Here is a 115,343-nt window from a genome sequence, read left to right as displayed (position 1 = left end):
TGATATAAGATATCGTTTCCGGCCAAGAGAAGTCTTTGTTTTTGAAAATTTAAGGAGTCACCGAGTTTAATTGCTTTTTGGAAGTAGGTAATTGCTTCATCCAAATGTCCGGTTTTCTTATAAATATCTGCTTTTGTCTTGTAATAAGTTACTTTGATTTCAGGATTAATATCCGAATTTAAAAATTGTTCTGCCAGATACATCTTCTTTTCAGCTTCGGAGTAATTCCCAATTTTAGTATAACAGTCGGCCAATAAAATAAGACTTCTAAAAGTACCATTTAAATCACCATTATTTTTTAATCCTATAGTAGCGTCTTCTTCTAATAAAGGAATAGCACTTTTATAGTCGTTTCGAATAATTTTTAAAACTGCCATATTGCCTTTAATAACACCATTTAAGCGCTGAAAAGTTTCAAAATCAGTTGTTTTAATTGATTTGTTGGCTTTTTCTAAAGAGAGCATATAGTAATGATACGCACTGTCTGGTTGGTGAATCATTGAGTAATAATAACCCAAGTCGTTATATGCAGAAGGGATAATTAAAGAATCTCTTTTTGGATTTATAAATAAATCTGTGATTTCCGATTTTAATTGCGGTATTGCTTTATCGTACAACTGCAAACGAGCATAAAGATTACTCTTGATGTTATAGCTCCACAAAGGGAAATCGGCACCTTTCTTTCTAAGAATGGCAATTTCGGAGTTTATTTTAAAAACATTGGAATATAGATTGAGATTGAGATACGATTTTTGTAATCCAACCAAAATATTCATTTGTTCTGCTTGCGTTAGCTGGTATTCTTTATTGTTTTGAATATCTTTTAAAACCTCAATCGATTTTAATTCTTCGTCTTTAATATTGTAGACTTCCGCTAAAGCAAATTGATATCGGATGTGAAGTTTTTTATCCGATAAGATACCTGCATCGGAAGAGAGCTTTGGAAAATTTTCAAAGAAAAAATCCCGATAAGCTCTTTTCTGATTCAGATTTAACGCTTCATAGTAAGCGATTTTGTCAATGTTTTTCTTCGAAAAATAAGCGGCTCTAATTTTGTCTGCACTTTGGGAATATCCGGTTGTTATCAGACATAGGAAAATGAGAACTAAATTATTTTTCAGGGAGAAACGCATTATTTTTTAAAATAAGAGAATGTTTCGTTGTTTTCAATCTTAAGCAAACTCTCGTATATTAGTTTGATTACGTTTTCTACATCTTCTTTATGTACCATTTCTACTGTAGTATGCATATAACGTAGCGGGAGAGAGATTAAAGCCGAAGCTACACCACCATTACTATAAGCAAAAGCATCCGTATCTGTACCGGTTACTCGTGAAGAAGCATGGCGCTGAAATGGAATTTTCTTTTCTTCAGCAGTACCAACTATTAACTCTCGTAATTTGTTTTGTACTGCTGGCGCATAGGCAATAACAGGACCTTTACCCATTTTTAAATCACCTTCAATTTTTTTGTCAATCATTGGAGTAGTGGTATCATGACAAACATCGGTAACAATGGCAACATTAGGTTTTATTGTTTGAGTAATCATTTCTGCACCACGAAGTCCAATTTCTTCCTGAACCGAATTCACAATATACAATCCAAACGGAAGTTTCTTTTTGTTTTCTTTTAATAAACGAGCTACTTCTGCAATCATGAATCCACCCATTCTATTATCGATGGCTCTACAAACAAATTTATCGTTGTTTAAAATCATAAATTCATCTGGGTAAGTGATAACACAACCAACATGAACGCCTAATTTTTCAACTTCTTCTTTGTTAGAGCATCCGCAATCAATAAAGATATTTTCAATTTTTGCAGGTTCTTCTTTTCCGCTTCTACCTCTAGTATGAATAGCTGGCCATCCAAAAACACCTTTAACAATACCTTTTTTGGTATGAATATGAACACGTTTAGATGGTGCAATCATATGATCGGAACCCCCATTTCTAATCACATATATTAATCCGTCATCAGTTATATAGTTTACATACCAAGAAATTTCATCGGCATGACCTTCAATAACTACTTTATATGGAGCATCCGGATTGATAACGCCAACAGCTGTACCATAGGTGTCTGTTATAAAAGTATCTACATAAGGTTTTAAATAGTCCATCCATATTTTTTGTCCACTTTCCTCATAACCTGTCGGTGAGGCGTTATTTAAATATGCTTCTAAGAAGGATAATGATGATTTTGAAAGTATCGATTTACTAGCCATAATTAATTTTTTTTGCTAAAATAATGATTTGGTATTATAGTTGCACCGCATTTTTTATATAAATTTGACCAAATGTTATTTCGGATGAAAGTCGTTCAAATTCTTTTTTTAGTAGTATTGTTTTCAGTTTCGGTTAGTGCTCAGGATATAGTTAAAGATTCTGTTAGAACCGATAACGACACTACAATTGTTTTTTCTACCGAAATGGACGAGCTTATTATATCGAAAGATAAAGCTTTTGAAGAAGAGCAAAAAAGATTACGCATTTTAGAACGACGTGTTCTTAAAGTTTACCCGTATGCAAAGTTGACGGCCGATAACTTGGTTATCTTGAATGCAAATATGGCTAAACTTAAAACCGACCGTGAAAAAAAGAAATACTTTAAAATAGTAGAAGATTATTTAGAAAACGAATTTGGCGAACGTTTGAAGAAGTTTTCTCGCAAAGACGGACAAATTCTTGTTAAGCTTATAAATCGACAAACGGGTAAAACAACTTTTAGTTTGGTGAAAGAATTAAAAAGTGGTTGGAAAGCCTTTTGGTCTAACAATACTGCTAGATTATTCGATATTAATTTGAAGGAGGAATACAAACCTTTTACGGTTGTTGAGGATTTTTACATAGAGAGTATTCTTATTAGAGCATTCAGAGACAATAAACTTCAAAAGCAAAATCCGGCTATTCCAATAGATTTGGCCGAACTTTCCGCTACTTGGAAAGAGCGAATCAATATTTCTCGTAAAGAAAGAGAAGAGCGTATCGCAAAGGAAAAAGCCGAAAAGAATAACAAGTAATAGTTTTAGTAGCTAGACTTCAATGCTTCTTTGCGGTCTGTATACCCGCTGTCCGCTCTACACGGTGCCGCTTCCATCGGGGCTAAGGGGTGAGGTTGTGGGTTTTTAGCAAACTTTTAATGTATATACTATATTATAGTAGTATGGGAATTCAAGCTGTGCTGTTATATAAATAGTAGTATGAAATCAACTTTGCCACTTTGTGACTTTGCGAGGCTGTAACTTTCTTTAAAAAACTTTATTGTGTTACGGAATGGTTACCAGAGAGTTATGAAAAATCGGCAAAAAACTTTTAAAAAAAGGTTGCAAAAAGTTTGGAAGTGGTAAAAAGAGTGCTACTTTTGCACCCGCAATAACGGCATAGTTCATACGACATATTGAGACAAACTGAATTGAAAAGATTTTTAAAAAAAGTTTAAAAAAGATTTGGATTGTAGAAAATAAAGATTGTATCTTTGCCACCCGCAAAACAAGGGAAGTTCATTGGAAATACTGGTTAAGACGAAAAGAAAATTTTTTCAAAAAAAAGTTTCAAAAAGTTTTGCAGATTAAAAAAGAGTTTCTACTTTTGCACCCGCTAATCGAGAGATTGGTGTTAGAATAAAAGAAGACAACGTTCATAGACATATTGAATTGACAGCAAATATAAGAGAGAGTAAGACTTTTTCGAGTAGAATTAGAAAAACCTAGCGACTGAATCGACAATATTAAAAATATACGATGAAGAGTTTGATCCTGGCTCAGGATGAACGCTAGCGGCAGGCCTAACACATGCAAGTCGAGGGGTAGAGTTAGCTTGCTAACTTGAGACCGGCGCACGGGTGCGTAACGCGTATGCAATCTACCTTGTACAGAGGGATAGCCCAGAGAAATTTGGATTAATACCTCATAGTATCTTTCGGTGGCATCACCGGATTATTAAAGTTCCAACGGTACAAGATGAGCATGCGTCCCATTAGCTAGTTGGTGTGGTAACGGCATACCAAGGCAATGATGGGTAGGGGTCCTGAGAGGGAGATCCCCCACACTGGTACTGAGACACGGACCAGACTCCTACGGGAGGCAGCAGTGAGGAATATTGGTCAATGGACGCAAGTCTGAACCAGCCATGCCGCGTGCAGGATGACGGTCCTATGGATTGTAAACTGCTTTTATACGGGAAGAAACCCTGCTACGTGTAGCAGCTTGACGGTACCGTAAGAATAAGGATCGGCTAACTCCGTGCCAGCAGCCGCGGTAATACGGAGGATCCAAGCGTTATCCGGAATCATTGGGTTTAAAGGGTCCGTAGGCGGTTTTATAAGTCAGTGGTGAAATCCGGCAGCTTAACTGTCGAACTGCCATTGATACTGTAGAACTTGAATTACTGTGAAGTAACTAGAATATGTAGTGTAGCGGTGAAATGCTTAGATATTACATGGAATACCAATTGCGAAGGCAGGTTACTAACAGTTTATTGACGCTGATGGACGAAAGCGTGGGGAGCGAACAGGATTAGATACCCTGGTAGTCCACGCCGTAAACGATGGATACTAGCTGTTTGGAGCAATCTGAGTGGCTAAGCGAAAGTGATAAGTATCCCACCTGGGGAGTACGCACGCAAGTGTGAAACTCAAAGGAATTGACGGGGGCCCGCACAAGCGGAGGAGCATGTGGTTTAATTCGATGATACGCGAGGAACCTTACCAGGGCTTAAATGGGAGACGACAGGACTGGAAACAGTTTTTTCTTCGGACGTCTTTCAAGGTGCTGCATGGTTGTCGTCAGCTCGTGCCGTGAGGTGTCAGGTTAAGTCCTATAACGAGCGCAACCCCTATTGTTAGTTGCCAGCGGGTCATGCCGGGAACTCTAACAAGACTGCCGGTGCAAACCGTGAGGAAGGTGGGGATGACGTCAAATCATCACGGCCCTTACGTCCTGGGCTACACACGTGCTACAATGGACGGTACAGAGAGCAGCCACTACGCAAGTAGGCGCGAATCTTCAAAGCCGTTCTCAGTTCGGATCGGAGTCTGCAACTCGACTCCGTGAAGCTGGATTCGCTAGTAATCGCATATCAGCCATGATGCGGTGAATACGTTCCCGGGCCTTGTACACACCGCCCGTCAAGCCATGGAAGCTGGGGGTACCTGAAGTCGGTGACCGCAAGGAGCTGCCTAGGGTAAAACTAGTAACTGGGGCTAAGTCGTAACAAGGTAGCCGTACCGGAAGGTGCGGCTGGAACACCTCCTTTCTAGAGAATGATGAAAGTCATGGGTTTTTACGAAAGATAGAGAATTACTCTCGCTGTTAGTTCAAAAAATAACTTAAATACAGAGTCTCGTAGCTCAGCTGGTTAGAGTACTACACTGATAATGTAGGGGTCGGCAGTTCGAGTCTGCCCGGGACTACTTTTTAAGCTTATAACTTGTAAGTTATGGATTTAAAAAGGTATAAAAGTTATAAAAAAAAAGGAAATTTTAGAAGTTGAGGATTCAAAATTCATAATTCTGAATTCATAATTCTGAATTACGATTGGGGGATTAGCTCAGCTGGCTAGAGCGCCTGCCTTGCACGCAGGAGGTCATCGGTTCGACTCCGATATTCTCCACTACGGCTATAAAGTCAAAGCTGATAATTTTTGTCAGTTGCGACTCGCCACAAGTTCATTGACATATTGAGATAAGAAAAATACAAATTAAAAAGTAGAAAGCATAGGATCTTGTAGTAATACAAGAACCACATACATAAGCAAAATAAGGGCGTATGGGGATGCCTAGGCTCTCAGAGGCGATGAAGGACGTGATAAGCTGCGAAAAGCTGCGGGGATTGGCACATACGATGTGATCCGCAGATATCCGAATGGGGCAACCCAATACATTGAAGATGTATTACCCGATAGGGGGCAAACCCGCTGAACTGAAACATCTAAGTAGGCGGAGGAGAAGAAAACAAAAGTGATTCCGTAAGTAGTGGCGAGCGAACGCGGATTAGCCCAAACCAGAGTTGTTACGGCAATTTTGGGGTTGTAGGACCACGACATTTGATGCGGATTGAATTAGAATAACCTGGAAAGGTTAACCACAGAGGGTGATAGTCCCGTATAAGTAAGAAAAGATATCAATAGTGGTATCCTGAGTAGGGCGGGGCACGTGAAACCCTGTCTGAATCTGGCGGGACCATCCGCTAAGGCTAAATACTCCTGAGAGACCGATAGTGAACCAGTACTGTGAAGGAAAGGTGAAAAGAACCGTGAATAACGGAGTGAAATAGATCCTGAAACCATACGCTTACAAGCGGTCGGAGCCCTTTCGTGGGGTGACGGCGTGCCTTTTGCATAATGAGCCTACGAGTTACCGTTGCTGGCAAGGATAAGCACTTCAGGTGTGGATCCGTAGCGAAAGCGAGTCTGAATAGGGCGCTTTAGTCAGTAGTGGTAGACGCGAAACCGTGTGATCTACCCATGGGCAGGATGAAGCTGTGGTAACACACAGTGGAGGTCCGAACCGGTTGACGTTGAAAAGTCTTCGGATGACCTGTGGGTAGGGGTGAAAGGCCAATCAAACTCGGAAATAGCTCGTACTCCCCGAAATGCATTTAGGTGCAGCGCTGAGCGTAAAGTTATATAGAGGTAGAGCTACTGATTGGATGCGGGGGCTTCACCGCCTACCAATTCCTGACAAACTCCGAATGCTATATAATGTTTCTCAGCAGTGAGGGCATGGGTGCTAAGGTCCATGTCCGAGAGGGAAAGAACCCAGACCATCAGCTAAGGTCCCCAAATGTATGCTAAGTTGAAAAAACGAGGTTTGTCTGCCCAGACAGCTAGGATGTTGGCTTGGAAGCAGCCATTCATTTAAAGAGTGCGTAACAGCTCACTAGTCGAGCGGACGAGCATGGATAATAATCGGGCATAAGTATACTACCGAAGCTATGGACAGGAAACTGTGGTAGGGGAGCATTCTAACAGGGTTGAAGGTGTGATGCGAGTCATGCTGGACCGGTTAGAAAAGAAAATGTAGGCATAAGTAACGATAATGCGGGCGAGAAACCCGCACACCGAAAGACTAAGGTTTCCTCAGCTATGCTAATCAGCTGAGGGTTAGTCGGGTCCTAAGGCGAACCCGAAAGGGACAGTCGATGGCCAACGGGTTAATATTCCCGTACTACTTATAATTGTGATGGGGTGACGGAGTGATGAAAGCACCGCGAACTGACGGAATAGTTCGTTAAAGTACCTAGCTATAGGTCCCGTAGTAAAATGCGCGGGAACTGGTGAAATACGATAGTACACGGAGTCTTCGGACAAAGTGATAGTGTGCCTAAGGGCTTCCAAGAAAAACCTCTAAACTTAGATTATAAGTACCCGTACCGTAAACCGACACAGGTAGTCGAGGAGAGAATCCTAAGGTGCTCGAGAGATTCATGGCTAAGGAATTAGGCAAAATAGACCTGTAACTTCGGGAGAAAGGTCGCCAGCAGCAATGCTGGCCGCAGTGAAAAGGTCCAGGCGACTGTTTATCAAAAACACAGGGCTCTGCAAAATCGTAAGATGAAGTATAGGGCCTGACACCTGCCCGGTGCTGGAAGGTTAAGAGGAGATGTTATCTTCGGAGAAGCATTGAATTGAAGCCCCAGTAAACGGCGGCCGTAACTATAACGGTCCTAAGGTAGCGAAATTCCTTGTCGGGTAAGTTCCGACCTGCACGAATGGTGTAACGATCTGGACACTGTCTCAGCCATGAGCTCGGTGAAATTGTAGTATCGGTGAAGATGCCGATTACCCGCAGTGGGACGAAAAGACCCTGTGCACCTTTACTATAGCTTAGTATTGACCTTGGATAAGTGATGTGTAGGATAGGTGGGAGACTGTGAAATGGCGTCGCCAGGCGTTGTGGAGTCATTGTTGAAATACCACCCTTTGCTTATCTGAGGCCTAACTCTTCGACGAAGAGGACATTGCTTGGTGGGTAGTTTGACTGGGGTGGTCGCCTCCAAAAGAGTAACGGAGGCTTCTAAAGGTTCCCTCAGCACGCTTGGTAACCGTGCGTAGAGTGCAATGGCATAAGGGAGCTTGACTGAGAGACATACAGGTCGATCAGGTACGAAAGTAGAGCATAGTGATCCGGTGGTTCCGCATGGAAGGGCCATCGCTCAAAGGATAAAAGGTACGCCGGGGATAACAGGCTGATCTCCCCCAAGAGCTCATATCGACGGGGGGGTTTGGCACCTCGATGTCGGCTCGTCACATCCTGGGGCTGGAGAAGGTCCCAAGGGTTGGGCTGTTCGCCCATTAAAGTGGCACGCGAGCTGGGTTCAGAACGTCGTGAGACAGTTCGGTCTCTATCTACTGTGGGCGTTAGAAATTTGAGTGGATCTGACTCTAGTACGAGAGGACCGAGTTGGACTGACCTCTAGTGTATCTGTTGTCTCGCCAGGGGCACCGCAGAGTAGCTACGTCGGGAAGGGATAAGCGCTGAAAGCATATAAGCGCGAAACCCACCACAAGATGAGATTTCTTTTAAGGGTCGTGGAAGATGACCACGTTGATAGGCTATAGATGTAAAGGCAGTAATGTCATAGTCGAGTAGTACTAATAACCCGTAAGCTTATGTATCGATTCCTCCCTCGCAAGAGGGAGGAGCTTAAACTTTTAAAACTTTACTTATCTCAGTATGTTAAGATATTTTGTAATGTTGATTAGCCAAGGCTAATTACCCTTACATAACGACTTAAGGTGGTTATTGCGGCGGGGCTCACCTCTTCCCATTCCGAACAGAGAAGTTAAGCCCGCCTGCGCAGATGGTACTGCAATCCTGTGGGAGAGTATGTCGCCGCCTTTCTTTTAGAAGCCCAGCTTGGAAAAGCTGGGCTTTCTTTTTTTATAGGTGTGGCGTGTCGGCCTTTGGCCTCGATCCGCCGCCTTTAGCTTCGCTCAATTCGCCCTTTGGGCTCGAGTCTTTTGAAAACCCTATCCAAATCGGATAGGGTTTTTTGTTTTATAATGTTTTGTGTTCGGAATTGCAACCAACTGCAATACAATTACTTGCTAGCCCCGGGTGTAGTGGCACGAAGTAGAACGAAAAACGGGAACTGCGCTTAGCAATCAAAACCAAACCAATCGCTCCAAATCATAAAAAAGCCAATCATTACGATTGGCTTGGAGGTCGTTAGGGTAATGATTGTTAATTTTTTAAATTTTGATAATAGTCACAACAAGTATTTATTGGGCATAAATCGCATTTTGGATTTGTAGGTCTGCAAATTTCTCGACCTAAAAACGAAATGGACATACCAATTTCTCCCCATATTTCTTTTGGTAAAACTTGCATAAGCTGTTTTTCGACTTTATTTCCATCCTTGGATTCGGTAATTAAACCAACTCGTGGTGCCACTCTAATTACATGAAGATCAGCTATAATGCCTTCTGCTGGCGCTTGCATTTCACGCATAATTACGTTTGCAGATTTTCGACCAATGCCTTTTAATGCTACAAGGCTTTCTAGGGTTAAAGGGATATTCTTATCATCTTTAAGTTGTTGCGCTATTTCTATAATCCAACTGGCTTTAGTTCCAAAATTTCGAACTTTTGAAATATGTGGTAGTAGGGCATCAATATTTGAAACGGCTAGACTTTTCAGATTTGGATAAGATTCAAATAAAGCTGGAGCTATTTTATTGATATTAGCATCTGAATCTTGAGCGGATAAAATGACCATTATCATTAATTGGTACAGATTATCATACTCCAATGGATGTTTTTTTCCTTTATATTTTTGTATTAGAGGCTCTAAATTTGCTGCCCAATCGGTTGTATTATCAAATAGACTCATCTTTTATTTTTTATGGAAATCTAAAGATAAAGAATTTACACAATATCTAACTCCTGTTTGTGTGGGTCCATCATTAAAAATATGACCTAAATGACCACCACATTTTGAGCAAAGAATTTCAACCCTTAGCATATCATGTGAAGTGTCTTTTACATATTCGATTTTTCCAGGTAGCGATTCGTCAAAGGAAGGCCATCCACAATGCGATTCAAATTTCGAATTGCTCTCAAATAGTGGTTCACCACATGCACCACAACAATACGTTCCATTTTCAAAATGGAGGTTGTATTTTCCGGAATGTGGGTATTCTGTCCCTTTTTGACGTAAAATATGGTACTTTTCTTCGCCGAGTTCAGATTTCCATTGTTCTTCTGATTTTTCTATTGAATGACTCATTTTTTTGCTGGAATAAATTTTATGGATACAGAATTAGTACAAAATCTTTTTCCGGTTGTTTTTGCGGGTCCGTCATCAAACACATGGCCGAGGTGACCACCACATTTTGCACAAGTTACCTCAGTTCTTTCCATACCAAAACTGGTGTCATTATGATAAACAACAGATCCTTTAATAGCTTGATCAAAAGAAGGCCAACCACATTCTGAATCAAATTTTGCATCGGAAGAAAACAGTGGATTGTTACATGCAGCACAAACATACGTGCCTTTTTCAAAATGTTTCCAATATTCACCAGTAAAGGCTCTTTCTGTCCCTTTTTGACGTAAAACTTCGTATTGTTCTGGTGTGAGTTTTGCTTTCCATTCTGCTTCCGTTTTAGGTAAAGCATTTGTCGAAGCGGTTTGTTTTTTCTTATTATCCTGACTTTGACAAGAAATAAAAAAACTTAACGTAATTAATAAAACAATGTTTTTCATAATCTTACTGAATAAATTTTGTAATTTTTTTTATGACTTTATTATCTCCTAAGATTTTTCGATGTCCTAATTCATGAGTTATCATTAATTCACCATTTGTAAGGTGTTGATGAATATGATGGGCCGCAGAAACTGGAACATCTTCATCGTTTAAATCATGAATAACTAAAACTGGAATTGAAATCTCTTTTGCAGCTATATACGCAGAATAATCGTTCATGGTTTCACCAAGTTTATTTTCAAAATCAGATTTCATCCGTTTAGCAATATTTGGTTTGAGATTTAATTTTTGAACAAAATCATTCATTATATCTTCGACCACATCTCCACTTCCAATAATTATTGCTTTTTTTACATTTAACCCTTTTTTTATAGCATTTAAAACCGTCATTCCTCCCAAAGAATGTCCAATAGCAAATTCAAAAGGGCCAAACTGTTTTTCCAATTGTAAAACTGCTGCAATAAATTCTTTCATATTACTGGTTTTACCAGGTGCTTTTCCATGTCCCGGAGCATCAAAGCTTATGGTTGAAAATCCCATATTTACCAGTTCATCGGCAATTTTGACTAACTGTGTACCTCTACCAGACCAACCATGTACTAATAATATTTTTTTTTCAGCAGTTCCATATTGATATACCATGATGTCTTTCTTGATGCTATCAATATGAACTAACTTTTGAGTACTGTTAACATCCATGCTAATTTCTCGCTTTGGTAACTTATGTCGCATAGGTGTTGTAAATAGCTTGATAGCAAATGCAGTAGCCAATTTCGGTGAGGCTAATTCAAACATTTTAGCAGTAAATAAAATGCTTTTTGGTATTTTAATTGTTTGTTGGTGTTTGACTTCTTTCATTGAATGTAAAAATATACTGCAAGTTACTCCATTCTTCAAAAACCAAATGATAAATAATTCTTAAATGTATTTTGGCATTTTATTTGTATCAAAAAAAAAAGAATATTTTGTACCTTTATTAACAATCATAATAGGACAATTCCTTAATTTTGTTTACTAAAAATCTTACGTTATGAATTTAAAATCAGGATTAATAATTGCCGGAACATTAGCACTAGTGGTTTCGTGTGCTAAAAATCCATTTACAGGAAAAACAACAATGGCTTTGGTGCCCAATAGTGAAATATTTCCATCGTCTTTTCAACAGTACAATCAGTTCTTAGGAGAAAATAAAGTTATTAAAGGAACTAAGGATGCTCAACGTGTTGAAAATGTTGGAATGAAAATCAAAGTTGCTGCAGAAAAATGGTTAAATGCCAATGGATATGAAGGTTACTTGAAAGATTATAAATGGGAATACAATTTGGTTGACAGTAAAGATGTTAATGCTTGGTGTATGCCAGGGGGGAAAATTGTTTTCTATACAGGTATTATGCCAATTTGTAAAGATGATGCTGGTATGGCAACTGTAATGGGGCATGAAGTTGCTCACGCATTGGCAAATCACGGTCAGCAACGTATGAGCGCCGGAATGTTACAACAATTAGGAGCTGTAGGAGTTGGTGTAGCAACTGGTGGTAAAAGTGAAGAAACACAACAAATTGCTATGACTGCTTATGGAGCAACTACACAAATAGGTGGTATGTTACCTTTTAGTCGTGCTCATGAAAGTGAAGCTGATATGATTGGTTTAACGTTAATGGCTATTGCAGGATATAACCCAGATACTGCAGTTGCATTTTGGGAAAGAATGTCGGCGAACGCAGGCGGTCAAAAACCACCAGAATTTATGAGTACGCACCCATCAGATGCAACTCGTATTGCAAAAATTAAGGAGTTAGTTCCTCAAGCTAAAGCTGAAGCTGCTAAATTTGGAGTTAAGTTTTAACTAGAAAAAAATATGTATATTCGAATCCCGATGTTTGTCGGGATTTTTTTATTTTATAAAAACTATGAAACAACTAGAAAAAGGAAGTGCTAAATTATTAAATGCTTGGGCTTCTTACGATTGGGCTAATTCAGTTTACAGCTTGGTAATTGCTTCGGCAATATTTCCAATTTATTATGGACAATTGTTTAAAGAAAAAGGTAGTTTAGAAATTGAAGTTTTTGGTACGACTCTTAAAAATACAGCATTAATAAGTTTTGTTACAGCCACTGCTTTTTTAGTGGTAGCATTTATGTCGCCACTATTGTCTGGGATTGCCGATTATGTTGGAAACAAGAAAATGTTTATGCGTTTTTTTTGTTATTTGGGGGCTATTTCATGTATAGGACTTTGTTGGTTTAGCTTAGATAATATTTATTTCAGCCTAGCTTGTTTTTTCTTTGGGTTGATTGGTTTTTGGGGAAGTTTGGTTTTTTACAATTCGTATTTGCCTGATGTAGCTTTTAAAGAACAACAAGACCGTGTTAGTGCCAGAGGGTATTCCATGGGATACATTGGTAGTGTTATTTTGTTGGTAATTAATCTATTAATGGTAATGAAGCCAGACTGGTTTTTAATTTCTGGAACTGAAGGAGAAAAAGCCATGAAAGCTATGCGATATTCTTTTATTTCCGTTGGAGTTTGGTGGATTGCCTTTAGTCAGTATGCATTTTATTATTTGCCTGTTGGAAATAAAAACCAAAAAATTCATTCAGCAGTAATTTTTAACGGATTTAAAGAATTAAAAAAAGTATGGCATCAATTAGAACATAATGTGGTTTTGAAGAGATATTTAACAGGCTTTTTTGTTTATAGTATGGCTGTTCAGACCGTTATGTTAGTCGCAACTTATTTTGGTGAGCAAGAAATTGCATGGTCTAGCGATTCGGAAAAAACTACAGGTTTAATTACCAGTATATTAGTCATTCAGTTGGTTGCAGTTGTAGGGGCTATTTTGACTTCAAGGGCTTCTGAAAAATTTGGGAACATCAAAACACTTATTTTTATCAATTGCATTTGGGTGGTAATTTGTTGTGTTGCTTTTTTTGTTGAAACACCATTACATTTTTATATAACAGCTGGTTTTGTTGGTTTGGTTATGGGTGGAATTCAATCGTTATCACGTTCTACCTATTCTAAATTTCTACCAGAAACAGAAGATACTGCTTCCTTTTTTAGTTTTTATGATGTAGCTGAAAAAATAGGTATAGTTATCGGTATGGCACTGTACGGTATTATTGATCAAATAACCGGAAGTATGCGTAATTCAATTGTTTTTTTAGCTTTATTTTTCATCACAGGTGTGATATTATTATTGCGTGTGCCAAAAAAATAATTTCAAATGAAAAATAATAGTATATTTGGGAAATTTTAATAAAAACCAAATCATAATAAAATGAAAAAAATAAGATTAGTTGCTCTTTTTGTTGCTGTTATATCAGCCTTTTCATTGATTTCATGTAATGATATTGAACCTCTTGATCCGGCACTTTCTGGAAGTACAGGAGGCGGTGGAGGCGGCTCTTCTGCATCTGGTGATTATTGGCCTGCAGCGGTGAACAACCAATGGACTATGGAAACAAATGGTAGTTTGCAAAATCCTTTGAAAATGATAGGAACAAGTACTTTTGGCGGAGCGACTTATTATAAATTTTCTCAACAGTCTAATGGCGCTGTTACTGGTGCTACAACATGGTTGAATAAATCTAACGGAGTTTATAAATTGAAGACTGGCGATATAAATCTTAATGTTGGGGGTATTACAGGTACTCAAACAGGATATGAGATGATTATATTGAAAGATAATATTGCTGTAGGACAGTCTTGGAGCGGTACTTATAATCAAACCACTACATATACAGGTATTCCTGAAATTGTTCAAACAACTGATTATACAGGTACTATTGAAGAAAAAGGAATAACAGTTACAGTTGATGGTGAAACCTATACTAATGTTATCAAGGTTCATATTTATCAAGAAACAACTTCTCCAGGTTCTTTATCGATAGTTAATACAGATTATTGGTATGCAAAAAATGTTGGACCTATTAAAAGTGTTACTTACAGTGGTAGCGGAACTTATACAAGTATTCTAGTGGATTATATATTACACTAAAATATTTTTCAAAGCTTTGAAAACCCGAAAGTAATTTCGGGTTTTTTTATGGCATAAAGATTGACTTATACTAAGAAAGAATTTCAATAAAACGTAAATTTGTATTGATATTCAGTTAAATAGCGAAAAATCATTTATAATCGCTATACCCAGTTTCTAATCATTAAATGACAAAAAGTCGTAAAAATACTATGTCAAATCAAAAAATACTTACTCTTGACAACTTGTCACTTCAGGAGATTGATACCGATGCCGAATTAATTCCGTTATTAACTCCGGAAGACGAAGAAGAGATGAATAATGAATCGCTACCCAGCGATATTGCTATATTGCCTTTGCGTAATACAGTTTTATTTCCCGGTGTTGTAATTCCAATTACTGCGGGTCGTGATAAATCTATTAAATTAATAAACGATGCCAATTCTCACGGTAAAGTGATTGGTGTGGTTTCTCAAAAAGACGAAGAAGTAGAAAATCCTACGGCTAACGATATCAATACAGTTGGAACTGTTGCCCGAATTTTACGCGTTCTAAAACTTCCTGATGGGAATACAACCGTAATTCTTCAAGGAAAAAAACGATTTGAAATTGATACTATTACTGCCGAAGAACCGTATCTAACCGCTACTATTAAAGAAGTTGAGGAGAAACGTCCAACGGCAAAAGATAAAGAATTTCAAGCTATTGTTGAGTCGATTAAAGAATTGGCTATACAAATCATTCGTGAAAGCCCAAACATTCCTACTGAGGCTACTTTCGCTATTAAAAACATTGAAAGCAATCCGTTTTTAATCAATTTTGTTTCTTCAAATATGAACTTAAGTGTTCATGAAAAGCAAAACTTATTATCCATTAATAATTTAAAAGAAAGAGCTCTGGAAACGCTTCGTTTTATGAATATAGAACAGCAAAAATTAGAGCTTAAAAACGATATTCAATCTAAAGTTCGTTTCGATTTAGATCAACAACAACGCGAATATTTTCTTCAACAGCAAATGAAAACCATTCAAGAAGAATTGGGTGGTGTTTCACACGATCAAGAAATTGAAGAAATGCGTATTAAGGCAAAGTCTAAAAAATGGAACGAAAAAACGGCAAAGCATTTTGATAAAGAAATTGCTAAGTTGCAACGAATGAATCCGCAATCACCAGATTTTTCAATTCATAGAAATTATTTGGAATTGTTTTTAGAATTGCCTTGGAATGAATATTCTAAAGATAAATTCGATCTTAAAAATGCCCAAAAAATATTAGATCGTGACCATTTTGGTTTAGAAGATGTCAAGAAACGCATTATTGAACATTTAGCTGTTTTAAAATTGCGAAACGACATGAAATCGCCTATCATTTGTTTGTATGGACCTCCGGGAGTTGGAAAAACATCCATCGGAAAATCCATTGCTGAAGCATTAGGCAGACAATACGTGCGTATGTCGTTGGGAGGTTTACGTGATGAAGCAGAAATTCGAGGACACCGTAAAACCTATATCGGAGCTTTACCAGGAAGAATATTGCAAAATATTAAGAAAGCAGGTACTTCGAATCCGGTTTTTGTTTTAGATGAAATCGATAAATTATCGTCAAGTTTTAACGGCGACCCTTCATCGGCATTACTGGAAGTTTTGGATCCGGAGCAAAATTCAGATTTCTATGATAATTTCTTAGAAATGGGTTACGACTTGTCGAAAGTAATGTTCATTGCTACGTCAAATAGTTTGTCTACTATTCAACCTGCGTTACGTGACCGTATGGAAGTAATCCATGTAAACGGTTATACTATTGAGGAGAAAATTGAAATTGCGAAACAACACTTATTACCAAAGCAATTAAAGGAGCATGGTTTAACGGCAAAAGATTTGCAAATTGGGAAAAAGCAATTGGAAAAAATTGCTGTAGGCTATACACGTGAATCGGGCGTTCGTAATTTAGAAAAGAAAATTGCTTCAATGGTTAGAGATGCTGCTAAATCGATTGCTCTTGAAGAAGAATATCATAAAAAAGTTACCGAAGAAGATATTATTAGAGTATTAGGAGCTCCTCGTTTGGAACGCGATAAGTATGAAAATAACGAAACAGCTGGAGTAGTAACTGGTTTAGCTTGGACAAGTGTTGGTGGCGATATTTTATTTATTGAATCGATTATTTCCAAAGGAAAAGGAAATATGACCATGACAGGTAATTTAGGAACAGTAATGAAGGAATCGGTTACGATTGCTTTAGAGTATATAAGAGCAAATGCAGAAGCATTAGGTATTAATCCGGATGTATTAGCCAATTATAATGTGCACATTCATGTGCCTGAAGGTGCTACACCAAAAGATGGTCCAAGTGCAGGTGTGGCAATGTTAACATCACTGGTTTCTAGTTTTACGCAAAGACGAGTAAAGAAAAGTATTGCAATGACGGGAGAAATTACGCTTCGAGGAAAAGTGCTTCCGGTTGGTGGTATTAAAGAAAAGATTCTTGCAGCAAAACGCGCCAACATCAAAGAAATAATTCTTTGCCATGAAAATAAGCGTGATATTGATGAAATTAAAGCAGAATATCTAGACGGATTAACGTTCCATTATGTGGATAAAATGAGTGAAGTGTTGGATATTGCAATCACAAATCAGAAAGTGAAAAACGCTAAAAAATTATAAAGGTTAAATAGTAATTGAACGATTCCAATTTATTTATAAGTTGGAATCGTTTTTTTGTATAAAACCATTTATAATTTTATCTTCGCAAATGCGTTATACACTCAGAAACGAAAACAATGTTTAAAAAACAGTTTTATTTTTTTCTTCTACTTATTTGTGTCAAAGGATTTGGACAGATAGGAGGGAAATATACCTACCAGTTTCTGAATTTAGTTACATCGCCAAGGCAAGCGGCATTAGGGGGGAAGATCCTTACTATTTATGACCAAGATGTAAATCAGGCGATATACAATCCTGCGACTATTAATCCGAAAATGGATAATCATTTATCGGTAAATTATGGAAGTTATTTTGGAGAAGTAACCTATGGAACGGCTGCTTATGCTTATACCTGGGATAGACATCTGCAAACCCTTCATGTGGGAGTAAACTACGTGAATTACGGAAATTTTGATGGTTATGACGAAAATGGTCAGCAAACCTCGAGTTTTACAGGTAGTGAAATGGCGCTTTCTTTTGGGTATGGATATAACATCCCGTGGACCAAAATATATTTGGGTGCAAATGCTAAAGTAATTTCTTCAACATTAGAAAGTTATAATTCCTTTGGAGCTGCTGTAGATGTTGGTGCGTTATACGTAGACGATAAAAACGATATCAATGTTGCAATTGCTGTTCGAAATGTTGGAATGCAAATTACTACGTATGCTGGCTTGCAAGAGAAATTGCCTTTGGAAGTTATTGCTGGTGTTTCTCAACAACTTGAAAATGTGCCTTTAAGATGGCATCTTACTCTAGAAAATTTGCAGCAATGGAAAATTGGGTTTAGCAATCCAAACCGCGCTGAACAGACTATAGACGGCCCCGCAAAAGAAGAAAAAGTTGGGTTTGTTAATAATGCGTTTCGTCATGTTATTGTTGGAGCCGAATTGTTTCCTGAGAAAAGTTTTAATGTTCGATTGAGTTATAACTTTCGAAGAGGACAGGAACTTAAGATAGTGGATCAAAGAAATTTTTCTGGAATTTCTGCTGGTTTCGGACTTCGTTTTAACAAAGTGAAATTCGATTATTCCTATTCAAGATATACTGTTGCAGCAAACATGAGTTTGTTCGGATTGACAATTAATTTGCAGTAAGATGAAAACTGTTTATTTGATTTTGATAGGCTTTATAATGCAAAGCACTATAGCGCAAACTAAATTAGGAAGTTGGGATTTCAAAAAAGAAACCTGGGTTCAATTGGAGCGCGATGAAAAAGGGTATTTAATTTATAAACCATGTCAGGGCGAAATAAATCAAATCGAAATCCAGAATGAGGAGATGGTTATTCATTGGACTAACGACGATCCTGAATATTTTGAAATTGATGAATTGATTGTTGATGCGTCACAATCTTTCGTCAGTATTGCTTTTAGCGGTTCTTTTGGACGAAAAGGTGTAGCAAATGTAAAAATTGCGGACAACGGAAAAGGAATCTTTTACTGGAGACTTTTGTTTGAAGGGAATTCCAATGATAGTAACGTATCAGAAATTAAATGGGTTATGACAACGAAAAATCGCAAGAGAACCTTTCGATTGATTAGCCAATCCTGTGTGGATAAAACACAAAAAGAAAAAACATTTTTACCTGTAGAATTTTAATTAAAAAACCATTGAAAAAAATTACTATTGCCATAGACGGATTTTCATCAACCGGAAAAAGTACTTTAGCTAAGCAGTTAGCCAAAGAACTTGGGTATGTATATGTAGATACTGGAGCCATGTATCGTGCAGTAACTTATTATGCAATGCAAAATGGTTTTGTTTCTGAATCGCATTTGGATAAAACTAATTTAGTGGCGAGTTTGCCTAAAGTACAATTGGAATTTCGTTTTAATGAAAACTTGGGTTTTGCTGAGATGTTTTTAAACGGAATTAATGTTGAAAACGAAATACGAACTTTAGACGTGTCTCGTTTGGTTAGTAAAGTTGCCGAAATTTCAGAAGTTCGTGCAAAACTAGTCGAGCAACAACAGCAAATGGGAAAAAATAAGGCTATAGTTATGGATGGTCGTGACATTGGTACAGTTGTTTTTCCAGATGCCGAATTGAAGGTGTTTATGACGGCCAGTGCTGAAACCCGAGCGCAACGTCGCTTTGATGAACTTGTGGATAAAGGACAATTGGTTACTTTTCAAGAAGTGCTTCAAAATGTAAAAGAACGTGATTACATTGACACCAACCGTGAAGATTCGCCACTTGTAAAAGCAGAGAATGCCATTGTGGTTGATAATTCATCTTTAAGTAAAGACGAGCAGTTTTACTTAATTCTTTCCCTAGCCAAAGAGAAATTAAACTAATATCATTTTTATCCAAAATAAATAACTGAAAAGCTTAATTTATTTTGGATATTTTGTTTTTAGTATTAGATTTACGGGCTATTTATTTACCAAAAATTACTATGAATATTAAATTTAGATTGACTCTGATGAGTTTTCTCCAGTTCTTTGTTTGGGGAGCTTGGTTGATTACGGTGGGGAATTATTGGTTTGCTACCAAGCAATGGAGTGGAGCAGAGTTTGGGGCGATTTTTTCTACCTTGGGACTTTCGTCTATTTTAATGCCGGCGTTAACAGGAATTATTGCAGATAGATGGATAAACGCCGAACGTTTATACGGTGTTTTGCATATTTTAGGCGGGTTAGCATTAGCGTATATTCCGCAAGTAGATAATCCAACTAGTTTTTTCTGGGTAATTTTCGCTGCAATGCTTTGCTATATGCCAACCATTTCGCTTTCAAATTCAATTGGGTATACCATTTTGAAGAACAATCAGTTTGATGTAGTAAAAGTTTTCCCGCCAATTCGAGTGTGGGGAACTGTAGGTTTTATTGTGGCCATGTGGATAACCAATTTAACGGGTAATAAAGCTTCGGCAAATATGTTCTATATTTCAGCAATTTCAGCTGTAATATTAGGAATCTACTCGTTTACATTGCCAGCATGCGAACCGCAAAATAAAACGTCTAAAGATGCTTCTTTGGTACAATCGTTAGGATTGAACGCGTTTAAATTATTTGCAGATTACAAAATGGCATTGTTTTTTATATTTTCCATGTTTTTAGGTGCGGCTTTGCAATTAACCAATATGTATGGTGATACGTTCCTTTCCGATTTTGAAAAAATGCCGGAATATGCCGATTCATTCGTGGTGAAATATTCGACAATCATTATGTCGATTTCTCAAATTTCTGAAACCTTATTCATTTTAGCAATTCCGTTTTTCTTGAAGCGTTTTGGTATTAAACAAGTTATGTTGATTTCGATGTTGGCTTGGGTATTGCGTTTTGGTTTATTTGGTTTTGGAAATCCCGCAGAAGGATTATGGATGATTATTTTGTCGTGCATAGTTTACGGAATGGCATTCGATTTCTTTAATATTTCAGGTTCGTTATTTGTTGAAACTACTACAGATTCAAAAATCCGTTCTTCGGCACAAGGATTGTTCATGATGATGACTAATGGATTTGGAGCAGTATTAGGAAGTTCGATTAGCGGATATTTAATTGATAAATATTTTACTCAAGACGGTGTTAAAGATTGGCACCATATCTGGATTACATTTGCAATTTATGCGCTGGTTATTGCTGTAGCCTTTGCAATTATGTTTAAACACAAGCACAATCCTAAGGATGTTGAAAATGTAGCTCATTAATATACAAACCCGATATTTTATCGGGTTTTTTGTTGGCTGAAAAACAATACAATTCCCAGTTAGCCCCGATGGAAGCAAGCTACCGTGTAGCGCGTACAGCGGGAACTACGTTTCCCAAAATACCAGAACCATTCGCTTAGTCTAGTCTTTTTAGATTATTAGATCTTTAGACTTCTTGGATTTTTAGACAGATACTTAGATTTATTTGCTATTTGCTATTTGTTTTTTTGGATGCTACTATTAAGATTTCTTAGACTTCTTAGATTCTTAGACTTTTTTAGATTTTTAGACAGATATTTAGAGTTATCTAACAATCTAACAATCTAACAATCTAACAATCTAACTTATCTAACTTGTCTAAACCATCTAACTTATCTAAACCATCTAACGAGTCTAAGGAGTCTAAGGAGTCTAACTTTTCTAAGAAGTCTAATAATTCTTTGGTAATTAAATAATTATTTGTACTTTTGCGCACCTTTTGGCGAGAAGTGTTTCCTTTAGGTATCAACAATTTATATGTAAAACGCTTCTGTTTTTTCTAACGCATTACGAAACACGAGGAAAGCAGAATACAAATTTTTAATCAGACATGTCTGAAATTAACAAAACACAAGAAGAGTTTTTAGCGAATTTTAACTGGCACAACTTCGAAGAAGGTATTGATGCTGTAGATGCTCAGAACTTAAAAGAATTCGAAGATTTAGTTGCTAAAACTTTCATTTCTACAGATGCTGAAGAGGTAGTAGAAGGAGTTGTAGTTAGAATCACTGAAAGAGACGCTATCGTTGACATCAACGCTAAATCTGAAGGTGTTATCTCTTTAAACGAGTTCCGTTACAATCCAAACTTAAAAGTTGGAGACAAAGTAGAAGTATTAATCGACGTTCGTGAGGACAAATCAGGTCAGTTAGTATTATCGCACAGAAAAGCACGTACAATCAAAGCTTGGGATAGAGTTATTTCTGCTAATGAAACTGGAGAAATCGTTAACGGTTTCGTAAAATGCAGAACTAAAGGTGGTATGATCGTTGACGTATTCGGAATCGAGGCTTTCTTGCCAGGTTCTCAAATCGACGTGAAACCTATCCGTGATTACGATCAATATGTAAACAAAACTATGGAGTTCAAAGTTGTGAAAATCAACCATGAGTTCAAAAACGTTGTTGTTTCTCACAAAGCGCTTATCGAAGCTGATATTGAAGTACAGAAAAAAGAAATCATCGGTCAATTAGAAAAAGGACAAGTATTAGAAGGTGTTGTTAAAAACATTACTTCTTACGGTGTGTTCATTGACTTAGGAGGTGTAGACGGATTAATCCACATCACTGACTTATCTTGGTCAAGAATCAACCACCCATCTGAAGTTCTTGAATTAGACCAAAAACTTAACGTGGTAATCCTTGATTTCGATGATGAGAAAACAAGAATTCAATTAGGTTTAAAACAATTAAACGCTCACCCTTGGGATGCTTTAGATGCTAACTTAGCTGTTGGTGATAAAGTGAAAGGTAAAGTAGTAGTTCTTGCTGACTACGGTGCTTTCATCGAAGTTGCTGAAGGTGTTGAAGGTTTAATCCACGTTTCTGAAATGTCTTGGTCTACGCACTTGCGTTCAGCTCAAGATTTTGTAAAAGTTGGAGATGTTGTTGAGGCAGTTATCTTAACTTTAGACAGAGACGAAAGAAAAATGTCTTTAGGTATCAAACAATTAACGCAAGATCCTTGGACTGATATTACTTCTAAATACCCAGTAGGTTCTAAACATACAGGTATCGTTAGAAACTTTACTAACTTCGGAATTTTCGTTGAGTTAGAAGAAGGAATCGACGGTTTAGTTTATATCTCTGACTTGTCTTGGACTAAGAAAATCAAACACCCATCTGAATTCGTTAACGTAGGTGACAAATTAGATGTTGTTGTATTAGAATTAGACGTAGAAGGACGTAAATTGTCTTTAGGTCACAAACAAACTACTGCTAACCCTTGGGATCAGTACGAAGATGCTTTCGCTGTTGGAACTATCCACAACGGAACTATCGCTGAAATCGTAGACAAAGGTGCTACTGTAGAATTTGGTGACGATATCGTTGCTTTCATTCCTACACGTCACTTGGAAAAAGAAGACGGTAAGAAATTGAAAAAAGGGGATACTGCAGACTTCAAAGTAATTGAGTTCAACAAAGAATTCAAAAGAGTAGTTGCTTCTCATACTGCTATCTTCCGTGAAGAAGAAGAGAAAAACGTGAAAGCTGCTGAGTCTAACAATGTAGCATCTTCTTCAAACAATGCTGAGAAATCAACTTTAGGTGATATCGATGCGTTAGCTGAATTAAAAGCTAGAATGGATAAAGGAGAGTAATCTTTAATATCTATAAATATTCAAAATCCCAACCGGAAACGGTTGGGATTTTTTATTTAATAATAAGAAAATATACTTGAAGTTTTATTTCGATATATTTGCATCTCGAATTATAGATTTTATGAAGAAAATTTACTTTTTATTAATTGTATTATTTGTTGCTTTTAAGGGTAAAGCACAAATTATTACTTTTCCGGATGCGAATTTTAAAGCAAAGTTGTTAGCAGCCACATCAACTAATTCAATTGCAAAAAATTTATCAGGGGCTTATTTTAAAATAGATGCGAATAATAACAATGAAATTGAAATTACAGAGGCACAGCAAGTTAAAGAACTTGATGTTTCTTATTCATCTATTTCTTCAATAGCTGGAATAGGTAATTTTACTAATTTGAGAGTGTTAAAAGTTGGTAACAATCAAATTGCCAACCTAGACCTTGAAGCCCTCCCTAATCTTTATAACCTTGAGTGTATTTCCAATAATATGACTGCCATAAACGTTAATGGGTTATCCAGTTTAGGAAAATTAAATTGTGGTAATAATCATTTATCATCAATTGACTTTACACAAACCCCTCAACTTGGCTATTTTTGGTGTGGAGGGAATGATTTTACTTCTTTTGATTTGAGCAGCACACCTTATCTTATTTATTTTGATTGTAGTGATAATCATGTTACTTCTATAACAAATATGGGTAACTGTTCAAGTATGACCTTATTATCGATTCCAAATAATCAGATTTCAAATATTGACTTGTCAGGTCTTACTAATCTTGATAATTTTAATGGATCGAATAATCTGTTTTCTTCGGTTGATTTTAGCAATAATCAAAGGTTGTTGTACTTTTATTTAGATAATAATCCGAACCTTACATCAATATTCTTAAAAAACGGAAAGAACGAGAGTGCATTGAATTTTTCGGGATGTCCAAATTTAAGATATATCTGTGCTGATGATTCACAAGTTACTGCAATACAAGCTAAAGTTGCACAATATGCCTATACTTGTGAGGTAAACACTTATTGTTCCTTTGTTCCCGGAGGTATTTATTACACAGTTAATGGAATGTCTAAATTTGATTCAAATGCAAATGGTTGTGATGGTAATGATATTGCATTTCCAGCACTTCGATTAAATCATACCATTTCTGGAAATTTAGTGGGTTCTTATTTGGCAAATTTATCAGGAGGAAATTATTCAGTTCCGGTTCAAGCTGGCTCTCATGTTTTAACACCGGTTTTAGAAAACCCTTTATATTTTTCAATTTCGCCTTTATCTTTAAATGTTGATTTTCCTGCAACGCCAAGTCCGTTAATTCAAAATTTCTGTATAACCACTAATGGTATTCATCCCGATTTAGAAATTATTTTACTTCCGTTGGAAGTTGCAAGACCAGGTTTTAATTCAAAATATAAGATTATTTTTAAAAATAACGGAAATCAAATCCAATCTGGAACAGTTAAATTATCATTTAATGATGCGGTTATGGATTTGGTATCTTCTGTTCCGGCTGTTACATCACAAACAACCAATTATTTAACATGGGATTTTGCTAATTTAATTCCGTTTGAATCAAGGGAGATTTCTTTTATAATGAACTTAAATTCGCCTACCGATACACCACCATTAAACGGTGGTAGTGGATTGAGTTATGTTGCAAGTTTAATTACACTTGAAACTGATGAAACACCTTATAATAACAATTCTGCTCTAGATCAATTGGTTGTTAATTCGTACGATCCCAACGACAAAACCTGTTTAGAAGGTGCAAGTATTACGCCAAGCGAAGTAGGCGAGTATGTACATTATATGATTCGTTTTGAAAACACGGGAACCTATCCTGCACAAAACATTGTGGTAAAAGATATGGTAGACACCGCTAAGTTTGATGTAAGTACTTTAGTGCCAATTAAAGGAAGTCATGATTTTTATACCAGAATTAACGGGAACAAAGTAGAATTCATTTTCGAAAACATCAACTTACCGTTTGATGATGCCAACAACGATGGGTATGTGGCTTTTAAAATTAAAACCTTGCCGTCGTTAGTTAATGGCGATACATTTAGTAATACAGCAAGTATTTATTTCGATTATAATTTTCCTATTGTAACCAATACGGCTACAACAACAATTCAGACGTTGAGCACGCAAGATTTCGAATTCGGACAGTATTTCAGTTTGTACCCGAATCCGGTAAGTAATACGCTGAATATTCAGACCAAACAAACGCTTGAAGTGAATTCTATTAGTATTTACAATCAGTTAGGACAATTGGTTATAGTAGTACCTAGCGTTCAAAATGTTAAGACAGTTGATGTTTCCAGTTTAGCATCAGGAAATTATTTTATCAAGATTACTTCAGATAAAGGAACGTCTAATACTAGGTTTATTAAAAAATAATTTATTACAACATATTCAAGAATCCCAACCGGAAATGGTTGGGATTTTTTTTACAAGTAACGCAACCAAATCCAACTTTTGCATCTTAATATTTGTAGTTATAAGTATACACCATGAAAAAAATCTATTCTTTATTATTTCTATTTTGCTTTATAGCAATTTCAAAAGCTCAAATTATAAATTTTCCTGATGCGAATTTTAAGGCAAAGTTGATTGCTTCAGGAGTTGATACAAATTTAGATGGAGAGATTGATCAAAATGAAGCGCAGGATTTTACAATGCCATTACATGTAGACAACTCTAATATTTTAAGTTTATCGGGTATTGAATATTTTTCTAATATTACTGGGCTGAATTTTTCTCATAATCAGGTTTCTAATGTCGATATTTCGAATTTAATAAATATTCAATATTTAGAATGTAGTTACAATCAATTGGTAGATCTTAATGTAACTAACTCTAATTTTTTATGGCAAATAACTTGTGATCATAATATCTTGAATAATCTTAATGTGTCAAATTGTCCACAATTGAGATCGTTAGATGCTAATTCAAATTTAATAAGCAGTTTGCAATTAATAAATGTGCAACAATTACAGCAATTAAACTTGTCAAGTAGTCATTTAACTACAATTGATTTAAGTGATATGATTAATTTACAAATATTTGATTGTGTAGCAAATGAGTTTTTAACTTCGTTATTTATTAAAAATGGAAAAAATCAAGTTGTAACACTTTATGGTTGTACTAACTTGGAATACATATGTGCGGATGAAACTGAAATCGCAAGTGGAAGTGATGGATATTTAAGTGGTTATCCAAGTACTTGTTCATTAAATTCTTATTGTTCATTTGTTCCTGGTGGAGTATTTTATACTATGGAAGGGAATACAAGATTCGATAGTGATAATAATGGTTGTGATTTAACCGATATCATTGTTCCGAATTTAAGATTTAATATTACCAATGGAACCATTACAGGTGGTTTAATTTCAAATACTTCTGGAAATTATTCAATTCCTGTTCAGGCCGGAACACATACTATAACACCTATTTTGGAGAATCCTTCCTATTTTAATGTTTCACCCGCATCAGTATCGGCAACATTTCCAACGCAAGCAAGTCCTTTTTCTCAAGATTTCTGTATTACAGCCAATGGAGTACGAAAGGATTTAGAGGTTGTTTTATTGCCAACAACTCCTGCAATGCCTGGCTTTGAAAGTAATTATGTTTTAACGTATAGAAATAAAGGAAATCAGACGCAATCAGGAACAATTTCTATGACCTTTGAAGATTCCAAAATGAACTTAGTTTCCGCTACTCCCGTATGTACTAGTCAAATGATAAATAATTTAAGTTGGGATTTTACTAATTTGCAACCTTTTGAAAGTCGTGTTGTTTCTTTTACAATGCTTTTAAATGCTTCTACTGATTCACCTTCAATTAATATTGGTGATCAATTGAATTTTTCAGCTATAATAAGTCCAACGGTAGGTGATGAATTACCATACGACAATACTTCTTCAATCAAACAAATTGTTGTAGGAGCGTACGATCCCAACGACAAAACCTGTTTAGAAGGTGCAACACTTTCTCCAAGCGAAGTAGGTGAGTATGTACATTATATGATTCGTTTTGAAAATACAGGAACCTATCCTGCACAAAACATTGTGGTGAAAGACATGATAGACACCGCTAAGTTTGATGTAAGTACTTTAGTGCCAATTAAAGGAAGTCATGATTTTTATACCAGAATTAATGACAATAAAGTGGAATTTATTTTCGAAAACATCAACTTACCGTTTGATGATGCCAACAACGATGGGTATGTGGCTTTTAAAATTAAAACCTTACCGTCGTTAGTTAATGGCGATACATTTAGTAATACAGCAAGTATTTATTTCGATTATAATTTTCCTATTGTAACCAATACGGCTACAACAACAATTCAGGCCTTGAGTACGCAAGATTTCGAATTCGGACAGTATTTCAGTTTGTACCCGAATCCGGTAAGTAATATGCTGAATATTCAAACCAAACAAACGCTTGAAGTGAATTCTATTAGTATTTACAATCAGTTAGGACAATTGGTTATAGTAGTACCTAGCGCTCAAAATGTTAAGACAGTTGATGTTTCCAGTTTAGCATCAGGAAATTATTTTATCAAGATTACTTCAGATAAAGGAACGTCTAATACTATGTTTATAAAGAAATAAAGTATTAACTAATTTTATATAAAATCCCGAAAGCAAATAGTTTTCGGGATTTTTTCATTTTTTAAAACCATGAATACAATTCTCTCGTAAATGACTGTATAAAACAATTAAAAAAAACATTTATGAAAACTTCAAAATTAGTATTACTTGCTTTAGTAACCTTTTTTGCATTTACAGCAACCTCAACATTTGCTCAAAAAACTGTTATGGTGGGTGGTGCGCCTATGTATCCTACTAAAAACATTGTTGAAAATGCAGTAAACTCAAAGGATCATACAACATTAGTAGCTGCTGTTAAAGCTGCTGGTTTAGTTGAAACTTTAAAATCTGCAGGTCCTTTTACCGTTTTTGCTCCAACCAATGCAGCTTTTGAAAAACTACCTGCCGGAACGGTAGAAACACTTTTAAAGCCTGAAAATTTAAAAATGCTACAAACCATATTAACATACCATGTGGTAGCTGGAAAAATGAATGCAAAAGATATTGCAAAAGCTATAAAAATGGGTAACGGAAAAGCTGTATTAAAAACCGTTAGTGGCGGAACATTAACAGCATGGATGAAAGGGAACGATTTATATATAACCGATGAAAACGGAAATAGCGCTAAAGTTACTATTGCCGATGTTAATCAATCTAATGGAGTAATTCACGTAGTTGACACTGTGGTTTTACCAAAATCGTAAGCAAATGTTCTATTAAAAAGGCCGACATTAATGTCGGCCTTTTTTTTATCTTAAAGTAGCTCCAATTTCTTTTTCAAAATTTTGTTGAAGTTTACTCATTATTTTGTCAATCTGAGTATCGGTTAGTGTTTTCGAATTGTCTTGAAGCGTAAAACTAACGGCATACGATTTTTTACCTTCCGGAAGGTTTTTACCTTCATACACATCAAACAAATTCACATCTTTTAGTAACGATTTTTCTGTTTGTTTGGCAATAGTGTACACTTGTTCAAATTGAATGCTAGAATCAAGTAATAAAGCTAAATCACGTCGTACTTCTGGATATTTAGGAATATCTGTGAATTTTATTTTAGTCGAAATTAATTTCAGGATAGCGCCCCAGTTAAAATCGGCATATAGAACCTCTTGTTTAATATCAAAATGTTTTAAAATGCTTTTCTTAACGGTACCAAATTCTACAATAGTTTCGGCACCGATATTTAATGAAGTTCCTTCAGCAAATACATCGTTCTCAATTGGTTTTGTTACCGATTTTGTAATTCCTAATCGAGACAAGATACCGTTGATGTACCCTTTAAATAAGAAGAAACCAGATGCTTTTTCAGGTGTTGTCCATGTTTCCATCAAACGGTTTCCAGTTACAAAAAGCGTTAAGTGTTTGTCTTCTTCATAGCCAGAAGGCATTTTGTGATATGTTTTTCCGAATTCAAATAATTTCAAATCCGAATTTTTACGATTGATGTTGTAAGATACCGCTTCTAATCCACTAAATAATAACGATTGACGCATAGCCGACAAATCATTACTCAATGGGTTTAGCATCATTACGTTGAATTCTTCTTTCAGTTTATCCGACAAAGAAACATATTCTGGTGTCGTTAATGAATTAGCCATCATTTCATTGAAACCGTTAGAAACTAACTGGTTTGCAATGATGTTTTGAACTTTATAATCTTCAGTACGTGACGAATTCGAAATAGAGGCATTAAGCTTTGTAGTAAACCCAATGTTATTGTAGCCATAAACACGTAAGATCTCTTCAATAACATCAATTTCACGCTGAACATCAACACGATACGCAGGAATAATTAATCCTAAACCGGCATCGGATACGCTATTAACTTTAATGTCTAATGAAACTAATATTTTTTTGATTGTTTCTTTCGGAATTTCCTGACCGATTATTTTGTTAACATTATCGAAGTTCAATACCACTGAAAAATCTTCAATTTTTTTAGGGTATAAATCGATAATATCGGAAGTGATTTCACCACCAGCAACCTCTTGAATTAATAGAGCAGCTCTTTTAAGTGCATATTCTGTAATTGTTGGGTCGATACCTCTTTCAAATCGGAATGATGCATCAGTACTCAAGGTGTGACGCTTCGCAGTTTTACGAACCGAAACAGGATTGAAGTATGCGCTTTCCAAGAAAATAGCAGTAGTGTTTTCGCTAACGCCAGAATTCTTTCCGCCAAATACACCAGCAATACACATTGGTCCGCTTTCATCACAAATCATTAAATCTTCTTCGTGTAGTGTGCGTTCAATATCATCTAAAGTTGTGAACTTTGTTCCAGCAGGAACTGTTTTTACAACAACTTTATTTCCTTTTATTTTAGCAGCATCAAAAGCATGTAAAGGCTGACCTAATTCGTGTAAAACATAATTGGTTACGTCTACAATATTGTTTTTAGGTGTTAAGCCAATTGCTTTTAAGCGGTTTTGAAGCCAATTTGGAGATGGTTTTACCGTGATCCCCGAAATGGTTACACCACAATATCTTGGTGCTAATTTAGCATCTTCAACTTTAATGTCAATTTTTAGTGTTCTTTTTTCCACTTTAAACTTACTTACCGAAGGTGTCATTAGCTCAGAGTGGTTAATTCCTTTTTGAGTTAATCCGGCACGTAAATCACGAGCAACGCCCCAATGACTCATAGCGTCTGCACGATTGGGTGTTAATCCAATTTCAAATACTTCATCATTTTCAATGTTAAAAACTTTAGAAGCTGGAGTACCCGGAACAAGTTTTTCATCTAAAATCATGATACCATCATGGCTTTCTCCTAATCTTAGTTCGTCTTCGGCACAAATCATTCCGTGACTTTCTTCACCGCGAATTTTACCTTTTTTAATTTCAAAAGCATTCCCGTCTTTATCATACAATTTGGTTCCAATAGTAGCAACAGGAACTTTTTGTCCGATAGCCACATTCGGTGCACCACATACAATCTGTACAGGGGCTTCTCCGCCAATATCTACAGTAGTAACTCGAAGTTTATCAGCATTGGAATGTTGCACGCAAGTAAGAACGTGTCCTACAACAACACCTTCCAATCCTCCTTTAAGACTTTGGTATTTTTCAACGCCTTCAACTTCTAAACCTAAATCGGTTAATAAAGATGCTGTTTCTTCTGAGTTCCAGTCGATTTTAATAAATTGTTTTAACCAGTTGTATGATATGCGCATTTTGGTATCGTTTTATAAGTGTGCAAAGATAATAATTGTACTGAATTTTAAGAAGGTTTTCTTGTAAATAAGCATAAAAAAACAGCTCGTTTTTGCGAACTGTTTTTGTTTGTTTAGGAGTTGATTTTTTACTTTTTTAGGAAAGCCAATAATCCATTAAAATAGGTGTTTTGATCATCGTAAAAAGCCATATGACTGCCTTTTGGACAATAAAGGTAAGAGCCGTTAGGTAGTTGTTTCGACATAGACTCCATATAGTTGGGATCCATAGTGTCGTATTTTGCGCCAACAACCAGAGTTGGAATGCTAATAGTTTTTAGTTTATCGAAACAGCTCCATTTTTCCAATTTGCCAGATATACCAAATTCGCTTGGCCCTTGCATGGTAACATAAAGTGACTGATTCATTTTACCAAAAGAACGGTTCATAGGTTCTGGCCAATCTTTTAATGGAATTCTGCAAATGTGTTTGTTGTAGAAATTGGGTAATAACAGCTCCATGTATTTAGGATTTGTAAAATCTTTATTGGCTTCAATATCACGAATTTGTTTTAAAACCTCAGGATTCATTTGTTTGGCTAATACGTCATCAGCATATTTGCCGTATGCCGGAGCATCAGCCATCATATTAGAGATAATTAGCCCTTTCATGTTATCCTGATATTTGAGTGCGTATTCCATTGCAAGAATTCCGCCCCATGAATGTCCTAGAAGGTAAAAGTTGTCTTTCGTTAAATTTAAAGCTTTTCTAACTTGCTCTAATTCTTCAACATAACGTGGTAAATCCCACATTGCTACATCGTTTGGATTGTCGGAATTTCCACAACCTAATTGATCGTAATAAATAAATTCGATGCCTTCGGCTGGAAGAAAGCTTTCAAAACACTCAAAATATTCGTGAGTTGCTCCCGGACCACCATTTAATAAAAGCACTTTAACTTTAGGATTATTGCCTATTCGTTTGGTCCAAACATTGAATGTTCCTTTAGGCGTTTCAATGGGAATCATTTTTATGCCTCCAGTTTGAATGGAATCGTTGCTATTTTCGAAATAATCACTTTTTTGAGTAATTTGCTTTTCACTGTTTCTGTTGCAATTACTAAATAAAATTGCAATTACTAGAATGATAACTGTTGTTGAAATTTTTCGTGTCATGTTGTTGTGATTTTGTTTAAAGTTACAAAATTTCCGAAACGTGTTTTTTGATGTTTTCGGCTATTTTTTTGGTTGGTAAATCGTTGTCATCATTTCCGAAAGGATCTTCAATTTCTTCGGCAATCAATTCTAAACTTGCGAGTACATAAAAAATAAAAACAACTACTGGTACTACATAATACCCTAAAGTGAATGCATATCCAAAAGGCAATGTCATGACATAGAAAAAGATAAATTTTTTCAAGAAAGCACTGTATGAATAGGGGATTGGCGTGTTTTTAATTCGTTCGCAAGCACCACAAATATCAGTAAATGATTGTACTTCGGCATTTAGAATAATCAGCTGGTCACCGGTTATTTTTCCAGAAACGTACAAATCATTCACTTTTTGAAACATTATTTTGGCAATTTGATTTGGACGATGTTTGTGATGATCAATTTCCAAATCTAATCCCTCGAAAAGCATAAGGCCTGTTTCTTCGTTTTTTAAATGTTTACTCAGCAATGAAGCATAACTAGGAATAACTCTTTTGAAAAAAAAGCGGTCTTGTTCTTCTTTTAAAATAGCAGCAAGTTTTAGAGCTAGATTTCTGCTGTTATTTACAAGTGCTCCCCACATTTTTCTTCCTTCCCACCAACGATCGTAAGCAGTATTAGTTCGGAAAACCAAAAGCAAAGAAATTACAAATCCAAGCATGCCGTGCATAGTGCCAAGATTTCGGATATAACTTTTCTCTGGAAGGTTTAAATACTCAACTTCTAAATATCCAACAACGCCAGAATATAATCCTATGAAAAACATGATAGGGATTAATTTTCGAAACGTATCGGCTTTGTGAAATCTAAATATAAAGGTTAACCAGTCTTTTGGGTTGTATTGTACCATATTTGAATTATAAATTATAAGTTATAAGTGAAAAGTCTAAAAAAACTCAACACCCTTTTTTAAAGAATTAACTAATGTAATTCCAAATATTTTTCTTTTTACTGAGTTCTATAAATACGTTGCGTAAAATTTGATGTTCAGGTTTTTCCATTGGCGCGTCATCTTTCAAGAGTTTAATAGCGTGATGTCTGGCTAATTGCAAAATGTCACGGTCTTTTACCAAATCGGCAATTTGTAAGTTTAGCACACCGCTTTGCTGAGTACCCATAATATCGCCAGGGCCACGTAATTTTAAATCCACTTCAGAAATTTCAAAACCATCATTAGTAGCACACATGGTTTCAATGCGAGTTTTAGTGTCATTGCTAAGTTTATGTCCTGTCATTAAAATGCAATAACTTTGATCGGCTCCACGGCCAACACGTCCGCGTAATTGATGCAATTGCGATAAACCAAAACGTTCGGCACTTTCGATAATCATTACACTGGCATTGGGTACATTAACACCAACCTCAATAACGGTGGTTGCTACCATGATGTTAGTTTTTCCTTCGGCGAAACGTTGCATTTCTGCATCTTTTTCTGCTGGTTTCATTTGTCCGTGTACGATGGAGACAGCATATTGAGGCAGCGGAAAATCTCTTGAAATGCCTTCATAACCATCCATCAAATCTTTGTAATCCATTTTTTCAGATTCCTGTATCAACGGATATACAATGTAAATTTGTCTTCCTTTAGCAATTTCATCCCGAATGAATTTCCAAACTTTTAATCGATTGTTGTCATAACGATGTACGGTTTGAATAGGTTTTCTACCCGGTGGTAATTCGTCGATTACAGAAATATCTAAATCACCATAAAGACTCATGGCTAACGTACGCGGAATAGGGGTAGCCGTCATCACTAAAACATGGGGAGGAATTGTATTTTTTTTCCAAAGTTTACTTCGTTGTTCTACACCAAACCTGTGTTGTTCATCTATTATAGCTAAACCTAAATTTTTAAATTGCACTTTGTCTTCCAATAAAGCATGTGTGCCAATTAGAATATGTAATGATCCATTTTCTAAATCTTCATGGATGATTTTTCTATCTGCAGTTTTAGTTGAACCGGTTAGTAGTTTTATGTTGAGATCTAATCCTTTAGCTAATTCTGAAATCCCATTATAATGTTGCGTTGCTAAAATTTCGGTAGGCGCCATTAAACAGGATTGAAAACCATTGTCTAGCGCTAGTAACATACTCATTAAAGCAACTATGGTTTTTCCTGAACCTACATCACCTTGTAATAAGCGGTTCATTTGCGCGCTACTTCCCAAATCATTACGAATTTCCTTTAATACTTTTTTTTGAGCATTAGTTAATTCGAAGGGTAAGTGGTTGTTGTAAAACGAGGTGAAATAATCTCCAACTTTATCAAACGGATGTCCTTTTATCTTATGCTTTCGAATAAGATTTTTAGTAATCAACTGCAATTGAATAAAGAACAATTCTTCAAATTTCAATCGGAATTGGGCTTTTGCCAATAGCTCTTGATTTTTAGGAAAATGAATATTGAGTAAAGCTTCTTTTTTAGAAATTAGGTTTAATTCGTTGGTTAAATATCCAGGCAAAGTTTCCGTAAAAAGCGCATGGGTTTCAATAAACAATTGTTGCATCATTTTATTGATGACTTTATTGGAAATCCCTTTGTTTGCTAGTTTTTCTGTGCTTGGGTAAACAGGTTGCATGGCACTTCGTATACTGGCTTTGTGTTCTTCCAGTAGTTCCATTTCTGGATGTGCCATATTGAAAACTCCGTTAAATGAAGTTGTCTTACCAAAAATAACATACTGAACATTAATCTTTAAGCTTTCGCGAATCCATTTGATGCCTTGAAACCAAACGAGCTCCATTTGTCCTGTATCATCAATAAATGTAGCAACAAGCCTTTTTCCTCGTTTTTGTTCTACAGTTTTTATGTTGATGATTTTACCAACAATCTGTACTTCAGAATTGCTGTTTTGCAGTTCGTTGATTTTATAATATCGAGTTCGGTCGATGTATCGATTGGGATACAAGTTGATTAAGTCGCCATAACGATGAATGTCGAGTTCCTTGCGCAACAATTCCCCACGTTGAGGTCCAACGCCTTTTAAGTATTCGATAGGAGTTTCAAGCAAGTTATTCATTGTGGCTTATATGTTAAGCGAATATATAACTTAATTTCAAAATAGTAAAACCGCTTATTTCGGAATCAAATCACAATACCAAAATCCGTAATCAAAAGCATCAGAATCATTCGTGTCGCAAGCTATGTTGGAAGAATTAGTTTTGGGTTTTTCATATTTGCGATATACAATTTCGCCAATTTCAAAATCAATAGGTTTGGTAAAAATTGGGCCATCGAAAGTAAACGTATGAAATTCGCCATTTTCACCACAAACATCTACATTGTCCGGTAAGTCGTTTATGAATTTTTCGTCTATAATTCGACCCACAAAACTTTTATCGAGATTGCGTTCGTTTACGGAAGTAACAATCGTTTTAAAACCCAAGTCCAAAAACTCTTTAATAAGTTCTTTAGTATCGATTTTCCATAGTGGAAAAATACCTTTCAATTGCATTTCTGCTAATTTATCTTCGCGGTACTTTCGTAAATCTTCAAGAAAAATATCACCAAAAATTGAATGGGTCACTCCGTTAGCAGTAAACTGTTTTAAGGTTTCTTGCATTACATTTTCATATACTTCCATGGATGGCATTTCCGGTATTTCCATAATATGAAGGGGTAAGCCTATACTTTCAGCTTGTTGTTTTAAAAGTGCTGTTCGAACACCATGCATGGAAATACGATCGTATTGCTTATTTACACTCGTTAATAACGAAACAATTTCAATTTCACGGTTTTGCAATGTTTTATATAAAGCCAGCGCCGAATCTTTACCGCTGCTCCAGTTGAAAAGTGCTTTCTTTTTCACGGAAGTTAATTTGACGGTAAACTTACTAAAAAGTCCGAAATTCCTTTGTATTTTTGAATTTCTTATAAATTAAAAATGAAATATTTAGTACTTCTTATATCTTCCATTGTTTTTGCTCAACAAACTAAAAAAGTCGATTTTATTTCGGTAAATGCTTATTTATCACCTAATGCCGTAGAGAAATCCATTAGCGGTAAAGTGGTATATAATTTTATTGTAAAATCTAAAATTGATACCATAAAAATTGATGCCATAAAAATGGAATTTTCTGAAGTAAAAATGAATGGAAAAAAAGTACCGTTTGTGAATACTGGTAAAACCCTTAATCTGTTTAAAAAAATTAAAAAGGGAAAAAATACTTTAGAGTTTGAATATGTTGCAAAGCCAAAGCAAACTCTTTATTTTGTTGGAGACCCTTCTAATGGTTCAAATCAGATTTGGACACAAGGACAGGGCAAAAACACTTCGCATTGGTTGCCAAGTTTTGATGACGTAAACGAGAAGCTAATATTCAAAATTGCTTTAAGTTCTAAATTTGGTTATTATGCAGTTTCTAACGGAAAACTAGTAAACATAGCTGATAAAAATCCGGATTCGATTTGGTGGTATTATGAAATGAACAAACCAATGAGTTCGTACTTGGCTATGATTGCAATTGGAAAATTTAAAAGTCATATTGATAGTTCTACCACCGGAACCGATTTAGAAATGTATGCAAAGAAAGATGATCAAGATAAGTTTGCTTACACTTATAAATATTCCAAAGAAATATTCGATTTCTTAGAAAAAGAGATAGGAGTGAAGTACCCTTGGGAAGTGTATCGCCAAGTACCGGTCATGGATTTTTTATATGCCGGAATGGAAAACACATCAGCAACTATTTTTGCTCAGGACTTTGTAGTGGATGAAACAGGTTATAACGATAGGACCTATATAAACGTTAATGCACACGAATTAGCGCATCAATGGTTTGGTGATATGATAACGGCTCAATCTGGAAAACATCATTGGTTACAGGAAGGTTTTGCAACCTATTATGCTTTACTTGCGGAAAAAGAGTTATTTGGCGACGATCATTTTAATTATGAGCTGTATCAAACAGCCGAAATGTTACAACGTGCTTCAAAAAATGATACTATTCCGTTACTAAATGAAAAAGCGAGTTCGCTAACATTTTATCAGAAAGGCGCTTGGGCATTACATTATCTAAGAGAAAATATTGGGGCAGAGAACTTTCAAAAGGCTGTTAAAAGTTATTTGAACAAGTATGCCTTTCAAAATGTTATTACCGATAACTTTTTGGATGAGGTTAAAAAGGTTACAAATTTCGATGTAGATACCTTTAAAAAAATATGGCTGGAAAAATCAGGTTTCGAAGTTCAGGACGCATTATCAATTCTGAGTAAAAATAAATTTATTTCGGATTATCTTGCTTTAACAGACCGTTATGATAAACCGTTTGCAGATAAAAAAAATGAATTTGAGGCTATTTTAAAATCAGATGCGTTTTACCCATTAAAAGAAGAAGTGATTTATCAGCTACAAGAAGTACCTTTTGAGGAAAAAAACAGTTTGCTTCTACTGGCTATGCATTCAAACGATTTAAAAGTTAGGCAAGCCATCGCTTCCACAATGAAGGAAATTCCATTGTCTTTTAAAAACGAATATGAAACGCTGTTAAATGATTCATCTTATATAACACGTGAAATAGCTTTAAAAGGACTATGGTCTAAGTTTCCAATGGAGCGTGCTGCATTTCTAAATAAAAGTAAGAATTGGATTGGATTTAATGATAGAAATTTAAGAATTACGTGGCTATCGTTAGCATTAGCTACCAAAGATTATGACAATGATGAAAAAGTAAAATACTACGACGAATTATTAGACTACTCTTCACCAAGATTTGAAGCCAATACAAGGCAGTATGCTATTGTGAATTTATTGTATTTAAATAAAATGGACCAAAATGTTTTGCCAAACCTTGTGAATGCTTTGGTGCACCATAAGTGGCAGTTTACCAAATTTGCCCGTGAAAAAATACGAGAATTGGTGAAACAAGAGGTATTTAAAAAGTATTTTCAAGAATTACTACCAAAATTACCCGAAAACGAAAAATCACAATTAGAGCGATTGTTGTAAGATTTTTTACTTTTCTACGCAACTAATTTCTTTTTTGGCCATCTTTGAAAATAGAAAGCTTAAATTATGAAAAAGAATCTTAGTCGAATTATTTTGTGTTTGTTTACAATTTTAGTTTTTAGTTGTGAACGAAGTGACGATGGCTCATCTGGAAATTCTTCCTCAAATTTTTCTCAAAACTTTGGTAATCAGGTTTCACGAGATTTTATTGGTCAGGTAGTAGATGAAAACGACTTACCACTTCAAGGTGTTGCGGTTAAAATAGGAACTACAACTGTTCAAACAGATATTAATGGAGTTTTCATAATTAACCATGCAAATGTTCATGAGAAGTTTGCTTACATCACAACAAAAAAATCCGGTTATATTGATGGTTCACGCGCTATGGTGCCCACAAACGGAAAGAATAATGTGAAAATCATGATGATTTCGAACGCACCTATTCAAACCATTCAGTCGGGTGTAGCAAGCGAAGTAACTTTACCAAATGGAACTAAAGTAAATTTCGATGGCGCTTTTCAGGATGAAAATGGTGTTGCTTATTCTGGTTCGGTTCAGGTTTTCATGTATCACTTAGAAACGTCAAATGAAAATTTAAGCAGCTTAATGCCTGGAATGCTTTTTGCGGAAGATGCTAATGGACAAGAAAAAGTATTGGAAACCTATGGTATGATTAACGTGGAGCTGAAAGGAACAAGCGGTCAGAAACTACAAATTGCCAACGGTCACACGGCAGAAATCACTATGGCTATAGACAATGCACAACTGGCTTCGGCACCTGCTTCTATACCGTTATGGCATTTTGATGAGGTAAACGGATACTGGAAAGAAGAAGGAAGTGCGCAGAAAGTAGGGAATAACTATGTGGGCAATGTTTCGCATTTTTCATGGTGGAATTGTGATGCACCTTTTCCTACAGTAATATTAACTGTTAATGTGGTTGATGTTAACGGTAATCCTGTTTCAAATAGTCGTGTAGGTATTAATGTTTTCGGATATACTTCATACAATTTTACAAACGACTTAGGGATTGCATCCGGAATGGTACCGGCAAATCAGAATATGCAATTACTTTATGGTAATTCAGGATGTAGTTCAAGTTTTCAAACTGAAGCAATCGGGCCTTTTTCTTCTAATTCAACCATTACTGTTGTGGTGAGTAATCCTGATTCTATAACTATTAAGGGGAAACTTTTAAAATGTAATAATGAAAATGTAACTAAAGGATATGTTAAATTGTATTATAATGGTACAGTTCATTATTTTTCGGTTGTAAATGGTGTTTTTAGTTTTAACGTTCTTCATTGCGGTTCATCTTTCGATTTATTAGGATATGATTTAGATGAAGGTATGCATACTCAAGCTATAAGTTATACTATAACACCTCCAATAACTAATATAGCTGATATACTAACCTGTCAAACAAATGATAACCTTTCAGTTGATCTTGGGGGTGAATATACTCTTGTAGTTACACGATTGGACACTGGTCAAATTTTTACTTTTCCAAATGAAATTATATATAATGTTGGACTTAATCAATATAAAACTTCAACAACAGGGTCTTATACCGCTGCTAATATTGATCCGAGTGGAGATCCAGGTTTTAATTTTAGCCTATTAGACGGTAAAATTTTGGTTCCGACTCAAATGTTAGGTGGGGTTTATACAAATCTCGTTGCCGGGTTTTTAGAAACCAATGGATTTAATGGTGAGATAACTGGAGCAAACAGTTTTAGAATACATTATACTATTGGTTTTACAAGTAACACAGTCTTAAGAGAATATGAAGCTGTTTATACTAGAAATTAACAAAAAAGCCCTGAACTTCAGGGCTTTTTATTTATCCAATTATTTCGATAATTTCATTTTTAATAAACGATAATGCTAAAACAGTTGGTGAACCTTTTTCGACAGTTTCGTTTAAAATTAGTTCGCGCAGCTTGTCTGCGTTTTCTGCTGTTAAAGCGTTTTTTCGTATGGTTTGAATGATAGTGTTTTTAGCCGTTAAAATAACACCCCAGCACTCATCCGAAATATAAACTTGCTGGGTAAGGTTGTGCTCAAATTCTTGTTCTATATGACGAATCAACAAAGCTTCATAATCGTTTTTGTCGGAAGAAATAGGAGCAATGCGCACCAATAATTTACCGGGGTTGATACGCTCCAAAAACAACGCCATGCGTTCATACGCTTGCAAACGAAGTGGTAAGGCTGTTTTTTGAGAATCTTTGTGTAAAAGAAAACGTCGTCTGCCTTGTTCGTTTTTTAAAAAGGAATCAAAAATAAAATAGGCTACACCACCCGTTATTAGGGAAGGCAATGTGTAAGCGGCAATATCAATTAGTTTAGAATAATCCATAGTGTAAATTCATATATTTTCACAAAAATAGAATAATATTGGTCCAAAAAGCAACTATTTGTAGTCTTTTTAGTTATATTTGTTAAGTAAGACAAACAACTTATGAATAAATTTTTATTTATTATATTGTTTTTACTGCCCCTTAATATTTTTTCTCAAAATATTGAAGTTGTAGTATTTCTTAAAGATTACGAAACTGGTCAGCCTGTAGAAGGTGCTTCAATTACCGTTTTAAGAACCAATCAGCGGTTGGTGAGTAACGAAGACGGGGTTTTTAAAGTACTCTTATATAAGCCTTCAAAAATTGAAATTACACACACATCGTATAAACCTATAACGGTTAATTCTACTTCCTTAAAGCTTAAAGAAAATATCATCTTTTTAGAAAGTGTAAGCAAAACTCTGGAGGAAATCATTATTACCAAAAATCACCCTCAGGAAATCCTTAAAAAATTAGTTCAAAATTCCAGAGATAAATTATCGGTTCCTATAAATTTAAAAATTTACGTTCGAGAATTTTTTAAAAATAACGAGAAGTACACATCATTTAATGACGGCTTACTTAATTTTTATGTACAAGGAACACCTAAAAATATTAAAACCGATATTCTTGTGGAGCAAAACCGATTTTATGGTTTAACCGAAGATGTTGTTTATGAGAATATTTTAGGATATAATCTTAATGATTTGATTAATAATTATTACGAATTCAAATATTTAGAGAAAGTTGTTGAGGCCTATTCTAAAAAAAAATATGAATATGAAATAAAAAGCTTTCCGGCTAACGAAGATTGTTATGTAATGAATATAAGACCGGTTCCAGGCATAGAAGAATACCTTCCGGACTATTATGTAGTTTACAATTACAAAAAAAACATCATCATGGAAATCAATTCATCTGTTCTAACAGAGCGCTACGATTTTAAGGGAGTGACTGATTTCTTAGTCATTAAAGGGAAAGTATTTACTTCTGTTTTTAATGCGACTTATAAAACAGATGGTAAAAATTATTACCTAGCAAGTTCTAAAGAAGAAATAGGTTTCATAGCTACCAGTAAAAAGAAAAAAGACGAACGCATTGAAGTTAAAAATGCTTTGGTGACGACAAATTTTAGTAATAAGCCTGTTCCTTATGATAAAGAAGATGTGTATAAGGATAAATCACTCTTTAATAAGCGCAATACTATTATAACGAATTATTGGGAGTTTGATTCCGGACTAACGCCAACCGACGAAGAAAAACAAATAATTGAAAGTTTAGCAACTAAATTCTAAACATAAAGACATTCGAAACCTGAATGTCTTTTTTTATATTTATTTTTGTGAATTAAAATAATAAACTCGACAGTTTAAGTACTTACTTGTCGAGTCATCATAAGTATATGCAGCAGATTATCAATCAACTTAACGAAGCACAACGCGCACCTGTTTTACAAAAAGACGGTCCGATGATAGTAATCGCCGGAGCCGGTTCGGGGAAAACACGTGTGTTAACCGTTCGTATTGCCAATTTAATACATCTTGGAGTAGATGCTTTCAATATTCTAGCATTAACGTTTACCAATAAAGCGGCTCGCGAAATGAAGAAGCGTATTACGGATATTGTAGGTGGAGAAGCTAAAAACCTTTGGATGGGAACCTTTCACTCGGTTTTTGCTAAGATATTACGTATTGAAGCTGATAAATTAGGTTATCCGAGTAATTTCACTATTTACGATTCTCAGGATTCCGTACGTTTAATTGGTCAGATTATTAAGGAAATGCAGTTGGATAAAGATATCTACAAACCAAAACAGGTTTTTGGACGCATTTCTTCCTATAAAAATAGTTTGATTACGGTAAAAGCCTATTTAAATAATCCCGAATTACAAGAAGCCGATGCAATGAGCAAAAAACCACGTATGGGGGAAATCTACCAGAATTATGTGGAACGTTGTTTCAAATCGGGAGCAATGGATTTCGATGACTTGTTATTAAAAACGAATGAATTGTTAAATCGTTTTCCAGATGTATTGGCTAAATACCAAGATCGTTTTCGTTATATTTTGGTGGATGAGTATCAGGATACGAACCATTCGCAATACTTAATTGTTCGTGCGTTATCCGATCGTTTTCAAAACATTTGTGTGGTTGGAGATGATGCGCAGAGTATTTATGCGTTCCGAGGCGCAAACATCAATAATATTCTAAATTTCCAGAAAGATTACGATAATGTTCAAACCTATCGTTTGGAGCAGAATTATCGTTCTACTAAAAATATTGTAGAAGCTGCAAATACTATTATCGATAAAAATAAAGTCAAACTGGATAAAGTAGTTTGGACAGCAAATGACTTCGGACCTAAAATTAAAATTCACCGTAGTTTAACCGATGGAGAAGAAGGTCGTTTTGTAGCTTCAACTATTTTTGAGGAGAAGATGCAACACCAAATGCACAATGGTCAGTTTGCGATTTTATACCGTACCAATGCGCAATCCCGAGCAATGGAAGATGCGTTACGCAAACGCGATATCCCGTATCGAATTTATGGTGGCTTATCGTTCTATCAGCGCAAAGAAATTAAAGACGTTTTATGTTACTTACGATTAGTAGTTAATCCCAAAGACGAAGAAGCTTTGGTTCGCGTAATCAATTATCCGGCTAGAGGAATTGGCGATACCACAGTAGAAAAGCTTACGGTAGCAGCCAATCATTACAAGCGTTCCATTTTTGAAGTGATGGAACATATTGATAAAATCGATTTAAAGCTGAATTCTGGTACCAAGAACAAATTGCAGGATTTCGTAACCATGATTAAGAGTTTTCAGATTATCAATGAAAATCAGGATGCTTTTTATCTCACCGATCATGTGACCAAGAAAACCGGTTTGATTCAGGAACTTAAAAAAGACGGAACACCAGAAGGAATTGCACGTCTTGAAAATATAGAAGAGCTACTAAACGGTATTAAAGATTTCACCGAAGGACAAAAAGAAGTAGATGGTGCACGAGGTTCTTTGGCTGAATTTTTAGAAGATGTTGCTTTGGCTACCGATTTAGACAACGATACTGGTGATGATGATAGAGTAGCGCTAATGACCATTCACTTAGCAAAAGGATTGGAATTCCCAACCGTGTTTATTGTGGGTATGGAAGAAGATTTATTTCCGAGTGCTATGAGTATGAATACCCGAAGTGAACTGGAAGAAGAGCGTCGCTTGTTTTATGTGGCTTTAACCCGTGCGGAACATCAGGCATATTTAACGTATGCACAATCACGTTACCGTTGGGGGAAATTGGTAGACAGTGAACCTTCGCGTTTCATTGAGGAAATTGACGATCAATACTTGGAATATTTAACTCCGGTTGAAACCAATTATCGTTACAAACCGATGATTAATACCGATATTTTCGGAGATATCGATAAGTCGAAATTGCGATTGGCAAAACCCGTTGCTGGAACACCACCTAAATACATTACAGATAACGAACCAAAACCTAATTTAAGCATACGAAAGTTAAAACCTGTTTCAGGTTCTGCTCCAAATGCCAAAACAAATCTGTTTGATTCTAATTTAGCCGTTGGAAATATTGTGATGCACGAACGTTTTGGAAAAGGTCAGATTCTAAACCTAGAAGGTGCTGGAGCCGATAAAAAAGCCGAAATTAAGTTTGATGTAGGCGGTATTAAGAAGTTGCTGTTACGCTTTGCAAAATTAGATGTAATTGGATAATCATGGCATACAATGAAAATTTAGCATTAAGGATAAACGCAATTCTTTTAAGTAAGAATGTTGAAGCTGTCGAAAAGAAAATGTTCGGCGGACTTGCTTTTATGATTAATGATAAAATGTGTGTAGGGATTACTAGAGAGAATATTATGCTTCGTGTCATGGATGAATTCTATGAGGAGCTATTAGAAGAAAATCATGTACTTCCAATGAATTTTACGGGAAAAACCATGAAAGGGATGTTGTTTATTGAGCCGGAAGGATTTATAAACGATGTGCAACTCACAAAATGGATTGACTACGGAATTGATTTCGGAAATCGCGGTGTTTTAAAAAGCAAGAAAAAGAAGTAACTTTACTAAAAATACTTTGAGAATGTTTCTTAAAGTATAAAATAAGACAAATGGCACAATTCATTAAAATATATCCGGATAATCCCAACGAGAAAGAAATCGCAAAAGTGATTAAAGTATTACGTGATGGTGGATTAATTATTTACCCAACGGATACGGTTTATGGTTTAGGTTGCGATATTACCAATACCAAAGCTTTGGAACGTATTGCTAAAATAAAGGGAGTGAAGTTGGAAAAAGCCAATTTATCTTTCGTTTGTCACGATTTAAGCAATCTTTCCGATTATGTCAAGCAAATAGACACCTCTACGTTTAAAATCCTTAAAAGAGCATTGCCTGGCCCTTATACGTTCATTCTTCCGGGAAACAACAATCTTCCTAAGGAATTTAAAAAGAAAACTACCGTAGGTATTCGTGTGCCTGATAATAATATTGCTTTGGAAATTGTTCGTCAATTAGGTAATCCGATTGTTTCCACGTCTATTCACGATGAAGATGAGGTAATTGAATACACTACCGATCCGGAATTAATCTTCGAAAAATGGCAAAATCTTGTCGATTTGGTTATTGATGGCGGTTATGGTGATAATTTTGCTTCAACGGTAATCGATTTGTCTGAAGGAGAACCAATAGTTGTTAGGGAAGGAAAAGGAAGTTTGGATATTTTATAGTTTTCAATACTCAATATTCTGTAATTAGAAATTAATAAAAAAGCGCCTTGATAATTCAAGGCGCTTTCTAATATCTAAGAAATCTAAAAGTCTAAAAAGTCTGAATTACTTACTCAAACTTTTCATTTCCTTCTCGATCATATCATAGAATTGATCAATTTTAGGCATAATGATAATACGTGTTCTTCTGTTTTTAGCACGGTTAGCTGGAGTATCGTTATCCACTAACGGAATATAAGAACTTCTACCAGCCGGAATTAATTGTTTTGGATTAACACCTAAGTCTTTATATAGAACACGAACAATTGAAGTTGCTCTTTTTACGGATAAATCCCAATTGTCTAATAAAACAGCATTTTTAATTGGCACATTATCTGTATGGCCTTCTACCATACACTCAAAATCAGGCTTGCTGTTAATTACTTTAGCTACTTTAGATAAAACTCCTTTGGCTTTGTCGCTCACATCGTAGCTTCCCGATTTAAATAAAAGGTTATCTGCAATAGAAATCATTACAACACCTTTTTCAACATTAATATTGATATCCGGATCATCAATACCAACTTCACGTTTTAAACTGGTAACTAATGCAAGCGTAACACTGTCTTTTTTAGTTAAAGCATCTTGTAAACGTGAAATTTTCATATCTTTTTCACGTAAGCTTTCTAACGATTTTTCAAGATTTTCAGCACCTTTAGTCGTTAACACAGTCATCTCTTTCGAACTGTTAATCAAATCGGTGTTGTTCTTTTTAAGATACTCATTTTGGCTGTTTAAAGCGTCTTTTTCAGTTAAACAAGTATTTAGTTTAACGGTACAGGTGTTTAATAAATCCTGAATTTCTTTGTTTTTAGCTTCTAATTCGGCAATTTTCTTTTTACTTCCGCATGAAGTTAATGTTATTGCCACTGCAGTAAGTACAAATAATAATCTTCTCATGATTAATGATTTTAATAATGCTACAAAGTTAGTAAGTTCACTAAGGGAAGGAAAGTTTAAAACGATAAACTAATGTTAAAAATTAACATCAAAAATCTTACTGTTTTTTACAAAATAACGATATAAAATAGATTTTAGTATGTAGTAGTTTTTATTCTGATTAACATCTCGCTTCTTTAAAAACTTGAAAATGAAGTAGTAAAAAGCAAAATGTGATTTCAAAACAGCCCATAAATGTTTTGGTTTTCCTTGAATAAGAAAGTGAATTCCAGCAATTCCATCAAAAACCAATCGAATAAATAATGTTGGGAATAATTCGTTTGCAGGAAGATTTTTAAGCATCATCCAAAGTGAATTTCTAAAATTCAAATATGTTTTCCTCGGATTCCCAACAGCCAATGTAGCACCTCCAACATGATATACCGTTGAGGTTCCACAATATTTAACCGTGTAATTTTTGTTGAAAGCACGCCAACACAAATCAATTTCTTCCTGATGGGCAAAAAAATCAGAATCAAAACCGTTTAATGTTCTGTAAACTTCTTTCCGTATAAAGAAACAAGCTCCGGAAGCCCAAAATATAGTTTTAATATCGTTGTATTGTCCGTTGTCTTTTTCAAGAGTATCGAAAATCCGCCCGCGACAGAATGGGAATGCATATTTATCTATAAAACCGCCACCAGCACCTGCGTATTCAAAATACTCTTTGTTTTTATAATCAAGAATTTTAGGTTGAATAATGGCAGTGTTGGGTTCTTTGGCAAATAAATCAAGTATTGGATTTAGCCAATTTTCAGTCACTTCAATATCCGAATTGACTAAAGCAAAATAGTCTTCTTCAACAAACTGAAGCGCTTCATTGTACCCTTCGGCATAGCCATAGTTACCTTGATTTTGAATAATTTTTACAATAGGGAAGTGTTCTTTTATATAGGCAACCGATTCATCTGTAGAAGCATTATCGGCCACATAAATTTCAGCTTCACGTGAATGTTGAATTACCGATGGTAAAAACTGTTCCAACAATTTTACGCCGTTCCAATTTAATATGACTACTGCTATTTTCTTCAATTGACTATTCTTATTCGGTTGCGAAATTAGGAAGTTCACGTAGAAACGAATACTGTTCATTTACGAAATCCATCATGCAAAAATAATGATTTAGTCCGTTGGTTACCATTAAATATTTGGCTTCCAAAATCATGTTATATCGTGCTATCTGATCAAAAGTGTTTTGTGAAATTGCAACTTCAGGAGCTTTGCATTCAACTAAAAGAAATATATTTCCATTAGGTTGAAAAACAACTATATCGTAGCGTTTAGTTAAACCATTTATTTTAATAGATTTTTCAACGTTTATATACGATTTTGGATACTTTTTCGCTATAAGAAGAAACTGAATGACATGTTGGCGTACCCATTCTTCGGGTGTAAGCACCACAAATTTTTTCCGGATTTCATCAAAAATAAAGACTTTATTTTCGCTATTTTTGAACCGAAAGGAATACGAAGGGAAATTCAGCTTTTGCATACGGCAAAACTATTATCAAATAAGCAAATAACCAAATTAACTCATTTTGGACGAAGTTTTAAAAATCATAAAAGATATACAAGCCGGAAATATTAAACCAATATATTTTTTAATGGGCGAAGAGCCGTATTACATTGATAAATTGGCGGAATATATCGAAGACAATATTTTGCAAGAGCATGAACGTGATTTTAATCAGACAGTTCTTTATGGACGTGATGTTTCTATTGAAGACGTAATTGGTAATGCAAAACGTTTCCCAATGATGGCCGATCGTCAGGTGGTTTTGGTTAAAGAAGCGCAGGAGTTATCCCGAACTATTGATAAGCTGGAATCGTATGCTGAAAACCCACAGCCAACAACAGTTTTGGTTTTTTGTTATAAATACAAAACATTAGACAAACGTAAAAAAGTTACCAAAGTATTAGAGAAAAACGGCTTGGTTTTCGAAAGTAAAAAGATGTATGAAAATCAAGTAGGGACATGGCTTACAAGAGTTTTACAAGGTAAAAAGCTGAATATTGAGCCTAAAGCTACTGCTATGTTTGTCGATTTTTTAGGAAACGATTTAAGTCGGATAGCTAATGAAATTGACAAATTAGCTATCATTTTAAAGCCAGGAGATACTATAACGCCTGCTGTTATTGAAGAAAATATTGGCTTCAGTAAAGATTTTAATCCGTTCGAGTTTCGTAAAGCAATTGGCGAGAAAAACCAGTTGAAAGCCTATCAAATAGCTGATTATTTTGCAAAAAACCCTAAAGACAATCCAATTGTATTGACTATTGGTCAGGTTTTTAGTTTCTTTTCACTTTTGTTACAATATCATGGATTGAAAGATAAATCGAAAGCCAATGTGGCTAAAGTATTGCGAGTGAATCCGTATTTCGTATCAGAATATGAAATTGCGGCTCGTAATTATCCCATGCGAAAAGTTAGTGCCATAGTTGGAACAATTCGTGATGTTGATACAAAAAGCAAAGGAGTAGGGGCAAACAACCTTCCAATGGAGGATTTGTTGAAAGAATTATTGGTTAAAATTTTCAACTAGTTTCGAAAAAAAAGTTCGCTTTTCATGTTGTTAAATTAAAATTCCGACATTTGCAGCCTCAAATCAAAAAATAAAATCAAATGATGAACAAAAATACAGTATTGGGTTGGGCAACATTAATTATGATATTAATGGGGATATTAATCATTGGTTTAGCGGTTTATAAATATGATGATGTTGCTGGTTGGGGATTTGGTGCAGTAGGAATTGGTTTTTTTGCTATTGCCTGGGTTTTTAACGCTTTAAAAGGAAGAGTTTAACAATGTGATAAACATTATTTATGTGTAAAATCCGATTCTTAGAATTGGATTTTTCTTTTTTACAACAGTATTAAATTTTCTTTAACAGTATTTAACATTAACATGTTGTCGGAATAAGCAACTTTGTTTAGCTTTGCACGGAAATGAAGAAGGTATTATCTAGATTTTTTCTAATTGTATTTGTAGTTCTGTTAAACGGAAGCAATTATTTATTTGCAGATGTTCAACAGGATGTTGTAGCACATACTTCATTCTTTACAAATCAAAAATCAGATTCTTCAAGAGTACATGTTTTACAATTAAAACACAATTCCAATCCTTCCTTTACCGCTTCAACAGACGATGATGAAGAAAGTAAAATTCGAACTACTGATAATGAAGGGGAAGAAGAAGAACTTAATTCTTTTCGAAAATATTTTGATGCCGGCAATTATTTCACTTCTGTTTTCTGTTCCGAAACATCAGAATATTTCTATTCTAACGTAAAAAACAACTTGCTTTCGTGTAAGCAGTTCCACAATCTTTTACCCTCAAAAAGATACATCGTATTCAGCGTATTTAGAATATGATTTTTAAAGGTTAGTGAAATTTTTCATTAACACTGCTCCATTTTGAATCTACTATGCTTAATTTTATATAGAGATTCATACTGTGTATTGTTTTAATACACATCCTAAAAAAGAATATCAAAATTTTTATCGTTAAAAACATTTTTTATGAAAAGAATTCTCATGCTAATGGGCTTATTTGGATTATTGTTCAATGTAAGCTGTAAAACAGAAACAGAAGAAAAGAAAGAGGAAACTAAATTTTCAGTTACTAATCCATTAAAGAAAGACACGCTAATCACTAAGGATTACGTATCACAAATTCAATCCATTCGTCATATCGAATTACGCGCTCAAGAAAGAGGTTATCTTGAAAAAATATATGTAGACGAAGGGCAATTCGTTAAAAAAGGACAATTGCTTTTCCAAATTATGCCTAAGCTTTATGAAGCAGAAATGCAACGTGCCAAAGCTGAAGCTAATTTTGCTCAAATTGAATATCAAAATACTAAACGTTTGGCAGATGGTAATGTTGTTGCGCCAAACGAATTAGCAATGGCTAAAGCTAAATTAGATAAAGCTAATGCCGAATTGATGTTAGCAAACACACACTTACAATTAACTCAAATTAGAGCACCATTTGATGGAATCATCGACCGTTTTCATGTGCGTTTAGGAAGTTTGGTTGAAGAAGGTGATTTACTTACAAATCTTGCAGATAACACAAAAATGTGGGTGTATTATAATGTGCCTGAAGCTGAATATTTAGATTTTAAAGCTAAATTAAAAGCTAACGAAAAAGAAAAAGTTAGACTTGTTATGGCTAACAGTAAATACTTTGAATTTCCGGGAGTGGTTGAAACAGTTGAGGCTGATTTTAACAACGAAACGGGTAACATTCCATTTAGAGCTACTTTCCCTAATCCTAAAGGATTATTACGACATGGTGAAACAGGAAATATTCAGATTACAATTCCTTTAAAAAATGCGCTTTTAATTCCTCAGAAAGCTACTTTCGAAGTATTGGACAAAAAATATGTTTATGTTATTGACAAAGAAAGTAAAGTTAGAACTAGAGAAATTACTCTTGCTGCCGAATTACCAAATATTTACGCAGTAAAATCAGGTTTGGCTGAAGGTGACAAAATACTTCTTGAAGGATTACGTCAGGTAAAAGAAAATGAAAAAATTAATTTTCAATTGCTAGATCCTAAAAATGTAATCTCTCACTTGCAGCTTTATGCTGAATAATTGGACACTATAAAAAGAAAAAAAAATGTTTAGTAAATTTATACACAGACCGGTTTTTGCGATTGTAATTTCGGTCATAATTCTTTTCGTAGGTTCATTGGCCATCAAACAATTGCCGATTTCTCAGTTTCCGCAAATTGCACCTACAACTGTTAATATTTTCATCGCTTATCCAGGATCTAGTTCGGATGTATTGGTGAAATCTACCTTGATTACCTTGGAAAATGCCTTAAATGGTGTTCAGGATATGCGTTATATTGCTACCGATGCTACCAGTGCCGGTGAAGCTACTGTAAGGATTATTTTCGAACCAGGAACAGATCCCAGTGAGGCCGTAGTACGGGTAAAAACCAGGGTCGACCAGGTTATGCCTTTATTACCCGAATTAGTTCAGCGTGAAGGGGTTATTATTACCCCAATTCAGCCGAGTATGTTAATGTACGTTAACTTGTATTCGAAAAACAAAAGCATGGATGAAAAATTCCTTTTCAACTATGCGAGTGTGAGCATGATTCCAGAAATCAACCGTATTAAAGGGGTAGCAAGAACACAAATTTTAGGAAGTAGAACGTATGCTATGCGTGTATGGCTGAAACCTGATCGTATGCGTGCGTATAATATTTCTGTTGAAGAAGTAATGGATGCTTTGAAAGGTCAAAGTTTCGTAGGACGTCCAGGGCGTATCGGACAAAGTTCGGGTATTGCCGCGCAATCTTTAGAATATGTACTTACTTATAAAGGTCGTTACAACAAGCCTGAAGAGTATGAAAAAGTAATTATCCGCGCAAATGCAAATGGTGAAAGTATTCATCTTAAAGACATTGCAAATGTTGAGCTTGGAAGTGAATTTTTTGACATCTATTCGAACTTAGACGGACACCCTTCTGCAGCTATCGTATTGAAACAAAACTATGGAAGTAACGCTAGTGATGTAATTGCCGAAGTGAAAGCCAAGCTGGAAGATATGAAGGCTACTTTCCCTCCGGGAATGGACTATAAAATCAGTTATGACGTTTCTAAATTCCTTGATGCTTCTATTGAACAGGTAATTGATACTTTACGCGATGCTTTTATATTGGTAGCATTAGTGGTATTTATTTTCTTAGGGGACTGGAGATCAACGTTAATTCCAATTTTAGCAGTACCTGTATCTTTAATTGGTGCCTTTTTTGTGATTCAGTTTTTCGGATTGTCAATTAACTTGGTAACCTTATTTGCATTGGTATTAGCTATTGGTATTGTGGTCGATGACGCCATCGTTGTTGTGGAAGCCGTTCATGCCAAGTTTGATGAAGAACCCAACATAACGCCTTATATGGCTGTTAAAAAGGTATTGGGTGAAATTACAGGAGCGGTTATTGCAATTACAGCGGTAATGGTATCGGTATTCTTACCAATTTCATTCTTATCAGGTCCGGTAGGAACATTCTACCGTCAGTTTTCAATTACCATGGCGAGTTCTATTGTGATTTCGGCTCTAATTGCACTTACATTGACTCCGGTTCTTTGTGCAATGTTGCTTAAAAATCACCATACACATCATAAGAGTGAGAATATTTTAACCAAAGCTTTAGACAAGTTTAATTTTGCTTTTGATAAGTTAACAGGAAGATATACAGCTTTATTAAAAGCAATTGTTAATAGAAGAGTATTAACCTTTGGAATTCTAGGGGCTTTCTGTGTGGGTATATACTTTGCTAATAAAGTTGTTCCTTCAGGATTCATTCCGAGTGAAGACCAAGGTACTATTTATGCGATTATTCAAACACCTCCAGGTTCTACCTTAGAGAAAACCAATGAGGTATCACAAAGACTTCAAAAAATTTGTGAAGAAGTAGACGGTGTAGAATCTGTTTCTTCATTGGCAGGATATGAAATCATGACTGAAGGTAGGGGATCAAATGCGGGTACGTGTTTGATTAACTTAAAAGAATGGTCTGAACGTGATCATACTGTTAAGGAAGTTATGGAAGAATTGGAAGAAAAAACTAGAGGTCTTGGAGCTACTATTGAGTTCTTCGAACCACCAGCCATTCCAGGATTTGGTTCTGCCGGTGGATTTACCATGCGTTTGTTAGATAAGAATACTGATACAGATTATCAGGAATTCGACAAAATAAACAAACAATTCATGGCTGATTTAGGCAAAAGAAAAGAGCTGACAGGTTTGTTTACGTTCTTTGCTGCAAATTACCCTCAGTATGAGTTAGAATTTGATTCTGATTTAGCCATGCAGAAAGGTGTTGATCCTGGTAAAGCCATGGACAACCTAAATATCTTAATCGGAAGTACATACGAACAAGGTTTTATTAAATTCAACCGATTCTTCAAAGTTTACGTTCAATCAGATCCTAAATACAGAAGATTGCCTTCGGATATCTTAAATCTGTTTGTTAAAAACGAACATGGCGAAATGGTTCCGTATTCGGCTTTCATGAAATTGATAAAAGGACAAGGACCCAACGAGCTTACACGTTATAATATGTATAATTCGGCGGCTATTCAAGGATTACCAGCTAAAGGGTTTACCAATGCTGAAGCTATCAAAGTGATTAAAGAAGTGGCCGAGAAAACCTTACCAAAAGGATACGATATTGCTTGGGAAGGTCTTTCGTACGACGAGGCTAAACGTGGAAACGAATCGATATACATTTTCGGAATCGTATTGTTTTTCGTGTATTTAGTATTAGCGGCACAGTATGAAAGTTTCATTATTCCTTTATCGGTAATTTTATCGTTGCCAGTTGGGGTATTTGGTTCATTCATTCTATTGAAAGTAATGGGAGTAGAAAACGATATTTATGCTCAAATCGGACTTATCATGCTGGTCGGACTACTCGGTAAAAATGCCGTATTGATTGTTGAGTTTGCCATCCAGAAGCATCACGAAGGTATGTCGGTACTCGATGCGGCTATTGAAGGAGCTAAAGTACGTTTCCGTCCTATCTTGATGACTTCATTTGCTTTTATTGCGGGATTAATTCCGTTGGTAAGTGCCCATGGTGCAGGAGCTATCGGTAACAGAACTATTGGTGCATCAGCGCTAGGAGGAATGCTTTTCGGAACCATCTTCGGGGTAATTATTGTACCTGGATTATATTATATTTTTGGTTCCTTAGCAGAAGGTAGAAAACTTATTAAAAACGAAGAAGATAGTTCGTTGTCGGATGTTTTTGTTCAACAAATTGATAATTTCGAATTAACTCATGAAAATGATGAAAATGAAGAAAACTAATAATTATAAATACAAGGTAGCCGCGTTCGTATTACTTGCTTTAGCGAGCTGTAAAACACCTGGATTGGTTCAAAAAGAGGCTAATACCTCGCTTCCGGAGAAATATACAACTTCTACCGATACCACTAATACGGCTAATGTTAAGTGGAAGGATTATTTCATGGATGCCGATTTAAAAACCTTAATTGATGAAGCTCTTAAAAACAATCAGGAGCTAAACATTACAATGCAGGAAATTGAAATTGCTAAAAATGAAATTAGAGCTCGTAAAGGAGAATATTTACCTTTTGTTGGTTTAAGAGGTGGAGCCGGTGTAGAAAAAGTAGGACGTTATACCAGCAAAGGTGCTAACGACGCAACTACAGAAATTAAACCGGGTAAAGAAATGCCGGAGCCATTGCAGGATTATATGATTGGAGCCTACGCTAACTGGGAAGTTGACGTATGGGGAAAATTACGTAATGCAAAAAAAGCGGCAGTTAGTAGATATCTATCAACTGTTGAAGGTAAAAACTTCATGATAACTAACCTTGTTGCAGAAATTGCAGATTCGTATTATGAATTATTAGCTTTAGACAATCAGTTGGATATTGTTAATAAAAACATCGAAATCCAAAGCAATGCATTTGAGATTGTAAAACTACAAAAGCAAGCTGCTAGAGTAACCGAATTGGCTGTCAAAAGGTTTCATGCGCAATTGTTGAATACACAGAGTATGCAAAATAGCATTATGCAGCAAATTACTGAAACCGAAAATAGAATTAACTTTTTGGTAGGACGTTTGCCTCAGCATATTCAAAGAAATTCAGAATCGTTTGCTACAATAGTTCCTAGTGAAGTTTATAGTGGTATTCCGTCTCAATTGTTAGCGAATAGACCTGATATTAAACAAGCTGAACTGGAATTGGCTGCTGCAAAATTAGATGTAAAATCTGCTAGAGCTCGTTTTTATCCTTCGTTAGGGATTTCTGCAGGAATTGGTTTTCAGGCTTTTAATCCATCATATTTGTTAACATCGCCTGAGTCTTTATTGTATTCAATTGCAGGGGACATTGCAGCACCGTTAATCAATAGAAATGCGATTAAAGCAACCTATTATAATGCTAATGCAAAGCAAATTCAAGCAGTTTATAATTATGAAAAAACAATCATAAACGCCTATATGGAAGTTGCTAATCAATTGGCTAAAATTGATAACACTAAGAAAACCTACGAGTTTAAAGCGCAACAGGTTGATGCTTTAAATCAGTCGGTTACTATTTCAAACGATTTGTTTAAATCGGCTAGAGCAGACTACATGGAAGTGTTAATGACACAACGTGATGCTTTAGAATCTAAATTCGATTTAATTGAAACTAAAATGCAACAAATTAATGCTATGGTAAATATTTACAGAGCATTAGGAGGTGGCTGGAAATAATTTGAGTTAATTATTCATTATGAAAAACCCATTTTGCAAGCTTGTAAAATGGGTTTTTCTTTTTCTTTTTTTCATATTATAAATAATGCCGAATACGTATATTTGTATCCTTTTAGAAAATAAACGAAAATTATAGCATATGTCTGATGATAAGAAAGTGATATTTTCCATGTCACGCGTGAGTAAAACCTACTCATCAACAAACAAACAGGTATTGAAAGATATTTACCTAAGTTTCTTCTACGGTGCCAAAATTGGTATCTTAGGTTTGAACGGATCGGGTAAGTCATCGTTATTAAAAATCATCGCTGGAGTTGATAAAAACTATCAAGGAGATGTTGTTTTTGCACCAGGCTATACCGTTGGTTATTTGGAGCAAGAGCCGCAATTAGATGAAAATAAAACGGTTATCGAAGTAGTTCGTGAAGGAGTAGCTGAAACTATGGCTATTTTAGATGAATTCAATAAGATAAATGATATGTTCGGCCTTCCGGAAGTATATGAAGATGCCGATAAAATGCAAAAGTTAATGGATCGTCAAGCCGATTTGCAAGATAAAATTGATGCTGCTGGGGCTTGGGAAATCGATACCAAATTAGAAATTGCAATGGATGCTTTACGTTGTCCTGATGCAGATACACCAATTAAAGTGTTGTCTGGAGGAGAGCGTCGTCGTGTAGCATTGTGTCGTTTATTATTACAACAACCAGATGTATTGTTATTAGATGAGCCTACCAACCACTTAGATGCAGAATCGGTTCATTGGTTAGAACAACATTTGCAACAATATCAAGGAACTATTATTGCAGTAACGCACGACCGTTATTTCTTGGATAATGTGGCGGGTTGGATTCTTGAATTAGACCGAGGAGAAGGTATTCCATGGAAAGGGAACTACTCATCTTGGCTTGATCAAAAATCTAAACGTATGGAGCAAGAAGAAAAAGTTGCTTCTAAACGTCGTAAAACATTAGAGCGTGAGTTGGATTGGGTTAGACAAGGCGCAAAAGGCCGTCAAACCAAACAAAAAGCACGTTTGCAAAACTACGATAGACTATTAAACGAAGATCAAAAAGAACTTGACGAAAAATTAGAGCTATATATTCCTAATGGCCCACGTTTAGGTACTAATGTAATTGATGCTAAAAGTGTTGCTAAGGCTTATGGCGATAAGGTTTTATACGACGATTTGAACTTTACATTACCACAAGCAGGAATTGTTGGAATTATCGGACCAAACGGTGCCGGTAAAACTACAATTTTCAAAATGATTATGGATGAGCTGAAACCGGATAGTGGAGAGTTTACAACCGGAGACACAGTTAAAATTGCTTATGTAGATCAAACGCATTCAAATATTGATCCGAATAAATCCATTTGGGAGAACTTTTGTGATGGTCAAGAATTAATTATGATGGGAGGCCGTCAGGTAAATTCAAGAGCTTACTTATCTCGTTTTAATTTTGGAGGAAGCGATCAGAATAAAAAAGTATCTACTTTATCGGGTGGTGAACGTAACCGTTTGCACTTGGCAATGACATTAAAAGAAGAAGGAAATGTATTGTTGTTAGATGAGCCAACCAACGATTTAGATATTAATACGCTTCGAGCTTTAGAAGAAGGTTTAGAAAATTTTGCAGGATGTGCAGTGGTTATTTCTCACGACCGTTGGTTCTTGGATAGAATCTGTACGCATATTTTGGCTTTTGAGGGAGACTCTCAAGTTTATTTCTTTGAAGGTGGATTTTCAGACTATGAAGAAAACAGAAAAAAACGTCTTGGTGACGTTGCTCCAACGCGATTGAAATACAAGAAGTTAATACGATAATTTTTAAAAAGTCCCAATCGGGACTTTTTTTTGTTAAATACTTGATAATAAAATAATTTGTCAAGATTTTTTGTACATTAGGATACTCAAAAATGAGATATTTTTTACTAAATGAAATTCAACTTTGTTACGTATATAATCATACTTTTAAGTTGCTCATTTAATTCGTTTTCACAGCCTAAAAACAACATATCTAAAGCCAAGATTGCCGAAGATATTACGAAAGCGAAAATAGAATTAGCGAACTTAGATTGTGAAAAATCATTGCGATTGGCCCAAAAGGCTTTATCCGATTCGTATGCGTTGAACGATGACGAACTCATTGCCAAATCCTATAATGTTATTGGTTCTAATTTTTTAGAATTTGCTGATACTCAAAAAGCCAAGCTGTATTATTTCAAAGCTTTAAAATTTGCAAATAATACGAATAATGATACGATTAAGGATTGGATTTACAATAATATTGGTGCTGTTTACGCGTATTATGAAAACGATGTAGACAAAGGTATTGAATACTACAAAAAAGGCTTGTATTATACCGAAAAAACTAAGAACCCCGTTCAAATCACCTATAATGCATTAAACATTTCGGGCGCTTATATAGATGCTGAAAACTATGAGCTAGCTATTCCGTTTCTTAAAAAAGCGGAAAAATACATGGAAATGCATGATGAAATTGAAGCACGAATTACCTACCATTCTCAGATGGGTACCTACTACGAACATCTTAAAAATGATGAGCAGGCTCAATGGCATTTTGAAAAAGCGATTTCCTTTGGTAAAAAAGCACAACTTAATTTAATCAGCTCGTATTTAGCTGAAGTATATTTGGATTATTCCGATTTTTTTCTGAATAAAAAAGATTATACTAACGCTTACAATTACTTAAAGTTGCATGACGACCTTCGTAAAAAGATTTATAACTCCGAACGTTCTGAAAAAGTTAGGACTTTTGAAAATAAATTTGAAATTGAAGAATACAAAAGGCAAATAGACAAAGTTGAGTCGGAAAACGATAAGTATATTAAATCGTTGCAAAAATCGAAAATGATTGCCATTTTGTTTCTTGCATTGCTCTTAGTGCTTTCACTTTTTGTGTACACACTTTACAAAAACTACAAACGCAGAATTAAAATTAACGAACAGCTAAAACTTGCTAACGAAGAGCTGTATGCCGCTAAAGTAAAAGCTGAAGAAGCATCAAGGCTTAAAGAACAGTTTATTTCAACAGTTAGTCATGAACTTCGTACACCCTTGTATGGAGTGGTTGGAATTACAGATTTAATTACTGACGAGCATAAAGAACTAAGAGATAGTAAGTATATCAAATCCTTACGTTTTTCTGCAAAGTATTTATTATCGTTAGTTAATGATATTCTGCAGGTTTATAAAATTGAAGAGAAGAAAATTATATTAGAAAACGCTGTTTTTAATTTACCAGACGAATTAAAATCTATTGTAGAAAGCGTTCAGTTTTTGGCAGTAAAAAATAATAATATTCTAAAACTCGAACTTGATCCAAATATCCCCGAATTTCTTATAGGCGATAAGGTTCGATTATCACAGATTTTTATGAACTTGATAACCAATTCATTGAAATTCACCGATAATGGAGTAGTTCGTGTTTTGGCAAATCAGGTTCGATTTGAATCGCATTATAGCTTTATCGAATTTAAAGTTATCGATAATGGTATCGGAATTAAAAAAGAAGATCAAGAAAAGATTTTTGAGAAATTTGTTCAGTTGGAGCGCCGTTCCGATGATTATCAAGGTACAGGTCTGGGACTACCAATTGTAAAGCAATTAATTGAAATTTTTGGCGGACATATTGAAATTGAGAGTGAAGAAAATGTAGGTACAACCATGAGTTTTACACTGGCTTTCGATACCAACGAAGAAAAAAGAAGGGAAATGTTGCTGAATATGGAAGTAGATTTTTCGGAAGAGAAAATCTATAAAATATTAATTGTTGAAGACAATAAAATCAATCAGATTGTTACTAAGAAAATCTTAGATGTTAAACATTTTGAGAGTAAAATTGCCGACGATGGTTACCAAGCCGTTGAATTGTTAGAAAAAGAAATATTCGACATTATTTTAATGGATATAAATATGCCTAAGATAGATGGTTTTGATACTTCCAGACTCATTAGAAGCAAAGGAATTGAAACACCAATTATTGCATTAACAGCTTTTGACCGTCATGAAATTCTTGAAAAAGCTACTGAAAGCGGTATGAGTGAAGTAATTGTTAAACCTTTTGATCCTGCACAGTTGTATAAAAAAATAATAGCTTTAAGTGCTCGAGATTCCGATGTAGAACCACAGGACTAATCGATTACCATTATAGCGCCTAAACCAAATTGTTTCCCGTTATAGTAAGGCACCATACCAACCGATTTGTTGCTTTTAGAAGCGCTTCCAAAGAATGTTTGTTCAATAATTGGAAAGAACCAATACGCAATTTTGGTACTTAAAATACCAATTCCTGCACCCGCAACCACATCAGTAAGCCAATGTCTGTTGTTTAACATACGATAAATACCAGTACCCGAAGCGACTAAATAACCTCCAATACCATAAAAAACAGATTGATCTTTGTATTCTTGCCATAAAAATTCTGCACCCATAAATGCTGTTGCAGTATGTCCTGATGGAAATGAATTCAATGAGCTTCCGTCTGGACGTTCTACTTTTGTAGAATATTTTAAAGCATTTACACTTGCTCCCATAACCAAATAGGAGGTTCCTAATAATATAGTTCTGTCTTTAAAATTGTGTTTCCCTTTTACACCAAATGCATTCAATGCATAAACCGAAACGGCTGGAGCATATTGCGAAAAGTCATCAATACTTACTTTCTCATCTATATGTTCAGAAACTTCAGTTCTAATTTGTGAATTTAATCCTAATAGTTCGTGATTGTCTAAAGCTATCAATCCATAGCCTATCATTACTGTTGGAATTATAAGTTGCTTGTACTTAAATTTTAAATTATTGTCTTTCGGCAAAGTAATATCCGCTTTAACCGTATCAGTTACTACTTCAACCTGACTAAAACAAGTCGAAATAGCTAGTATAATTAGAAAAAAAGCCGCTTTAAATTTCATATTTTAATACCAACGTTTTTTATTTTTTTTGGATGTATCCGATTTTCTTGAATTTTTAGAAGTGTTAGATTTACCCCCAGTATTTTTCTTTTTATTTCTTAAATCCGGTTTAGCATCTTTTTTTTCAGATTCACCTTCTTTCCAAGGAAATGGATGATCCGAAACGATTTTTATTTTTTGACGAATTAGCTTTTCAATATCCTGCCAATATTTTTTTTCGTCTTTTCCACAAAATGAAATAGCCAATCCCGAATTTCCTGCACGCCCAGTTCTTCCAATTCGGTGCACATAGGTTTCAGGAATATTTGGTAAATCGAAGTTAATCACATAGGGAAGAAGCTCAATGTCAATACCACGAGCAGCAATATCTGTAGCAACTAAAACAGAAGTTTCTTTATCTTTAAAGCTTTCTAACACCCGTTGTCTTGCCGATTGTGATTTATCTCCGTGAATGGCTTCAGCGTTGATATTTTGTTTTTTAAGGGCTTTAACTACATTGTCGGCACCATGTTTTGTTCGAACAAAAACCAGAATATTTTCTAATTTATCATTTTCGATAATATGATATAAAAGTTTTCGTTTGTCTTCTTTTTCAACAAAATAAACTTTCTGATTTACTTTTTCGGCAGTACTCGAAATAGGTGTTACCGAAATGTATTTTGGACGAATTAAAAAACTGTCGGCAAGTTCACGTATTTCCAATGGCATTGTAGCCGAAAATAAAAGGGTTTGTCTGTTTTCTGGAGTAAGCTTAATGATTTTCTTTACATCATTAATAAAACCCATATCCAGCATTAAATCGGCTTCGTCTAATACCAAGTGGTGTAGATGATTCAAATCGATAAAACCTTGTTTGTGTAAGTCCAGCAAACGTCCTGGCGTTGCAACCAATACATCAACACCTTGTTTTAATTCGTTTACTTGTGGAACCTGATTTACTCCTCCAAAAATCACTAAAGGCTTTACAGCGGTGTATTTACCATAGGTTTCAAAACTTTCACCTACTTGAATTGCTAATTCGCGTGTTGGAGTGATAACCAAAGTTCGAATGTGTTTTACTTTTTTGGGTGAACCTACAATTCTATGCAAGTAATTTAAAATAGGAATGGCAAATGCAGCTGTTTTACCAGTACCGGTTTGAGCACAGCCAACCAAGTCAAAGCCATCTAGAACGGCTGGTATAGCTTGTTCTTGAATAGGAGTAGGGTTAGTATAGCCTTCTTCTGTAATGGCTTCTTGTATATTTCGGTGTAAGTTTAAATCGCTAAAATTCATAAAAAAACGACAGTGTTTATATACTGTCGTTACAAAAGTAGTTTAAAAATATGGGATTACGAATTTACACCGATTTTGCCTTCATGAAATCGGTTATTAAATAGGCAATAAGTTTTCCAACCAAATGACTGTTTTTTTCGAATGCCAAATCTGGTGCTCCTTCACAAATATGCATATATGATGCATTCGGTTTTTTTCCGAAGAAATAGATAAACTGACGGAGTTGTTCGGTAGAAAATCCTGTCATAGTCATCGCACTACTAGGCATGTTTGGTATTGCGTCCAAATCAATTTCAATTCCAAATGGATCTTGGGTAATATGATTTTCGGCAACGATTAATTCATCAGAGAATTTTTTTTCGCCACGAACAGCTATTTGTTCATAAGTGTTATATTTTACTCGATCTTCCGTTTTTTTAATGCTTTCTAAAATGCCTTTAGTTGTATAGTTTTCATGCATTCCGAAAATAAAATATTTCTTAAGGAACCCTTCTTCATAGGCATACGAAAAACCATTTCCGCTGTGTCTTCCTTCAAGAGGTCTGAAATCGGTATGAGCATCAAAATTAATTGCGTTAACGGCTTTCCCTTTTGCTAGTGCTAAGCCTTTAATATTTCCGTACGCGTTATTATGTCCGCCACCAATGATAATTGGTGTTTTTTTAGCTTTAATTATTTGACAGACAATATGAGAAACTTCTTTATCAATTTTTTCCACCAGTTTAAAAAAGACTTTTTTATCTTCTTTGTTTGCCGGATTTAGATTTTGGATGGATGCCATTTCTTCGGAAAAATCAATTTCACCCAAAATGAGTAATTTGTTTCCTTTACAAAATCTGTTATGCTGTATGTTGACCATACTTTTTAAGGTGTTATTCCAAGCCGAAGCAGTACCAGGACGGCCCAAGTTGGCTCGAACACCAATATCTTCCGGAATACCCAGCAAAACAAATTCTGCATCGCTGCTTTCTAAAAATTCAAGGGTTTCCATTCCTTTTGGAACAGTTTGAATGCGCTCGCCAAATTTTACTTCTCCACTTCTATGACTGGTTATTTTAGCTAAATCATTTAAAGTAAACCGGATAAGTTTTTCCATATATGTTGTATAAAGTAGTAACCAAAAATACTATTTTCCGTAAAACTTTCGTTATTGTTTTTTGGGTTTGAGCTAAAAAAATTATATTTGAAAAAAATCTAAATATTATGGAAAACCAAAAAAGTAATTCAACCTTAAAAGCAATTGTTGTAGTTCTTTCTTTATTATTATTAGGAAGTTTGGGCTATATGTACAAAATGAGTACTGATAATCAGGCTTCTGAAACAAAATTAGTGTCAGAAAAAGAAAAATTAAGTGAAGAATTACAAGCATCAATTGCCAAATACGATGAAGCAATTGCTGAAAACACATCGCTTTCGGGTGAATTATCTGCAGAAAGAGAAAAGTTGGTTCAACTACAAGCAGAATTAGAAAAATCTAAAGGAGATGTAGCTGCAATGGCTAGATTTAAAAACGATTACCTTCGTTTAAAACGTGAAATGGACAATTTAATGAAGGAAAACGATGCTTTGAAAAAACAAAATGTAGTTTTAACAACGCAACGTGACAGTACACAAGTTGTTTTAGAAGATACTAGAAAAGTTAGAGATACTTTAATCGCTCAAAAAGAAGATTTAGTTAAAACCGTAGAAAAAGGATCTAAACTTTCAGTTTTAAACTTGCAAACTACTGCAGTAAAACAAAGAAGTTCTGGAAAACAAATTGATACTGACAAAGCGAGTAGAGCAGATGTGTTAAAAATTAGCTTTATGATTGCTGAAAATCAAATTGCTAAATCTGGAGATAAAACATATTATGTTCAGGTTATTGATGCAAAAAGCAATGTATTAGGTGATAAAAAGACTGAAATTTTTGGTGACAAAACGCTTACGTATAGTTTTACTAAAACAGTTAAGTACGAAAACAAAACTGTAAAAGTTGAGCAAGATTTACCAGTTAAAGATATTGAAGGAGGTTCGTACTTTGTAAATATTTTCGACAAAGGTGAATTAGTATCTAAAACTTCATTTACATTACGATAAGATATTATAATTGCATAAAAAAAGTCCCATAATTGGGACTTTTTTTATGCAATTAATTTACCGTTTATAATCACATGTTCAATTAAATTACTGCCAAAAGCATACGGCAGTTGATAATACGATGTAATTGGTTTTGTTATTATTATGTTGGCCGATTTTCCTTTGGTAATACTTCCATGCGTGTTTGAAATTCCCATAGCATAAGCACCGTTAATAGTTGCTGCATTAATAGCTTCTTCTGGTGTCATTTTCATTTTAATGCAAGCCGTTGCCACAACAAAATTCATATTTCCAGAAGGTGTAGTTCCAGGATTGAAATCGGTAGCTAACGCTAAAGGCAATCCGGCTTCCATCATTTTTCTGGCCGGTGTATACGGAATGCTTATAAAATAGGAACAGCTTGGTAAGGCAACTGGCATTGTTACACTTCCTTTTAAAACCTCAATATCTTCATCGGTAACAATTTCCAAATGATCTACAGAAAGTGCTCCGTGTTTTACACAGGCTTCAATTCCGTTAATTGCAGTAAACTGATTTACATGAATTTTTGGTATCAAACCATACTTTTTACCGGCTTCCATAATTTGTTCGGTTTCTTCCACAGAAAAATAACCAGTTTCTAAAAAAGCATCAATGTAATCGGCTAGATTTTCTGCTGCTATTTTCGGAAGCATTTCGTTTATAATTAAATCAATATATGCCGAATGGTTTTCTTTATATTCACTAGGAAATGCATGTGCTCCCAAAAAAGTAGCTTTAATTTTAATGGGATAATTTTCGGCTAATTTTTTTATAACTCGAAGCATTTTTAATTCACCGTCAACGGTTAAACCATAACCAGATTTTATTTCTACAGCGCCAGTTCCTTGGTGCATAACTTCTTCTAAACGAGCCTTAGATTGCTGGTATATTTCTTCTTCGGTTGCTTCGTTTAGTTTTTTAGCAGAATTTAGAATTCCACCGCCGCGATTTGCAATTTCTTCATAGCTTAAACCATTAATTCGATCTACAAATTCCTGAACTCGGTTACCGGCATATACAATATGAGTGTGACTATCAACCCAAGTTGGCAAAACAACACTTCCTGTAGCATCAATAATAGTATCGAAAGTGTCATTCGGACAATTATTCATTGATCCAAAATCGGTAATTATTTCATTTTCAATAACTAAAAATGCATCATCAATTTTTGGTAAAACAGCCATATCAGAACCACATACTTTTTCAATGTTCATTTCGCGAACTTGTAGTAGTTCTTTTATGTTTTTAATAAGGGTTTTCATTACTTGAAATTTTATGTAAAAGTAAAATGGAAATTCAAAAACTCCTATCTTTATGACAAATTATTGCGTTTTGAGAAAAATAAAATTTAAAAAAGGTCGTAAAGAACAATCGAACGTTCATGAATATACTGGAATATACAACACAGAGGCAGTTCAAATGCAGTTGTTTGTTTACGACGAGAACAAATACGAAGAATACAAAGATGTTTCTATAGAAAAGATTGAAGCCGAATTACACAATTCTAATAATAATAACAGAATTAAATGGCTTAACATTCATGGGTTGCATGATATTCAATTGGTTGAGAAAATTGGAGCTATTATTCAAGCCGAACCTTATATTATTGGTGATATTCTTAATACTTCCAGACGTTCTAAAATGGAAGAACTTCATGAAATGTTATTTTTCAGTATTAAATCTATATTGCCTGAAGAAGATTTAAACGCTATACGAATTGAACAAATCAGTTTTATTTTAAAAGATAATCTTATTGTTTCATTTCAGGAAAAACGCAGTGATTTTTTCACGCATATACGCGAAAGAATTCGTTCTAATACCGGTATTGTTTGCCGAAAGAAAAACGATTTTTTATTGTACTTGCTGTTGGATGCGGTAATGGAAAACTTTTACATTACCATTGAAGATTATGAAGACCGAATCGAATCATTATTAATCGAATCTAAAACAAACCACCACCAATCAGTTTTGGTAAAAATTGAAAACAATCGAGAAAATCTTAATTTCTTAAAAAGATCTATTATTCCACTTCGAGATGCTTTGTTTAGTTTGAAAAGTTTTCAGGACGACGACGATTTTAATGAAATTGAACCCGCAAATTATACTTTTTTTACTCGTCTTCATCAAAAATGTTTGGAGCTTTTGGAGCAAATTGATTACGATTTAAATTCACTTGAAAGTGCTTCTCATTTTCATTTTTCTGCACAAAGTCAGCGAATGAATGAGATTATGAAAACGCTTACTGTGGTTTCGGTCGTTTTTATTCCGTTAACATTCGTAGTAGGGGTTTATGGTATGAATTTCGATAATATGCCAGAACTGCATTGGAAATACGGATATTATGAAGTAATTGCCGGTATGGCTTTTCTGGTAATAGCCATGGTTATTTATTTTAAGAAGAAAAAATGGTTTTAATATGAAAACATTTGTAAGCTCAATTTCAGGGAAAGAATTTCCAATGTCGGATTGTATTTATGCCAAATCAATTCGTAAAAGTATTTTCGATAGTATTAAAAGCGAGCATCCCGAATTTGATGGAAATAGTTTACTATCGATTAGTGAGTTGAATTATTTTAGAGAAAAATATATTTCAAGTTTTTTGTTGAAAGATTCCTCTGAATTAAATGAGCTTGAAAAAACGGTAATCAATTCATTAAAGAACAAACAATCGCTTTTTTCTAAAATTGAAGACGATGCAACGCAATACACACTGGGTCAACGCATTGCTGATAAAGTAGCCGAATTTGGAGGAAGTTGGACATTTATACTTTCTTTTTTGTTGTTTCTTATTTTATGGATTGCTGCCAATACTTTTATATTACTGAATAAAGGTTTCGATCCTTATCCATTTATACTGTTAAATTTAATTTTATCTTGTATTGCTGCATTACAGGCTCCTGTCATTATGATGAGTCAGAATCGCCAAGAAGAAAAAGACCGTGAGCGTGCCAAAAACGACTATATGATTAATTTGAAATCGGAGTTAGAAATACGCATGCTTCATGAAAAAATTGATCATTTAATCATGCATCAGGAACAATCGCTTATTGAGTTACAAAAAGTTCAAATAGATATGATGAACGACATTATCAGTAGGATTGAAAGTAAATAATTGAATTCCAATTCCTTGATTTATGGAGCTCATCCTTACACACCTTTTACTTTTTTCAATTGCTTTTTTTGCAATTTATATCGGTTTTAAATCAATGGTAAAGCATTTGAAAAAAACGCAGAAGTACAGCTTTGATAAAAGGAAAGTAACCATTTGCATAGGAATGATTTTACTATCACTTTTTGTAATGTTATGCGGCTTATATTTAGTTTACACAGAAGTGGACAGTTTCATTCAGGTTAATAGTGTTTAATTAAGTCTGTCTGTAACAATAGCTAAGTTTAGTACCGGTGAGATGTTATACCATATCTTCCGGTTTTACCCACGCATCGAAATCTTCTGCTGAAACATAACCCAAACGAATGGCTTCTTCTTTTAATGAAGTTCCGTTTTTATGAGCAGCCTGTGCAATTTCCGCCGCTTTATAGTAACCAATTTTAGTATTCAGAGCCGTAACCAACATTAACGAATTGTTTACCAATTCGGTTATTCGTTTGTAATTTGGTTCAATACCTTGGGCACAATGTTCGTTAAAAGAAAAACAAGCATCACCTAATAATCTTGCCGATTGTAAAAAATTAGCTGCAATTAAGGGCTTGAAAACATTCAATTCGTAATGCCCTTGTGTTGCACCAATTGTTATGGCAACATCATTTCCCATAACTTGAGCACAAACCATAGTTAATGCTTCACATTGTGTTGGATTTACTTTTCCGGGCATGATAGAAGAACCCGGTTCGTTTTCGGGAATGAATATTTCACCAATACCGCTTCTAGGTCCGGAAGCCATCATTCGGATATCATTTGCAATTTTATTAAGAGAAACGGCTAGCTGTTTTAAAGCCCCGTGAGTTTCAACAAGTGCATCGTGGGCTGCCAATGCTTCAAACTTGTTTTCAGCGGTTTTAAACGGAAGATTGGTAAATTTCGCTATGTATCCTGCAACTTTTATATCATAACCTTTTGGGGCATTTAAACCTGTCCCGACGGCGGTTCCTCCCAATGCTAATTCAGACAAGTGTGGTAGAGTATTTTTTAAAGCAAGTAATCCGTGATTTAATTGCGAAACATAGCCTGAAATTTCCTGACCAAGTGTAATAGGGGTAGCGTCCATTAAATGTGTTCTCCCTATTTTCACGACATCTTTAAAAGCTTCAGATTTTTGTTGTAATGTGTCTCGAAGTTTTTCAATACCCGGAATAGTAACATCAACAATCATTTTATATGCCGCAATATGCATAGCAGTAGGGAAGGTGTCATTAGATGATTGTGATTTATTTACATCGTCATTGGCTTTAATAAACGATTCTTCACCAATTTTTCTTCCAGATAAAACCTGCGAGCGATTGGCTATTACTTCGTTAACATTCATATTGCTTTGAGTTCCGGAACCCGTTTGCCATATTACTAACGGAAATTGATCGTTTAATTGTCCGTTTATTATTTCATCGCACACTTCGCTGATGCTGTTTCTTTTTTCTTCAGACAAAACACCTAAATCAGTATTTGTAAAAGCCGCGGCTTTTTTTAGGTAGGCGAATGCTTCAATAATTTCAAACGGCATAGAAGCAGTTTCACCAATTTTAAAATTGTTTCTAGATCTTTCAGTTTGTGCACCCCAGTATTTATCTGCTGGCACTTTAACTTCTCCCAAAGTGTCTTTCTCGATACGAAAATCCATTACTCGCTTATTTTTCTTAAAGTTAGCGAATATGAGCGAATTGAATTGTATTGTTAAAATAAATTTAAGATAAGTATTGTCGAAGCAGAATTTTCCCCGTATATTTGGCCTGAATTCATAAAATTCCGGAAAACATGTTTGAATTTCAACAGTATTTAGGCTTTTTACTTTTCTTAGGAATCTTCTTAACCGGATTCTGGTTAATGATTTTCCTTATCAACTTCGTATTTTACTGGGTTGGTGGAGCTCTTTGGGAAAGATTCAAAGAGAGAAGAGCAGAAAAAGCTGCAAAACAAGCATAAGTATATGTTAGTTTTACAATAAAAAAGTCCCGATATCGGGACTTTTTTTTATGCTTATATTTTATTAACCACCCATGTACTCATCTTGGCCACCATCACCTTGCGATTTATTCATTCGTTCTTTTTCCGATTTTTTCATATTGAAACGGTAGGTAAATGATAAGTTGATTTGTCTTTGTCTCCATTGCATTTCACTATGACTAATAACTTGTGGAAGATTACTGTCTGTTATTCTTTTTCTAGAGTTGAACACATCGTTAACGTTTAAAGCTAATGTAGCTTTATCTTTTAATAAATCTTTACTGAAAGCTAAATTAGCCGAAAGTATACCTTCGCTTTTTCCTTGTGCATTTTTTTGAGGTGCATTGTAGGTTGCGTTGGTTTGCCAATCGATATTAAGCGGCAATGTTAGTTTAGAACTAACTCTTGCAAACCAAGAAACGGCAGTATTGTCAAAATTTTGTACAACAATATCGTTTTGATAATTCGTGTACGTATAATCACCTTGTGTTTGATTTCTAAAGAAGTTGAAATTACCATTTAGCTTCCATTTTTTAATAGGAGTATAGTTTAGTGTAAATTCAAATCCTGTACGGTATTCGGTAGCTAAGTTAATTGGGGTACTCTCAATAACCGGGATTCCATTAACAAACGTTCCAGATTCCCTTTGAACAAACTGAAAGGAATTGGTTGTTCTGTTGAAATAAGCCGATGTGTTAAACGTTAATTTACTCCATTGTTTCATGAAGCCTAAGTCGAATGCATCAGTATAAGCCGGATTTAAGTCTGGGTTTCCTCTAAAATAATTCAGATTACTTGAATAGTTTGTAAACGGATTTAAAAATCGTCCTCTAGGTCGGTTTAAACGTTTGCTATAATTAATACTAACACTGCTTTTATCGGTTATTTCGTAAGTTAAAAAAGCACTAGGGAAGAAATTATTATAATGTTTATGGTTGTAATCGCTAGTTTCTAATAGATTTACATCGATATTAGAATCTTCGAAACGCATACCAAGCATATAGCTAAACTTACCAACTTTGCTCCCGTATTGTGTGTAAAAAGCATTAATGTGTTCTTTATATTGTAAGCTGTTTGTAAAATCAGGATTGATTGTTCCTACATTGGTAACAGGATCTATGTTTTCTTCTACTTTATAATCGGTTAATGTTTCAGAAAAATCGCCTTTATAACCTGCTTCAAACTGACCTTTTCCTATTGGTAAAACGTAATCGGTTTTAAATAAACTTCGGGTTTGAGTTTGGTTGTTTAAGGTTCCTGTTGTTGCAGATGTTGTTCCTAACGAAGAAGATTCTGTAATAGTAGACAAGTCATCGTCATAACTTTTTGATAAACCAAAATCGGCAGTTAATTGATGTCCATCTTTCTTGAATTTTTTAGTTAGGTTAGAAGAATAATTGATATTCTTCATTTTGGTTGTTTGATTGTTGAAACGGTTTTTAATTTCCATTAAACTACGATTCGCATCATAATTGTAGAAATTTACATTTTCTGGATTTCCACCCGAATTGTCTGAAAAAGATAGACTGTTGGTCCAAGAAGTAGATTTGTCTAAAAATAATTCAATTCCAAAATTTCCATTTTTCCCTTCACGCTGTCTTTCATTTTTTCGAAACTCATCAATGAAAGTAGGGGAACCCGGTTGCGGATTAACATATTGTGAATATCTTTTTGTGTTTCCAGGGCTTTCGCTATTGTTGTATCCTATGCTACTGAAAAAATTGAAGTTCTCACCTCTAAAGTTAACATTACCGTTAAGATTATTGTTTTTGTAATATCCAGTTGTACCAGTTACGCTACCGTTTAAACCTTGAGCTTTACCTTTTTTAAGAACGATGTTCACAATACCGCCACCACCTTCAGCATCATAACGCGCTGATGGGTTTGTAATTACTTCAACTTTTTCTACCGAATCAGCTGGTAATTGTTTTAAGGCTTGAGCAATGTTAACACCAATCATTCCTGATGGTTTTCCGTTAATCAATATTCTTACATTGTCGTTTCCTCGCAAGCTAACATTTCCATCGGCATCTACAGAAACTGAAGGGACATTGTCTAAAACATCACTAGCTGTTCCACCTTTTACGGTCATGTCTTTGCTTACATTATATACTTTTTTATCAAGTTTAATTTCTACAGTTGGTTTTTCGACCGAAATAACAACTTCATCAAGTTGTTTGGTATCTGGTGTAACATTGATAGTTCCTAAATCGGTGTTTTGAGTTACGGCTTTGTCTTTAATTTCTACCGTTTTAAATCCTAAAAATTCCACTTTCATGTAGTAAGTACCTGCAGGAATATCAAAGGAGAATTCACCTTTTGCATTGGTCATTCCACCAGAAACAATACCTGGGTTTTTAGTGTTTTGTGCATATATACTTGCGTACTCTAAAGGTAAATTGTTGGCTTTTTCTACAACTTTACCAGTTACCGTTACTTTATTCGCTTGAGGTCTAGATTGGGCAAAAGAAATCAGTGAGCTGAAAAATAAAAGACCAAAGAAAATATTTTTTAAATTTTTCATGAGTGATAATTAATTTCACAATTGGACTGCAAAAGTAAGTAGGGGTTTAAGAGTGAAATCACAAATGTTTGTTAAATCAAAAGCATACTAATTCTAAATAATATCTAGTATTTTTTCTGTGGGTCTTCCAATAACTGCTTTTCTCCCGTTGATGATAATTGGACGTTCAATTAGAATAGGATTTTTTTGCATAATCATTATTAACTCATCATCGGTATACTCATTGCCTTGAAATTTTTCTTTCCAAAGAGGTTCTTTTGTTCGGATAAGCTCTATTGGTTTGATTTTTAATTTCTTAAGTATCGAAGTTAATTCTCGCTTGGTAATTTTTTCATCCAAATACTTAAACGTTTCAAAAGCAATTCCTTTTTCTTCTAAAAGACAAACACCTTCTCTGGATTTACTACATTTTGGATTATGATAGATTGTAATCATTTTAGTTTATTTTTTTGCAAAAATAAGTTTATAGTTTAAAAATGCAGTATTTTCGATGTATCAAATTAATCGATTATAAAGATGAAGTTTATAGAACAAATAAAAACCAAAAATTACAATTACACGCTCAACTTAGTTTTGTATCTTCTTGTGTTTGTTGGGTTTTCGGGGTTAATGCTTGTTAATTATATTATGACTTTAGGTGTTGATACCGAAGACATTATGCATCAAACCATTGCACAATGGGGAAGTAATCTAACTTTTGTAATTATGATTCTTCCGTTGGCTTTAATGTTATTGGGATTGCTTTTTTGGGTTAAAGTACCACACAATCAAAGTATTAGAAGTTTAACTACAGGTAGAAAAAAAGTAGATTGGAGTAGAATTTTATTTTCATTTGTATTGTGGGGTTCAATAACCGCTTTATTGACTGTTATTGCTTATTTTGCTGCTCCTGAAAATTTTGTGGTAACCTTCGAACCTAAATCTTTTTTTACATTTTTAATCCTGGCTCTACTATTGATTCCGATGCAGACTAGTTTTGAAGAATATTTGTTTCGAGGTTATTTAATGCAGGGTATCGGAATATTTTCAAACAACAAATTGCTACCGTTTGTTACTACGTCGGTTTTATTCGGATTAATGCATATTGCCAATCCAGAAGTAGGAAAAATGGGAATGATTATTATGATCTATTATATTGGGACAGGCTTTTTTTTAGGACTAATTACATTAATGGATGATGGATTAGAACTTGCTTTAGGGTTTCATGCTGCAAACAATTTAATTGGCGCGCTCTTAGTTACTGCAGATTGGACCGCTTTTCAAACCAATTCGGTATTAAAAGATATATCTGAACCAACTACCGGTTTCGATGTGCTCATACCAGTATTTGTTATGTTTCCAATACTTATTTTTATTTACGCTAAAAAATACAAATGGACCAATTGGAAAGAAAAGCTAACCGGTAAATTACATTTTGATTCAGATAACCAATTTGATATTGATGAAAGTGTTTGATTTTGAAATACATCCGTTGTTTGAATTAAATGGGATTCGGTATTCTAAAAAACAATTACTGGTTTTTGCATTACCGCTTCTTAATGATGAGGAAGAATATAAAGTTGATTTTGCAAAATTTATAATCGATTGGTTCAATACAAATGAAGTCGTTACATTATCCACTTCAGGAACCACAGGAAGTCCAAAAGAAATTTCCATTTCAAAAAGCGCTATGATTGCTTCTGCAAAGGCTACTATTCAGTATTTTAATATTTCAGAAGGCAGTCTAGCACTGCACTGTCTTCCTACTAAATTTATTGCAGGAAAAATGATGCTTGTTAGGGCATTATTAGGTGGTTGGAAACTTGATTGGGTTAAACCCGAAGGAAATCCGTTATTAGGAAATACAAAAAACTACAATTTTGCCGCGATGGTGCCTTTACAGGTTGAATACGCATTTGAATCGTTGCATCAAATCGATACGATTATTATTGGTGGTGCGAAATTAAATTCTGTTTTAGCTGAAAAACTTAAGGGAATAAAATCTCATGTTTATGAAACATACGGCATGACAGAAACCATTACACATATTGCAGCTAAACAAGTTGGAGAAACTGCTTTTACGGTCTTACCGGGTATAGAAATAACTTCAGATTCCAGAAATTGTTTGGTAATTAATGCTCCACGATTATCGGTTGAAAAAATTATAACAAACGATGTAGTTTCACTTCAAGGGAATAAACAATTTATTTGGTTAGGACGATTTGATAATGTGATAAATAGTGGTGGAATAAAACTATTTCCGGAACGAATAGAGGATAAGCTGTCATCAAAATTTAACCAACGTTTTTTTGTGTGTGGAATTCCAGACACAGTTTTAGGTGAAAAGTTGATATTGGTTATAGAAGGTGAACCCATCACTTTAAACGAATCGGTTTTTGATGGTTTGGATAAATTTGAAAAACCTAAAGAAGTTATTTTTGTTTCGAAGTTTATTGAAACGGAGACGGGTAAAATAAAACGACTTGAATCTTTTTCATAAAAAAACCACAAAGCGCCCTTGATGTTCACATCGCCCTAATGACGAAGGTTATAGCGTTCTTTGTGGTTATGATTAGAAAAAAGTTGTTTTCTACTGTTGCATTTTGAAATAATAATCAGCCGAGTGTTTTCCACTTCCGTAAAACAGGAAGAAGATACACGCAATTAATGTGATGGATGAAAGAACAAAATTTGTTCCAACAAAATTTCCAATAAAATTTACTGCTACCGCACCTATGAGTATGGGAAGTTGTGCCACAATAGACCATCTTGTTAGTAACCCAAAAGCAATCATTAGTCCGCCCATCATATGTGCAGCAGCAATGTAATGTATTAACAACATTTCACTTCCGAAACTTTGCATCTGACTCAAAATTTCATGTAGATAATGTCTGTTTGTTATAAACGATATTCCTTTTAAAATTAAAAAAATTCCAAGTGCAATCCGTAATATATCTAGCGGATAGCTGGTGTGAGCGTTAGCCCATTTGTTAAGGTTTTTTACAGTATCCATAGCGTTGTCGATTTGATTTGAATCTAAATTACTGATTATGAATTTACAAGCGTAATTTTTTCGTTGAAGAACAATCTTAAATCGACAAAGTGGATTTTTTTATAGTTTTACCACTTTAAAATACATTTTTCGGGTATTGAAATCCGCATTTTCAAGAGTTACTTTTTTAGGTAATTTAACCCAGTCATTTCCAACAGCTATTCTAGAAGAAGAATCTTTTATACTGTATTCTACTGGCATATTAAAATTTGGTTCTTCAGTATTCCAGCGTATTTCGATATGTTTTTTTCTTTTACGAACTTCTAGAGTCGGAATCGTTTTATAGCGCAAATACTGATTAAATACAGGTGTTAGGTTAAGACCAGACTCTTTGTTGAAAAAATCTACTACAGTTTGTGTATCGATTATTTTATGGCGGTACGTTTCAGAATATTTTAAAATCATTTCCCACCATTTTGTATCGTTGTTGATGATATGACGAATACTATTAAGTAGTAAAGCACCTTTAGGATACATATCACCACTACCTTCTTTATTAACGCCAAGGTGGCCAATAATAGGGCGATCGTTGCTTACAGCTCTTTTTAAACCATTCGCATAAATCATAGCTTTTTCATAGCCAAATTGACATTCTATATATACAATTTCCGAATACATTGTAAATCCTTCATGAATCCACATATCGGCAATATCACGAGAAGTAATGCTGTTCCCGAACCATTCGTGTCCGCTTTCGTGAATTGTGATATAATCAAAAAGTAATCCAACCCCAGTACCGGATAAATCGCTGCCTGAATATCCTTGTAAATAATGATTACCATACGCTACAGCACTTTGGTGTTCCATACCTAAATAAGGTGTTTCCACTAATTTATATCCGTCTTCTTTAAATGGATAAGTACCAAATTTCGATTGAAAACAATCCATCATAGGTTTCACTTCTTCAAAGTGTTTTTTTGCCTTTTCTTCGTTTGCTTTTAGTACATAGTAATCTAAGTCTAAGCCTTTATAATTGTCATGAATATGTGCATAATCAGCAATGTTAACCGTCATATCGTAAGTGTTAATCGGACTTTTAACTTCCCAATCCCAACGGGTGTAACCGTTTTTTAAGTCTTCACTACCTAAAAATCGGCCATTAGATACATTCATTAAACCATTCGGAACGGCAACTTTAATAGATGCGCCATAATCAGGTTCGTCACTTTGTGTATCTTTTACAGGAAACCAGCAACTTGCTCCAAATCCTTGACAAGCTACACCAATCCATGGTTTATTTTGAGAATCGGTTGTAAATACAAATCCCCCATCCCATGGAGCTCTTTTAGCTATAACTGGTTTACCTGAGTAATAAAATCGGATTTTAGTTTCATTTCCTTTTATTAAAGGTTGAGGAAATTCTATAAATGTGGCTAGAAGTTCTCTTTTGTAATTTAACTTTTTAGAATTGTAAACAATGCTATCAATATTCATGTTTTCGAATAAATCGATTTGAATTTTGTTGGTAGCCTCAACAACTTTAAAGGTGATATCATTATATCCTGAAATTGATTTTTCAACCGGATTTATAGTAATATTTAAATCGTAACGCAATACATCAAATGAAGTTCTTTCAGGTCTTAATCCGCCTTGTAAAGTATCTCTGCGCGTAAAGTTTTCTTTGGCAACGGTAAGTTGTGCCGAAGTTATTTGTAAACCAAAGAAAAGTAAGGATGCGGTAAGTATTTTTTTCATGATGTTTAAAATAAAAAAATCTGCTAGTAGATTAGTAGCAGATTTTGGGTATTGTTACACTTAGGGTTATTATCAGACTTGTATAACGCCTAAATTGAATGGTTTTTCAATAGGAGCATGGTTAGCAGCCTCAATACCCATTGAAATCCAAGTTCTGGTTTCTAACGGATCAATAATTGCGTCAGTCCATAGGCGAGAAGCCGCGTAATATGGCGAAACTTGTTCGTCGTAACGTGCTTTTATTTTATCGAATAATTCTTGTTCTTTTTGAGCATCTACCTCTTCACCTTTGGCTTTTAAAGATGCAGCTTCAATTTGCATTAATACTTTTGCGGCCTGAGCACCACCCATAACAGCTAATTCGGCACTTGGCCAAGCAAAAATTAATCGTGGGTCGTATGCTTTTCCACACATAGCGTAGTTTCCGGCACCGTATGAGTTTCCAACAATAAAAGTGAATTTAGGTACAACCGAATTGGCAACCGCATTTACCATTTTAGCGCCATCCTTAATAATTCCCCCATGTTCCGATTTCGAACCCACCATAAATCCGGTTACATCATGAACAAAGACTAACGGAATTTTCTTCTGATTACAATTCGCTATAAAACGAGTCGCTTTATCGGCAGAATCCGAATAAATAACACCACCAAATTGCATTTCACTTGGTTTGGTTTTTGCTCCAGTAGTTTTTACAATTTTACGCTGATTGGCAACAATTCCAACAGCCCATCCGTCTATACGCGCATAAGCAGTTATGATAGATTGACCGTATCCTGCTTTGTATTCATCCACTTCAGAATTGTCGACCAAACGTTTGATGATTTCCATCATGTCGTATTGCTCGGCTCTTGATTTTGGAAGAATTCCGAAGATTTCGTTTTCATCTAATGCTGGTTTTTCAGCTTTTATTCTATTAAAACCGGCTTTGTCGTAATCACCAATCTTTCCAACGATATTTCGGATAGTATCTAAAGCGTCTTTATCATCTTTAGCTTTATAATCGGTTACACCTGAAATTTCGCAATGTGTTGTAGCGCCACCAAGAGTTTCATTATCAATGGTTTCACCAATGGCTGCTTTTACAAGGTAACTTCCCGCAAGAAAAATACTTCCGGTTTTGTCTACAATTAAAGCTTCATCACTCATAATAGGTAAATAAGCGCCACCGGCAACACAACTTCCCATTACCGCAGCAATTTGAGTTATTCCCATGCTGCTCATAATTGCATTATTACGGAATATGCGACCAAAGTGTTCTTTATCAGGAAAAATTTCATCCTGCATTGGCAAGTAAACACCAGCAGAATCTACCAAATAGATAATTGGAAGTTTATTTTCCATGGCAATTTCCTGAGCTCTTAAGTTTTTCTTAGCTGTAATTGGAAACCAAGCACCTGCTTTAACGGTAGCATCATTAGCAACTACTACACATTGTTTTCCATTAATGTATCCAATTTTAATAACAACACCGCCAGAAGGGCAGCCACCGTGTTCTTTGTACATTCCTTCGCCAACAAAAGCGCCAATTTCAATACTGTTCGAATTGTTGTCTAACAAATAATCAATTCGTTCTCTTGCCGTCATTTTTCCCTCTCCATGAAGTTTAGCAATTCGTTTTTCGCCACCACCTAATTTGATTTTGGCAAAACGTTGTCTTAAATCGGAAAGTAGTAGTTTGTTGTGATCTTCGTTTTTGTTGAAGTTGATATCCATTGTAGAATGTGTTATTAGCTTTTAGTAATTTTTGGTGTGCTAAAATACAAAACCTTTTTTATCTTTGAAAATGTTGAACAGGCAAGTGTTTATTCGATTTGTTAAACATGAATTGTTGTTAAATTAACAATTACTTAACATTGCACGGGTACTTTTGCTGCGATAAATTAACGAAAAATGTCTATAAACAGTATTTTCCAGTTTCTGGTACCGAAAGACAAAAAGTTCTTTCCCTTATTTGAACAAGCTTCCAAAGATTTGATTTTAATGGCTGAAACGTTGCACGAAGCTGTAAATGCCTCTAAAGATAAGCGTGAAGACTACTATAGAAAAATTGAAGATTTAGAAGCAAATATTGAAGAGATTACACATAAAACGAACTTAGAATTAAGTAGAAATTTTATTACTCCATTTGATCGTGAGGACATTCATGCCTTAATTACTTCTATTGATGATGTAGCTGATTACATGCATGGTGCGGCTAGTAGAATGCGTTTGTATCAAGTTGAAAAAATCACGAAATCTATTCGTAAACTTACAGAGATTAATTTAGAAGCTTGTCAGTTAATTGGAGCTGCTATTTTGAATCTTAAGGATATGAAAAACCTGAAGCAAATTGCCGATGCTTGTAAACGTATTAATAAACTTGAAGCAAAAGCAGATAGTGTATTCGATAAAGCAGTAGCAGATATTTTCGAAAACGAAACTGATGCTAAAAACATTATTAAATACAAAGAAGTTTTATCGTCATTGGAAACAGCTTTAGATAAGTGTAAAGATGTATCGAATGTTTTAGAATCGGTTACTGTTAAACATTCTTAATCTGTTCGTCTCATTCGAAAATAATCTTTATGGATTTAACCTTATTAATTGCAATTATTGTTCTCGCATTAATTTTTGACTACATCAATGGTTTTCATGATGCAGCCAACTCAATTGCTACCATAGTTGCAACCAAAGTACTTACACCGTTTCAGGCTGTTGTTTGGGCTGCGGCTTTTAACTTTGCGGCTTATTTTATTTCTAAATTTTGGATTGGAGAATTTAAAATTGGTAATACAATAGCGAAATCGGTTGATGAAAATTTTATTACACTTGAAGTAATTCTTGCTGGTTTAATTGCTGCTATTGTTTGGAATTTACTAACCTGGAAATTAGGAATACCATCGTCATCATCTCATACTTTATTGGGAGGATTTATGGGTGCTGCAATAGCACATGCTGGTGGAATTTCTGAAGTAATTAACGGAGAAACAGTTGATGTAATTAATTACGCAAAAGTAGTTCCTACATTTTTATTCATATTCTGTGCGCCTTTAATAGGGATGACGGTCGCTTATTTTATTACTATTCTGATATTAAATATTTGTAGAAAAGCTAATCCGCATAGAGCAGATAAGTGGTTTAAAAAATTACAGTTGGTTTCTTCGGCATTATTTAGTTTAGGACATGGTGGAAATGATGCTCAAAAAGTTATGGGTATTATTGGTGCAGCCGTTATTTGCTATAAAATAAAATTGAATGATGCATTGTATGTAGCCGCCGAATCAAAAGAACGTTTCAATTTGTTTGTAAACGATGAATTTTGGTGGTGGGTACCGTTGGCTTCGTTCGTGGTTATTGGTTTAGGAACTATGAGTGGTGGATGGAAAATTGTAAAAACCATGGGTTCTAAAATTACGAAAGTAACGCCATTAGAAGGTGTGGCTGCTGAAACAGCTGGAGCAGTAACCTTGTACATTACAGAACATTTAGGAGTGCCAGTTTCAACCACACACACTATTACTGGATCTATCATTGGGGTTGGAATTACTAAAAGGATTTCAGCTGTACGTTGGGGAGTAACCATTAGCTTACTTTGGGCTTGGGTTTTAACCATTCCAGTTTCGGCAGTAATTGCGGCTATTATTTATTATCTTTTTAGAATATTTTAATACAATACAGTTATAAAACAAAAATCCCGATTTAAATAAATCGGGATTTTTTTATTCTTCTTTTTGTCCCATCATCATTAGATAGGCTTTCAAAAATTCATCTAGGTTTCCGTTCATAACACCATCCACATCACTGGTTTCGAAACTGGTACGAACATCTTTTATCAATTTATAAGGATGCATTACGTAATTTCTAATCTGTGATCCCCATTCAATTTTCATTTTACTGGCTTCAATGTCTGCGCGTTGTTCTAAACGTTTTTTTAGTTCTATTTCATACAATTGTGAACGTAGCATTTGCATTGCTCTTTCACGGTTGTCGTGTTGTGAACGCGTTTCGGAACACTGAATTTGAATTCCGGTAGGTTTGTGCAATAATTGAACTTTGGTTTCTACTTTATTTACATTCTGACCTCCGGCACCACTCGAGCGCGCTGTTGTAATTTCAATATCCGAAGGACTAATTTCAATTTCGATAGTATCGTCTACTAACGGATAGACATATACAGATGCGAACGAAGTATGACGCTTAGCATTACTGTCAAATGGAGAAATTCGTACCAAACGGTGTACACCATTTTCACCTTTTAAATATCCAAATGCATAATCGCCTTCAAATTCTAAAGTAACGGTTTTAATACCGGCAACATCACCTTCTTGAAAGTTAAGTTCTTTAATCTTGTACCCTTGTTTTTCACCCCACATCAAATACATACGCATTAACATCGATGCCCAGTCACAACTTTCAGTTCCACCAGCTCCGGCAGTAATTTGCAAAACGGCACTCATACTATCACCTTCGTCTGAAAGCATGTTTTTGAACTCTAAGTTCTCGATATGTAGTATGGTATTGTTGTATTGTTCGTCGAGTTCATCTTCAGAAACATCACCTTCTTTGAAGAATTCAAGCATGATTTGAAGTTCTTCAGTCATTGCATTACCTTTTTTGTAATCTTCAACCCATTTTTTCTTTGAGCGAAGGTTGCGAACTATGACTTCGGCTTCTTTTGCATTGTTCCAAAAATCGGGTGCAAAAGTCTTTTCTTCTTCGTTGCTTATTTCGATAAGTTTTTTATCGATGTCAAAGATACCTCCTTAACGCACCAAGGCGCTCAATAATATCCTTAATCTGTTCGGTATTTACCATAAATAGTATAATTTTATACCCGCAAAAATAGACATTCCTTTTTAGATTATGGAAATAAATTTAGTGAGTGATACGGTTACAAAACCAACACCGGAAATGTTACAATACATGTTTCGAGCTAAAGTAGGTGATGATGTATATCGCCAGGACCCAACTGCTGTAGAGCTTGAAGAAACTGTAGCTGATTTGTTTGGAAAAGAAGCGGCATTGTTTTTTCCTTCGGGAACAATGGCAAATCAAGCTGCTATTAAGTTGCATACACAACCGGGAGATCAGTTGATTTGTGATAAGTGGGCTCATGTTTATTTGTATGAAGCTGGTGGTGCTGCGTTTAATAGTGGTGTTTCGTGTTCCCTTGTAGACGGGAATAGAGGTATGATTACGTCGTTACAAGTTGAAGAACATTTAACCGATCCTGAATTTTATCATAATCCGAAAACTTCATTGGTTTGTATTGAAAACACAACAAACAAAGGAGGTGGAGCTTGTTATGATATTGAAGAATTAAAACGAATTAAACAGGTTTGTACAGATAATAATCTGAAGTACCATCTGGACGGTGCTCGTTTGTGGAATGCTTTGGTAGCGAAACGTCACCATCCGAAGCAATACGGTGAGTTGTTTGATACGATTTCGGTTTGTTTGTCGAAAGGTATGGGAACTCCAGTAGGCTCATTGCTTTTAGGTGATAAAGAAACTATACATCGTGCTTTGCGAATCCGAAAGGTATTAGGAGGAGGAATGCGTCAAATTGGGTATTTGGCAGCTGCAGGGTTATACGCATTACAACACAATGTGGGTCGTTTAGAAGAGGATCACAGAAGAGCTAAAGAAATTGGGAATCTACTGCAACAATTGTACTGGGTTAACAAAGTTGAACCTGTTGAGACAAATATTTTAATTTTTTCGATTAAACCTCAGTTTGATGAAAAAATACTAATGGAAAAACTAAAACAAAAAAGGATTTTTATTAGTTCAATGGGACAAGGTAAATTACGAATTGTAACTCATTTAGATTACAAGCAAGTAATGCACGATTATGTGATGGAGGTTTTACAGAAATTAGAAATGTAATTAAAAATCGGAGCTGGCTTCAAACGTCATTATTTCTCTAGTTTCTGGATGTTTGAATTCAATCCATTCGGCATGCAAATGAAGTCTGTTTGATTTTGTTCCGTATAAATCATCTCCAAGAATAGGGCAATTCAATCCTAATGAATGGGAAGCATGTACTCGTAATTGATGTGTGCGTCCAGTTATAGGCCAAAAATGAATTTTGGTTTTGTTTTCTTTTTGCTCAACAACTTTCCATTTTGTTTTGGCGGGTTTTCCATAATCATAACAAACCAATTGTCGAGGTCTGTCTTCTAAATCTACACGTAATGGCAAATCTATTTCGCCTTCAGTATCTTTAACTATTCCATTAAGTAAAGCCGTGTAACGTTTTTTTACTGTGCGTTTTATAAACTGACTTTGAAGTGCTTTATGAGTATCTTTGTCTTTAGCAATTAGCATCAGTCCTGATGTCGACATATCCAGACGATGTACAATAAGCGGACCTGTTGCATTTGGATATTTTAGCTTCATTCGTTCATAAACCGAATCCTGAATTGCAATACCTGGAACCGATAAAAATTCTGCGGGTTTATTAATTATAGCCAAAAAGTCATCTTCGTAAAGTGTTTCTATTTCAACACCTTCAGCTGGATTTTCAAGCATTGGATTTTCATCAACTTCCAAACCTTGAAGCATATGTCCGAGTATTGGTTCACATTTTCCTCGACAAGCAGGGTAGAAGTGACCGTGTTTTCTAATTTCAGATTTTGGCGCTTGACCCCACCAGAATTCGGCTATACAAATTGGTTGTAGGTTATGAAGAAAAGCATATTGCAATAATTTAGGAGCAGCACACTCACCAGCTGCTGCAGGAGGTTTTATTTGACTGGTTTTTTGAAAAATATCGAACAGACTTTTATTTTCACCAAGCGCATTTAAGAAACTATATTGTTCAAAAAGCTGCTGTTGTAGCGCATTTGATTTTTGTTTTCGTTCTTCTTTCAGATTTTCAATTTCATTTTCAAAATGATTTATTTTTTCTTGAAAATCATTGAGATGTTCTTCCCATTTACGAACAAAATCTTTTAAAAAATAGGCTTGTTTTAAGCTTTCTTTTTTAAGTTCTTCGAGTAAGTCTTCCAGTTTAACACAATCCATTCTATTAGCTACAGCCTTCTCACGCTTTTCTTTACGTTCTTTTTTAGAAGCTTTTATTTGCGATTTATAATCAGCAAGTTTTTTATCGAAAGATGTTTTTTCATTAACCAGAAAACGTTTTAAATATAAATACTCGGGGTTGTTTTCGAGTATTTCAATTTTATGATTGATTGCATTAAGAATTTCTTCTTCACGCTTGAAAAAACTATCTTCGGTAAGCATATCAAAAACCGGAGGAACAAAAAGAGTGTGCTTGTTTTGGCCGGCTAATTTCCCTGAAAAAGCAGCTAAATACCCAATTTCGTTTAGATTGTTTTTTACCACTAATACGCCAAACATCTTTCCAATTACGAGTCCGTTTTGATTTTCCTTTAATCCAAAATTATGCTCCCATTCCGATTGTTCCACTAAGTACTTTTGAAGTTCGTTAGCCGCTAGAACACTTAATGGGTGAGGTTCATAGTAAAAAGGAAAAGTAAATCGTTTCGGTAATTCGAACGACGAAACATCCTGTTTAAAAGGAATAAAATGAGCGGGTATTTGTGTAGTAGAATTCAATTATTTAAACATATCCATACCAGGAATACTTGGCATGCCTTCTTTAGCTACAGCTCCCAATTCAGCTTCGTTTACATTGGTAGCTTTTTCAATGGCTTTGTTTATAACTAGAATCAAATAATCTTCTAATTGTTCTTTGTCTTGTAATAAACTGTCGTCTATTACAATAGATTTTATCTTTCTGTTAGCAGTTAAAGTAACCTTTAATTGTCCGTCATTACTTTGTTCATCAATAAGAACGGTATCTAATCTTTTTTTAGTTTCTTCAATTTTTTGTTGGGTTTCTTTAAGCTTACCCATCATCCCCATAATATCTCCAAACATGTTAATAATTTTAAAATTAATGGAACTGCAAAATTACTAAATTGCAACCAATTTATGAGCTCTTAAAATGAAAAAACAAATTCTGATAAACTGTCTGTACTTTATTTTTTGCGGCTCATTAGCACAAAACAAACCTTTGAAAATGACAAACACTATAACAGCTCCAACAGCTGCAGTAAAACCTAAAACATTAGAAAAGCACGGTCATGTTCGTACCGATGATTATTATTGGTTAAATGAAAGAGAGAATCCCGAAGTAATCGATTATCTGAATAAAGAAAACGATTATTATAATGCAATGACGGCTCATACCAAGCAATTTCAAGCCGATTTGTTTGAAGAAATGAAATCGCGAATTAAAGAAGATGACAGTTCTGTGCCTTATTTGTATAACGGTTATTATTATATTACACGTTATGAAAAAGGGAAAGATTACCCTATTTATGCGCGTAAAAAAGGAAGTTTAGAAGCGGCTGAAGAAATCATGTTCGATTGTAATGAATTAGCAAAAGGACATGCGTATTTTCAGTTGGGCGGACTTAACATTAGCGAAGACAATAAATGGTGCGCTTTTGGTGTAGATACGGTTTCACGTCGCGAATATGTTATTCAGATAAAAAATTTAGAAACCGGCGATATACTTCCTGTTAAATTAGAAAAAACCACAGGAGGTTCTACTTGGGCTTCAGACAATAAAACGTTGTTTTATACTAGAAAAGACTTGGTTACACTGCGTTCTGAAAAAATTTACAAACATAAATTAGGTTCAAAAGCAGATGAAGATCAGTTGGTTTATCATGAAAAAGATGATACTTTTTCGGTTTATGTTTACAAGGAAAAATCTAAAAAATATTTAGTTATCGGTTCTAGTAGTACTTTGACATCGGAATATCAAATTTTAGAATCGATTAATCCTGATGGAAAATTTAGAGTTTTTCAGAAAAGAACACGCGGTTTAGAATATACGATTTCTCATTTTGGCGATAGTTTTTATGTGGTAACAAATAAGGATAAGGCAGTTAATTTTAAAGTAATGAAAACTGCTGAAACTAAAACAGCCAAAGAAAACTGGGTTGATTTAATTCCGCATCGCAAAGAAACTTTGGTTGAAGGTATCGAAATTTTCAAAGATTATTTAGTTGTTGAAGAACGTAATAATGGGTTGAATAAAATCCGCATTATACCTTGGGCAGGAAAAGGGGAGTACTATTTGCCTTTTGAAAGTGAAACTTATACCGCCTATACAACAACTAATGTTGATTTTGATACTGAAATTTTACGTTATAGTTATCAATCGATGGCGACACCTTCCTCGGTAATTGATTTTAATATGAAAACCAAAACCAAGACAATCTTGAAGGAACAAGAAGTGCTTGGCGGTAAATTCGATAAAAACAATTATACAGAAGAACGTATATGGGCAACCGCACAAGATGGAACTAAAGTACCAATTTCAATAGTTTACAGAAAAGGCATTAAAAAAGATGGCACTAATCCGTTTTTGTTATATGCATACGGATCGTATGGGTCATCTATGGATCCTTATTTTTCATCTATTCGTTTGAGTTTATTAGATCGCGGATTCATTTATGGTATTGCTCATATTAGAGGTGGAGAAGATTTGGGTCGCGAATGGTATGAAAACGGTAAATTATTAAAGAAAATAAACACGTTTACCGACTTTATCGATTGTTCTAAATATGTAATTGAACAAAAATATACTTCAGAAAAACACTTGTATGCCGAAGGAGGCTCTGCAGGTGGATTATTGATGGGAGCAATCATTAATATGGCGCCAGAATTATACAATGGTGTAATAGCTCAAGTTCCGTTTGTAGATGTTGTAACCACAATGTTGGACGATTCAATACCGTTAACTACCGGAGAATATGATGAATGGGGAAATCCTAACGAAAAAAAATATTATGACTATATGTTGTCGTATTCTCCTTATGACAATGTAAAAAGACAAAAATACCCTAACTTATTAGTTACTACCGGTTTGCACGATTCACAGGTTCAATATTGGGAACCGGCGAAGTGGGTGGCTAAATTAAGAACCATGAAAATTGGCGATAGTCAATTGTTTTTAGATACCAACATGGATACGGGTCATGGCGGGGCATCCGGCAGATTTGAAGCCATTAAAGAAGTAACAAAGGAATACACTTTTTTGTTAGATTTGGAACGAATAACGAAGTAGATAAAGTTTTTTTTATACATTTGCAAGGTTGTGAATGTCTCAAAAAATATTTATATTCACATCTTGAGTAATTTATTTTTTATGAAAGAAGAAATAAAAGCCTATAATAACGTATTGGAATTAATAGGAAATACGCCCCTAATAAAACTTAATACGATAACCGAAGGACTAAAAGGTAACTTTTATGCAAAAGTTGAAGCCTTTAATCCGGGACACTCTACTAAAGACAGAATTGCTCTTTATATTATAGAAGAAGCTGAAAAAAGAGGAATTTTAAAGCCTGGCGATACTATTATTGAAACTACATCGGGTAACACTGGTTTTAGCTTAGCAATGGTAAGCATTATTAAAGGATATGATTGTGTTTTGGCAGTAAGTTCAAAATCATCAAAAGATAAAATTGATATGTTGCGTGCAATGGGAGCTAAAGTTTATGTTTGCCCAGCACACGTTTCTGCAGATGATCCTCGCTCGTACTATAATGTTGCAAAGCGTTTACACGAAGAAACCAAAGGTTCGGTATATATTAATCAATATTTCAACGAATTGAATGTTGATGCACATTATAAAACTACTGGTCCAGAAATTTGGGAACAAACGAATGGTCAAATCACACATTTTATTGCATGTAGTGGAACAGGAGGAACTATTTCGGGTACTGCACGTTATTTAAAAGAGAAAAATCCAAATATTAAAATTTTTGGAGTTGATGCTTTTGGTTCAGTATTGAAGAAATATCATGAAACCAGAGAATTTGATAACGATGAGATTTATCCATATAGAATTGAAGGGCTAGGGAAGAATTTAATTCCAACAGCTACAGATTTCGATTCTATTGATAAATTCACTAAAGTTACAGACGAAGAGAGTGCACATACAGCGCGTGAAATTGCTAAAAAAGAAGGATTATTCGTTGGATATACTTCTGGTGCAGCAATGCAAGCCATTAAGCAATTTGCTGAAGATGGTGAATTTAACGAAAACAGTAATGTAGTTGTTATTTTCCCAGACCATGGATCACGTTACATGAGTAAGGTATTCAGTGATGAGTGGATGAATGAGCAAGGATTCTTTGATAGCATCAATGCTGAAGAAGCTCAAAAAATTGAATTTATAAAATAGACATCTTTGAAAGTTAGACTTCTTAGATTTTTTAGAAAAATACTTAGATAAAACTCCGAATTCTCGGAGTTTTTCTTTTTATATACTTTCCTGAATTCAAATATTGCAAAAAGGTATTTCAAAGACATAAAAAAACTCCATTGTTAAATGGAGTTTTTTTATCTATTTTTCTAAAAATCTAACTTTCTAAGAAGTCTAAGAAGTCTGAGATATCTAGAACTTATTCCTGCATCGTGTGGAAAACGTTCATTACATCATCATCTTCTTCAATTTTCTCTAATAATTTCTCAACATCAGCAACTTGCTCCGGAGTTAATTCTTTTGTGATTTGTGGAATTCTTTCAAATCCAGACGATAAAATTTCCAAGCCACGATTTTCCAGTTCTTTTTGAATAGATCCAAAACTTTCGAAAGGAGCGTACATAACGATACCATCCTCGTCAGCAAAAATTTCTTCAACGCCAAAATCAATCATTTCTAATTCTAACTCTTCAACATCTTGTCCTTCTGCCGGAATACGGAAATTACATGTGTGGTCGAACATAAATTCTACAGACCCCTGTGTTCCCATTGTTCCGTTACATTTATTAAAATAACTTCTAATGTTGGCAACAGTTCTGTTATTGTTGTCGGTAGCGGTTTCAATTAAAATTGCAATTCCGTGTGGTGCATAACCTTCAAATAAAACTTCTTTAAAGTTGGCTGTATCTTTATCAGTTGCTTTTTTAATAGCACGCTCTACGTTGTCTTTTGGCATATTAGCAGCTTTTGCATTTTGCATAACTGCACGTAAACGGGAGTTAGTTTCCGGATTTGGACCTCCTTCTTTAACCGCCATTACAATATCTTTACCAATTTTAGTGAACGTTTTAGCCATTGCTGACCAACGTTTCATTTTTCGTGCTTTTCTAAATTCAAACGCTCTTCCCATTTCTTAAAAAATTTATTGAGATTGCAAAAATAATAAATACAATAAACATTCTTTACATGGAATTTAATCTTTTTTTAATTGAGAAAAATAGTATACTTTCGCGCCAATTAAAAAAAACATCATGAAAAAAATTTTATGTTTAGGACTATTATTCTCTAGTCTTTTTGGTTTCTCTCAAGTTAGAGAAAAAGGCGCTATAGAATTAACTCCGATTATTGGTTATGCCACGTCTAACTACTATGCTGTTGAAAAGTTGTCAAATGATCCAGTTTCATCCATTAACTTTGGGGTAAATGGGGATTATTATTTTCATGATCGTTGGAGTTTACGTTCTGGATTGTTGTTTCAAAGAATGGGAAGTGAATATGGCGCTCCAGAAATTGGATTAGCCAAGACAAAAGATAAATTGAACTATTTAACAATCCCAGTTAATGCAAATTGGCATTTTGGAAGTACTAGAAAATGGAATTTGAATTTTGGACCAAGTCTTGGATTTTTAATGTCAGCTAAAGCTAATGATCAAGATGTTAAACAGTATATAAATTCTTTCCAACTGGGTTTAAATTACGGAATTGGATATAAGATTCAAGTTAATGAAAAAGTTGGAATTTTAATGGATTATCAAGGTATGTCGGGTTTGTCTGAAGTGCCTAAAAATGGAGATATAAAATTTAAAAATGTCTACAGTACTTTTAATTTGGGATGTGTTGTTAAACTTTAATCCGAGTGAGTAATGATAAATAAAAAAGCCGATTAGTACTAATCGGCTTTTTTATTTATAAGTTCGGGCTAAATTATTTTTTATAAAAAGGAAGTTTAACCACTTTTGCCTTTAAATCTTTGTTTCTGATTCTAATGTAAATTTCAGAATCTGGAGTAGACAGGGCTGTTGGAACATATCCTAGCCCAATTGCTTTTCCTAAAGATGGTGATTGTGTACCAGATGTTACAATTCCTATTACGTTTCCGTTAGCATCAACAATTTCATAATCATGACGTGGAATTCCTCTTTCCAACAATTCAAAACCAACTAATTTACGACTAACTCCTGCTTCTTTTTGATTTTTAAGATTTGCTGAATTGGTAAATTCTTTATCGAATTTTGTAATCCATCCTAAACCAGCTTCTAAAGGTGAAGTTGTATCGTTAATATCGTTTCCATATAAGCAGAAGCCCATTTCCAAACGCAAAGTATCGCGTGCAGCCAATCCGATTGGTTTAATTCCGAAAGCAGCTCCAGCTTCAAAAACTTTGCTCCAGATTAACTCTGCATCTTCATTTTTGAAATAAATCTCAAAACCACCAGAACCAGTATAACCCGTAGCAGAAACGATAACATCTTTTACACCTGCAAATTCTCCAATTTGGAAAGAATAATACGGCATGTTGATTAAATCGATTGATGTTAACGATTGCATTGCTTCAGCAGCTTTAGGGCCTTGTATTGCAAGCAATGAATAGTCGTCAGAATTGTTAATCATTTCTACACCCAAATCATTATGAGAAGCAATCCAATTCCAGTCTTTTTCAATGTTAGAAGCATTTACAACCAACATATAGTGATTATCTGCCACTTTGTAAACGATTAAGTCGTCTACAATTCCGCCGTCGTTGTTAGGTAAACACGAATATTGTGCCTTACCATCAACTAATTTAGAGGCATCGTTAGAAGTTACTTTTTGAATTAAAGCTAATGCATTTTCACCTTTTAAAAAGAATTCTCCCATGTGGGAAACATCAAAAACACCAACTCCGTTACGAACTGTTTCGTGCTCGATGTTAACTCCTTCATATTGAACAGGCATGTTGTATCCTGCAAACGGAACCATTTTAGCTCCTAAACTTTCGTGAACGTGCGTTAATGCTGTATTTTTCATTTGATGTTGTATGTTTGTTTTTCGGATGCTAATGTATTGAATTTTTACGGAGTGTCAAAGTAGATAACCATTCATATTTTGTAAATTTATGCTATGGAAAGACATGTTTTAGTAACACAATCTGAAGCAAAAAGTCGCTTTAAAATCATAGACCAGAAATCACACAAAGGAATTCAAGGTCATGCGCTTATTATTGGTGGATGTTATGGTAAAATGGGCTCGGTATGTTTGTCTGTAAAAGCGTGTTTAAAATCAGGTGTAGGTTTAGTTACGGCTTATATTCCAAGATGCGGTTATGAGATTCTTCAAAGTGTTGTACCTGAGGCAATGGTTTATACTGATGACTATGATAATCGTATAACGTCAATTAATTATTCACGCCCGTTACAAGCTGTTGGATTAGGAATAGGCTTAGGAAAACATACTGAAACGCAACAAGCTTTATTTCATTTTCTAAAATTGAATACGACTCCATTGGTTATTGATGCCGATGCTTTGAATATTATTTCTGATAATAAAGAATGGTTAGAGATTATCCCCAAAAAAACAATTATTACACCGCATTTAAAAGAATTACAAAGGTTGATTGGTAATTGGAATTCGGATGAAGAAATGATTGAAATAGTTAAAGTATTTTCGAAAGAATTTGATGTTATTGTTGTGATAAAAGGAGCACCAACACATATTGTTTATAAAGATTTGGTTTTCGAAAATGCTACTGGTAATCAAGCTTTGGCCACTGCAGGAAGCGGAGATGTTTTAACTGGCATTATTACAGGGTTATTAGCCCAAGATTACGAAGCTATTGATGCTGCTATTTTGGGAGTTTACCTTCATGGTTTAACAGCCGATATAGCTGTTCCCGAAACCGGATATCATTCGTTTATTGCTTCAGATATCATTCGTTATTTAGGAAAAGCATTTTTAACTTTAGCATAATAAAAAAGGCTACTCTTGCGAATAGCCTTTATGTAAGTGATTTGATAAAATTATTTAATGCCTAATTCTTCAAATTTAGCGACTAATTTAGGATCTGATGGGCGAGGAGCATCAGCAGATACAATTTTTCCGTTAGGATCTACTAAAATGAATCTTGGAATACCTTCAATAGCGTAATCAGTTACGAATTTAGAGCTCCAGTTTTTATCGGCAAACAATTGGATTCCTCCTAATTTTTTCTCTTCAACAAATTTTTTCCACTTTTCGTGGTCTTTTATATCATCAATAGAAAGGCTTACAAATTCAATGTTTTTTCCGTGAAAATCTTCTTCTATTTTTTGTAGACTCGGAATTTCACGACGACAAGGTCCGCACCAAGTAGCCCAAACATCAATATAAACATATTTACCTTTTAAACTTTCTAAAGAAGTTGTTCCACCTTTGAAATTCTCATAATCAAATGTAGGTGAAACATTTCCAGGAGTTAAGGTTTTAATTTTATTGAATTTTTTTGTCAACGCTTCTTTTGCATTCTCATCGGTAGATAATGACATGATTTCATTATAAAGCATTGTAGCTTCTGGGTTTCCAGCGCTTACTTCGTAGGCTACACTTTGTAAGTGCGCGTTTTTAATGGCAGGACTTTTAATTTTTTTAATTTCTGGTAACGCTAATTTATATGTGTATTCGTCATTTTCATTCATTTTGGAATACAATTCATTATTAAATTTTGTTGCTACCAGTTGTTTGTAAGAAGAAGAAAACAGAAAATCAGATTCGTTATCTAAATCCGTTTTATCGTTAAATTTTGGAAAGCTTTCAGAAGGTATAAAGCCTTCAATTTTAGCGTAATGCGTATGATAACTTGGATAGTTTAAGTATTGCAATTGCTCGAAAAAATCGATGCTTCTCAATTCGTTTTTCTTAAATGAAGCGTCGGTTATTTTCGATTTGTTCAATAAATCTACCATTGCTAATTTAACTTCTTTTACCTTATTTAAAAAAGCTGTTTCATCTAATGCATAAAACTCCTGAACACTTCCCATTAATTTATTAACAGTTGCCGATTTGTTTACGAAATACGTATTTTCCAATGCACCATTTCCTGAAAACTTTATTGAAGGAATGAAATTTTTCTCATCGGCATTTATAACCAGTTTGCTTCCTTTTCCTAAATATAAAGCCGAACGATTGCCTTTTGTTAGTAGGTTGTACGAACCAGAATAAGCAATATCAAACGTTTGGTTGAACGTTCCATCGGGTTTTACTTGGATTTCTTTTTCGAAAGATTCTCCTTTGATTGTGATGGTTGTTCCATCGTAATTACTGATTTTTCCAGAAACCGTTACCGTTTCTTTTGGAGTAGTAAAAGACATTAATATTAATGTTAGTACTACGTAAAATGTGTTTTTCATGTTTAATAGTTATTTAGCTTTTCAAAAGTAAAAAAAATACGATAGAAAACTTCATAATGAAATACTAATAAATTAGCTTGCTTTTTAGCGCCTTTTTACGGAATTTTGGGGCGCAAACTAACAACTACAATGGAAACAGTACATTACATAAGTTCTGATGTTTTTACCTTAGAACTTCTTCATGAAATTATTGCTCACAATTTCACACTTGAATTATCTGAAGAAGCCCGAATTAATATTGAAAAATGCCGTCTGTATCTCGATAAAAAAATGGAAACACATCATGAACCGATATACGGAATCAATACAGGTTTCGGTTCGCTTTGTAATGTGAAAATTTCCAATGAAAACCTTTCTCAACTTCAGGAGAACTTAATGAAATCGCATGCTTGTGGAACTGGTGATGAAGTACCTCATGAAATTGTGAAAATAATGCTTCTACTGAAAATTAAATCGTTGAGCTATGGGAATTCTGGGGTTCAATTGGCTACAGTAGAGCGTTTAATCGATTTTTATAACAACGATATTCTTCCAGTAGTTTATACTCAAGGTTCATTAGGCGCTTCGGGTGATTTAGCACCTTTGGCACATTTATGCTTACCGCTGATTGGAGAAGGTGAAGTTTATGCAGATGGGTTTCGTCAGCCGGCGATGAAAGTCTTAGAGAAAAACGGTTGGAAACCAATTACACTACAATCGAAAGAAGGATTAGCGCTTTTAAACGGAACGCAATTTATGAGTTCTTACGGTTGTTACATATTGTTGAAAGCATGCAAATATTCTTATTTAGCAGATGTAATTGGAGCTATTTCTCTAGAAGGTTTTGATGGAAGAATTGATCCTTTCAACGAATTAATCCATATTGTTCGTCCGCACAAAGGTCAGATTAATACAGCAAGACGTTTTAATGAATTGTTGGAAGACAGTGAGATTATTGCGCGTCCAAAAGCTCATGTTCAAGATCCGTATTCATTCCGTTGTATTCCGCAAGTACATGGTGCTTCGAAAGATGCGATTGATTATGTGAAGAAAGTGTTTAAGACGGAGATTAACTCGGTTACCGATAATCCGAATATTTTTATTAACGAAGATTTAATTGTATCTGGTGGTAATTTCCACGGACAACCTTTAGCCTTAGCGTTAGATTTCTTAGGAATTGCTTTAGCGGAATTAGGTAATATTTCAGAAAGAAGAACCTATCAGTTGATTTCTGGATTAAGAGAATTGCCTGCGTTTTTGGTTAGTAACCCAGGTTTGAATTCCGGATTTATGATTCCTCAATATACTGCAGCCAGTATTGTTAGTCAGAATAAACAATTAGCAACCCCTGCAAGTGTTGATAGTATTGTTTCTTCAAACGGACAAGAAGATCATGTGAGTATGGGGGCAAACGGAGCTACAAAGTGTTTGAAAATTATGGAAAACCTGGAGCGTATTTTAGCTATTGAGTTGATGAATGCTTCTCAGGCCATAGAGTTTAGAAGACCTTTGAAATCAAGTGATTTTATCGAGACGTTCTTAAAATCGTTTAGAGAAGAAGTTCCATTAGTTGAAGAAGATAGAATTTTGCATTACGATATTGAACGTTCAATAGCCTTTTTGAATAGTTTGCAACTGGACAGCGACGTATTAGAATAATAAAAAAAGCCTCAATTTTGAGGCTTTTTTTATTTCATAAAATGAATACTAATTATGCCTAATAGCGCAGGAACTGATTGTACATAGAATATACTTCTTTGTACAGTTATGGCTCCATAAATTCCTGCAATAAAAACACAAGAAAGAAAGAATAAGGCAATGTAAAAACTCCAATGTACATCGCAAATAAATAACGACCAAATTAAGCCGGCAGCTAAAAAGCCATTGTATAAACCTTGATTTCCTGCCATTTGTTTCGTTTTTTCAAACATATCTGAAGGAACCGATTTAAATACTTTCTTCGCATATGTTGTCCACGCAAACATTTCAAGCCAAACGATATACAAATGGATAAAAGCGACAAATCCGATTAGTATTTTAGATAATAGTGTCATAACCGTATGTTTATTTATTTAGAAAACTATTGTTATTGTTGTCGTTTATTATTTTTAAAATCAATAAAACACCAGCCATTGCTTCAGAAAGCATTCCAACAATTAACATTACAGAAGCACCAGGCCAATGCATTAGTTTGAATAGCGCTCCCACGATGCTAATAATGCAGCCTAGTAAGAAAATAATAAGTATAAGTTTGTATTTAATGTTCATAAAAAAAGTAATTAATTAGAGTTCTCATTTTCGAAAATTCTTTCAATGCGTTTATCTGGAATTAACCACATTAAAGCTACCAAAATATAAATGATTCCAGAAATCATTTCGTGATAATATGTTGAAAATATTGCAATTAGATATAAAATTGCAGAGGCTTTACCTTTAATATCGTTACCAATTGCTTTGGATAAAACAGAATCTTTTCCGTGCTTTTTTATGATTAAATTTTGCAAAATCACATAGGCAATTCCACACATAAATAGTACAAAACCGTAAATCAGCATGGGGAAGGCGGCAAAATGATGTTCGCCAATCCAAGCTGTAGCAAACGGAATTAGTGACAGCCAAAACAACAAATGTAAATTTGCCCATAAAATACCGCCTGTTACCTGTTTCACAGTATGCATCATATGATGATGATTGTTCCAATAAATGCCAACATAAATAAAACTCAACAGGTAACTCACAAAAGCGGGTAGTAATTTCAACAACGATTTAAAATCGGTTCCATCAGGCTTTTGCATTTCGAGTACCATAATGGTTATAATAATGGCTAAAACGCCGTCACTAAAAGCTTCTAGTCTGTTTTTATTCATCGTTTAGACCTAAGGTTTTATGAATTCTTTTTTTATGATGCGTTTGTTTTAATTCGTTAGTACCAGATAAAATGCTAATATTTCCATCTACTTCTAACATCGCTAATTTTACATCTTTATAATGTTCTACTCCGTGTTCTCGCATGGCTTCTTGTAACTCGTCGGAAGTGATGCTTAATTTGGCAAGTGTCTCAAATTCAATTTTCCCATTATGCACAAGAATTTGAGGTTTGTCTTGTAAAATAACACCAACCGATTTGTATTTGAACATTAGTTTCTTGAGTAAGAAATTAACCAAAAATAAAACAAAAGCAGCGGTTAAACCTCCAACTAAGCTGGTGTCACTTCCCACCATTGCATTTTGCACTGAGTTGCTAATCAATAAAATAAGAATAACATCTGAGGTGTTAAGTTGCGAAAGTTCTTTTTTCCCGAAAATCCGCAATGCTATTACCATAAAAAAATATACGGATACGCTTCGCAGGATTATATCGAGATAAGGATTCAATTATTTTGTAATTAAAAGATTCGAAAATTTGGTTATTTCCATTTGAAATTTTTCTCAATAGCCTTAATCATTTCCCCTGCAATATCCTTTTGTGTTGCACCTTCAATACCTTCTAATCCAGGCGAAGAGTTTACTTCAAGAAGTAATGGTCCTTTCGTTGAACGAATAATATCCACACCAGCAACTTTCAAATTCATGGCTTTTGCAGCTTTAATAGCTATTCTTTTTTCTTCGGAAGTTACTTTCACAACAGATGCTGTTCCTCCTAAATGAATATTTGCTCTAAATTCTCCAGGAAGTGCTTCACGTTGCATGGCAGCAACTACTTTTCCATCCACTACAAACAAACGTAAATCTTTACCGTTTGCTTCTTTAATGAATTCTTGTACTAAGATGTTGGCATTTAAACTTTTAAAAGCATTAATAACCGATTCGGCTGCTTTTTTGGTTTCGGCTAAAACCACACCTTTACCTTGCGTTCCTTCCAATAATTTTACAATTAGGGGAGAGCCACCTACCATCTTAATCAAGTCGTTTGTATCTAAAGGTGAATTGGCAAATCCTGTAGTTGGAATGTCAACACCATTATTTAAAAGCAATTGCAGCGAAAATAATTTGTCTCTCGACTGACTAATAGCTGCTGAATTATTTAAAGCAAAAACTTTTAATGCTTCAAACTGGCGTGTTAAAGCACAACCATAATAGGTCATACTTGGGCGTATTCTTGGAATTACTGCGTCGAAATCGTTTAAAACCCGACCACCACGATAATGAATTTCGGGAGTGTCGGCATCAAGTTTCATGTAGCAGTATTTTAAATTTAAGAAATGCATTTCATGACCACGCATTTCTCCAGCTTCCATAATACGTTTGTTGCTGTATAATTCTGGATTACTAGCTAATAAGCCAATACGAAGACCTTTTTTTCCGGTATCTTCGGCATAGTAATATTCTTTTATTTTTTCATTGGTAGGTTGTCCTAATAAGTATTTTTGTTCAGGATCTACCAAAATTCTACCTGACATTGCTTCGCGTCCCAATAACATTCGGAATCCCATGGAATCCCTATTGGTCAGAGTAAGTTCAACATCCCAAATACTTCCTCCAATTTCCAACGTTGTTTTAATAACATAACGTTGTTCTCGGTAACCACTAGAACTTTTAACAACGCGTTTATCTATAAGAACAGCTTCACAATGAATAACCGCCTTAAGGTTGTTTTGAATAGGGTTGATGTCGAATTTTATCCAGTTTTCTCCGTTTTTTTCGAAAGGAGTAATGTTGGTGGCATGTAGTGCCGAAGTTTTTGCTCCCGAATCGACACGGGCTTTGATAACAGGAATTCCTAAAGATGGGAAAGAACACCATTCTTCGCTTCCTACAATTACTTTGTCAAGCATTTTTTATTGATTTAGCAGTTCTAAAGTACTACTTTTTTTGTAATGCTTTGCAAAATCTGTATAAAAAAGAAAAAACCTACTAATTAGTAGGTTTTTCAGCTTTATTGATAGTGATATTCAATTCTTGTTTCTTTTCGTCGTAATCCATGAAAATCTCGTCTCCTTCATGAATTTTTGAAGTAATAATTTCTTCAGCTAACTCATCTTCAACGTATTTTTGAATGGCTCTTTTAAGCGGACGCGCACCAAATTGTTTGTCAAAACCTTTTTCAGCAATATAATCTTTTGCTTTTTCAGAAAGTTTTAATTTATATCCTAAGTCAGCAACACGTGCATATAACTTATCCATTTCGATGTCTATGATTTTATCAATATCTTCTTTTTCTAATGCATTAAATACGATAACATCATCAATACGATTCAAAAACTCTGGAGCAAAAGCTTTTTTAAGAGCATTTTCAATAACTCCTTTTGCCATGTCGTCTGCTTGTGCTGTTTTAGAGGCAGTTCCGAAACCAACTCCGGTACCGAAATCTTTCAATTGACGTGCACCAACATTCGAAGTCATGATGATAATAGTGTTTCTGAAATCGATTTTGCGACCTAAACTGTCAGTTAAATGCCCATCATCCAGAACTTGTAACATCATGTTGAATACATCTGGATGTGCTTTTTCAATCTCATCTAGAAGTACAACACAATATGGTTTTCTTCTAACTTTTTCTGTTAACTGACCGCCTTCTTCATAACCAACGTATCCCGGAGGCGCACCAACTAATCTTGAAATAGCAAATTTTTCCATGTATTCACTCATGTCAATACGAACTAACGCATCTTCAGAATCGAACAATTCTTTAGCAATAACCTTAGCCAATTGTGTTTTACCAACTCCAGTTTGTCCTAAGAAAATGAAGGAACCAATTGGTTTGTTTGGATCTTTTAAACCAGCACGGTTTCTTTGGATAGATTTGGCAATTTTCATTACTGCCTCATCTTGTCCAATTACCTTACCTTTAATAAGTTCCGGTAGGTGAGCTAATTTATTACTTTCAGTTTGAGCAATACGATTAACAGGAATACCAGTCATCATAGAAACCACATCGGCAACATTGTCATCAGTAACAGTGATTCGGTTACTTTTTGAATCCTCTTCCCATTGTTCTTGAGCAATTGCAAGGTCTTTTTCAATACGTTTTTCGTCGTCGCGTAATTTGGCAGCTTCTTCGTATTTCTGTTTTTTAACTACCGAATTTTTCAATTCACGTACTTCTTCCAATTGTTTTTCTAACTCTAAGATTTGTTTTGGAACATCAATATTGGTAATATGAACACGTGAACCTGCTTCGTCCAAAGCATCAATAGCTTTGTCTGGCAAGAAACGTTCGGTCATGTATCGGTTTGTTAATTTAACACAAGCTTCGATTGCTTCTGGAGTGTAAATAACATTATGATGGTCTTCATATTTTGCTTTGATGTTGTTCAGTATGGTTATTGTTTCTTCTACAGAAGTAGGTTCAACAATTACTTTTTGAAAACGACGTTCTAAAGCGCCATCTTTTTCAATATACTGACGGTATTCGTCTAGAGTTGTGGCACCAATACATTGAATTTCACCTCTAGCTAAAGCCGGTTTAAACATGTTTGATGCATCTAAAGAACCTGTAGCTCCACCAGCACCAACAATCGTGTGGATTTCATCAATGAATAGAATAATATCATCATTTTTTTCTAATTCATTCATCACGGCTTTCATACGCTCTTCAAATTGACCACGATACTTAGTTCCAGCTACTAAACTGGCTAAGTCTAAGGTTACAACGCGTTTGTTGAATAAAATACGTGAAACTTTTTTCTGAATGATACGAAGTGCTAAACCCTCTGCAATAGCGGATTTACCAACTCCAGGTTCACCAATTAAAAGCGGATTGTTTTTCTTTCTTCGGCTTAAAATTTGTGAAACACGTTCAATTTCTTTTTCACGACCTACAACAGGGTCTAATTTACCTTCTTCGGCAAGTTCTGTTAAATCACGACCAAAATTATCAAGAACAGGTGTTTTTGATTTTTTATTGGTTTTTCCTGCTCCGGCTGGATTGTTAAAACCACCGTCGCGAATACTGTCATCTTGTCCTGAATCGTCGTTAAAAGATTCGTTTTTTGGCAAGTTATCTAAATAATCTTCTTCGTTTGATGTCATAGCTATAAAGTGTTCTTTAACGAGTTCGTAATCAATTTTGAGTTTGTTTAGCAATTTTGTTGTGGGATCATTCTCGTTTCTAAGAATGCACAACAATAAGTGAGCAGTACTAATAGAAGTACTTTGAAAAACTTTAGCTTCTAAAAAAGTGGTACGTAAAGCGCGTTCTGCCTGACGAGTCAAATGCAGGTTTTTCTTTTCGTTACTTCTTTCAGCATTAGGGTTAGCGGGGCTTATGATTTCAATTTTTCGACGTAAATGTTCTAAATCAACCGAAAGATTGTTCAGTATATTTATAGCGGTTCCGTTCCCGTCTCTTAAAATTCCAAGCATTAAATGTTCCGTCCCAATAAAGTCGTGACCTAAACGTAAAGCTTCTTCTTTACTATAGGTAATCACATCTTTTACTCTAGGTGAAAAATTATCATCCATCACAAAAATCTTTAAGTATGTAAATTTACAAATTCTTACAACTAAGTACAAAAATCATACCCAGTAAGAATGGATTATGAATTATTGCTAATTGACAAAAAAAAATTGAATAAAAAAAGACAAAATAGCAGGTTTTTTCAACCGTTTCATAAATAAGTTATGTTAATAAAATCATGAAAATTGTGAATAAATAACATTTTCAATACTTCAAAAATGCGTATATTGGCACGTTTAGAAAATAATATAATTTTAATTGTAAATACCTATGTCTGAAGGAGAAAAGTTAATTCCTATTAACATTGAGGATGAAATGAAATCAGCTTACATCGATTATTCGATGTCGGTAATTGTATCCAGAGCACTTCCTGATGTTAGAGATGGCTTGAAACCAGTACACCGAAGAGTTTTATTCGGGATGTACGAATTAGGAGTATTATCAAACAGAGCACATAAAAAGTCAGCGAGAATTGTAGGGGAGGTTCTTGGTAAGTACCACCCGCACGGTGACAGTTCAGTATACGATGCCATGGTTCGTATGGCACAAGAGTGGAGTTTACGTTATTTAATGGTAGACGGTCAAGGTAACTTTGGTTCGGTAGATGGTGACAGTCCTGCAGCAATGCGTTATACCGAAGCTCGTATGAAAAAGTTTTCGGAAGAAATGTTGGCTGATATCGATAAAGAAACGGTAGACTTCCAGTTAAACTTCGACGACACTTTAGAGGAGCCAAAAGTAATGCCAACGAAAGTGCCAAACTTATTAGTGAATGGTGCATCTGGTATTGCCGTAGGTATGGCTACCAATATGGCACCTCACAACTTAACAGAAGTAATTGATGGTACTTTAGCGTATATTGATAATAATGAGATTGAGATTGACGAATTAATCACTCTAATTAAAGCACCGGATTTCCCAACAGGAGGAATTATTTACGGTATGGATGGTGTTCGTGAAGCATTTAAAACTGGTCGCGGACGTGTTGTTATGCGTGCTAAGGTTGCTTTTGAAGAAGTTGATGGTCGCGAATCTATTATTGTTACCGAAATTCCATATCAGGTTAATAAAGCTGCAATGATTAAACATACTGCAGATTTAGTTAACGAGAAGAAAATTGAAGGAATTTCAACCATCCGTGACGAATCAGACAGAAACGGCATGCGAATTGTTTATGTGTTAAAACGTGAAGCCGTTCCGAATGTTGTTTTAAATACCTTATATAAGTATACGCAATTGCAGTCGTCTTTCAGTGTGAATAATATCGCATTGGTTAACGGACGTCCGCAAATGTTGAATCTAAAAGATCTTATTCATTATTTCGTAGAACACCGTCATGATGTAGTTACGCGTCGTGCACAGTTTGATTTGCGTAAAGCTGAAGAAAGAGCACATATTTTAGAAGGTTTAATTATTGCTTCGGATAATATTGATGAAGTAATTCAATTGATTAGGGCTTCTAAAGATGGAGACGAGGCTAGAGGTAAATTAATCGAACGTTTTAACTTATCTGAAATTCAAGCTCGTGCCATTGTAGAGATGCGTTTACGTCAGTTAACAGGTCTTGAGCAAGATAAATTGCGCGCTGAGTATGATGAAATCATGAAATTGATTGCTTATTTGAAAGAATTATTAGCAAGCAAAGAAATGAGAATGCAGGTAATTAAAGATGAGTTAGCTGAAATCAGAGATAAATATGGCGATGCTCGTCGTTCACAAATTGAATATGCTGGTGGTGATGTAAGTATTGAAGATTTAATTGCTGATGAACAAGTAGTTATTACTATTTCTCACGCAGGTTATATCAAACGTACACCACTTTCTGAATACAAAACACAAAATAGAGGAGGGGTTGGTCAAAAATCGGCTGGTACTCGTGATGCAGATTTCTTGGAGCATATGTATGTGGCAACAAACCACCAATATATGTTGTTCTTTACGCAAAAAGGAAAATGTTTCTGGATGCGTGTATACGAAATTCCGGAAGGAAGTAAAACAAGTAAAGGTCGTGCAATTCAAAACCTTATCAACATCGAGAATGACGATAAAGTAAAAGCCTTCATTTGTACACAAGACTTAAAAGATCAAGAATACATCAATAACCATTATGTAATTATGGTTACTAAACAAGGTCAGGTTAAGAAAACCGCTTTAGAGTCGTATTCAAGACCACGTGTAAATGGAGTTGCTGCAATTACTATTAAAGAAGATGACGAATTACTAGAAGCAAAATTAACTACTGGAAACAGCCAAGTGTTAATTGCGGTGAGATCAGGTAAATTAGTTCGTTTCGAAGAAGAGAAAACGCGTCCGATGGGTAGAACAGCTTCTGGTGTTCGTGGAATTACCCTAGCTGATGATAAAGATGAAGTAATTGGAATGGTTTCTGTTGATAGAGATCATGTAGGTGATTCTCAGATTTTAGTAGTAACTGAAAATGGTTTTGGAAAACGTACACGATTAGTTGATGAAGATGGAGAAGATGTATACCGTATTACAAACCGTGGAGGTAAAGGTGTTAAAACATTAAACCTTACAGAAAAAACTGGCTCGCTTATTGCTATTAACAGCGTAACAGATGAAGACGATTTAATGATTATTAATAAATCTGGGTTAACCATCAGAATGCGTGTTTCCGATTTACGTGTAATGGGACGTGCTACACAAGGTGTTCGTTTAATTAATATTAAAGGAAGTGATGCCATTGCAGCCGTTGCTAAAGTAATGCGTGAAGAAGAAAGCGATGAGATGGAAGAAGGTTTTGAAAATGAAAATTTAGACGCTTCAACTGAAACAAACGATTCACAAGAATAAATAACAAACAGAAATAAAATGAAAGTAAAATATTTCTTATTAGCATCATCGTTGATGCTTTCGGCTGCTTCTTTCGCTCAGAAAGATGAGTTAAAAACCTTAAAAAAATTATATGCTAAAGACCAATTGTCTGCTGATGATATGTCAACATACAAAGGAACAGTATATAAGTTGAGTTCAATGACAGGTTTGTCAGAAACGGATATGGTTTATTCTAATTTTTACAAATCCATGTTGCCGATATTAGAGCTTAATGATGCAATGATGAAAAATCCAAATGATTTGCAATCATTCACAAAAAGCTTAACTCCAGCGAATATCAATATGTTAGCTAAAGGCTTAAACGATGTTTTGGATTTTGAGAAAAAATCTGGTAAGGAAATTTATTCAGATGATATTAAAGAAACTATAAAAAGTTTTAAACCCATGATGATGCAATATGCATTTGGTTTGAATCAAGCATCAAAATTTGGTGAGGCATCTAAATTGTTTGAAAGTATTTATTATTTAGATAAATCTGACGCTGACAATCTATACAATGCAGCACTTTTAGCTCTACAAGTTCAGGATTATGACAGTGCGCTTAGAGATTATGAAGAGTTAATTAAAATTGGTTATACTGGAGAGGGTACTAGTTACATCGCTTTAAACAAATTAAACGGTCAAGAAGATACGTTTGGTTCTGATGAAGAAAGAAAAAATGCTATCAGAGTTGGTACTCATGAAAAACCACGTGATGAAAAAATTCCATCTAAAAAAGGTGAAATTTATAAACACTATGCTTCAATTCTACTAGAAAAAGGCAAAGCTGAGGAAGCAAAAAAAGCTATTTCTGATGCAAGAAAATTAAATCCTCAAGATACTGACTTGATTTTGGCAGAAGCTAATTTATATTATGAAGCTAAAGATTTAGATACGTATAAAAAATTAATAAATGAAGCATTAGCACTGAAGCCAAACGATGCAGATTTATTATTTAATCTTGGAGTAGTTTCTACTTCTTCTGGAGATATTGAAGGGGCTAAAAAATACTACGAAAAAGTTATTGCTGTAGACCCTACGTATTTTAATGCATATAACAACCTTGGTGCTTTATGTGTTTATGGTGATGATAAAATTGTGAAAGAAATGAATTCATTAGGGATGTCAGCTAAAGAGGCAAAACGTTATGATGAATTAAAAGCAAAACGTCAAACTATGTTTAAAACGGCTATGCCATATTATGAGAAATATTTAGAATTAAAACCTAAAGATGAAAACGGAAAAGCAATGTTGCTTAATATTTATCAGTTTTTAGGTATGGATGCAAAATATAAAGCATTAAAAGCTGCTAAATAATTCTCTTTCCTTTCCCTATTGAGTATAAAAAAACCACGCCCAGCGTGGTTTTTTTATTTATATGATTTTCTTAATCACCCTTAATTTATGTGTGTGTCTTCCAGTATCCACATTGTATATTCCTAAGTGGTCTAACCTATCGATTCTTACTTTCCCATGGGCATGAATAATGTAGTTGTTTTCCATAATCATCCCTACATGGATAATACGACCTTCTTCGTTATCAAAAAATGCTAAATCTCCTGGCTCACTTTCTTCAATAAAACTTAAAGCATCACCCAACATTGCTTGTTGTGAAGCATCACGTAAAATGGAATGTCCGTTTAATTTATAGACCATTTGAGTGAAACCCGAACAATCAATTCCAAAAGGTGTTTTGCCTCCCCATAAATAGGGGGCGTTCAAATACATAAATGCGGTTTTGATAAGTTCGGATTTAGGTTTTACACCACAAACTTTTACACCTTCGAAAGTAAATTGACTCGTGTTTATTTCGGGATTGTCTAAAAAAGATAACGAACTACCAATAGGAATTGGCATTAAGTAGCTGTTTGGAGTAGTGATATATTCAATTAAATCACCATTTAAAACTTCAGTTGAAGCAGAAAGTAAATTGTAATTCTCTTCGCTGATTTTTTGAAATTGTTTGTTGTCAATCCATCCTTCATAATTGTCGTATGCCAATTGTATTTTGGACCATTTTTCGGTTTGTTCCAAAATTTTAAAATGTTCACCAAACAAAACTTGAGAAACTAATTCGCTTCTGTCGCTTGGTTCAAAACGTAGCGGTACAATTGCTAAATTACAAATTGCAAACATTTAAGGTAATTAGGAGTTGTAAATTAAGAGTTATAGAATTTAAACCATAACTCTTAATTTTGAAAATTTATTAACTGATTAAGCTCTTTCGATTACAATAGCAGAAGCACCACCACCACCATTACAAATAGCAGCTGCACCAACTTTTGCGTTATTTTGCTCTAAAACATTTAGTAAAGTAACAACAATTCTTGCTCCCGAACATCCAAGAGGATGGCCTAAAGAAACTGCGCCACCGTTTACGTTAATTTTATTATTGTCTAGTCCTAAGATTTTAGCATTTGCTAAACCTACAACTGAAAAAGCCTCGTTAAATTCGAAGAAATCAACATCTGATATTGAGATACCAGCTTTGTCTAAAGCCTTAGGTAATGCTTTTGCAGGAGCTGTAGTAAACCATTTTGGTTCTTGAGCAGCATCTGCGTAAGATTTTATATAAGCTAAAGGTTTTAATCCTAAAGCATTTGCTTTTTCTTCACTCATTAAAACTACTGCAGCAGCACCATCATTAATGGTTGATGCGTTTGCCGCTGTAACTGTACCGTCTTTAGTAAAAACAGCATTTAAGGTAGGGATTCTGTCTAATTTTACGTTGGTGTATTCTTCATCTTTAGCGAAAACTATTGGGTCACCTTTACGTTGCGGGATAGATACAGGAACAATTTCATTGTTAAATTTACCAGCTTCCCAAGCTTTTGCAGAACGCTCATACGATTGAATAGCAAAAGCATCTTGTTCTTCTCTCGAAATGTTATATTCAGTAGCACATAAATCGGCACAAACACCCATAGCATTGTTATCGTAAGCATCAGTCAAACCGTCTTTTTGCATACCATCCAATAAAGTTGCAGGACCAAATTTCGCACCATTTCTCATGTGTACATAATGTGGAATCAAACTCATATTTTCCATACCACCAGCAACTACAACTTCTGCATCACCAGCCATAATAGCTTGTGCACCTTGCATAATAGCTTTCATTCCAGAAGCACATACTTTATTAATAGTAGTACAAGCAACAGTATTAGGTAATCCTGCATAAATTGCTGCTTGACGAGCAGGTGCTTGACCTGTTCCAGCTTGAACAACATTCCCCATTAATACTTCATCAACAAGGTTTGGATCTAAATTAATTTTATTTAAAGCGCCTTTAATTGCAGTAGCGCCTAGTTGTGGAGCAGTAACAGTTGATAAACTTCCCATGAAACTACCAATTGGAGTTCTTACAGCTGATACAATAACTACTTTTTTACTCATGATATTATGTTGTTAGTTCGTTCAAGTTGCGAATTTAACCAAATTTGAGAAGATATTTTAATAATTAAACGGATTATTAACTTTTTAATTTTTAATGGATTTTTATGGCAATTGTTGTTTTAGCGTTTGATTCTATTGTGTTGACTATGAATGTGTTTTAAATTATCTTCAATTAAATTCAAAAAAAAGAGTAAAAATAGTTGCAGAAAACATATCGTTCAGTTACATTTGCAACCGCAAAAAAGGATAAGTTCTTTGCAACAGGAGAGGTGCCGGAGTGGTAACGGAGCAGATTGCTAATCTGTCGACGGGTAACCGTCGCCAGGGTTCGAGTCCCTGTCTCTCCGCTTTTTTTTGCTTTCGGGGTGTAGCGTAGCCCGGTCATCGCGCCTGGTTTGGGACCAGGAGGTCGCAGGTTCGAATCCTGCCACCCCGACAAGATAACTTCAGTATTCCCAATTTGACTGAGTTAAAGATTTAAGGTCCCGTAGCTCAGCTGGATAGAGCAACTGCCTTCTAAGCAGTAGGTCTCAGGTTCGAATCCTGACGGGATCACAAAAAAGCCTAGCATTTGCTAGGCTTTTTTGTTTTATATTATAAATGTTATTCATTATTGTTTCCAATTTTTTCAATCTCATTACTTTTTTTTAATCCTTTTTTGATAAATAAAAAAGGGATGCAAATTCCTAAGCCAATTAAAATTGCTGAATAATTTTCAAATGGTTCTATTCTTAAATATTGAGGTATTAAAGGGTTTTTGCTTGGACTCCCAATTTTAGTAATTAATAAAAGCAACCCAATTATGATTGTAACGATGCAACTTAATAAAATGGTAAAATAGTTTCTGACTGTTACAAATTGATTATTAAGTTGAAAAATATTTAAACGTAAAGCAAAAATTGGAATTAATGAAATAAGGATATAATCGATGGTGTTTATATTTAATCCAAAATAATATCCAATTTTATTTTGTAAAAAGTCATTTAAACCAAAAAGGGAAGTTGGTCCAATAATAAAATTTAGAAAACAGAATAGTAAACAAGAAACAAGTATTGATGTGTATAGGTAGCTTTTACTAATATTCTTTAGCATTTCTTATTCTAAACATTTTAAGAAATTAATAAAGTAATTTTCGGGATAAAAAGTTCTAGGAAAAGTTTTGGATAACAATTCTTTTTTCATGACATAATCTATACTTTCAGTTGCGTATGCAATACGGATAAATGTAATGGGCTGTGATTTTAAATCGTCAAAATTATCTTTTCCAAAAAGAAAATAACCATTTAAAACGCGTAGGTTGTTTTTGGTTTTTTCATCGAAAATTAACTGACTTTCACTGTTTTCTGAGGAAAGCAATGTAAGTATCTTGCCGTTTTTTAATTGTAAATATACTTTTGAAGTTAAATCAAAAGATTTAGCAGAAATGAAGTTTTTGCTTTTTTGTAAAAATTGAACTTGAAGATAAGGTACTCCATCAGAATTAATTAAGGAAAACGATAAAAAATCAGAAGTCTCAGTAAAATCTTTTTCGTAAACCAAATAATCAATAGTTTTCTTTAAATATGTGGAATCTGTTTTTTCTTCAATGTCATATTCACATTTAAATTGTTGTGCATTAATTTGTAATCCGAATAATAATATAAGTAAAAAGGCAATTTTTTTCATTCTCTAATTTTTTCGCAAATTAAAATTATTTTTTCATCATTTACATTCGTAGTAAAGAAACAATAGATATCTCCACCATCTTGAAGTTTCCATTTTTTTCTAATTTCTTCAACTTTCATTGGAAAATTTCGAGTAGAAACATTCATTTTAGCGCCTTCAAATTGCTTCATTTCTTTTTTATCGAATGGAATCACCTTTGTTATAGCAAATTTTCTGCCAGGAAATTCAATGTTATCGTTTGAAGTAAACAAATGCGTGTGTGGGTGTAATTTTTTAAGATGAAATTCAACGCCAATTGCTTCAAAAGCACCAGTTTTCATCATTGCTGCATTGGGTTCATACAAATAGTTTTGTGGAACACTTAATGTGCTTTTTTGTTCTGTTTTTGAAGAGTCGATTTTAAAAACATCAATATCATCTTTAGTTATTGAAACCGCATTTATTTCTAAAGAGCCGGTGTAATTGTTCTCAATTTCCCAAAGCAATTCCTTTACTTCATTATCTAGGGCAATAATATGAATTCTTTTTACAAATTTTAATTCATTCAAACCCGCTGTTATATCAAGTATTGGCGCTGTTTTAATTAGAATGTTATTTGAATAGTCAAAATAAACATCGAGTAAGTTCGGAACATTAGGAAGGCAGTCTTTAAGCATGAAAACTTTACCTTTTATATCGCTACGTCTGGAAGGATCAATGTAAATCCAATCCCATTTTTGATTTAATTTTTTTAAAATGTATAAACTATCTCCTTGGTAGCATTCAATATTTCGTTGATTTAAAATTTGAAAATTATGTTTGACTATTTCTGAAAGCGATTCGTTCATTTCGCAGTGAGCCACTTTATTGAACTCTTTGGCAAAATAGTAATCATCAATACCAAATCCTCCGGTTAAATCAATTAACGTAATTCCTTTGATTAAAGAAGCTTTGTATTGAGCTGTTCTTTCGGATGAAGTTTGTTCAATTGAAATTTTAGAAGGATAAATAATAAATCGGTGATTGTACCATGTTGGTAATTTTTCTTTGGCTTTAGCCTTCGAAGCAATCTGATTTAAGATGTCGTTCCATTTTATATCTGGAAACGGGTTTTTTGCGAGTGCCAGCTTTGGGAAGTTCACACTCATTGAGGCATTTATATAATCTTGAATTTCAGTACGTAAAAGGGGAGAGTCCAACTTAAATATCTTTGGTTAAAACTTTAACAATGTTATTGTTAGGGAAAAATTCTTTAGCAATTACTTTTAAAACAGTATATGCTGGAATTGCGACAATCATACCGGCTATGCCAAAAATAATTCCGCTAATTAATGTAATTAGAAAAATTTCTAATGGATGCGATTTAATGCTTTTTGAAAAAATGATTGGCTGACTAATATTGTTATCAATTAATTGAACAACCATAAAGCCAATAAAAACATACAAAGTTGTTGGTAAAATATCGGTTCTAAAATCCTGACCCAGCATACCTAACATAGTGAGTACAACCGCTAAAGACATTCCAATTAAAGGTCCGATATACGGAATAATGTTTAAGAAAGCACAAATAAGCGCAATTGTAAAGGCATTTTGTACACCAAAAATTAGCAGAACAATTAATTCTAAAATAAAAACGATTGTTAATTGTAAAACGATACCAGTGAAATATCGACCAAGTAGATAATTAATTTTAGTTACTGAAGTTATAATTTTTCCGGCATGTTGATCAGGAATGATTCGTCTGAAAACATATCTAAAGAGAACTTTATCTTTCATTAAGAAAAAAGAAATGAAGGTAACCGATGCTAAGCCAAGCCCAAGATTACTTATAATTCCAATAAACGTATTTAAAAAATCTGGTAAAAAATTAAAATTAAGTTTTGATGAAATATTTGAATCTTCAGCTAAAGAAAGCACATCGATATTATGTTCATTAAGATAGGTTATTGCTTGATTATATATGGTGGTTAAGTTATTTTGAATAGTATCCGTATCTAATAATGATAGGTTTTCACTTTGTGATATAATGAGTGGAACAAATAGCATTATGAAGCTCATTATCATACCCACAAAAAGTAATAGGGTAGTGAGGACAGCAATAGTAGTGTTGAACTTTAACCGATTCTTGAAAAATGATACTATTGGATTTCCAATTAAGGAAACTATAATAGCAATGATGAAAAATATAATGACAAGACTTATTTTGTATATGAAAAACAAAGCAAGTATTAGTAATGCGAGTGATAATGTCGCTTTGATAATTCCTTTTGAAATATCTTTATAAGTCATTTTGGCTTATTTCTAATGAAGAATAAAAGTATAAAAAAACTCGCTATTACTAGCGAGTTCTTCATATTTATTTGATTTTATTATGGTTGTGCAAATGAATTTCTAGCACCACCAGAAGCAAATACAGCAAGCATTCTTGATTTTTGTCCTAATGAGAACATATACATTCCGCGGTCATCAGTGTAATCCATGTAGTTCATGTACATTTCAAGTGGCGTACCTGAACATGTACTTCTGTGACCTACAGCAGGAACTCCGTAGTTAGCAGTATTGTGTAATGGAGTATCAGACACATAATCGTTACCACAAGTTGTATCACCCCAAATGTGACGTAAGTTCATCCAGTGACCGATTTCATGAGTAGCTGTTCTACCTAAGTTAAATGGATAAGTAGCAGTTCCTGTTGTTCCAAAATATTTAGAATCGATTACAACACCATCTGTAGAAGAAGAACCTCCAGGGAATTGTGCATACCCTAAAATTCCACCACCTATAGTACAAACCCAAAGGTTTAATTTAGTTGTTGGAGAAGTAGGATTCATACCACCTTGAGTCGATTTTTTCATGGCATCGTTGGTTCCCCATGATGTTTTAGTTGTTGATTTTCTGTATACAGCATCTAAAACAAATGAAATACCAATATTTGCTCTTACAGAAGAATAAGGATTGTTTGCAGTATTATAATCCGAGTTTAAAGCGTTGTAATCTTTATTTAATGCGTCAATTTGTGATTGAATTTGTGCTTGTGAAATGTTTTCAGAAGAAGTTCTGTAAAGTACATTTACGACTACCGGAATTTGGATTTTTCCGTTAACCAATTTTCCTTCAGCTATAGCTCTTTCAGTGAACGATTCAATTTCATTCATCTTAATAGCTAATTCAGGATTTTCTCTCATCTGACGTTCTAAAACTTCATTTGAAGCACAACCTCTATGTGAAGCATTAGGAGTGTTGTTTGTGTCATTAATTGTTTCTTCATTTTGACAGGAGATTAGTGACATCACTAATGCAGCCGACAACAAGATTTTTTTCATAATTTTTTTGGTTTTTTGTTAAATAGTTTACTTTTTAAATAAGTTGATGCAATTATATAACAAAAAAATAAATTACAAAATAGTTGTTGATAAAAAAATATTTAGTCAATTTTATTAAAAAATATTTATGTTTTTTCAACTATTATTGAATTATTCGTATAAATGTATTATTTTCTGTAGTCTTTTTACTGATAGTTTATTGTTAATTTGTAGGAATAATTTCTGTATGACATGCAAAAACAAAAAAAATCGCCTTTTGAGCTATTTTTCTTCAAAAAATGGATTTTTATTATGGTTGTGCAAATGAATTTCTAGGTCCACCAGAAGCAAAAACTGCAAGCATTCTAGATTTTTGTCCATCAGAGAACATATACATGGCTCTGTCATCTGTATAATCCATATAATTCATGGTCATTTCAACCGGTGTACCACTGCAAGTGCTGTAATGTGGGTAGGTTGGAGCTCCATAATTGGCTGTGTTATGCAATGGTGTATCAGCTACTAAATCGTTACCGCAAGTGGCATCACCCCAAATATGACGTAAGTTCATCCAATGTCCAATTTCATGTGTTGCTGTTCTGCCTAGATTAAAAGGATAAGTAGCCGTTCCGGTAGAACCAAAATATTTAGAATCGATCACAACGCCATCTGTAGCCGATGAGCCGCCAGGAAATTGTGCATAGCCTAAAATTCCCCCTCCAATAGTACATACCCAAATATTTAATTTAGTGGTTGGAGATGTTGGATTTAATCCTCCTCTTGATGTGGATTTCATAGCATCGGCTGTTCCCCAAGTTTTCTTTTTAGTAGCTTTTCGGTAAACAGCATCCAATTCGAATGAAACCCCAATGCTAGCTTTTACACCAGAAAATAACGAAGGAACCTGATTGAAATCAGAATTCAAACCGTTGTAGTCTTTATTTAAAACATCAATTTGTGATTGAATTTGTGCCTGCGATATGTTTTCGGCTGAAGTACGATACAAAACATTTACAACAACCGGAATAACAATTTTACCATTTACTAAACGATTTTCTCGTATTGCTTTCTCGGTGAACGATTCAATTTCATTCATTCTAATGGCTAATTGAGGGTTTTCTCTGAGTTGTTGTTCGAATACTTCTTGTGAAGCACAGCCTCTTTTTTCAAGTAGTGAGGTTTGTTCAGTTGCTGAAACATCTTCTTTGTTGCAGGATGCAAATAAAGCTAACAGGGTAGCCATCAAAAGGATTTTTTTCATAATTAAGTATATTTAAATTGGTAAATAGTTGATATTCAGAATTTAATATCAATGTTACTTATTAAATAATACCTAAAGAAAAATACTATATAACTGACAAATAAAAACGATAAAGTGTTGTTTTGTAGTTACTTATGTTTTTTTAAGGAGAATTAATTTGTGAAAACGTAGTTGATAATATTTGCTCCCATTTTTAAAGCTTTGGTTCTAACTTCCAGCGGGTCGTTATGTACTTCTTGATTTTCCCAACCATCGCCCAAGTCTGTTTCGTAGGTGTAAAGAAGTACTAAGCGGTCTTTAATGAAAATACCGTATGCTTTTGGCGGTTTGTTATCGTGTTCGTGAATTTTTGGAATTCCTCCAGGAAACGAATACGGTTTCTGAAAAATAACATGACTGCTTGGTATTTCTACAAGCTGACTATCCGGAAGTAATCGTTTAATTTCTTTACGAATGTATTGATCCATGCCGTAATTGTCATCAATATGAAGAAAGCCGCCTGAATTAAGATAATTTCTAAGGTTTAAAAGATCATTATCGCTAAAAACAACATTACCGTGGCCCGTCATGTGTATAAAAGGATAGGAGAAAATATCAGGGCTTCCCGCCTCTACATTGGGCACTCTAGTGTTGAGATTCGTTTTAATATTCTGATTGCAAAACTTAACCAAATTGGGTAATGAAGTAGGGTTAGCGTACCAGTCGCCACCTCCCGAATACTTTAAAAGGGCAATTTCTTGGGAAAAACCAATAGAAAAAACAAAAAGAAAAAACAATAACAGTAGTACTTTTAAATGATTGCCTTTGGAAATTGGAATTTTCATAGTCGAAATTTCTTTTTATTCGTTACAATAAACTACACTATGACAAGCAACTACAGCTGCAGTTTCGGTTCTTAATCGTGTGTTTCCCAAAGATACAGGAATGTAACTGTTTTTTAATGCTAAATCTATTTCTTTTTCTGAAAAATCACCTTCAGGACCAATTAAAATTGTGTAGCTTTTATTTGGTTTTAGAGCATCTTTTAATAGCTTTTTTTCTGTTTCTTCGCAATGTGCAATATATAAATTCCCAGAGTGTTTTTGCTGGATAAACTCTTTAAAAGTAATTGGTGAGTTTAATTTGGGCAGATGATATTGCAACGATTGCTTCATGGCCGATTGAATGATTTTATCAAAACGTTCTGTTTTAATAACTTTTCTTTCGGAATGATCACAGATTATTGGTGTAATTTCATGTACACCTATTTCGGTAGCTTTTTCTAAAAACCATTCGAAACGATCGTTCATTTTGGTTGGCGCTACAGCCAAATGAAGGTGAAAAGTGGTAGGCTTTTCTGTTTTTGTTTCCACAATTTTTACCGTACATTTTTTGTCGGATGCAAAAATAATTTCAGTAGAAAATAAATCACCTAATCCATTTGTTACATGTAAAATATCACCTTCTTGTTTACGTAAAACTTTAACTATGTGTTTACTTTCTTCTTTATCGAAAGAAAACTCATTTAGTTCTGATTTTATATCGGGATTATAGAATAATTGCATATTAAAATTCAATTCTAGCTTTAGAAACTACAGATGCATCTTCAAACTGATTTGCTAAAAATTTATGGTAACCAACAATTCCAATCATAGCAGCATTATCTGTGGTATATTCAAATTTTGGGATAAAGGATTTCCATCCGTATTTGGTTTCAGCTTCTTTTAACGTATTTCGTATGCCGGAGTTTGCAGAAACACCACCACCAATGGCTATTTGTGTTATACCGGTTTCGGCAACAGCCATTTTCAATTTATCCATTAGTATCTGAATGATAGTATGTTGAATTGAAGCGCAGATATCATCGCGGTTTTCGGCAATGAAATTCGGATTTTCTGCAGTGTTTTTCTGGATAAAATATAAAATCTGGGTTTTTAAACCGCTAAAACTAAAATTTAAACCCTCAACTTTTGGTTTGGTAAAAGCAAAGGCTTTTGGGTTTCCAGATTGTGCATACTTATCAATTAAAGGTCCGCCAGGGTAAGGCAATCCCAGTATTTTTGCACTTTTATCAAAAGCTTCTCCAACAGCGTCATCGGTGGTTTCACCAATAATTTCCATATCAAAAAAACTATTTACTTTGATAATTTGGGTGTGACCTCCAGAAATCGTCATGGCTAAAAATGGAAATTCGGGCTTGTCAAAACCTTCTTCATCAATAAAATGGGCTAATACATGGGCATGCATATGATGAACAGAAATTAGCGGAATATTTAATGAAATTGCCATCGATTTTGCAAACGAACCACCAACCAATAAAGAACCCATTAAACCCGGACCTTGTGTAAAAGCAATACCAGAAAGTTTTGATTTACTGATGTTTGCTTTTTTTAAAGCGACATCAATCACTGGAACTATATTTTGTTGGTGTGCACGAGAGGCTAATTCAGGAACAACACCTCCGTATTCCTCATGTATGGCTTGTCTGGCAACGATATTAGACAAAACTACATTGTCTTTTAATACCGCTGCAGCAGTATCGTCACAAGAACTTTCAATTGCAAGTATATAAATAGGCGATTTTGTCATAAAAAAGGCACGGAATTTGTATAATTTTTTATTAGGACTGTATTATCTTTGAATTGTTAAAATTTTCAACATCAAAATTTTTACTTTTGCTTGTCTTTGCTAATGATTTTACAGTTGCTCCGACAAAATTAATATAAATACTACGGGTATCAAAAAAATAAAAAAAATACTGCTTAGAACGCTGTTAGCAATTCTGCTTCTACTTTTGTTGATAGGGATTGCACTATCGTTGCCCGTTGTTCAAACTGAAATAGGA

At 34.6% G+C, this 115,343-nt stretch carries 92 protein-coding genes, 5 tRNA genes and 3 rRNA genes (2 of these 100 cut by a window edge); 52 read left to right on the top strand and 48 right to left on the bottom strand.

The genetic code is table 11. The features are described from left to right. Positions 1-1,133: the 5' portion of a tetratricopeptide repeat-containing sensor histidine kinase gene (locus ACZ1JT_RS00755; RefSeq protein WP_465094263.1), read on the bottom strand. 817 nt of this gene lie to the left of the window's left edge; only the first 1,133 of its 1,950 coding nucleotides appear in the window; its start codon is at positions 1,131-1,133; the stop codon falls past the left edge of the window. Then, on the bottom strand, positions 1,133-2,227 hold the full coding sequence (locus ACZ1JT_RS00750; RefSeq protein ID WP_465094262.1) for a M42 family metallopeptidase: 1,095 nt from the start codon (positions 2,225-2,227) through the stop codon (positions 1,133-1,135). Before ACZ1JT_RS00750 ends, ACZ1JT_RS00755 begins: the two co-directional genes overlap by 1 nt. Positions 2,228-2,311: 84 nt before the next feature. Here ACZ1JT_RS00750 and ACZ1JT_RS00745 point away from each other — a divergent pair, with 84 nt between their 5' ends. The 6 genes from ACZ1JT_RS00745 to rrf all read left to right on the top strand — a co-directional run bounded on the left by ACZ1JT_RS00745 (position 2,312) and on the right by rrf (position 8,844). Further along, entirely contained in the window at positions 2,312-3,022 is a 711-nt protein-coding gene (locus ACZ1JT_RS00745) for a DUF4294 domain-containing protein (RefSeq protein WP_465094261.1), read from the top strand. Positions 3,023-3,739: 717 nt separating this feature from the next. Then, a 16S ribosomal RNA gene (locus ACZ1JT_RS00740) occupies positions 3,740-5,255 on the top strand. 83 nt (positions 5,256-5,338) lie between these two features. Then, positions 5,339-5,412, top strand: a tRNA-Ile gene (locus ACZ1JT_RS00735). A 126-nt stretch (positions 5,413-5,538) separates the two neighbouring features. Beyond that, positions 5,539-5,612 (top strand) — tRNA-Ala (locus ACZ1JT_RS00730). A 134-nt stretch (positions 5,613-5,746) separates the two neighbouring features. Further along, positions 5,747-8,618 (top strand): 23S ribosomal RNA (locus ACZ1JT_RS00725). A 116-nt stretch (positions 8,619-8,734) separates the two neighbouring features. Then, positions 8,735-8,844: ribosomal RNA gene (rrf, locus tag ACZ1JT_RS00720) — 5S ribosomal RNA — on the top strand. Together the 16S, 23S and 5S rRNA genes with 2 tRNA genes alongside form the textbook arrangement of a ribosomal RNA operon. 342 nt (positions 8,845-9,186) lie before the next feature. Here the strand turns inward: rrf and ACZ1JT_RS00715 are convergent. From ACZ1JT_RS00715 to ACZ1JT_RS00700, 4 genes are read right to left on the bottom strand one after another with little or no spacing between them, the layout of a single operon-like run. Beyond that, positions 9,187-9,834, bottom strand: a complete 648-nt coding sequence (locus ACZ1JT_RS00715) for an endonuclease III domain-containing protein (RefSeq protein ID WP_465094260.1) — start codon at positions 9,832-9,834, stop codon at positions 9,187-9,189. 3 nt (positions 9,835-9,837) lie between these two features. Further along, positions 9,838-10,230, bottom strand: a complete 393-nt coding sequence (msrB, locus tag ACZ1JT_RS00710; RefSeq protein ID WP_465094259.1) for a peptide-methionine (R)-S-oxide reductase MsrB — start codon at positions 10,228-10,230, stop codon at positions 9,838-9,840. Continuing rightward, complete coding sequence (gene msrB, locus ACZ1JT_RS00705) at positions 10,227-10,709, bottom strand: peptide-methionine (R)-S-oxide reductase MsrB (RefSeq protein ID WP_465094258.1); 483 nt, start codon at positions 10,707-10,709, stop codon at positions 10,227-10,229. Before msrB (ACZ1JT_RS00705) ends, msrB (ACZ1JT_RS00710) begins: the two co-directional genes overlap by 4 nt. Positions 10,710-10,713: 4 nt before the next feature. Continuing rightward, entirely contained in the window at positions 10,714-11,568 is an 855-nt protein-coding gene (locus ACZ1JT_RS00700) for an alpha/beta fold hydrolase (RefSeq protein ID WP_465094257.1), read from the bottom strand. 172 nt (positions 11,569-11,740) lie between these two features. On the opposite strand from ACZ1JT_RS00700, the gene ACZ1JT_RS00695 reads away from it, so the two are divergent. From ACZ1JT_RS00695 to ACZ1JT_RS00660, 8 genes are all read left to right on the top strand, one after another. Continuing rightward, the gene (locus ACZ1JT_RS00695) at positions 11,741-12,556 is read left to right on the top strand and encodes a M48 family metallopeptidase (protein ID WP_465094256.1); all 816 of its coding nucleotides are present in this window, start codon (positions 11,741-11,743) and stop codon (positions 12,554-12,556) included. A 64-nt stretch (positions 12,557-12,620) separates the two neighbouring features. Then, the gene (locus tag ACZ1JT_RS00690) at positions 12,621-13,931 is read left to right on the top strand and encodes an MFS transporter (protein WP_465094255.1); all 1,311 of its coding nucleotides are present in this window, start codon (positions 12,621-12,623) and stop codon (positions 13,929-13,931) included. A gap of 60 nt (positions 13,932-13,991) precedes the next feature. Next, positions 13,992-14,711: a hypothetical protein gene (locus ACZ1JT_RS00685; protein ID WP_465094254.1), complete on the top strand. Its 720-nt coding sequence runs from the start codon at positions 13,992-13,994 to the stop codon at positions 14,709-14,711. Between the two features lie 191 nt (positions 14,712-14,902). Then, positions 14,903-17,353, top strand: coding sequence for an endopeptidase La (gene lon, locus ACZ1JT_RS00680; RefSeq protein WP_465094253.1), 2,451 nt, complete (start codon positions 14,903-14,905; stop codon positions 17,351-17,353). Positions 17,354-17,469: 116 nt separating this feature from the next. Then, positions 17,470-18,489 carry a type IX secretion system protein PorQ gene (gene porQ, locus ACZ1JT_RS00675; RefSeq protein WP_465094252.1) on the top strand — a complete coding sequence of 340 codons (1,020 nt, stop codon included), beginning with the start codon at positions 17,470-17,472 and terminating at the stop codon, positions 18,487-18,489. A gap of 1 nt (position 18,490) precedes the next feature. After that, positions 18,491-18,994 carry a hypothetical protein gene (locus ACZ1JT_RS00670; protein ID WP_465094251.1) on the top strand — a complete coding sequence of 168 codons (504 nt, stop codon included), beginning with the start codon at positions 18,491-18,493 and terminating at the stop codon, positions 18,992-18,994. A gap of 11 nt (positions 18,995-19,005) precedes the next feature. Next, entirely contained in the window at positions 19,006-19,692 is a 687-nt protein-coding gene (gene cmk / locus ACZ1JT_RS00665) for a (d)CMP kinase (RefSeq protein ID WP_465094250.1), read from the top strand. A 101-nt stretch (positions 19,693-19,793) separates the two neighbouring features. Beyond that, positions 19,794-21,047 (top strand): nucleoside permease, encoded by a 1,254-nt coding sequence (locus ACZ1JT_RS00660; RefSeq protein WP_465094249.1) that lies wholly within the window; start codon positions 19,794-19,796, stop codon positions 21,045-21,047. Positions 21,048-21,378: 331 nt separating this feature from the next. Here ACZ1JT_RS00660 and ACZ1JT_RS00655 read toward each other — a convergent pair whose 3' ends face one another. Further along, entirely contained in the window at positions 21,379-21,522 is a 144-nt protein-coding gene (locus ACZ1JT_RS00655; RefSeq protein WP_465094248.1) for a hypothetical protein, read from the bottom strand. A gap of 114 nt (positions 21,523-21,636) precedes the next feature. On the opposite strand from ACZ1JT_RS00655, the gene rpsA reads away from it, so the two are divergent. From rpsA to ACZ1JT_RS00635, 4 genes are all read left to right on the top strand, one after another. Next, the gene (gene rpsA / locus ACZ1JT_RS00650) at positions 21,637-23,406 is read left to right on the top strand and encodes a 30S ribosomal protein S1 (protein ID WP_465094247.1); all 1,770 of its coding nucleotides are present in this window, start codon (positions 21,637-21,639) and stop codon (positions 23,404-23,406) included. A 121-nt stretch (positions 23,407-23,527) separates the two neighbouring features. Beyond that, on the top strand, positions 23,528-25,807 hold the full coding sequence (locus ACZ1JT_RS00645) for a DUF7619 domain-containing protein (protein ID WP_465094246.1): 2,280 nt from the start codon (positions 23,528-23,530) through the stop codon (positions 25,805-25,807). A gap of 113 nt (positions 25,808-25,920) precedes the next feature. Further along, complete coding sequence (locus ACZ1JT_RS00640; protein WP_465094245.1) at positions 25,921-28,023, top strand: DUF7619 domain-containing protein; 2,103 nt, start codon at positions 25,921-25,923, stop codon at positions 28,021-28,023. 122 nt (positions 28,024-28,145) lie between these two features. Further along, positions 28,146-28,706, top strand: a complete 561-nt coding sequence (locus ACZ1JT_RS00635; RefSeq protein WP_465094244.1) for a fasciclin domain-containing protein — start codon at positions 28,146-28,148, stop codon at positions 28,704-28,706. 45 nt (positions 28,707-28,751) lie between these two features. Here ACZ1JT_RS00635 and pheT read toward each other — a convergent pair whose 3' ends face one another. The 5 genes from pheT to ACZ1JT_RS00610 form a co-directional block, all read right to left on the bottom strand. Beyond that, a complete protein-coding gene (gene pheT / locus ACZ1JT_RS00630) occupies positions 28,752-31,178 on the bottom strand; it encodes a phenylalanine--tRNA ligase subunit beta (protein WP_465094243.1) in 2,427 nt (808 codons plus the stop codon). Positions 31,179-31,306: 128 nt separating this feature from the next. Further along, positions 31,307-32,332, bottom strand: a complete 1,026-nt coding sequence (locus tag ACZ1JT_RS00625; RefSeq protein WP_465094242.1) for a proline iminopeptidase-family hydrolase — start codon at positions 32,330-32,332, stop codon at positions 31,307-31,309. Positions 32,333-32,354: 22 nt separating this feature from the next. Further along, the gene (locus ACZ1JT_RS00620; RefSeq protein ID WP_465094241.1) at positions 32,355-33,218 is read right to left on the bottom strand and encodes a bestrophin family protein; all 864 of its coding nucleotides are present in this window, start codon (positions 33,216-33,218) and stop codon (positions 32,355-32,357) included. A 67-nt stretch (positions 33,219-33,285) separates the two neighbouring features. Beyond that, positions 33,286-35,388 carry an ATP-dependent DNA helicase RecG gene (gene recG, locus ACZ1JT_RS00615; RefSeq protein ID WP_465094240.1) on the bottom strand — a complete coding sequence of 701 codons (2,103 nt, stop codon included), beginning with the start codon at positions 35,386-35,388 and terminating at the stop codon, positions 33,286-33,288. 54 nt (positions 35,389-35,442) lie between these two features. Continuing rightward, positions 35,443-36,177, bottom strand: coding sequence for a Dph6-related ATP pyrophosphatase (locus tag ACZ1JT_RS00610; protein WP_465094239.1), 735 nt, complete (start codon positions 36,175-36,177; stop codon positions 35,443-35,445). A 75-nt stretch (positions 36,178-36,252) separates the two neighbouring features. Here ACZ1JT_RS00610 and ACZ1JT_RS00605 point away from each other — a divergent pair, with 75 nt between their 5' ends. Together ACZ1JT_RS00605 and ACZ1JT_RS00600 are read left to right on the top strand one after the other, a co-directional pair. Next, positions 36,253-38,316 (top strand): M1 family metallopeptidase, encoded by a 2,064-nt coding sequence (locus ACZ1JT_RS00605; protein WP_465094238.1) that lies wholly within the window; start codon positions 36,253-36,255, stop codon positions 38,314-38,316. A 66-nt stretch (positions 38,317-38,382) separates the two neighbouring features. After that, a complete protein-coding gene (locus ACZ1JT_RS00600; protein WP_465094237.1) occupies positions 38,383-40,128 on the top strand; it encodes a hypothetical protein in 1,746 nt (581 codons plus the stop codon). Positions 40,129-40,159: 31 nt separating this feature from the next. Here the strand turns inward: ACZ1JT_RS00600 and ACZ1JT_RS00595 are convergent, their stop codons facing one another. Continuing rightward, positions 40,160-40,678 (bottom strand): DUF7935 family protein, encoded by a 519-nt coding sequence (locus ACZ1JT_RS00595; protein ID WP_465094236.1) that lies wholly within the window; start codon positions 40,676-40,678, stop codon positions 40,160-40,162. A 102-nt stretch (positions 40,679-40,780) separates the two neighbouring features. On the opposite strand from ACZ1JT_RS00595, the gene ACZ1JT_RS00590 reads away from it, so the two are divergent. The 4 genes from ACZ1JT_RS00590 (at position 40,781) to ACZ1JT_RS00575 (ending at position 45,412) form a co-directional block, all read left to right on the top strand. Then, positions 40,781-41,953: a peptidase associated/transthyretin-like domain-containing protein gene (locus ACZ1JT_RS00590; RefSeq protein WP_465094235.1), complete on the top strand. Its 1,173-nt coding sequence runs from the start codon at positions 40,781-40,783 to the stop codon at positions 41,951-41,953. A 107-nt stretch (positions 41,954-42,060) separates the two neighbouring features. Next, positions 42,061-44,391 carry an ATP-dependent helicase gene (locus tag ACZ1JT_RS00585; protein ID WP_465094234.1) on the top strand — a complete coding sequence of 777 codons (2,331 nt, stop codon included), beginning with the start codon at positions 42,061-42,063 and terminating at the stop codon, positions 44,389-44,391. 2 nt (positions 44,392-44,393) lie between these two features. Continuing rightward, positions 44,394-44,741, top strand: a complete 348-nt coding sequence (locus ACZ1JT_RS00580; RefSeq protein WP_465094233.1) for a TfoX/Sxy family protein — start codon at positions 44,394-44,396, stop codon at positions 44,739-44,741. Between the two features lie 50 nt (positions 44,742-44,791). Continuing rightward, complete coding sequence (locus tag ACZ1JT_RS00575) at positions 44,792-45,412, top strand: L-threonylcarbamoyladenylate synthase (RefSeq protein ID WP_465094232.1); 621 nt, start codon at positions 44,792-44,794, stop codon at positions 45,410-45,412. Between the two features lie 105 nt (positions 45,413-45,517). On the opposite strand, the gene ACZ1JT_RS00570 is transcribed toward ACZ1JT_RS00575, so the two are convergent. From ACZ1JT_RS00570 to ACZ1JT_RS00560, 3 genes are all read right to left on the bottom strand, one after another. Continuing rightward, positions 45,518-46,351: an OmpA/MotB family protein gene (locus ACZ1JT_RS00570; protein ID WP_465094231.1), complete on the bottom strand. Its 834-nt coding sequence runs from the start codon at positions 46,349-46,351 to the stop codon at positions 45,518-45,520. A gap of 75 nt (positions 46,352-46,426) precedes the next feature. Next, the gene (locus tag ACZ1JT_RS00565) at positions 46,427-47,422 is read right to left on the bottom strand and encodes a glycosyltransferase family 2 protein (protein WP_465094230.1); all 996 of its coding nucleotides are present in this window, start codon (positions 47,420-47,422) and stop codon (positions 46,427-46,429) included. A 10-nt stretch (positions 47,423-47,432) separates the two neighbouring features. Next, the gene (locus ACZ1JT_RS00560; RefSeq protein WP_465094229.1) at positions 47,433-47,882 is read right to left on the bottom strand and encodes a type I restriction enzyme HsdR N-terminal domain-containing protein; all 450 of its coding nucleotides are present in this window, start codon (positions 47,880-47,882) and stop codon (positions 47,433-47,435) included. Positions 47,883-47,928: 46 nt separating this feature from the next. Here ACZ1JT_RS00560 and holA point away from each other — a divergent pair, with 46 nt between their 5' ends. The 8 genes from holA to ACZ1JT_RS00520 all read left to right on the top strand — a co-directional run bounded on the left by holA (position 47,929) and on the right by ACZ1JT_RS00520 (position 59,809). Then, entirely contained in the window at positions 47,929-48,933 is a 1,005-nt protein-coding gene (gene holA, locus ACZ1JT_RS00555) for a DNA polymerase III subunit delta (protein ID WP_465094228.1), read from the top strand. An 83-nt stretch (positions 48,934-49,016) separates the two neighbouring features. Then, positions 49,017-49,193 (top strand): CAL67264 family membrane protein, encoded by a 177-nt coding sequence (locus ACZ1JT_RS00550; protein ID WP_465095297.1) that lies wholly within the window; start codon positions 49,017-49,019, stop codon positions 49,191-49,193. Between the two features lie 143 nt (positions 49,194-49,336). Further along, positions 49,337-49,762, top strand: a complete 426-nt coding sequence (locus ACZ1JT_RS00545; RefSeq protein ID WP_465094227.1) for a hypothetical protein — start codon at positions 49,337-49,339, stop codon at positions 49,760-49,762. A gap of 147 nt (positions 49,763-49,909) precedes the next feature. Then, complete coding sequence (locus ACZ1JT_RS00540) at positions 49,910-50,992, top strand: efflux RND transporter periplasmic adaptor subunit (protein WP_465094226.1); 1,083 nt, start codon at positions 49,910-49,912, stop codon at positions 50,990-50,992. Between the two features lie 25 nt (positions 50,993-51,017). Next, on the top strand, positions 51,018-54,227 hold the full coding sequence (locus tag ACZ1JT_RS00535; protein ID WP_465094225.1) for an efflux RND transporter permease subunit: 3,210 nt from the start codon (positions 51,018-51,020) through the stop codon (positions 54,225-54,227). Continuing rightward, entirely contained in the window at positions 54,214-55,647 is a 1,434-nt protein-coding gene (locus tag ACZ1JT_RS00530; protein ID WP_465094224.1) for a TolC family protein, read from the top strand. The genes ACZ1JT_RS00535 and ACZ1JT_RS00530 overlap by 14 nt, the downstream gene beginning before the upstream one ends. 139 nt (positions 55,648-55,786) lie before the next feature. Next, positions 55,787-57,475 (top strand): energy-dependent translational throttle protein EttA, encoded by a 1,689-nt coding sequence (gene ettA / locus ACZ1JT_RS00525; RefSeq protein WP_465094223.1) that lies wholly within the window; start codon positions 55,787-55,789, stop codon positions 57,473-57,475. A 111-nt stretch (positions 57,476-57,586) separates the two neighbouring features. Next, positions 57,587-59,809, top strand: coding sequence for a response regulator (locus tag ACZ1JT_RS00520; RefSeq protein ID WP_465094222.1), 2,223 nt, complete (start codon positions 57,587-57,589; stop codon positions 59,807-59,809). Here the strand turns inward: ACZ1JT_RS00520 and ACZ1JT_RS00515 are convergent. From ACZ1JT_RS00515 to ACZ1JT_RS00505, 3 genes are all read right to left on the bottom strand, one after another. Continuing rightward, a complete protein-coding gene (locus ACZ1JT_RS00515; RefSeq protein ID WP_465094221.1) occupies positions 59,806-60,585 on the bottom strand; it encodes a phosphatase PAP2 family protein in 780 nt (259 codons plus the stop codon). The two genes, ACZ1JT_RS00520 and ACZ1JT_RS00515, sit on opposite strands and share 4 nt — an antisense overlap. Positions 60,586-60,588: 3 nt before the next feature. After that, on the bottom strand, positions 60,589-61,860 hold the full coding sequence (locus ACZ1JT_RS00510) for a DEAD/DEAH box helicase (protein WP_465094220.1): 1,272 nt from the start codon (positions 61,858-61,860) through the stop codon (positions 60,589-60,591). A gap of 64 nt (positions 61,861-61,924) precedes the next feature. Continuing rightward, the gene (locus tag ACZ1JT_RS00505; RefSeq protein WP_465094219.1) at positions 61,925-62,956 is read right to left on the bottom strand and encodes a formimidoylglutamase; all 1,032 of its coding nucleotides are present in this window, start codon (positions 62,954-62,956) and stop codon (positions 61,925-61,927) included. Between the two features lie 107 nt (positions 62,957-63,063). On the opposite strand from ACZ1JT_RS00505, the gene ACZ1JT_RS00500 reads away from it, so the two are divergent. Further along, the gene (locus ACZ1JT_RS00500; RefSeq protein ID WP_465094218.1) at positions 63,064-63,939 is read left to right on the top strand and encodes a coiled-coil domain-containing protein; all 876 of its coding nucleotides are present in this window, start codon (positions 63,064-63,066) and stop codon (positions 63,937-63,939) included. Positions 63,940-63,983: 44 nt separating this feature from the next. Here the strand turns inward: ACZ1JT_RS00500 and hutI are convergent, their stop codons facing one another. After that, positions 63,984-65,222 (bottom strand): imidazolonepropionase, encoded by a 1,239-nt coding sequence (gene hutI / locus ACZ1JT_RS00495; RefSeq protein ID WP_465094217.1) that lies wholly within the window; start codon positions 65,220-65,222, stop codon positions 63,984-63,986. A 70-nt stretch (positions 65,223-65,292) separates the two neighbouring features. Here hutI and corA point away from each other — a divergent pair, with 70 nt between their 5' ends. Together corA and ACZ1JT_RS00485 are read left to right on the top strand one after the other, a co-directional pair. After that, the gene (gene corA, locus ACZ1JT_RS00490; RefSeq protein ID WP_465094216.1) at positions 65,293-66,375 is read left to right on the top strand and encodes a magnesium/cobalt transporter CorA; all 1,083 of its coding nucleotides are present in this window, start codon (positions 65,293-65,295) and stop codon (positions 66,373-66,375) included. A gap of 1 nt (position 66,376) precedes the next feature. Continuing rightward, positions 66,377-67,072, top strand: a complete 696-nt coding sequence (locus tag ACZ1JT_RS00485; protein ID WP_465094215.1) for a DUF1003 domain-containing protein — start codon at positions 66,377-66,379, stop codon at positions 67,070-67,072. Positions 67,073-67,370: 298 nt separating this feature from the next. Here the strand turns inward: ACZ1JT_RS00485 and fumC are convergent, their stop codons facing one another. Further along, on the bottom strand, positions 67,371-68,753 hold the full coding sequence (fumC, locus tag ACZ1JT_RS00480) for a class II fumarate hydratase (protein WP_465094214.1): 1,383 nt from the start codon (positions 68,751-68,753) through the stop codon (positions 67,371-67,373). A gap of 134 nt (positions 68,754-68,887) precedes the next feature. Here fumC and ACZ1JT_RS00475 point away from each other — a divergent pair, with 134 nt between their 5' ends. Beyond that, entirely contained in the window at positions 68,888-69,055 is a 168-nt protein-coding gene (locus ACZ1JT_RS00475; RefSeq protein WP_465094213.1) for a hypothetical protein, read from the top strand. Between the two features lie 64 nt (positions 69,056-69,119). Here ACZ1JT_RS00475 and ACZ1JT_RS00470 read toward each other — a convergent pair whose 3' ends face one another. Both ACZ1JT_RS00470 and arsC read right to left on the bottom strand, forming a co-directional pair. After that, positions 69,120-71,600, bottom strand: coding sequence for a TonB-dependent receptor (locus ACZ1JT_RS00470; protein ID WP_465094212.1), 2,481 nt, complete (start codon positions 71,598-71,600; stop codon positions 69,120-69,122). Between the two features lie 93 nt (positions 71,601-71,693). Next, positions 71,694-72,035 carry an arsenate reductase (glutaredoxin) gene (gene arsC, locus ACZ1JT_RS00465; RefSeq protein ID WP_465094211.1) on the bottom strand — a complete coding sequence of 114 codons (342 nt, stop codon included), beginning with the start codon at positions 72,033-72,035 and terminating at the stop codon, positions 71,694-71,696. 81 nt (positions 72,036-72,116) lie between these two features. On the opposite strand from arsC, the gene ACZ1JT_RS00460 reads away from it, so the two are divergent. Then, positions 72,117-73,055, top strand: a complete 939-nt coding sequence (locus ACZ1JT_RS00460) for a lysostaphin resistance A-like protein (RefSeq protein ID WP_465094210.1) — start codon at positions 72,117-72,119, stop codon at positions 73,053-73,055. Continuing rightward, on the top strand, positions 73,042-74,079 hold the full coding sequence (locus ACZ1JT_RS00455) for an AMP-binding protein (RefSeq protein WP_465094209.1): 1,038 nt from the start codon (positions 73,042-73,044) through the stop codon (positions 74,077-74,079). Before ACZ1JT_RS00460 ends, ACZ1JT_RS00455 begins: the two co-directional genes overlap by 14 nt. A gap of 90 nt (positions 74,080-74,169) precedes the next feature. Here the strand turns inward: ACZ1JT_RS00455 and ACZ1JT_RS00450 are convergent, their stop codons facing one another. The 3 genes from ACZ1JT_RS00450 to ACZ1JT_RS00440 all read right to left on the bottom strand — a co-directional run bounded on the left by ACZ1JT_RS00450 (position 74,170) and on the right by ACZ1JT_RS00440 (position 78,042). Further along, a complete protein-coding gene (locus tag ACZ1JT_RS00450) occupies positions 74,170-74,592 on the bottom strand; it encodes a DoxX family protein (RefSeq protein ID WP_465094208.1) in 423 nt (140 codons plus the stop codon). A 99-nt stretch (positions 74,593-74,691) separates the two neighbouring features. After that, a complete protein-coding gene (locus ACZ1JT_RS00445) occupies positions 74,692-76,326 on the bottom strand; it encodes a M1 family metallopeptidase (RefSeq protein ID WP_465094207.1) in 1,635 nt (544 codons plus the stop codon). Positions 76,327-76,398: 72 nt separating this feature from the next. Continuing rightward, complete coding sequence (locus ACZ1JT_RS00440; RefSeq protein ID WP_465094206.1) at positions 76,399-78,042, bottom strand: acyl-CoA carboxylase subunit beta; 1,644 nt, start codon at positions 78,040-78,042, stop codon at positions 76,399-76,401. Between the two features lie 177 nt (positions 78,043-78,219). Between ACZ1JT_RS00440 and ACZ1JT_RS00435 the strand changes: the two genes are divergently transcribed. Together ACZ1JT_RS00435 and ACZ1JT_RS00430 are read left to right on the top strand one after the other, a co-directional pair. After that, on the top strand, positions 78,220-78,864 hold the full coding sequence (locus ACZ1JT_RS00435; protein WP_465094205.1) for a DUF47 domain-containing protein: 645 nt from the start codon (positions 78,220-78,222) through the stop codon (positions 78,862-78,864). A 29-nt stretch (positions 78,865-78,893) separates the two neighbouring features. Next, positions 78,894-79,976: an anion permease gene (locus ACZ1JT_RS00430; protein ID WP_465094204.1), complete on the top strand. Its 1,083-nt coding sequence runs from the start codon at positions 78,894-78,896 to the stop codon at positions 79,974-79,976. Between the two features lie 51 nt (positions 79,977-80,027). Here the strand turns inward: ACZ1JT_RS00430 and prfB are convergent. Next, a protein-coding gene (gene prfB, locus ACZ1JT_RS00425) for a peptide chain release factor 2 (RefSeq protein WP_465094203.1) occupies positions 80,028-81,123 on the bottom strand; the annotation gives its coding sequence in 2 pieces (ribosomal slippage) (positions 80,028-81,059 and positions 81,061-81,123; 1,095 coding nt in all). 48 nt (positions 81,124-81,171) lie between these two features. Here prfB and ACZ1JT_RS00420 point away from each other — a divergent pair. Next, positions 81,172-82,197, top strand: a complete 1,026-nt coding sequence (locus ACZ1JT_RS00420) for a threonine aldolase family protein (RefSeq protein WP_465094202.1) — start codon at positions 81,172-81,174, stop codon at positions 82,195-82,197. On the opposite strand, the gene ACZ1JT_RS00415 is transcribed toward ACZ1JT_RS00420, so the two are convergent. Beyond that, complete coding sequence (locus ACZ1JT_RS00415; RefSeq protein ID WP_465094201.1) at positions 82,198-83,895, bottom strand: pseudouridine synthase; 1,698 nt, start codon at positions 83,893-83,895, stop codon at positions 82,198-82,200. Next, the gene (locus tag ACZ1JT_RS00410) at positions 83,896-84,219 is read right to left on the bottom strand and encodes a YbaB/EbfC family nucleoid-associated protein (RefSeq protein WP_465094200.1); all 324 of its coding nucleotides are present in this window, start codon (positions 84,217-84,219) and stop codon (positions 83,896-83,898) included. 67 nt (positions 84,220-84,286) lie between these two features. Here ACZ1JT_RS00410 and ACZ1JT_RS00405 point away from each other — a divergent pair, with 67 nt between their 5' ends. Both ACZ1JT_RS00405 and ACZ1JT_RS00400 read left to right on the top strand, forming a co-directional pair. Next, positions 84,287-86,422 carry a S9 family peptidase gene (locus tag ACZ1JT_RS00405; protein WP_465094199.1) on the top strand — a complete coding sequence of 712 codons (2,136 nt, stop codon included), beginning with the start codon at positions 84,287-84,289 and terminating at the stop codon, positions 86,420-86,422. Positions 86,423-86,503: 81 nt separating this feature from the next. Then, positions 86,504-87,544 carry a PLP-dependent cysteine synthase family protein gene (locus ACZ1JT_RS00400; protein ID WP_465094198.1) on the top strand — a complete coding sequence of 347 codons (1,041 nt, stop codon included), beginning with the start codon at positions 86,504-86,506 and terminating at the stop codon, positions 87,542-87,544. 220 nt (positions 87,545-87,764) lie between these two features. On the opposite strand, the gene ACZ1JT_RS00395 is transcribed toward ACZ1JT_RS00400, so the two are convergent. After that, on the bottom strand, positions 87,765-88,475 hold the full coding sequence (locus ACZ1JT_RS00395) for a YebC/PmpR family DNA-binding transcriptional regulator (RefSeq protein ID WP_465094197.1): 711 nt from the start codon (positions 88,473-88,475) through the stop codon (positions 87,765-87,767). Between the two features lie 121 nt (positions 88,476-88,596). On the opposite strand from ACZ1JT_RS00395, the gene ACZ1JT_RS00390 reads away from it, so the two are divergent. After that, a complete protein-coding gene (locus tag ACZ1JT_RS00390; protein WP_465094196.1) occupies positions 88,597-89,196 on the top strand; it encodes a porin family protein in 600 nt (199 codons plus the stop codon). 73 nt (positions 89,197-89,269) lie between these two features. Here the strand turns inward: ACZ1JT_RS00390 and gcvT are convergent, their stop codons facing one another. Next, complete coding sequence (gene gcvT / locus ACZ1JT_RS00385; RefSeq protein WP_465094195.1) at positions 89,270-90,352, bottom strand: glycine cleavage system aminomethyltransferase GcvT; 1,083 nt, start codon at positions 90,350-90,352, stop codon at positions 89,270-89,272. Positions 90,353-90,445: 93 nt separating this feature from the next. Here gcvT and ACZ1JT_RS00380 point away from each other — a divergent pair, with 93 nt between their 5' ends. Next, positions 90,446-91,291 carry an NAD(P)H-hydrate dehydratase gene (locus tag ACZ1JT_RS00380; RefSeq protein WP_465094194.1) on the top strand — a complete coding sequence of 282 codons (846 nt, stop codon included), beginning with the start codon at positions 90,446-90,448 and terminating at the stop codon, positions 91,289-91,291. 50 nt (positions 91,292-91,341) lie between these two features. Here the strand turns inward: ACZ1JT_RS00380 and ACZ1JT_RS00375 are convergent, their stop codons facing one another. Further along, a complete protein-coding gene (locus ACZ1JT_RS00375) occupies positions 91,342-92,706 on the bottom strand; it encodes a redoxin domain-containing protein (RefSeq protein ID WP_465094193.1) in 1,365 nt (454 codons plus the stop codon). A 129-nt stretch (positions 92,707-92,835) separates the two neighbouring features. Between ACZ1JT_RS00375 and hutH the strand changes: the two genes are divergently transcribed. Continuing rightward, complete coding sequence (hutH, locus tag ACZ1JT_RS00370) at positions 92,836-94,344, top strand: histidine ammonia-lyase (RefSeq protein WP_465094192.1); 1,509 nt, start codon at positions 92,836-92,838, stop codon at positions 94,342-94,344. Between the two features lie 29 nt (positions 94,345-94,373). Here the strand turns inward: hutH and ACZ1JT_RS00365 are convergent, their stop codons facing one another. From ACZ1JT_RS00365 to ACZ1JT_RS00340, 6 genes are all read right to left on the bottom strand, one after another. Then, entirely contained in the window at positions 94,374-94,739 is a 366-nt protein-coding gene (locus ACZ1JT_RS00365) for a DUF1304 domain-containing protein (RefSeq protein WP_465094191.1), read from the bottom strand. Between the two features lie 10 nt (positions 94,740-94,749). Then, the gene (locus tag ACZ1JT_RS00360; protein ID WP_465094190.1) at positions 94,750-94,953 is read right to left on the bottom strand and encodes a GldL-related protein; all 204 of its coding nucleotides are present in this window, start codon (positions 94,951-94,953) and stop codon (positions 94,750-94,752) included. An 11-nt stretch (positions 94,954-94,964) separates the two neighbouring features. After that, positions 94,965-95,552, bottom strand: coding sequence for a TMEM175 family protein (locus ACZ1JT_RS00355; protein ID WP_465094189.1), 588 nt, complete (start codon positions 95,550-95,552; stop codon positions 94,965-94,967). Next, entirely contained in the window at positions 95,545-96,060 is a 516-nt protein-coding gene (locus ACZ1JT_RS00350) for a DUF421 domain-containing protein (RefSeq protein WP_465094188.1), read from the bottom strand. The genes ACZ1JT_RS00355 and ACZ1JT_RS00350 overlap by 8 nt, the downstream gene beginning before the upstream one ends. A gap of 32 nt (positions 96,061-96,092) precedes the next feature. Next, positions 96,093-97,460, bottom strand: a complete 1,368-nt coding sequence (gene rimK / locus ACZ1JT_RS00345; protein ID WP_465094187.1) for a 30S ribosomal protein S6--L-glutamate ligase — start codon at positions 97,458-97,460, stop codon at positions 96,093-96,095. Positions 97,461-97,539: 79 nt separating this feature from the next. Next, a complete protein-coding gene (locus ACZ1JT_RS00340) occupies positions 97,540-100,089 on the bottom strand; it encodes an ATP-dependent Clp protease ATP-binding subunit (protein ID WP_465094186.1) in 2,550 nt (849 codons plus the stop codon). Positions 100,090-100,354: 265 nt separating this feature from the next. On the opposite strand from ACZ1JT_RS00340, the gene gyrA reads away from it, so the two are divergent. Both gyrA and ACZ1JT_RS00330 read left to right on the top strand, forming a co-directional pair. Next, entirely contained in the window at positions 100,355-102,898 is a 2,544-nt protein-coding gene (gene gyrA / locus ACZ1JT_RS00335) for a DNA gyrase subunit A (RefSeq protein ID WP_465094185.1), read from the top strand. 18 nt (positions 102,899-102,916) lie between these two features. Then, the gene (locus tag ACZ1JT_RS00330) at positions 102,917-104,236 is read left to right on the top strand and encodes a tetratricopeptide repeat protein (protein ID WP_465094184.1); all 1,320 of its coding nucleotides are present in this window, start codon (positions 102,917-102,919) and stop codon (positions 104,234-104,236) included. 57 nt (positions 104,237-104,293) lie between these two features. Here the strand turns inward: ACZ1JT_RS00330 and ACZ1JT_RS00325 are convergent, their stop codons facing one another. Both ACZ1JT_RS00325 and ACZ1JT_RS00320 read right to left on the bottom strand, forming a co-directional pair. Further along, positions 104,294-105,055: a C40 family peptidase gene (locus tag ACZ1JT_RS00325; protein WP_465094183.1), complete on the bottom strand. Its 762-nt coding sequence runs from the start codon at positions 105,053-105,055 to the stop codon at positions 104,294-104,296. 78 nt (positions 105,056-105,133) lie between these two features. Beyond that, entirely contained in the window at positions 105,134-106,312 is a 1,179-nt protein-coding gene (locus tag ACZ1JT_RS00320; protein WP_465094182.1) for an acetyl-CoA C-acyltransferase, read from the bottom strand. A gap of 263 nt (positions 106,313-106,575) precedes the next feature. Here ACZ1JT_RS00320 and ACZ1JT_RS00315 point away from each other — a divergent pair. The 3 genes from ACZ1JT_RS00315 to ACZ1JT_RS00305 all read left to right on the top strand — a co-directional run bounded on the left by ACZ1JT_RS00315 (position 106,576) and on the right by ACZ1JT_RS00305 (position 106,867). After that, positions 106,576-106,659: transfer RNA gene (locus ACZ1JT_RS00315), tRNA-Ser, on the top strand. 14 nt (positions 106,660-106,673) lie between these two features. After that, positions 106,674-106,748 (top strand) — tRNA-Pro (locus ACZ1JT_RS00310). Positions 106,749-106,793: 45 nt separating this feature from the next. After that, positions 106,794-106,867, top strand: a tRNA-Arg gene (locus ACZ1JT_RS00305). Between the two features lie 540 nt (positions 106,868-107,407). On the opposite strand, the gene ACZ1JT_RS00300 is transcribed toward ACZ1JT_RS00305, so the two are convergent. The 8 genes from ACZ1JT_RS00300 to tsaD all read right to left on the bottom strand — a co-directional run bounded on the left by ACZ1JT_RS00300 (position 107,408) and on the right by tsaD (position 115,087). Next, on the bottom strand, positions 107,408-107,977 hold the full coding sequence (locus ACZ1JT_RS00300; protein WP_465094181.1) for a hypothetical protein: 570 nt from the start codon (positions 107,975-107,977) through the stop codon (positions 107,408-107,410). Beyond that, the gene (locus tag ACZ1JT_RS00295; protein ID WP_465094180.1) at positions 107,974-109,155 is read right to left on the bottom strand and encodes a class I SAM-dependent methyltransferase; all 1,182 of its coding nucleotides are present in this window, start codon (positions 109,153-109,155) and stop codon (positions 107,974-107,976) included. The genes ACZ1JT_RS00300 and ACZ1JT_RS00295 overlap by 4 nt, the downstream gene beginning before the upstream one ends. 1 nt (position 109,156) lies before the next feature. Continuing rightward, positions 109,157-110,245: an AI-2E family transporter gene (locus ACZ1JT_RS00290; RefSeq protein ID WP_465094179.1), complete on the bottom strand. Its 1,089-nt coding sequence runs from the start codon at positions 110,243-110,245 to the stop codon at positions 109,157-109,159. 80 nt (positions 110,246-110,325) lie between these two features. Further along, entirely contained in the window at positions 110,326-111,279 is a 954-nt protein-coding gene (locus ACZ1JT_RS00285) for a zinc metalloprotease (RefSeq protein ID WP_465094178.1), read from the bottom strand. Positions 111,280-111,568: 289 nt separating this feature from the next. Beyond that, positions 111,569-112,519: a zinc metalloprotease gene (locus ACZ1JT_RS00280; protein ID WP_465094177.1), complete on the bottom strand. Its 951-nt coding sequence runs from the start codon at positions 112,517-112,519 to the stop codon at positions 111,569-111,571. A 152-nt stretch (positions 112,520-112,671) separates the two neighbouring features. Continuing rightward, the gene (locus ACZ1JT_RS00275; RefSeq protein ID WP_465094176.1) at positions 112,672-113,343 is read right to left on the bottom strand and encodes a DUF4159 domain-containing protein; all 672 of its coding nucleotides are present in this window, start codon (positions 113,341-113,343) and stop codon (positions 112,672-112,674) included. A gap of 15 nt (positions 113,344-113,358) precedes the next feature. Continuing rightward, complete coding sequence (locus ACZ1JT_RS00270) at positions 113,359-114,063, bottom strand: 16S rRNA (uracil(1498)-N(3))-methyltransferase (RefSeq protein WP_465094175.1); 705 nt, start codon at positions 114,061-114,063, stop codon at positions 113,359-113,361. 1 nt (position 114,064) lies between these two features. Beyond that, the gene (gene tsaD / locus ACZ1JT_RS00265; RefSeq protein ID WP_465094174.1) at positions 114,065-115,087 is read right to left on the bottom strand and encodes a tRNA (adenosine(37)-N6)-threonylcarbamoyltransferase complex transferase subunit TsaD; all 1,023 of its coding nucleotides are present in this window, start codon (positions 115,085-115,087) and stop codon (positions 114,065-114,067) included. A gap of 205 nt (positions 115,088-115,292) precedes the next feature. Between tsaD and ACZ1JT_RS00260 the strand changes: the two genes are divergently transcribed. Further along, positions 115,293-115,343: the 5' portion of a translocation/assembly module TamB domain-containing protein gene (locus ACZ1JT_RS00260; RefSeq protein WP_465094173.1), read on the top strand. It continues 4,377 nt past the right edge of the window; 51 of the gene's 4,428 nt are visible here — the first part of the coding sequence; its start codon is at positions 115,293-115,295; the stop codon falls past the right edge of the window.

Source organism: Flavobacterium sp. IC2-16 (assembly GCF_055521455.1).
This window is presented reverse-complemented; position numbering and strand designations above follow the sequence as displayed.

Bases quoted from the DNA above. Each gene is read 5' to 3' on its own strand.
- ACZ1JT_RS00750 (WP_465094262.1), bottom strand. From the start codon at position 2,227: ATGGCTAGTAAATCGATACTTTCAAAATCATCATTATCCTTCTTAGAA.
- ACZ1JT_RS00745 (WP_465094261.1), top strand. From the start codon at position 2,312: ATGAAAGTCGTTCAAATTCTTTTTTTAGTAGTATTGTTTTCAGTTTCG.
- ACZ1JT_RS00715 (WP_465094260.1), bottom strand. From the start codon at position 9,834: ATGAGTCTATTTGATAATACAACCGATTGGGCAGCAAATTTAGAGCCT.
- msrB (WP_465094259.1), bottom strand. From the start codon at position 10,230: ATGAGTCATTCAATAGAAAAATCAGAAGAACAATGGAAATCTGAACTC.
- msrB (WP_465094258.1), bottom strand. From the start codon at position 10,709: ATGAAAAACATTGTTTTATTAATTACGTTAAGTTTTTTTATTTCTTGT.
- ACZ1JT_RS00700 (WP_465094257.1), bottom strand. From the start codon at position 11,568: ATGAAAGAAGTCAAACACCAACAAACAATTAAAATACCAAAAAGCATT.
- ACZ1JT_RS00695 (WP_465094256.1), top strand. From the start codon at position 11,741: ATGAATTTAAAATCAGGATTAATAATTGCCGGAACATTAGCACTAGTG.
- ACZ1JT_RS00690 (WP_465094255.1), top strand. From the start codon at position 12,621: ATGAAACAACTAGAAAAAGGAAGTGCTAAATTATTAAATGCTTGGGCT.
- ACZ1JT_RS00685 (WP_465094254.1), top strand. From the start codon at position 13,992: ATGAAAAAAATAAGATTAGTTGCTCTTTTTGTTGCTGTTATATCAGCC.
- lon (WP_465094253.1), top strand. From the start codon at position 14,903: ATGTCAAATCAAAAAATACTTACTCTTGACAACTTGTCACTTCAGGAG.
- porQ (WP_465094252.1), top strand. From the start codon at position 17,470: ATGTTTAAAAAACAGTTTTATTTTTTTCTTCTACTTATTTGTGTCAAA.
- ACZ1JT_RS00670 (WP_465094251.1), top strand. From the start codon at position 18,491: ATGAAAACTGTTTATTTGATTTTGATAGGCTTTATAATGCAAAGCACT.
- ACZ1JT_RS00660 (WP_465094249.1), top strand. From the start codon at position 19,794: ATGAATATTAAATTTAGATTGACTCTGATGAGTTTTCTCCAGTTCTTT.
- rpsA (WP_465094247.1), top strand. From the start codon at position 21,637: ATGTCTGAAATTAACAAAACACAAGAAGAGTTTTTAGCGAATTTTAAC.
- ACZ1JT_RS00645 (WP_465094246.1), top strand. From the start codon at position 23,528: ATGAAGAAAATTTACTTTTTATTAATTGTATTATTTGTTGCTTTTAAG.
- ACZ1JT_RS00640 (WP_465094245.1), top strand. From the start codon at position 25,921: ATGAAAAAAATCTATTCTTTATTATTTCTATTTTGCTTTATAGCAATT.
- ACZ1JT_RS00635 (WP_465094244.1), top strand. From the start codon at position 28,146: ATGAAAACTTCAAAATTAGTATTACTTGCTTTAGTAACCTTTTTTGCA.
- pheT (WP_465094243.1), bottom strand. From the start codon at position 31,178: ATGCGCATATCATACAACTGGTTAAAACAATTTATTAAAATCGACTGG.
- ACZ1JT_RS00625 (WP_465094242.1), bottom strand. From the start codon at position 32,332: ATGACACGAAAAATTTCAACAACAGTTATCATTCTAGTAATTGCAATT.
- ACZ1JT_RS00620 (WP_465094241.1), bottom strand. From the start codon at position 33,218: ATGGTACAATACAACCCAAAAGACTGGTTAACCTTTATATTTAGATTT.
- recG (WP_465094240.1), bottom strand. From the start codon at position 35,388: ATGAATAACTTGCTTGAAACTCCTATCGAATACTTAAAAGGCGTTGGA.
- ACZ1JT_RS00605 (WP_465094238.1), top strand. From the start codon at position 36,253: ATGAAATATTTAGTACTTCTTATATCTTCCATTGTTTTTGCTCAACAA.
- ACZ1JT_RS00600 (WP_465094237.1), top strand. From the start codon at position 38,383: ATGAAAAAGAATCTTAGTCGAATTATTTTGTGTTTGTTTACAATTTTA.
- ACZ1JT_RS00595 (WP_465094236.1), bottom strand. From the start codon at position 40,678: ATGGATTATTCTAAACTAATTGATATTGCCGCTTACACATTGCCTTCC.
- ACZ1JT_RS00590 (WP_465094235.1), top strand. From the start codon at position 40,781: ATGAATAAATTTTTATTTATTATATTGTTTTTACTGCCCCTTAATATT.
- ACZ1JT_RS00585 (WP_465094234.1), top strand. From the start codon at position 42,061: ATGCAGCAGATTATCAATCAACTTAACGAAGCACAACGCGCACCTGTT.
- ACZ1JT_RS00580 (WP_465094233.1), top strand. From the start codon at position 44,394: ATGGCATACAATGAAAATTTAGCATTAAGGATAAACGCAATTCTTTTA.
- ACZ1JT_RS00575 (WP_465094232.1), top strand. From the start codon at position 44,792: ATGGCACAATTCATTAAAATATATCCGGATAATCCCAACGAGAAAGAA.
- ACZ1JT_RS00570 (WP_465094231.1), bottom strand. From the start codon at position 46,351: ATGAGAAGATTATTATTTGTACTTACTGCAGTGGCAATAACATTAACT.
- ACZ1JT_RS00560 (WP_465094229.1), bottom strand. From the start codon at position 47,882: ATGCAAAAGCTGAATTTCCCTTCGTATTCCTTTCGGTTCAAAAATAGC.
- ACZ1JT_RS00550 (WP_465095297.1), top strand. From the start codon at position 49,017: ATGAACAAAAATACAGTATTGGGTTGGGCAACATTAATTATGATATTA.
- ACZ1JT_RS00545 (WP_465094227.1), top strand. From the start codon at position 49,337: ATGAAGAAGGTATTATCTAGATTTTTTCTAATTGTATTTGTAGTTCTG.
- ACZ1JT_RS00540 (WP_465094226.1), top strand. From the start codon at position 49,910: ATGAAAAGAATTCTCATGCTAATGGGCTTATTTGGATTATTGTTCAAT.
- ACZ1JT_RS00535 (WP_465094225.1), top strand. From the start codon at position 51,018: ATGTTTAGTAAATTTATACACAGACCGGTTTTTGCGATTGTAATTTCG.
- ACZ1JT_RS00530 (WP_465094224.1), top strand. From the start codon at position 54,214: ATGAAGAAAACTAATAATTATAAATACAAGGTAGCCGCGTTCGTATTA.
- ettA (WP_465094223.1), top strand. From the start codon at position 55,787: ATGTCTGATGATAAGAAAGTGATATTTTCCATGTCACGCGTGAGTAAA.
- ACZ1JT_RS00520 (WP_465094222.1), top strand. From the start codon at position 57,587: ATGAAATTCAACTTTGTTACGTATATAATCATACTTTTAAGTTGCTCA.
- ACZ1JT_RS00515 (WP_465094221.1), bottom strand. From the start codon at position 60,585: ATGAAATTTAAAGCGGCTTTTTTTCTAATTATACTAGCTATTTCGACT.
- ACZ1JT_RS00510 (WP_465094220.1), bottom strand. From the start codon at position 61,860: ATGAATTTTAGCGATTTAAACTTACACCGAAATATACAAGAAGCCATT.
- ACZ1JT_RS00505 (WP_465094219.1), bottom strand. From the start codon at position 62,956: ATGGAAAAACTTATCCGGTTTACTTTAAATGATTTAGCTAAAATAACC.
- ACZ1JT_RS00500 (WP_465094218.1), top strand. From the start codon at position 63,064: ATGGAAAACCAAAAAAGTAATTCAACCTTAAAAGCAATTGTTGTAGTT.
- hutI (WP_465094217.1), bottom strand. From the start codon at position 65,222: ATGAAAACCCTTATTAAAAACATAAAAGAACTACTACAAGTTCGCGAA.
- ACZ1JT_RS00485 (WP_465094215.1), top strand. From the start codon at position 66,377: ATGAAAACATTTGTAAGCTCAATTTCAGGGAAAGAATTTCCAATGTCG.
- fumC (WP_465094214.1), bottom strand. From the start codon at position 68,753: ATGGATTTTCGTATCGAGAAAGACACTTTGGGAGAAGTTAAAGTGCCA.
- ACZ1JT_RS00475 (WP_465094213.1), top strand. From the start codon at position 68,888: ATGTTTGAATTTCAACAGTATTTAGGCTTTTTACTTTTCTTAGGAATC.
- ACZ1JT_RS00470 (WP_465094212.1), bottom strand. From the start codon at position 71,600: ATGAAAAATTTAAAAAATATTTTCTTTGGTCTTTTATTTTTCAGCTCA.
- arsC (WP_465094211.1), bottom strand. From the start codon at position 72,035: ATGATTACAATCTATCATAATCCAAAATGTAGTAAATCCAGAGAAGGT.
- ACZ1JT_RS00460 (WP_465094210.1), top strand. From the start codon at position 72,117: ATGAAGTTTATAGAACAAATAAAAACCAAAAATTACAATTACACGCTC.
- ACZ1JT_RS00455 (WP_465094209.1), top strand. From the start codon at position 73,042: ATGAAAGTGTTTGATTTTGAAATACATCCGTTGTTTGAATTAAATGGG.
- ACZ1JT_RS00450 (WP_465094208.1), bottom strand. From the start codon at position 74,592: ATGGATACTGTAAAAAACCTTAACAAATGGGCTAACGCTCACACCAGC.
- ACZ1JT_RS00445 (WP_465094207.1), bottom strand. From the start codon at position 76,326: ATGAAAAAAATACTTACCGCATCCTTACTTTTCTTTGGTTTACAAATA.
- ACZ1JT_RS00440 (WP_465094206.1), bottom strand. From the start codon at position 78,042: ATGGATATCAACTTCAACAAAAACGAAGATCACAACAAACTACTACTT.
- ACZ1JT_RS00435 (WP_465094205.1), top strand. From the start codon at position 78,220: ATGTCTATAAACAGTATTTTCCAGTTTCTGGTACCGAAAGACAAAAAG.
- ACZ1JT_RS00430 (WP_465094204.1), top strand. From the start codon at position 78,894: ATGGATTTAACCTTATTAATTGCAATTATTGTTCTCGCATTAATTTTT.
- ACZ1JT_RS00420 (WP_465094202.1), top strand. From the start codon at position 81,172: ATGGAAATAAATTTAGTGAGTGATACGGTTACAAAACCAACACCGGAA.
- ACZ1JT_RS00410 (WP_465094200.1), bottom strand. From the start codon at position 84,219: ATGTTTGGAGATATTATGGGGATGATGGGTAAGCTTAAAGAAACCCAA.
- ACZ1JT_RS00405 (WP_465094199.1), top strand. From the start codon at position 84,287: ATGAAAAAACAAATTCTGATAAACTGTCTGTACTTTATTTTTTGCGGC.
- ACZ1JT_RS00400 (WP_465094198.1), top strand. From the start codon at position 86,504: ATGAAAGAAGAAATAAAAGCCTATAATAACGTATTGGAATTAATAGGA.
- ACZ1JT_RS00395 (WP_465094197.1), bottom strand. From the start codon at position 88,475: ATGGGAAGAGCGTTTGAATTTAGAAAAGCACGAAAAATGAAACGTTGG.
- ACZ1JT_RS00390 (WP_465094196.1), top strand. From the start codon at position 88,597: ATGAAAAAAATTTTATGTTTAGGACTATTATTCTCTAGTCTTTTTGGT.
- gcvT (WP_465094195.1), bottom strand. From the start codon at position 90,352: ATGAAAAATACAGCATTAACGCACGTTCACGAAAGTTTAGGAGCTAAA.
- ACZ1JT_RS00380 (WP_465094194.1), top strand. From the start codon at position 90,446: ATGGAAAGACATGTTTTAGTAACACAATCTGAAGCAAAAAGTCGCTTT.
- ACZ1JT_RS00375 (WP_465094193.1), bottom strand. From the start codon at position 92,706: ATGAAAAACACATTTTACGTAGTACTAACATTAATATTAATGTCTTTT.
- hutH (WP_465094192.1), top strand. From the start codon at position 92,836: ATGGAAACAGTACATTACATAAGTTCTGATGTTTTTACCTTAGAACTT.
- ACZ1JT_RS00365 (WP_465094191.1), bottom strand. From the start codon at position 94,739: ATGACACTATTATCTAAAATACTAATCGGATTTGTCGCTTTTATCCAT.
- ACZ1JT_RS00360 (WP_465094190.1), bottom strand. From the start codon at position 94,953: ATGAACATTAAATACAAACTTATACTTATTATTTTCTTACTAGGCTGC.
- ACZ1JT_RS00355 (WP_465094189.1), bottom strand. From the start codon at position 95,552: ATGAATAAAAACAGACTAGAAGCTTTTAGTGACGGCGTTTTAGCCATT.
- rimK (WP_465094187.1), bottom strand. From the start codon at position 97,460: ATGCTTGACAAAGTAATTGTAGGAAGCGAAGAATGGTGTTCTTTCCCA.
- ACZ1JT_RS00340 (WP_465094186.1), bottom strand. From the start codon at position 100,089: ATGGATGATAATTTTTCACCTAGAGTAAAAGATGTGATTACCTATAGT.
- gyrA (WP_465094185.1), top strand. From the start codon at position 100,355: ATGTCTGAAGGAGAAAAGTTAATTCCTATTAACATTGAGGATGAAATG.
- ACZ1JT_RS00330 (WP_465094184.1), top strand. From the start codon at position 102,917: ATGAAAGTAAAATATTTCTTATTAGCATCATCGTTGATGCTTTCGGCT.
- ACZ1JT_RS00325 (WP_465094183.1), bottom strand. From the start codon at position 105,055: ATGTTTGCAATTTGTAATTTAGCAATTGTACCGCTACGTTTTGAACCA.
- ACZ1JT_RS00320 (WP_465094182.1), bottom strand. From the start codon at position 106,312: ATGAGTAAAAAAGTAGTTATTGTATCAGCTGTAAGAACTCCAATTGGT.
- ACZ1JT_RS00300 (WP_465094181.1), bottom strand. From the start codon at position 107,977: ATGAAAAAAATTGCCTTTTTACTTATATTATTATTCGGATTACAAATT.
- ACZ1JT_RS00290 (WP_465094179.1), bottom strand. From the start codon at position 110,245: ATGACTTATAAAGATATTTCAAAAGGAATTATCAAAGCGACATTATCA.
- ACZ1JT_RS00285 (WP_465094178.1), bottom strand. From the start codon at position 111,279: ATGAAAAAAATCTTGTTGTCGGCTGCATTAGTGATGTCACTAATCTCC.
- ACZ1JT_RS00280 (WP_465094177.1), bottom strand. From the start codon at position 112,519: ATGAAAAAAATCCTTTTGATGGCTACCCTGTTAGCTTTATTTGCATCC.
- ACZ1JT_RS00275 (WP_465094176.1), bottom strand. From the start codon at position 113,343: ATGAAAATTCCAATTTCCAAAGGCAATCATTTAAAAGTACTACTGTTA.
- ACZ1JT_RS00270 (WP_465094175.1), bottom strand. From the start codon at position 114,063: ATGCAATTATTCTATAATCCCGATATAAAATCAGAACTAAATGAGTTT.
- tsaD (WP_465094174.1), bottom strand. From the start codon at position 115,087: ATGACAAAATCGCCTATTTATATACTTGCAATTGAAAGTTCTTGTGAC.